Source organism: Dehalogenimonas sp. W (assembly GCF_037094495.1).
In the GTDB taxonomy this organism is placed as follows: Bacteria; Chloroflexota; Dehalococcoidia; order Dehalococcoidales; family Dehalococcoidaceae; genus Dehalogenimonas; species Dehalogenimonas loeffleri.
In genome coordinates, this window is the sequence record NZ_CP146612.1 from 456,079 (window position 1) to 571,421 (window position 115,343).

General features: G+C 53.6%; 115 protein-coding genes, 4 tRNA genes, 1 other RNA gene, 1 pseudogene and 1 riboswitch. Of the genes and pseudogenes, 66 read left to right on the forward strand and 55 right to left on the reverse strand.

Going from position 1 to position 115,343, the window contains the following annotated elements; all coding sequences use genetic code 11:
• Positions 1–40 precede the first annotated feature (40 nt).
• The 6 genes from rsmI to V8247_RS02325 all read left to right on the forward strand — a co-directional run bounded on the left by rsmI (position 41) and on the right by V8247_RS02325 (position 7,613).
• A complete protein-coding gene (rsmI, locus tag V8247_RS02300; RefSeq protein ID WP_338738370.1) occupies positions 41–859 on the forward strand; it encodes a 16S rRNA (cytidine(1402)-2'-O)-methyltransferase in 819 nt (272 codons plus the stop codon).
• 39 nt (positions 860–898) lie between these two features.
• Entirely contained in the window at positions 899–1,117 is a 219-nt protein-coding gene (locus V8247_RS02305) for a hypothetical protein (RefSeq protein ID WP_338738372.1), read from the forward strand.
• 132 nt (positions 1,118–1,249) lie between these two features.
• On the forward strand, positions 1,250–2,923 hold the full coding sequence (metG, locus tag V8247_RS02310; RefSeq protein ID WP_338738374.1) for a methionine--tRNA ligase: 1,674 nt from the start codon (positions 1,250–1,252) through the stop codon (positions 2,921–2,923).
• Positions 2,924–3,012: 89 nt separating this feature from the next.
• Positions 3,013–3,984 (forward strand): polyprenyl synthetase family protein, encoded by a 972-nt coding sequence (locus V8247_RS02315; RefSeq protein WP_338738376.1) that lies wholly within the window; start codon positions 3,013–3,015, stop codon positions 3,982–3,984.
• A 445-nt stretch (positions 3,985–4,429) separates the two neighbouring features.
• A complete protein-coding gene (locus tag V8247_RS02320; protein WP_338738378.1) occupies positions 4,430–6,523 on the forward strand; it encodes a hypothetical protein in 2,094 nt (697 codons plus the stop codon).
• A 145-nt stretch (positions 6,524–6,668) separates the two neighbouring features.
• Entirely contained in the window at positions 6,669–7,613 is a 945-nt protein-coding gene (locus V8247_RS02325; protein WP_338738379.1) for a DUF6612 family protein, read from the forward strand.
• A 149-nt stretch (positions 7,614–7,762) separates the two neighbouring features.
• On the opposite strand, the gene V8247_RS02330 is transcribed toward V8247_RS02325, so the two are convergent.
• The 5 genes from V8247_RS02330 to V8247_RS02350 all read right to left on the reverse strand — a co-directional run bounded on the left by V8247_RS02330 (position 7,763) and on the right by V8247_RS02350 (position 11,847).
• Positions 7,763–9,082 carry a hypothetical protein gene (locus tag V8247_RS02330; RefSeq protein WP_338739283.1) on the reverse strand — a complete coding sequence of 440 codons (1,320 nt, stop codon included), beginning with the start codon at positions 9,080–9,082 and terminating at the stop codon, positions 7,763–7,765.
• 87 nt (positions 9,083–9,169) lie between these two features.
• Positions 9,170–9,589 carry a hypothetical protein gene (locus V8247_RS02335; RefSeq protein WP_338738380.1) on the reverse strand — a complete coding sequence of 140 codons (420 nt, stop codon included), beginning with the start codon at positions 9,587–9,589 and terminating at the stop codon, positions 9,170–9,172.
• Positions 9,590–10,290: 701 nt separating this feature from the next.
• Complete coding sequence (locus tag V8247_RS02340) at positions 10,291–10,482, reverse strand: SHOCT domain-containing protein (RefSeq protein WP_338738381.1); 192 nt, start codon at positions 10,480–10,482, stop codon at positions 10,291–10,293.
• Between the two features lie 202 nt (positions 10,483–10,684).
• Positions 10,685–11,356 carry a molybdopterin-dependent oxidoreductase gene (locus V8247_RS02345; RefSeq protein ID WP_338738382.1) on the reverse strand — a complete coding sequence of 224 codons (672 nt, stop codon included), beginning with the start codon at positions 11,354–11,356 and terminating at the stop codon, positions 10,685–10,687.
• Between the two features lie 11 nt (positions 11,357–11,367).
• Entirely contained in the window at positions 11,368–11,847 is a 480-nt protein-coding gene (locus V8247_RS02350) for a cytochrome c (RefSeq protein ID WP_338738384.1), read from the reverse strand.
• A 280-nt stretch (positions 11,848–12,127) separates the two neighbouring features.
• Here V8247_RS02350 and V8247_RS02355 point away from each other — a divergent pair, with 280 nt between their 5' ends.
• Both V8247_RS02355 and V8247_RS02360 read left to right on the forward strand, forming a co-directional pair.
• The gene (locus V8247_RS02355; RefSeq protein ID WP_338738386.1) at positions 12,128–12,370 is read left to right on the forward strand and encodes an FmdB family zinc ribbon protein; all 243 of its coding nucleotides are present in this window, start codon (positions 12,128–12,130) and stop codon (positions 12,368–12,370) included.
• Positions 12,371–12,387: 17 nt separating this feature from the next.
• Positions 12,388–12,726: a GIY-YIG nuclease family protein gene (locus V8247_RS02360; protein ID WP_338738388.1), complete on the forward strand. Its 339-nt coding sequence runs from the start codon at positions 12,388–12,390 to the stop codon at positions 12,724–12,726.
• Here the strand turns inward: V8247_RS02360 and V8247_RS02365 are convergent.
• Positions 12,723–13,337, reverse strand: coding sequence for a flavodoxin family protein (locus V8247_RS02365; protein ID WP_338738390.1), 615 nt, complete (start codon positions 13,335–13,337; stop codon positions 12,723–12,725). The genes V8247_RS02360 and V8247_RS02365 overlap by 4 nt on opposite strands.
• Positions 13,338–13,449: 112 nt before the next feature.
• Between V8247_RS02365 and V8247_RS02370 the strand changes: the two genes are divergently transcribed.
• Positions 13,450–15,408: a beta-propeller domain-containing protein gene (locus tag V8247_RS02370; RefSeq protein WP_338738392.1), complete on the forward strand. Its 1,959-nt coding sequence runs from the start codon at positions 13,450–13,452 to the stop codon at positions 15,406–15,408.
• Positions 15,409–15,432: 24 nt separating this feature from the next.
• On the opposite strand, the gene V8247_RS02375 is transcribed toward V8247_RS02370, so the two are convergent.
• On the reverse strand, positions 15,433–16,062 hold the full coding sequence (locus tag V8247_RS02375; RefSeq protein ID WP_338738394.1) for a CPBP family intramembrane glutamic endopeptidase: 630 nt from the start codon (positions 16,060–16,062) through the stop codon (positions 15,433–15,435).
• A 378-nt stretch (positions 16,063–16,440) separates the two neighbouring features.
• Here V8247_RS02375 and V8247_RS02380 point away from each other — a divergent pair, with 378 nt between their 5' ends.
• Positions 16,441–17,481, forward strand: a complete 1,041-nt coding sequence (locus tag V8247_RS02380; RefSeq protein ID WP_338738396.1) for a hypothetical protein — start codon at positions 16,441–16,443, stop codon at positions 17,479–17,481.
• Between the two features lie 87 nt (positions 17,482–17,568).
• Here the strand turns inward: V8247_RS02380 and V8247_RS02385 are convergent, their stop codons facing one another.
• Positions 17,569–20,268 (reverse strand): vitamin B12-dependent ribonucleotide reductase, encoded by a 2,700-nt coding sequence (locus V8247_RS02385; RefSeq protein WP_375340871.1) that lies wholly within the window; start codon positions 20,266–20,268, stop codon positions 17,569–17,571.
• The gene (nrdR, locus tag V8247_RS02390) at positions 20,246–20,788 is read right to left on the reverse strand and encodes a transcriptional regulator NrdR (protein WP_338738398.1); all 543 of its coding nucleotides are present in this window, start codon (positions 20,786–20,788) and stop codon (positions 20,246–20,248) included. The genes V8247_RS02385 and nrdR overlap by 23 nt, the downstream gene beginning before the upstream one ends.
• 501 nt (positions 20,789–21,289) lie before the next feature.
• A riboswitch (molybdenum cofactor riboswitch) is annotated at positions 21,290–21,429 on the forward strand.
• A gap of 96 nt (positions 21,430–21,525) precedes the next feature.
• Here nrdR and V8247_RS02395 point away from each other — a divergent pair.
• The 4 genes from V8247_RS02395 to V8247_RS02410 all read left to right on the forward strand — a co-directional run bounded on the left by V8247_RS02395 (position 21,526) and on the right by V8247_RS02410 (position 25,390).
• A complete protein-coding gene (locus tag V8247_RS02395; protein ID WP_338738400.1) occupies positions 21,526–22,110 on the forward strand; it encodes a cytochrome c in 585 nt (194 codons plus the stop codon).
• Positions 22,111–22,170: 60 nt separating this feature from the next.
• On the forward strand, positions 22,171–23,139 hold the full coding sequence (locus tag V8247_RS02400; RefSeq protein ID WP_338738402.1) for a hydrogenase small subunit: 969 nt from the start codon (positions 22,171–22,173) through the stop codon (positions 23,137–23,139).
• 63 nt (positions 23,140–23,202) lie between these two features.
• A complete protein-coding gene (locus tag V8247_RS02405) occupies positions 23,203–24,813 on the forward strand; it encodes a nickel-dependent hydrogenase large subunit (protein ID WP_338738404.1) in 1,611 nt (536 codons plus the stop codon).
• A gap of 82 nt (positions 24,814–24,895) precedes the next feature.
• The gene (locus V8247_RS02410; RefSeq protein WP_338738406.1) at positions 24,896–25,390 is read left to right on the forward strand and encodes a hydrogenase maturation protease; all 495 of its coding nucleotides are present in this window, start codon (positions 24,896–24,898) and stop codon (positions 25,388–25,390) included.
• On the opposite strand, the gene V8247_RS02415 is transcribed toward V8247_RS02410, so the two are convergent.
• Positions 25,391–26,182: an SDR family oxidoreductase gene (locus V8247_RS02415; RefSeq protein WP_338738408.1), complete on the reverse strand. Its 792-nt coding sequence runs from the start codon at positions 26,180–26,182 to the stop codon at positions 25,391–25,393. It abuts the gene before it with no gap.
• Between the two features lie 190 nt (positions 26,183–26,372).
• Between V8247_RS02415 and V8247_RS02420 the strand changes: the two genes are divergently transcribed.
• The 13 genes from V8247_RS02420 (at position 26,373) to V8247_RS02480 (ending at position 35,896) form a co-directional block, all read left to right on the forward strand.
• Positions 26,373–27,254, forward strand: coding sequence for an ABC transporter ATP-binding protein (locus V8247_RS02420; RefSeq protein WP_338738410.1), 882 nt, complete (start codon positions 26,373–26,375; stop codon positions 27,252–27,254).
• 24 nt (positions 27,255–27,278) lie between these two features.
• Complete coding sequence (locus V8247_RS02425) at positions 27,279–28,073, forward strand: ABC transporter permease subunit (RefSeq protein WP_338738412.1); 795 nt, start codon at positions 27,279–27,281, stop codon at positions 28,071–28,073.
• A 10-nt stretch (positions 28,074–28,083) separates the two neighbouring features.
• Entirely contained in the window at positions 28,084–28,875 is a 792-nt protein-coding gene (locus tag V8247_RS02430) for an ABC transporter permease subunit (protein ID WP_338738414.1), read from the forward strand.
• A 1-nt stretch (position 28,876) separates the two neighbouring features.
• Positions 28,877–29,509 (forward strand): TetR/AcrR family transcriptional regulator, encoded by a 633-nt coding sequence (locus tag V8247_RS02435; protein WP_338738416.1) that lies wholly within the window; start codon positions 28,877–28,879, stop codon positions 29,507–29,509.
• Between the two features lie 77 nt (positions 29,510–29,586).
• A complete protein-coding gene (locus V8247_RS02440; protein WP_338738419.1) occupies positions 29,587–30,459 on the forward strand; it encodes an ABC transporter ATP-binding protein in 873 nt (290 codons plus the stop codon).
• On the forward strand, positions 30,456–31,511 hold the full coding sequence (locus tag V8247_RS02445; protein WP_338738421.1) for an ABC transporter permease: 1,056 nt from the start codon (positions 30,456–30,458) through the stop codon (positions 31,509–31,511). Before V8247_RS02440 ends, V8247_RS02445 begins: the two co-directional genes overlap by 4 nt.
• Positions 31,508–32,578: an ABC transporter permease gene (locus tag V8247_RS02450; RefSeq protein WP_338738423.1), complete on the forward strand. Its 1,071-nt coding sequence runs from the start codon at positions 31,508–31,510 to the stop codon at positions 32,576–32,578. The genes V8247_RS02445 and V8247_RS02450 overlap by 4 nt, the downstream gene beginning before the upstream one ends.
• A 28-nt stretch (positions 32,579–32,606) precedes the next feature.
• On the forward strand, positions 32,607–32,810 hold the full coding sequence (locus V8247_RS02455) for a hypothetical protein (protein WP_338738425.1): 204 nt from the start codon (positions 32,607–32,609) through the stop codon (positions 32,808–32,810).
• A gap of 60 nt (positions 32,811–32,870) precedes the next feature.
• Positions 32,871–33,356 carry an rRNA maturation RNase YbeY gene (gene ybeY / locus V8247_RS02460; protein WP_338738427.1) on the forward strand — a complete coding sequence of 162 codons (486 nt, stop codon included), beginning with the start codon at positions 32,871–32,873 and terminating at the stop codon, positions 33,354–33,356.
• The gene (locus V8247_RS02465; protein ID WP_338738429.1) at positions 33,353–33,922 is read left to right on the forward strand and encodes a flavodoxin family protein; all 570 of its coding nucleotides are present in this window, start codon (positions 33,353–33,355) and stop codon (positions 33,920–33,922) included. Before ybeY ends, V8247_RS02465 begins: the two co-directional genes overlap by 4 nt.
• A 24-nt stretch (positions 33,923–33,946) precedes the next feature.
• Positions 33,947–34,516 (forward strand): flavin reductase family protein, encoded by a 570-nt coding sequence (locus tag V8247_RS02470; RefSeq protein WP_338738431.1) that lies wholly within the window; start codon positions 33,947–33,949, stop codon positions 34,514–34,516.
• Between the two features lie 127 nt (positions 34,517–34,643).
• Positions 34,644–35,759 (forward strand): molecular chaperone DnaJ, encoded by a 1,116-nt coding sequence (gene dnaJ / locus V8247_RS02475; RefSeq protein ID WP_338738432.1) that lies wholly within the window; start codon positions 34,644–34,646, stop codon positions 35,757–35,759.
• A gap of 64 nt (positions 35,760–35,823) precedes the next feature.
• Positions 35,824–35,896 (forward strand) — tRNA-Ala (locus V8247_RS02480).
• 79 nt (positions 35,897–35,975) lie between these two features.
• Here V8247_RS02480 and V8247_RS02485 read toward each other — a convergent pair.
• The 8 genes from V8247_RS02485 to V8247_RS02520 all read right to left on the reverse strand — a co-directional run bounded on the left by V8247_RS02485 (position 35,976) and on the right by V8247_RS02520 (position 45,042).
• The gene (locus tag V8247_RS02485; RefSeq protein WP_338738434.1) at positions 35,976–37,370 is read right to left on the reverse strand and encodes a reductive dehalogenase; all 1,395 of its coding nucleotides are present in this window, start codon (positions 37,368–37,370) and stop codon (positions 35,976–35,978) included.
• Between the two features lie 291 nt (positions 37,371–37,661).
• On the reverse strand, positions 37,662–38,435 hold the full coding sequence (locus V8247_RS02490) for a YkgJ family cysteine cluster protein (RefSeq protein WP_338738436.1): 774 nt from the start codon (positions 38,433–38,435) through the stop codon (positions 37,662–37,664).
• Between the two features lies 1 nt (position 38,436).
• The gene (locus V8247_RS02495) at positions 38,437–39,072 is read right to left on the reverse strand and encodes a YkgJ family cysteine cluster protein (protein WP_338738438.1); all 636 of its coding nucleotides are present in this window, start codon (positions 39,070–39,072) and stop codon (positions 38,437–38,439) included.
• An 86-nt stretch (positions 39,073–39,158) separates the two neighbouring features.
• Complete coding sequence (locus tag V8247_RS02500) at positions 39,159–40,484, reverse strand: twin-arginine translocation signal domain-containing protein (RefSeq protein WP_338738440.1); 1,326 nt, start codon at positions 40,482–40,484, stop codon at positions 39,159–39,161.
• A 337-nt stretch (positions 40,485–40,821) separates the two neighbouring features.
• Positions 40,822–42,153, reverse strand: coding sequence for a reductive dehalogenase (locus V8247_RS02505; RefSeq protein WP_338738441.1), 1,332 nt, complete (start codon positions 42,151–42,153; stop codon positions 40,822–40,824).
• A 283-nt stretch (positions 42,154–42,436) separates the two neighbouring features.
• A complete protein-coding gene (locus tag V8247_RS02510; RefSeq protein ID WP_338738443.1) occupies positions 42,437–43,279 on the reverse strand; it encodes a radical SAM protein in 843 nt (280 codons plus the stop codon).
• Positions 43,280–43,448: 169 nt separating this feature from the next.
• Positions 43,449–44,120 carry a SprT family zinc-dependent metalloprotease gene (locus V8247_RS02515; RefSeq protein ID WP_338738445.1) on the reverse strand — a complete coding sequence of 224 codons (672 nt, stop codon included), beginning with the start codon at positions 44,118–44,120 and terminating at the stop codon, positions 43,449–43,451.
• Positions 44,121–44,199: 79 nt separating this feature from the next.
• The gene (locus V8247_RS02520) at positions 44,200–45,042 is read right to left on the reverse strand and encodes a DegV family protein (RefSeq protein WP_338738447.1); all 843 of its coding nucleotides are present in this window, start codon (positions 45,040–45,042) and stop codon (positions 44,200–44,202) included.
• Positions 45,043–45,251: 209 nt separating this feature from the next.
• Between V8247_RS02520 and V8247_RS02525 the strand changes: the two genes are divergently transcribed.
• The 7 genes from V8247_RS02525 (at position 45,252) to V8247_RS02555 (ending at position 54,042) form a co-directional block, all read left to right on the forward strand.
• On the forward strand, positions 45,252–46,421 hold the full coding sequence (locus V8247_RS02525) for a phospholipid carrier-dependent glycosyltransferase (protein ID WP_338738449.1): 1,170 nt from the start codon (positions 45,252–45,254) through the stop codon (positions 46,419–46,421).
• A gap of 128 nt (positions 46,422–46,549) precedes the next feature.
• Positions 46,550–47,455, forward strand: a complete 906-nt coding sequence (locus V8247_RS02530; RefSeq protein WP_338738451.1) for a mechanosensitive ion channel family protein — start codon at positions 46,550–46,552, stop codon at positions 47,453–47,455.
• Between the two features lie 153 nt (positions 47,456–47,608).
• The gene (locus tag V8247_RS02535) at positions 47,609–49,804 is read left to right on the forward strand and encodes a PAS domain S-box protein (protein WP_338738453.1); all 2,196 of its coding nucleotides are present in this window, start codon (positions 47,609–47,611) and stop codon (positions 49,802–49,804) included.
• Positions 49,804–50,487, forward strand: coding sequence for a response regulator transcription factor (locus V8247_RS02540; RefSeq protein WP_338738455.1), 684 nt, complete (start codon positions 49,804–49,806; stop codon positions 50,485–50,487). The genes V8247_RS02535 and V8247_RS02540 overlap by 1 nt, the downstream gene beginning before the upstream one ends.
• Positions 50,488–50,720: 233 nt before the next feature.
• Complete coding sequence (locus V8247_RS02545; RefSeq protein ID WP_338738457.1) at positions 50,721–52,142, forward strand: reductive dehalogenase; 1,422 nt, start codon at positions 50,721–50,723, stop codon at positions 52,140–52,142.
• Positions 52,143–52,406: 264 nt separating this feature from the next.
• Positions 52,407–52,631: a hypothetical protein gene (locus V8247_RS02550; protein WP_338738460.1), complete on the forward strand. Its 225-nt coding sequence runs from the start codon at positions 52,407–52,409 to the stop codon at positions 52,629–52,631.
• 67 nt (positions 52,632–52,698) lie between these two features.
• Positions 52,699–54,042: a reductive dehalogenase gene (locus V8247_RS02555; protein ID WP_338738462.1), complete on the forward strand. Its 1,344-nt coding sequence runs from the start codon at positions 52,699–52,701 to the stop codon at positions 54,040–54,042.
• A gap of 15 nt (positions 54,043–54,057) precedes the next feature.
• On the opposite strand, the gene ispE is transcribed toward V8247_RS02555, so the two are convergent.
• From ispE to V8247_RS02570, 3 genes are all read right to left on the reverse strand, one after another.
• Positions 54,058–54,963: a 4-(cytidine 5'-diphospho)-2-C-methyl-D-erythritol kinase gene (gene ispE, locus V8247_RS02560; protein WP_338738464.1), complete on the reverse strand. Its 906-nt coding sequence runs from the start codon at positions 54,961–54,963 to the stop codon at positions 54,058–54,060.
• Positions 54,956–55,816, reverse strand: a complete 861-nt coding sequence (gene rsmA / locus V8247_RS02565; RefSeq protein WP_375340872.1) for a 16S rRNA (adenine(1518)-N(6)/adenine(1519)-N(6))-dimethyltransferase RsmA — start codon at positions 55,814–55,816, stop codon at positions 54,956–54,958. Before rsmA ends, ispE begins: the two co-directional genes overlap by 8 nt.
• A 101-nt stretch (positions 55,817–55,917) precedes the next feature.
• Positions 55,918–56,655 carry a metallophosphoesterase family protein gene (locus V8247_RS02570; protein WP_338738466.1) on the reverse strand — a complete coding sequence of 246 codons (738 nt, stop codon included), beginning with the start codon at positions 56,653–56,655 and terminating at the stop codon, positions 55,918–55,920.
• Between the two features lie 204 nt (positions 56,656–56,859).
• Here V8247_RS02570 and V8247_RS02575 point away from each other — a divergent pair, with 204 nt between their 5' ends.
• From V8247_RS02575 to V8247_RS02595, 5 genes are all read left to right on the forward strand, one after another.
• Entirely contained in the window at positions 56,860–58,365 is a 1,506-nt protein-coding gene (locus V8247_RS02575) for a reductive dehalogenase (protein WP_338738468.1), read from the forward strand.
• Between the two features lie 218 nt (positions 58,366–58,583).
• Positions 58,584–60,191 carry a peptide chain release factor 3 gene (locus V8247_RS02580; RefSeq protein ID WP_338738470.1) on the forward strand — a complete coding sequence of 536 codons (1,608 nt, stop codon included), beginning with the start codon at positions 58,584–58,586 and terminating at the stop codon, positions 60,189–60,191.
• An 85-nt stretch (positions 60,192–60,276) separates the two neighbouring features.
• Positions 60,277–60,711 carry a universal stress protein gene (locus V8247_RS02585; protein ID WP_338738471.1) on the forward strand — a complete coding sequence of 145 codons (435 nt, stop codon included), beginning with the start codon at positions 60,277–60,279 and terminating at the stop codon, positions 60,709–60,711.
• Between the two features lie 10 nt (positions 60,712–60,721).
• Positions 60,722–61,120, forward strand: a complete 399-nt coding sequence (locus V8247_RS02590; RefSeq protein ID WP_338738473.1) for a TrkA family potassium uptake protein — start codon at positions 60,722–60,724, stop codon at positions 61,118–61,120.
• Complete coding sequence (locus tag V8247_RS02595) at positions 61,121–61,786, forward strand: TrkA family potassium uptake protein (protein ID WP_338738475.1); 666 nt, start codon at positions 61,121–61,123, stop codon at positions 61,784–61,786.
• Between the two features lie 11 nt (positions 61,787–61,797).
• Here the strand turns inward: V8247_RS02595 and V8247_RS02600 are convergent.
• Positions 61,798–62,208: pseudogene (locus V8247_RS02600) on the reverse strand (C-GCAxxG-C-C family (seleno)protein); the annotation flags it as partial.
• A 195-nt stretch (positions 62,209–62,403) separates the two neighbouring features.
• On the opposite strand from V8247_RS02600, the gene holA reads away from it, so the two are divergent.
• Positions 62,404–63,399, forward strand: coding sequence for a DNA polymerase III subunit delta (gene holA / locus V8247_RS02605; protein WP_338738477.1), 996 nt, complete (start codon positions 62,404–62,406; stop codon positions 63,397–63,399).
• A 78-nt stretch (positions 63,400–63,477) separates the two neighbouring features.
• Here the strand turns inward: holA and V8247_RS02610 are convergent, their stop codons facing one another.
• The 17 genes from V8247_RS02610 to V8247_RS02690 form a co-directional block, all read right to left on the reverse strand.
• A complete protein-coding gene (locus V8247_RS02610; protein WP_338738479.1) occupies positions 63,478–63,744 on the reverse strand; it encodes a dehalogenase in 267 nt (88 codons plus the stop codon).
• 224 nt (positions 63,745–63,968) lie between these two features.
• A complete protein-coding gene (gene selB, locus V8247_RS02615) occupies positions 63,969–65,852 on the reverse strand; it encodes a selenocysteine-specific translation elongation factor (protein ID WP_338738481.1) in 1,884 nt (627 codons plus the stop codon).
• Positions 65,853–65,855: 3 nt separating this feature from the next.
• Positions 65,856–67,235 (reverse strand): L-seryl-tRNA(Sec) selenium transferase, encoded by a 1,380-nt coding sequence (selA, locus tag V8247_RS02620; protein WP_338738483.1) that lies wholly within the window; start codon positions 67,233–67,235, stop codon positions 65,856–65,858.
• Between the two features lie 10 nt (positions 67,236–67,245).
• Positions 67,246–68,289: a selenide, water dikinase SelD gene (selD, locus tag V8247_RS02625; RefSeq protein ID WP_338738485.1), complete on the reverse strand. Its 1,044-nt coding sequence runs from the start codon at positions 68,287–68,289 to the stop codon at positions 67,246–67,248.
• A gap of 35 nt (positions 68,290–68,324) precedes the next feature.
• Positions 68,325–68,419, reverse strand: a tRNA-Sec gene (locus V8247_RS02630).
• Between the two features lie 74 nt (positions 68,420–68,493).
• Positions 68,494–68,820 (reverse strand): hypothetical protein, encoded by a 327-nt coding sequence (locus tag V8247_RS02635; RefSeq protein WP_338738487.1) that lies wholly within the window; start codon positions 68,818–68,820, stop codon positions 68,494–68,496.
• Positions 68,817–69,662, reverse strand: coding sequence for a hypothetical protein (locus V8247_RS02640; protein WP_338738489.1), 846 nt, complete (start codon positions 69,660–69,662; stop codon positions 68,817–68,819). The genes V8247_RS02635 and V8247_RS02640 overlap by 4 nt, the downstream gene beginning before the upstream one ends.
• On the reverse strand, positions 69,659–70,153 hold the full coding sequence (locus tag V8247_RS02645; RefSeq protein ID WP_338738491.1) for a hypothetical protein: 495 nt from the start codon (positions 70,151–70,153) through the stop codon (positions 69,659–69,661). The genes V8247_RS02640 and V8247_RS02645 overlap by 4 nt, the downstream gene beginning before the upstream one ends.
• A complete protein-coding gene (locus V8247_RS02650) occupies positions 70,150–70,707 on the reverse strand; it encodes a hypothetical protein (protein ID WP_338738493.1) in 558 nt (185 codons plus the stop codon). Before V8247_RS02650 ends, V8247_RS02645 begins: the two co-directional genes overlap by 4 nt.
• 428 nt (positions 70,708–71,135) lie before the next feature.
• Entirely contained in the window at positions 71,136–71,396 is a 261-nt protein-coding gene (locus tag V8247_RS02655; RefSeq protein ID WP_338738495.1) for a hypothetical protein, read from the reverse strand.
• Between the two features lie 18 nt (positions 71,397–71,414).
• On the reverse strand, positions 71,415–71,663 hold the full coding sequence (locus tag V8247_RS02660; protein WP_338738497.1) for a hypothetical protein: 249 nt from the start codon (positions 71,661–71,663) through the stop codon (positions 71,415–71,417).
• 145 nt (positions 71,664–71,808) lie between these two features.
• Positions 71,809–72,147: a hypothetical protein gene (locus V8247_RS02665; RefSeq protein WP_338738499.1), complete on the reverse strand. Its 339-nt coding sequence runs from the start codon at positions 72,145–72,147 to the stop codon at positions 71,809–71,811.
• 349 nt (positions 72,148–72,496) lie between these two features.
• The gene (locus V8247_RS02670) at positions 72,497–72,862 is read right to left on the reverse strand and encodes a hypothetical protein (RefSeq protein WP_338738501.1); all 366 of its coding nucleotides are present in this window, start codon (positions 72,860–72,862) and stop codon (positions 72,497–72,499) included.
• Between the two features lie 17 nt (positions 72,863–72,879).
• Positions 72,880–73,239, reverse strand: coding sequence for a hypothetical protein (locus V8247_RS02675; protein ID WP_338738503.1), 360 nt, complete (start codon positions 73,237–73,239; stop codon positions 72,880–72,882).
• 38 nt (positions 73,240–73,277) lie between these two features.
• On the reverse strand, positions 73,278–73,565 hold the full coding sequence (locus tag V8247_RS02680) for a hypothetical protein (RefSeq protein ID WP_338738505.1): 288 nt from the start codon (positions 73,563–73,565) through the stop codon (positions 73,278–73,280).
• A 264-nt stretch (positions 73,566–73,829) separates the two neighbouring features.
• Positions 73,830–74,177, reverse strand: coding sequence for a hypothetical protein (locus V8247_RS02685; RefSeq protein ID WP_338738507.1), 348 nt, complete (start codon positions 74,175–74,177; stop codon positions 73,830–73,832).
• An 80-nt stretch (positions 74,178–74,257) separates the two neighbouring features.
• Positions 74,258–75,064 carry a hypothetical protein gene (locus tag V8247_RS02690; RefSeq protein ID WP_338738509.1) on the reverse strand — a complete coding sequence of 269 codons (807 nt, stop codon included), beginning with the start codon at positions 75,062–75,064 and terminating at the stop codon, positions 74,258–74,260.
• A 183-nt stretch (positions 75,065–75,247) separates the two neighbouring features.
• Between V8247_RS02690 and V8247_RS02695 the strand changes: the two genes are divergently transcribed.
• On the forward strand, positions 75,248–75,388 hold the full coding sequence (locus V8247_RS02695) for a hypothetical protein (RefSeq protein ID WP_338738511.1): 141 nt from the start codon (positions 75,248–75,250) through the stop codon (positions 75,386–75,388).
• Between the two features lie 80 nt (positions 75,389–75,468).
• Here V8247_RS02695 and V8247_RS02700 read toward each other — a convergent pair whose 3' ends face one another.
• Entirely contained in the window at positions 75,469–75,960 is a 492-nt protein-coding gene (locus V8247_RS02700; RefSeq protein ID WP_338738513.1) for a hypothetical protein, read from the reverse strand.
• A 357-nt stretch (positions 75,961–76,317) separates the two neighbouring features.
• On the opposite strand from V8247_RS02700, the gene V8247_RS02705 reads away from it, so the two are divergent.
• The 5 genes from V8247_RS02705 to V8247_RS02725 all read left to right on the forward strand — a co-directional run bounded on the left by V8247_RS02705 (position 76,318) and on the right by V8247_RS02725 (position 81,724).
• Positions 76,318–76,722, forward strand: coding sequence for a hypothetical protein (locus tag V8247_RS02705; protein WP_338738515.1), 405 nt, complete (start codon positions 76,318–76,320; stop codon positions 76,720–76,722).
• A 615-nt stretch (positions 76,723–77,337) separates the two neighbouring features.
• Positions 77,338–78,561, forward strand: coding sequence for a sensor histidine kinase (locus tag V8247_RS02710; RefSeq protein ID WP_338738517.1), 1,224 nt, complete (start codon positions 77,338–77,340; stop codon positions 78,559–78,561).
• A complete protein-coding gene (locus tag V8247_RS02715; RefSeq protein ID WP_338738519.1) occupies positions 78,548–79,210 on the forward strand; it encodes a response regulator transcription factor in 663 nt (220 codons plus the stop codon). Before V8247_RS02710 ends, V8247_RS02715 begins: the two co-directional genes overlap by 14 nt.
• 88 nt (positions 79,211–79,298) lie before the next feature.
• Positions 79,299–80,138 (forward strand): prephenate dehydratase, encoded by an 840-nt coding sequence (pheA, locus tag V8247_RS02720; protein ID WP_338738521.1) that lies wholly within the window; start codon positions 79,299–79,301, stop codon positions 80,136–80,138.
• Between the two features lie 92 nt (positions 80,139–80,230).
• Positions 80,231–81,724: an MFS transporter gene (locus V8247_RS02725; protein WP_338739289.1), complete on the forward strand. Its 1,494-nt coding sequence runs from the start codon at positions 80,231–80,233 to the stop codon at positions 81,722–81,724.
• 70 nt (positions 81,725–81,794) lie between these two features.
• Here V8247_RS02725 and V8247_RS02730 read toward each other — a convergent pair whose 3' ends face one another.
• Positions 81,795–83,294, reverse strand: a complete 1,500-nt coding sequence (locus V8247_RS02730) for a glutamine synthetase family protein (protein ID WP_338738523.1) — start codon at positions 83,292–83,294, stop codon at positions 81,795–81,797.
• Between the two features lie 258 nt (positions 83,295–83,552).
• Between V8247_RS02730 and V8247_RS02735 the strand changes: the two genes are divergently transcribed.
• A complete protein-coding gene (locus tag V8247_RS02735; RefSeq protein WP_338738525.1) occupies positions 83,553–84,518 on the forward strand; it encodes a helix-turn-helix transcriptional regulator in 966 nt (321 codons plus the stop codon).
• Positions 84,519–84,526: 8 nt separating this feature from the next.
• Here the strand turns inward: V8247_RS02735 and V8247_RS02740 are convergent, their stop codons facing one another.
• The 5 genes from V8247_RS02740 to V8247_RS02760 form a co-directional block, all read right to left on the reverse strand.
• On the reverse strand, positions 84,527–85,114 hold the full coding sequence (locus V8247_RS02740) for a hypothetical protein (RefSeq protein WP_338738527.1): 588 nt from the start codon (positions 85,112–85,114) through the stop codon (positions 84,527–84,529).
• Between the two features lie 109 nt (positions 85,115–85,223).
• A complete protein-coding gene (locus tag V8247_RS02745; RefSeq protein ID WP_338738529.1) occupies positions 85,224–85,415 on the reverse strand; it encodes a YwbE family protein in 192 nt (63 codons plus the stop codon).
• A 305-nt stretch (positions 85,416–85,720) separates the two neighbouring features.
• Positions 85,721–86,073: a transfer-messenger RNA gene (gene ssrA, locus V8247_RS02750) on the reverse strand.
• A gap of 3 nt (positions 86,074–86,076) precedes the next feature.
• Positions 86,077–86,535: an SsrA-binding protein SmpB gene (gene smpB, locus V8247_RS02755; protein ID WP_338738531.1), complete on the reverse strand. Its 459-nt coding sequence runs from the start codon at positions 86,533–86,535 to the stop codon at positions 86,077–86,079.
• Positions 86,536–86,614: 79 nt separating this feature from the next.
• Positions 86,615–87,184, reverse strand: coding sequence for a DsbA family protein (locus V8247_RS02760; RefSeq protein WP_338739291.1), 570 nt, complete (start codon positions 87,182–87,184; stop codon positions 86,615–86,617).
• A gap of 153 nt (positions 87,185–87,337) precedes the next feature.
• On the opposite strand from V8247_RS02760, the gene gatB reads away from it, so the two are divergent.
• The 10 genes from gatB (at position 87,338) to secF (ending at position 98,537) form a co-directional block, all read left to right on the forward strand.
• On the forward strand, positions 87,338–88,813 hold the full coding sequence (gene gatB, locus V8247_RS02765) for an Asp-tRNA(Asn)/Glu-tRNA(Gln) amidotransferase subunit GatB (RefSeq protein ID WP_338738533.1): 1,476 nt from the start codon (positions 87,338–87,340) through the stop codon (positions 88,811–88,813).
• Between the two features lie 4 nt (positions 88,814–88,817).
• The gene (gene secG, locus V8247_RS02770) at positions 88,818–89,036 is read left to right on the forward strand and encodes a preprotein translocase subunit SecG (RefSeq protein ID WP_338738535.1); all 219 of its coding nucleotides are present in this window, start codon (positions 88,818–88,820) and stop codon (positions 89,034–89,036) included.
• Between the two features lie 31 nt (positions 89,037–89,067).
• Positions 89,068–89,904: an SAM-dependent chlorinase/fluorinase gene (locus V8247_RS02775; RefSeq protein WP_338738537.1), complete on the forward strand. Its 837-nt coding sequence runs from the start codon at positions 89,068–89,070 to the stop codon at positions 89,902–89,904.
• Between the two features lie 500 nt (positions 89,905–90,404).
• Positions 90,405–91,163 (forward strand): tRNA (guanosine(37)-N1)-methyltransferase TrmD, encoded by a 759-nt coding sequence (gene trmD, locus V8247_RS02780; protein WP_338738539.1) that lies wholly within the window; start codon positions 90,405–90,407, stop codon positions 91,161–91,163.
• Between the two features lie 143 nt (positions 91,164–91,306).
• Complete coding sequence (rplS, locus tag V8247_RS02785) at positions 91,307–91,669, forward strand: 50S ribosomal protein L19 (RefSeq protein ID WP_338738542.1); 363 nt, start codon at positions 91,307–91,309, stop codon at positions 91,667–91,669.
• Between the two features lie 17 nt (positions 91,670–91,686).
• Positions 91,687–94,110, forward strand: a complete 2,424-nt coding sequence (priA, locus tag V8247_RS02790; protein WP_338738544.1) for a primosomal protein N' — start codon at positions 91,687–91,689, stop codon at positions 94,108–94,110.
• Between the two features lie 172 nt (positions 94,111–94,282).
• Positions 94,283–94,699 (forward strand): helix-turn-helix transcriptional regulator, encoded by a 417-nt coding sequence (locus tag V8247_RS02795; protein WP_338738547.1) that lies wholly within the window; start codon positions 94,283–94,285, stop codon positions 94,697–94,699.
• Positions 94,700–94,758: 59 nt separating this feature from the next.
• Positions 94,759–96,264 (forward strand): HD domain-containing protein, encoded by a 1,506-nt coding sequence (locus V8247_RS02800; protein WP_338738549.1) that lies wholly within the window; start codon positions 94,759–94,761, stop codon positions 96,262–96,264.
• 31 nt (positions 96,265–96,295) lie between these two features.
• Entirely contained in the window at positions 96,296–97,642 is a 1,347-nt protein-coding gene (secD, locus tag V8247_RS02805) for a protein translocase subunit SecD (protein ID WP_338738551.1), read from the forward strand.
• Positions 97,635–98,537: a protein translocase subunit SecF gene (secF, locus tag V8247_RS02810; protein ID WP_338738553.1), complete on the forward strand. Its 903-nt coding sequence runs from the start codon at positions 97,635–97,637 to the stop codon at positions 98,535–98,537. The genes secD and secF overlap by 8 nt, the downstream gene beginning before the upstream one ends.
• 67 nt (positions 98,538–98,604) lie before the next feature.
• Here secF and V8247_RS02815 read toward each other — a convergent pair.
• Both V8247_RS02815 and V8247_RS02820 read right to left on the reverse strand, forming a co-directional pair.
• A tRNA-Arg gene (locus V8247_RS02815) sits at positions 98,605–98,681 on the reverse strand.
• 53 nt (positions 98,682–98,734) lie between these two features.
• A tRNA-Leu gene (locus V8247_RS02820) sits at positions 98,735–98,820 on the reverse strand.
• Positions 98,821–98,886: 66 nt separating this feature from the next.
• Between V8247_RS02820 and V8247_RS02825 the strand changes: the two genes are divergently transcribed.
• From V8247_RS02825 to V8247_RS02835, 3 genes are all read left to right on the forward strand, one after another.
• Positions 98,887–100,092 (forward strand): TRC40/GET3/ArsA family transport-energizing ATPase, encoded by a 1,206-nt coding sequence (locus V8247_RS02825; RefSeq protein WP_338738555.1) that lies wholly within the window; start codon positions 98,887–98,889, stop codon positions 100,090–100,092.
• 12 nt (positions 100,093–100,104) lie between these two features.
• On the forward strand, positions 100,105–100,329 hold the full coding sequence (locus V8247_RS02830) for a hypothetical protein (protein ID WP_338738556.1): 225 nt from the start codon (positions 100,105–100,107) through the stop codon (positions 100,327–100,329).
• Between the two features lie 666 nt (positions 100,330–100,995).
• A complete protein-coding gene (locus V8247_RS02835; protein WP_338738558.1) occupies positions 100,996–101,931 on the forward strand; it encodes a histone deacetylase in 936 nt (311 codons plus the stop codon).
• Between the two features lie 826 nt (positions 101,932–102,757).
• On the opposite strand, the gene V8247_RS02840 is transcribed toward V8247_RS02835, so the two are convergent.
• Positions 102,758–103,249, reverse strand: coding sequence for a YajQ family cyclic di-GMP-binding protein (locus V8247_RS02840; RefSeq protein ID WP_338738563.1), 492 nt, complete (start codon positions 103,247–103,249; stop codon positions 102,758–102,760).
• A 138-nt stretch (positions 103,250–103,387) separates the two neighbouring features.
• Between V8247_RS02840 and V8247_RS02845 the strand changes: the two genes are divergently transcribed.
• The 6 genes from V8247_RS02845 (at position 103,388) to V8247_RS02870 (ending at position 110,013) form a co-directional block, all read left to right on the forward strand.
• Positions 103,388–104,590: a DNA double-strand break repair nuclease NurA gene (locus tag V8247_RS02845; protein ID WP_338738565.1), complete on the forward strand. Its 1,203-nt coding sequence runs from the start codon at positions 103,388–103,390 to the stop codon at positions 104,588–104,590.
• 336 nt (positions 104,591–104,926) lie between these two features.
• Positions 104,927–105,133, forward strand: a complete 207-nt coding sequence (locus tag V8247_RS02850; RefSeq protein ID WP_338738567.1) for a hypothetical protein — start codon at positions 104,927–104,929, stop codon at positions 105,131–105,133.
• A gap of 98 nt (positions 105,134–105,231) precedes the next feature.
• Positions 105,232–105,783, forward strand: a complete 552-nt coding sequence (locus V8247_RS02855) for a transposase (protein WP_338738569.1) — start codon at positions 105,232–105,234, stop codon at positions 105,781–105,783.
• Between the two features lie 369 nt (positions 105,784–106,152).
• Complete coding sequence (locus V8247_RS02860) at positions 106,153–106,755, forward strand: hypothetical protein (RefSeq protein WP_338738572.1); 603 nt, start codon at positions 106,153–106,155, stop codon at positions 106,753–106,755.
• Complete coding sequence (locus V8247_RS02865; protein ID WP_338738574.1) at positions 106,752–108,335, forward strand: ATP-binding protein; 1,584 nt, start codon at positions 106,752–106,754, stop codon at positions 108,333–108,335. The genes V8247_RS02860 and V8247_RS02865 overlap by 4 nt, the downstream gene beginning before the upstream one ends.
• 517 nt (positions 108,336–108,852) lie before the next feature.
• The gene (locus tag V8247_RS02870; protein ID WP_338738576.1) at positions 108,853–110,013 is read left to right on the forward strand and encodes an ABC transporter substrate-binding protein; all 1,161 of its coding nucleotides are present in this window, start codon (positions 108,853–108,855) and stop codon (positions 110,011–110,013) included.
• 185 nt (positions 110,014–110,198) lie between these two features.
• Here the strand turns inward: V8247_RS02870 and V8247_RS02875 are convergent, their stop codons facing one another.
• The 6 genes from V8247_RS02875 to V8247_RS02900 form a co-directional block, all read right to left on the reverse strand.
• Complete coding sequence (locus V8247_RS02875) at positions 110,199–110,486, reverse strand: GIY-YIG nuclease family protein (RefSeq protein WP_338738578.1); 288 nt, start codon at positions 110,484–110,486, stop codon at positions 110,199–110,201.
• 183 nt (positions 110,487–110,669) lie between these two features.
• Complete coding sequence (gene queD, locus V8247_RS02880) at positions 110,670–111,035, reverse strand: 6-carboxytetrahydropterin synthase QueD (protein WP_338738581.1); 366 nt, start codon at positions 111,033–111,035, stop codon at positions 110,670–110,672.
• A 33-nt stretch (positions 111,036–111,068) separates the two neighbouring features.
• Positions 111,069–111,785 carry an ABC transporter ATP-binding protein gene (locus tag V8247_RS02885; RefSeq protein ID WP_338738583.1) on the reverse strand — a complete coding sequence of 239 codons (717 nt, stop codon included), beginning with the start codon at positions 111,783–111,785 and terminating at the stop codon, positions 111,069–111,071.
• Entirely contained in the window at positions 111,778–112,566 is a 789-nt protein-coding gene (locus V8247_RS02890; protein WP_338738585.1) for an ABC transporter ATP-binding protein, read from the reverse strand. Before V8247_RS02890 ends, V8247_RS02885 begins: the two co-directional genes overlap by 8 nt.
• A 286-nt stretch (positions 112,567–112,852) precedes the next feature.
• Positions 112,853–113,785: a branched-chain amino acid ABC transporter permease gene (locus V8247_RS02895; protein WP_338738587.1), complete on the reverse strand. Its 933-nt coding sequence runs from the start codon at positions 113,783–113,785 to the stop codon at positions 112,853–112,855.
• Positions 113,786–114,670, reverse strand: a complete 885-nt coding sequence (locus V8247_RS02900) for a branched-chain amino acid ABC transporter permease (RefSeq protein WP_338738589.1) — start codon at positions 114,668–114,670, stop codon at positions 113,786–113,788. It lies immediately after the preceding gene.
• Between the last annotated feature and the right edge of the window lie 673 nt (positions 114,671–115,343).

The following is a 115,343-nucleotide window of genomic DNA, read 5'->3' on the forward strand; positions in this document are numbered from 1 at the left end:
GCCTTAGCGTTGCCTGGAATCGGATTTATGCGAGGGACTGATGCCGACACTTTATGTGGTGGCCACGCCCATCGGCAATCTGGAGGATATTACCTTCCGCGCCGTCCGGGTGCTGAAGGAAGTCAGCCTTATCGCCGCTGAAGATACCCGCCACACCCGCAAACTGCTCAATGCCCTGGATATCCGCACGCCGATGACCAGCTATTTTGAGCATAATAAACTGAGCAAGCTGGATTTCATTCTGGACAGGCTGTCCGAGGCCGATGTGGCCCTGGTTTCCGATGCCGGAACGCCCGGTATCGCCGACCCGGGTTTTGAACTCATCGCCGCCGCTATTGATCACGGGGTGAAAGTTGAAGTTATTCCCGGCCCTTCCAGCGTGGCCACTGCGGTGGCCCTGTCCGGCCTGCCGGCCGGGGAATTCCGCTTCAGCGCATTCCTGCCGCGCAAAGCAGCCGACCGGCGGCAGGCGCTTCAGAAGCTGACCGCCGAGAGCGCGGCTTTAGTCTTTTTTGAGGCGCCGCACCGGGTCACAAAAACCCTGGCGGCTTTACTGGAAATCCTGGGCGACCGCCGCACAGCAGTCTGCCGGGAACTGACTAAACTGCACGAGGAAGTCTTCCGCGGGACGCTCTCCGCAGCACTGGAACACTTTGCTGAGCCGCGGGGCGAATTCGTCATCGTAGTTGAAGGCGCCAAAAACATCAAAGCCGCGCCGGTAGCGGACGACGAGGTCGCTGACCGGCTCAAAGCCTTAAAATCAGCCGGCCTGCCGGCTAAAGAAGCGACGGCAACCGTAGCTGCCGACACCGGCCTGTCCCGCCGGGAACTGTACCGGGCTTGGCTTAAACTCAAGTAACGTTTATAATACGAGGATATTCGGAGGCAAGGAAAAAGAATGCGACGTGGTTGTATATCCCTGGGCAATATTAAATGCGACGCCTGCGGGCGTGACATCAATTATCCCGAACGCTATCTGATAGTGGACGAAAAAGACGGCGAAGAAGTAGCCAGTAACGGCGACCAGATCCGCTACTGCGTGGACTGCGCGCTGGCCAAAGGCTATGCGCACTACCGTCAGGACAAGAACGACCGGGTACTGACATTTCTGCCGTAAATCACGGTGAATCAGACGTACCCGGCGCGGCTTCAAAATACCCGTCCGCCGAGACTCAAACTGGTTTGGGATCCAGGCCGTTCGGGTTTTCCGGTCTGCGGTTTTCGGGTTTCGGATTAAAATATTAATAATATGACTGAACGTATTTACATCGGTGTGGCCTGGCCTTACGCCAACAACCGCCTTCATCTGGGTCATGTGGCCGGGGCGTACCTGCCGCCGGACATTTTTGCCCGTTATCACCGCACCCGCGGCAGTGAAGTGCTGATGGTTACCGGCTCTGACCGCCACGGCACTCCGGTCACCATCCGGGCGGAAGCCGAAGGCAAAACCCCGGCTGAAATCGCCGATTATTATCACGCCAAATTCGTGGAAAACTGGGCAGCTCTGGGTATTACCTTTGACCTGTACACCCACACCGGCACCGACAACCATCGCGAGGTAGTTCAGGACATCTTCCTCAGACTGCTGGAGAAAGACTATCTTTACAAGGACACTGTCTCCCAGCCCTACTGCGCCGGTTGCCGCCGCTTTCTGCCTGACCGTTATGTAGAAGGCACCTGCCCTTCCTGCCGGACACCCGGCGCCCGCGGCGACCAGTGCGACGCCTGCGGCAAGCCGATGAATCCGGTGGATCTGATTGACGTCCGCTGCAAGCTGTGCGGCTCGGTTCCGGAGTTCCGGGAAACAGAGCATTTCTTCCTGCGGCTGTCCGCCTTTGAGAAACCCCTGCTGGAATGGATAGAAACTCAGGCGGACCACTGGCGGCTGAACGTCCAGCGCTTCACGCGCCAATATCTGAAAGACGGCCTGCGCGACCGCGCCATCACCCGGGACATCACTTGGGGGATTCCGGTACCGCTGGAAGGCTATGACGACAAGCGCATTTATGTCTGGTTTGAGGCGGTTATCGGCTATCTGTCCGCCAGCAAGGAGTGGGCGCAGAAGACCGGCGACCCCGAAGCCTGGCGCAAGTTCTGGCAACAGGAATGCAAGACCTATTATTTTATCGGCAAGGACAACATCCCCTTCCACACCATCATCTGGCCGTCTATTCTGATGGGTTACGGCGGGTTGAACTTGCCTTATGACGTACCCTCCAATGAGTTCCTGACCATGGAAGCCCAGAAGCTCTCCAAGTCCCGCAACGTGGCCATCTGGCTGGATGACTTCCTGTCCCGCTATCAGCCGGACGCGCTGCGCTATATGCTTTCTGTTAATATGCCTGACACCTCGGATACCGACTTTTCCTGGCGGGAATTCGTCCGCCGCAATAATGATGAACTGGTAGCCACCTGGGGCAACCTGGTCAACCGTGTATTGTCCATGCTGCAAAAGCATTTTGAAGGCAAGGTGCCGGAACCGGGCGAACTTGATGAACGCAGCAACGACATTATTGCCCGAACCGAGGCCACTCTCAACACCATGGATGAGCAGCTGCACGGCTGCAAGTTCCGGGACGCCATTAAAACCGCTATGGCACTGGCCGCCGAGGCCAACCGCTATTTGGATGAAAAATCACCCTGGAAAACGGTCAAGACCGATAAGGCCGCCGCCGCGCAGTCCCTTTATACGGCGCTGACGGTTATCTCCGGCCTGCGCACCGCTTTCTATCCCTTCCTGCCGTTCAGTTCGGCAAAGCTCCACGGCTTCCTGGGCTATGACGGCACCATCCAGGCCGACGGCTGGAAGCTGAGACGTCCGGTAACCGGCGCCGCCCTGAACCCGCCGGAAGCGCTGTTTATTAAACTGGATGAAGCCGTCATTGAGGAAGAGGCCGCCCGGCTCGGAATCGGCGTCTCCTAAGGCCGCAATGGCCGGACGACGATAGTATATAGTGTTATAGCCGACAACTGACGGCTGAAATCCTGGATATTGATTTACAGGTGGTTGTTGTGGACTTAAAAAGCATGTACAATCCGGTCGCCCGGGACCTGGCCGCGGTGGAAGCCAATTTCATCGGACTGGCGGATAAATGGCAGACTGAATTTCCGGAACTCCACGACATGCTGCGGCACACCCTGACCGGTGGTAAAATCCTGCGTCCGGCGCTCACCTTCCTGGCCGGCCGCTGTCTGGATGACAAAACCGACCGGATTCTCAATATGGCCACCGCTAACGAACTATTACACATTTCCACACTGATTCACGATGATGCCATTGACCATGCCGACACCCGCCGCGGCAAGCTGACCGTTAATAATATCTGGGGTCTGGAAAAAGCCATCCTGCTGGGGGACTTCTTGTTCGCCCGCGCTGGTGAATTTGCCGCCGCCACCGATAACCTGCGTACCGTCAAAATGTTCTCCAATACACTCCAAACCATCGCCGTCGGTGAACTGCGCCAGGCCAGGGATGTGTTCAGCCCCCGGCAAAGCCGGGAAGGGTATTTTCAACGTATTTCCGGCAAAACGGCCTCCTTACTGAGAATGTCCACCGAGTCCGGGGCAGTACTGGCTGACGGCACTGAAGAGCAGATTCAGGCGCTTTCCGACTTTGGTTACAACCTCGGGCTGGCTTTTCAGATTGTTGACGATATCCTGGACTTCACCGGCACTGAAAAGGAACTGGGCAAGCCGGTCGGCTCCGACCTCCGCCAGGGCACCATCACTCTGCCCGCCCTGCTGCTGATGGAACAGCAACCGGAGGATAATCCGGTCAAGGACTTCCTTGAGGGCAAAGACCGGGAGAACAGTATTATCCGAGTCATCAACATCATCAAGAGCACCGGCCTGATTGACGAAAGCTACGCTCTGGCCGTGACTTATTCCGAGATAGCCCTGGCCCTGCTGGACACCCTGCCGCCCAGCGTTTACCGTGAAACGCTGAAAAAGCTGACGTCTTATCTGATCAGGCGGAGGGTTTAGTAAAGCTTTCAGCCATCAGCCATCAGCTGTCAGCTTACGGTGGTCAGTCAGTAGTAGGCAGTATTCAGTATTCAGTATTCAGTTTTCAGTTAGCAGTCCCAAGTCTCCAGCCCCTGCCGAGAATGGCAGGTAATGACGCGGTACCGGTTTACCGAGACTGCTTCGCGTCCGTGCCGCTCGCAGAGACGAGAGGCGGGCAGTAGGCAGTTTTCAGTTGGCAGTATTCAGTATTGTTTCATTAGGGCGAGGCCGATTCATAATGCTAACCTCCAGCGGTAGAGCAGCGTTGTATATGATATGACTGCCTTGAACAACGGTTTGGTACTTTGGTAATTAACGGTTATTTTATGCCCGGTCAAACGTGCTCCGGATTTCCATTGCCCGCTTTGCCTTGTTATAATACGCGTGATTCAAATTAACTTAAGAAATTCAGGAGGCTATAATTTTGAAAACCAAATTTAAAGCGCTGTTCCGCGCCCTGCCGGTGATGCTGCTGGCGACGCTGGCGTTGACAGCGACGGTAGTGCCGGTAAGTGCGGCGATATCCGTTAATATTGTCGGCACACCTAGTGGAACCGTTTATTCTCAATTCACCGTTAGTGCCACAGAGGTTACAGCCAGCACCCAATATTCTATTGTCTTGTTACAGAACGGAATTGAACGATTTGCCGGTAACGTGACATCCGATGGAGACGGTAATATCCCTAACTCCCCGGTTCAAGTACCACCCGCGCCTGCAGGTTATCACAGCGTGTTGCTTAAGCAAGGCTCAGCCACTATTGCTACCGCCAGTACGACCTTTACCGTTTATCCATCTATAAGTGTTACACCAACTACCGCCCCGGTCGGTTCACAGGTTATGGTTAACGGCACTGGATACGCTCTAAATTCTCTTGTAACTTTGACCTTGGGCACAACCACTTTACAACCTCAAATCACATACTTACCAAATGGTAGTTTCTCGGCTTCTTTCACTGTTCCTCCAGTCGCACGCAATACACATAATATTTCCGCCAAAGACGCTTTCAACAATATCAACGTCAACATTGCCAGCCTTGCGGTCACGCCCGGAATTGCAAATATCACACCCATAGAAGGCAAAGTCGGAGACACCATTACCGTGACCGGCGGCGGCTTTACTGCCGGAGGGTCGGTGCAACTTTATTTTGATACCGTTAGTGAAGCCAATCTGCTGAAAACAATCACTGCCAATGCAAGCACCAGCACCAACCCCGGTGCCATCTCAACAACGATTGTCATTCCCGCAGCGGCACGAGGCAATCACAATATCATCGCCCGCGATGTATCTTCAACCACCAATACGCCCGGTAAGGTATATACCGTCACCCCTAAAATCATCCTTACCCCGGTGTCTGGCGCGGTTGGTTCAGCGGTGACCGTGACCGGTTCCGGCTTCAGTGCCAACACCAGCGTCAGCTTTGAATGGGATGGGAGCGCCATTTCCGGTGTCGCTGCCGTCACAACCAACGCCACCGGTGGTTTTACCAAGACTTTCAATATCCCTAACGCCACCAGCGGCGAACATACCATCACCGCCCGCGATGCTACAGGGCCAGCTGAGGCTGTTTATACGGTCGCTGCAAAAATCACCTTGAATCCGACTTCCGGCACCGCCGGCAGCACCGTGTCCGTTCAGGGCAACGGCTTCCAGACCATCGGTACGGTCAGCATCACCTACGACAACGCCGTGATGACCACCGCCACTCTGACCAACGGCACCTTCACCGCCACCTTCACCATTCCCGGCGGTGTAGCCGGTAATCACACAATCATGGCTACAGACGGCTTGAGCAATACAGCAACAGAAACATTTACCAGCACCCTGTCAGCCACCCTCAGCCCGATAACTTCAACCGCCGCGCCGGGCCATGTGGGTCAGGAACTGACGCTGACCGGCACCGGATTCCTGCCGACTTCAGCTATTACCGCCAGCTTCGGCACCAGTGCCATCGGCTCGGCGACATCTGACGCCACCGGCGCTTTTACCATCACCTTCAAAGCCCCGGCGGTTACCACCGGCAACCACACCGTGACCGTCACCGACGGCACCAACACCCGCACCTTCACCTTCGTCATGGAAGGCGTGGCTCCGGCAGCGCCGGTACTGGTGGCTCCGGACGGCGTCAACAAGCCCAAGCAGCCCATCGTTTATGAATGGGATGACGTGACCGATGATTCCGGCGTGACCTACACTCTGGAAGTCTTCACCAATGCGGAACTCAACATCCTGATCCTCAAGAAGGAAGGGTTGACCACTTCCAGCTACACCGCTACCGAGACGGAAAAACTCCCGTCCGTTTCCAAAGACGCACCTTACTACTGGCGCGTTATCGCTACTGACGGCGCGGGCAACGTCGGCGACCCTGCTACTCCTATCAGCTTTGTAGTCGGGTTCTCCTTTGCCGACCTGATTCCGGACGATGTTCCCACCTGGGCCTGGATTACCATCGGCGTATTCGTACTGCTTATCGCCGGCGGTCTGGGCTACTACTTCTACCGCCGGAGTTATTCCTACTAATACCTGACAATTAACGCTTCAGGAAGCCCCCTCAATTGAGGGGGCTTCTTTTTACTCTCTTTCAGGGTATTTGTGACCAAAGTTATTTGGACCTCACCGCGGATGACCATATAATGGGTTCAATTAACTAACAGGAGGCTTGAACATGATAAACCGCAGACTGCCAGTTCTATTATTGACGCTGATTTTATCTCTATCTGCGGTACTGGCCGGTTGCGGGTCCAGTGCCGACCCGGCGCCGACTACCAGCGCGCCACCAACGACTTCCGCACCGGCGACCACACCTGCGCCTACCACTACTCCACCGCCTTCAACCACCCCGGCACCGACGACAACGCCTCCGCCGACCACTACTGTGCCACCGGCGACTACGCCGACTCCGACCGGATTAATCGCGGATATTATCAACGCATCAAATGCTATTACCACCTACACGTTTAACGCCACGGCAACCACGACCACCAATGTCGCCGGATTCAGCATTGCCGCGACATCAGTGACTGACGGCCAGTTTGATCTCGCCGCCAACAAGGCTTACCTGAATACCGTAGTCACCGCTCAGGGTATTGAAACCAGGGTGGAGAATTATCTCGTAGATAACTGGACCTATATCAAATATCTCGCGGCGTTCGCGCCTCCCGGATTCAATAACGACACCTGGTACAAGATTGCCATGACCGCGGGTGAATGGCAGGAAACCTGGGACAATAACAGCCAGGCCGATCAGAACGCCGCGTTGTTTAACCAGGCGACGGTGACCATTATCGGCAGTGAGGTCATTAACGGGATTGACACCTATAAGATTGATCTTATACCGGACAAGGCCTCATTCCTGGCTTATATCCAGGCTCAGGGCACCACGGACGCCGAAGATGTTGCCAATGTGGAACAGGCGCTGCAGAACATCACTTTCACCGGCTGGGTGGCCAAGAACACTTCTTATATGATTAAGACTGAAATGTCGCTGACGATGACGATTGAAGGGGTGGCCACGCAGATACAATCTGTCAGCACCATCACCAATATCAATCAACCGGTCAACATTACTCTGCCGGCCGCTGCGCTGGCAGCCACGGTCCTCGCACCGTAATCTCTCAAACACAGGCTAAGCAGGCAGGGCGGCGATTGCCGCCCTGCCATTTTTGTAGTGAATTAAATGTGCTTCAGGCGTCATTGTTCAGCAAAAAGTCCCCGACTATCTGTATTGATTAGAAATCCCTGAACGCGGCATCAATAGTCCTACCGGCCGCCGAAGGCGGCGCGGGGACGGTAACCGTCGGCGGCTTTGAGCGTCAGCGCCAGGCTGATGAGGTAGTCATCGTGGCCACGGGACGGGTCAACGTAGAAGTTCATAGACCGGTCAGGATGATAATCCGCCGCGGCATTCTCCAGTTGCCGCCAGCATTCTGTGCCGTCCAATGAGGCATCACGGTTGTAAAGGGTCAGCCGACCGGTACTGGCCGCGGCGAGCATTTCATAGCCCAGCTCACTTTTCGTCTTCCGGGTGAAAACGAAGGAAACGACTCTATTCCCCAATGATTGTTTCAACAGACCGGTCAACGGCTGTCCCAGACCGGTAGCGTCCGCCACCAGCCGCCGTAATTTCCAGGTCTGGGCGACAGTTGCGACGCTATTCACCAGCTTGTTAGCCGGCAGGCCGGTCCAGGCATAATGACGCACTACCCGGACAAGAGAGTCACCGGCAGCGCCCGGATTGATTTCAGCGATGGTCAGCACCGAAGAATCGGCAGCGGCGGCAGCATCACCGCCCAGATCCAACCCGGCGACATAGACAGCTCCGGGCTGCGGCATCCGGCTGGCCGGATATTGTCCGGCTAACGCCATCAACTGGGTGTCTGACAAAAAGCCGCCGCCGGAAGATACCGGCAGCAGAGCGTACTGGGTACGGAACATCGGATGGTTTTCGCCCAGCCGGGCCAGTTCATTTTCCACGTGCGCCTTATAGAACGGCCGGCAGGCGGCCACCACCTGCCAGTCAAAATGAAAGTGTCTTTTGATACCATCCCGCTGTTCCAGCGCCAGATTGGTTTGTTTGACCTCCCCCAGCAGTGTATCCGCTTTCCACGGCGTGCCGTAAAGTACGGTGGTAGCATTGGTCACCGCGGTCATGGGCTTGAAGTCCCGGTTGAATTTATCAATGGTCACATCCTGAGCTTCATCCACCTCAAGCAGCAGGTGCGCGGTGTTGCCGACGACATTGGCCGGTGGTGAGGCGGACAGGAAAATACACCGAGCTTCTCCCAAACGCACGGTATTACCGGTTTCAATGCGATAATCGCGGAGTGATTCGTTACTATCCAGTCGCCCGCACAACCGGTGCAGGGAAATCAAAGCCTGGGGGTTGAAGGTGGGAGCGCATTTGACGATATTACGCGGCTCCTTAGCACTGAAATTCAGGAGTATGGCCTCAATCCAGGCGGAGAGTTCATTCTTGCCGCCCTGCCGGGCGATTTCCACCGAGAAGGTCAGCCCTCTTCTGTAAAGCACACTGTCCAGAACGGCGTTGATGATTTCGCGTTGATACGGGAAAAGGGTCACGGCGGTCAATGGTATTTCTCCTGAAAAGCGAATGAAACGAAAGCCCGCCGACCGGCGGGTAAAAACGCGGGAACAGGGCTTCGGACGTCAACCTTCCAGAAACTCTTTAGCAGCGGCAACCGGCACGACCACGCCGTTCAACAGTTCCTTGAGGGCGTTGACTATGCCGTTATGGTCCTTGACGACTACATACCGGCGGCGAATGACAACGTTGGACAACGTGTTGATGGCTTGAACCATCAACTTGATGTTATCCGGATCAAGAAACTCCAGCTGGCGGATTTTAGAACGCAAAAGGGCGATTTCCTCATCCAGTCCCTGGATTTCTTCGGCCTGGGACAGAGATTCCTCCCGTTCATCCGGGAGCGGACGAGCATAGAAGCCATGGGTAACGGCGTTGCGGTTGCCGGGCTGGCCACCCCGACGACGAGGATTTTCAGGGGTTTTGGATTCGGTTTCCGGAGCGGGGTTCGGCTGGGGTTGGGCTAAATCTGTATTATTTATCATGGTATGTATTTTAGTACTTCTGTATGTATTTGTCAATAGGCAAATGTCTCATTTTGGGGATATATTTTTGCCGGCTGTCAGCTGTCAGCCATCAGCTTTCAGCGGAGGGGCACCCCGTGGCTCCCCGGCTTTCGCCGAGGATGACAGACACGCCATGCGGGAAATCCCAAGCTCAAAGCATCAAAATTCAAAAAACTACACAGGGTACCTACGCTGGCAGGCTATATTTGCAGGATTGCCACAGCCGCCTCGGCGGCCTCGCAAAGACAGCTACGGCAAGGAAACCGAGATTGCTTCGCTGCGGCTCGCAATGACGGAGGGTATGAGGTATGAGCTATCAGCTGTCAGCCATCAGCAGTCAGCGGAGGAGTACCCCGTGGATCCCTGGCTTTCGCCGAGGATGACAGACACGCCATGCGGGAAATCCCAAACTCCAAGCTCCAAATAACAAACAATATCTAATATTAAAATTCAAAAACCCAAACACGGCACCAGCGTCGGCAGGCTATACTTGCAGGATTGCCACAGCCGCCTCGGCGGCCTCGCAAAGACGGGTGAGAGTTGTCAGTTGTCAGTATTCAGTATTCAGTATTCAGCAAGCCGTTCGTTCATTGACAGGCTCAGGACGAACGGACTTCCATAACAGAGAGAGAGGGGACTGCTTTCGCAGCCCCCTCTCTCCCCCAGCGGATTAAACCTGTTTACAGGTTTCTCTTGATGTCTTCAAATTCCTCTTTGGTTATCTCGCCCTTAGCGTAACGCTCTTTGGCGATATCCATCGGCTCCCGCCGCGCCGGAGTACCGCCGCCGCCGGTGTTCAGATTGCCGTTTTTCACCAGAGAGAACACTCCCCATATGATCAAGCCGATAACCACGACCCATAGAATCATCATAAACCAGCCTCCTCCGAATAAGCCCCAGTCATGCATATACCACATTGCTCCTCCTATTGTTGACTATTCTAGTATATTTTAACTGCTTTGTCTGTGACACAGGTCACTCCTGCGTTTATACCTATTACCTACATTACCCATTATAAATGTCGGATATGGATAAAATATGGAGATGGTATGCGTTTTTTGTGAACAATCCATCTCAGTCAAAGCGCGGGCCGGTGATATCGGCGTTGTTATTAAAGCCCCGGCTTTCCCAGTAACCACGAAAAGCCGTATCGGTTGAAAGCTCAATCCGGGTAACCCACTTGGCCCATTTATAACCGTATTTACCCACGGCCACTACCTGAAAAGGGAAACCGCGGGACGGCGGAAGGGTCAGATCGTTAATCTTCAACGCCAGCATGATGTCCTGGCTTTGAATATAGGCCAATTCCAGTGAGGTGTAGCCTTCCGGGACATCGGTGGTGTAAAAGATGACGGTATCGGCTTCGGCTTTCACCCCGGCCAGAGCGAAGATGGAAGCCATCGTCGGCCCGGTCACCTTGGCAACAAACTCCCAACCCTCAACACAGTGCAAAGTAATCAGCCGGGACTGCTGAGGCAAATCCAGTAAGTCCTGATAGCTCAGGGTGACGGCATTGTCGGTCAAGCCGTTTACGGTTAAAACATAGGATTCCCGGTCAATGGACTGGGTACCGGCCAAGGCATTATTGCCCTGAAGGCGCATCGGCGTCAGTTCCACGCCCTGAAACTCGGTAGCTTCAACTTCACCGGCCGGGGGAACGTATTCTTCACCGCAGCCCACTAACACCAGACTGCCTATCAGAAAAAACGACAGAAACAGACCGAGTTTGTCACGATTAATGCTCATTAATGCTGCCCCTACTCTAATGACTGCAAATACAGAATCAGGTCGTCCAGGTTTTTGTCCGACATCTGCCACTGCGGCATCTGGTATTCCAGTTCATTACCCGCCGGGTCCAGCCCGTCGGTTATGGCCTGCTTAATGGTTGCCACAGTGTATGGCTCGTGTTCTTCATGCTGGCCGGTTAGTTCCGCCCAGGTGATATCGGGAACGTCAAAAGACTGCATCATGAAGAATATTTCCCCGCCGTGCCCCTGCTCGCCGTGACAGTTAACGCAGGCCAGCCGCATCATGGTACCCGGGCCGCCGCTATAGGTGATGAACTGGCCGGAGCTGGATACGGCATAAAAATAGATGCTTTGGCCATTCTCAAGGGCGGCAACCGTGGGATCCGGGGTGCCAGTCGGATCAGGGTCTCCAGAAGAAGTGCAGGCCGCAACGACCAGCAGTGCGGCAATAAAGACACCCGTAGTGATAAAACTGAACCGGCTTTTCATTATCAGCCTCCTGAGTAATTGACGATAATCCATAATTGGGACATACCAAAACCCAATACCCGATTTTATTCTACGCCCGCCGCGGCATGATGGAAATAGGTATTACTACCTGTTTTTGGCGAACCAGGGGCCTAATTGTGTTAGATAGCAGCTAAAATTTGGGGTAGTGACGCTTTAGTGGTGCGTTGACAAACGAACCGTGGGAGAATATCATCACCTTCAAAATAGAAGTATTCGGAATGTCCGAAATATGGACGTTTAAACGAGTCAGGGAGACTAAATGCCGATTTATGATTACAAATGCCGCGTCTGCGGCCAGATAACCGAACTGATGGTGTCGTACGCGGGTAATTGTACTGATTTTACCTGTGCCGCCTGCGGCAGTGCCGAACTGGAAAAACAGCAGTCCATTCCGATCGTGCTCCACCGGTGCAATCCCGGTGGTAAAACCTGTTGCGGCGCGGAGGAACGGTGCGAAACTTCACCGTGCCACAGCGGCGGCGGGCATTGTCACGGACATTAATCGGCGCAGAATAACCCGTGGATAAACGAAAAGACCTCATCAACGCCTACAAACAACGCAAGATACTCGGCGGTGTTTTTAAGGTGACCAATACTGTCAACGGCCGATACCTGCTGGACTCCGCCGCGGATATTCATGCCAGACAGAACTCCTTTAATTTCTCCGTGTCCACCAATAATCCGTTTGACTACAAAATGAGGGCGGACTGGCAGGCCTCCGGCGCCGCCGCTTTCACCTTTGAGGTGCTGGATACGCTGGAGAAGAAGGAAACCCAAAGCCAGGAACAGTTTATTGAGGACTTGAAATTCCTGGAAGAAAACCAGGCTGAGAAACTGGATTCAACGCTGAGATACTAGGCCAGCGAACGTCCCAATTCGGCTGCCTGTTTCAAGATTTTGCTGCGATCAAGTACCTGACCTCGGTAATAAACACCCAAAACCGGCAATTCTGCCGCGGTCTCATAACCCAGTGCCGTCATTGAACGGCGCAGCGTTTCCAGCGTCAGATCCATGCCGCTGTCTTTTTCGTCGGTCTGTTCCCCGATGGCAACAAGCACCACCCGACGGCCCTGCCCGGCCAGCCGGGAACGCCATTCGCCCGGCCGCTGCGGTCCGAACTCATAATAGCAGTACAGCCGGTCAATAAAGGCCTTCATCAAGGCAGTCATATTGTAATTATGGATGGGGGTAACCAGCACCAGGGTGTCCGCCGTATCAATTGCCCGATAGACCTGTTGCATATCATCATCCAGACCGGTACACCGTTTGGCGGCACGGCACTGCTCACACCCGTTACAACTGGAGAAATGCAAGTCCCGCAAGCAGACCACCCGGGGCTGCGCGCCGGCCTTCGCCGCCGCTCCAAGTATCTCCCGCAGCAGGGCATCAGAATTGCTGCTATGCCGGGGGCTGCCGCTGATACCGAGGATTTTCCGTCCAGCACTATTCATTACCGTATTATTATACATCGCAGCGCCTCACCGAAAAACGGCAGAATACCCGCCATCAGCATTCCCGGGGATAACTTTTCGCTGTCATCGGCGTTTTAGATGTTAGAAGTCGGCTTGAGGTTGATGCTCTATGAAAAAGTTCGGATTACTCGGTTTATCTTTTTTGGTACTCACCTCCATCCTAGTCATTCCCGGTTGTGCCGGTGATAAAAACGATCCAGCATCCGGCCTGCCCACGTTTACTTCGGAAAAAGCCTTAGTTTCCGCCTTCACCCAGGCGCAAAACAGGGGATACGCTGGCAACTGGTGGGCTATGGAGGCGATGCCGCCGGTCCCGGCCGCGCAAGCGGATGCCGCGGGAGTAGCCGTCAACAAAGCTTACTCCGACACCAATGTCCAGGTAGCCGGTGTGGACGAAGCGGACATCATAAAAACCGACGGCAAGTATATTTACGCAGTATCCGGCAGTGTTATTTATATAGCTCACGCCTATCCCTCTGAATCAGCCGAAATCGTCGGGCAAATCGCCATAGAAGAATTCTCACCCCAGGAGCTTTTCATTGACGGTGACCGTATCCTGGTATTCGGTTACACCTATACCGGCTATACGGAACCGGGCTATCCGATTACAATCATGCCTGACGATATGATGCCGGGCAGCTCATCTATTATCTACCCGTACCGGACCGGCCTGACATCGGTAAAACTTTACGATATTAAAGACCGTTCTAATCCCGAATTACTTAAGAGTATTGATATAGAGGGATCTTACCTGACCTCGCGGAAGATAGGATCTGACGTCTATTTCGTGATCAATTCTTATCCCAACTACTCTGATATCAAGCCAACCGCCAGCGATCTTATCCCGGGTTACCGGGAGACCAGCGGCGATTCAAAGACGCCCGTTAGTCTTAAGCCCATCGCCAGCTACGATCAGATCGGGTATATCCCGCCGGTCCAGGCGGCCAGCTTCATCACGATTGCCTCATTATCAATGACCGATGCGGATAAAGCCGTCAGTAAGACAGTCATCGTCGGCAGTGGAGAGAATGTCTACGCCTCGGCTGATAACCTGTATATCGCCCAGACCTCATGGCCGGTCTACGACGGCATCGGCCTGCCGATTGCCGATCAAACTCAAAACACGGTCGTTACCAAGTTCTCTCTAAAGGCCGGTGAGATCATTTACCAGGCTGCCGGAAAAGCAAGAGGGCACATCCTGAACCAGTTCGCCATGGATGAATACGACGGTTATTTCCGCATCGCCACCACCATCAGCGGCTATGTGAACAACCGGGATACCTCAACCAATAATGTTTTCGTTCTTGACGCCTCCCTGAAGGTAACCGGAGCCCTTGAAGATGTCGCCCCCGGAGAAAGCATTTACGCCGTGCGTTTCATGGGCAAGCGCGCTTACATGGTGACTTTCCTGCATGTGGACCCGCTATTCGTTATTGATCTGGCGCAGCCGGAGGACCCAAAAATCCTGGGGAAATTGAAGATACCGGGTTACAGCAATTATCTTCAGCCTTACGATGAGACCCACCTAATCGGTATCGGCCATGAGGTGGACCCCAGCATAGACGCCGGGATGGTCCACACGGAAAACGCGGTGTATTACACGGCAATTCAGGGTGTTAAGCTGTCCCTCTTTGATGTGAGCGATGTGAGCAACCCGGTTGAAGTCTACAAAGAAGTAATCGGCGACCGAGGCACCGAGAGCCTGGCGGCCAGCGAACACAAGGCATTTCTCTTTGACAAAGAGTCCGGTCTGCTGGTGTTACCGGTTACCGTGGCCGAGTTGAAACCGGGTCAGCCCAAGAACATGCAGGGAGAGTATGTCTTCCAGGGCGCTTATGTGTATAACCTGACGCTGAACGGCGGTTTTTCCTTACAAGGCAAGATCAGCCATTACGATACAAACGAGATTTTCCAAAAAAGCGGGGAGTATTTTTACGGAGGATCGGGCCAGATAACCCGGAGCCTGTATATAGAGAATGTCCTTTACACGCTGTCCCAGTCCAGACTTCAGTTGAATGATCTTGCCGACCTGTCAATTTTGAATGTACTGGCTTTAGACTCAAAGTAGATGACAATCGTCACCCTGGAAAAATCAATTCAGATTGACAATGGCCAGGAAAAATACGTTGATGAATAAATGTATCAGGAAGGCCGGCCAGAAGGAGCCTCCCCGGTAGGCCACATAACCGAATAAAATCCCGGTCAGTATGGTGCTGATGGTCTCCAATTCCGGCTTGCCGAAATGAAGCAGTACGAAAGGTATCATCTGTACCAGGATGCTGGCTTCTTTGAGCTTTTCCTTGAGACCGAAAAGCAGAAAACCACGGAAGATATACTCCCATCCAATCAGGTATACGGCGATTTCCAGGCAGTATCCGAGGAAATTATAATTCTCTTTGGTGTAATAACTCCGAAAGTCACCGAGGTAAGAGGCAGCAATGAGGATGGGGACACAAAGCAGGCAAATAACGATAACATAAGGGCCCCATATCCTGATCTTTCCCAGCCCCAACCCGAAATCCAGAGGGTTTTTCTTTAAGAGAAGAAGCACCACCACCGGAATGATGGCGTAGTAAAAGAAAGAACTGAACCAGTAATTCCAGACAGGGTGATACGAAGCGAAAGTCAGCAGAAGGACAGCGGAAGAAAGAATGATGGTCTCATTCCTGTTCACCGCGAGAAAGGCCAGAATATTCCGGAATTCTTTTGCCAGGTGTGTCACCGGTCAATGATTAGCCGAAATAGAGGAGCAAGTCAAGGATATTGTTGCCCACAGTCTGCCGCGATAGCGTTATTTGTCTATGGATTTTCGTATCGGCTTGATGCAGGTTTTAGAGATCACGTTCTGGCTACGGTTTTTCTTTGGCCTCTGGTGGCTGTCTCATTCCATTCCCACAAAACGATTATACATCTCAAAAAACACTTATTTTAAGGCATATATTTCAAAAAACGATTACAATGCCCCCAACCCTGCCGCATTATTGCCCATCCACGCAAAAATGTGACACACCGGAATTATGGCGTAGTCCACCCGTGGCTACGTGCCGGCCTTCGCCGCCGCTCCAACTATCTCCCGCAACAGGGCATCAGAATTACTGCTATGCCGGGGGCTGCCGCTGATACCGAGGATTTTCCGTGCAGAACTCATCATCACCGCTATATTATAATACAATGCGGCGATGAACGAGACGTAAACACCAAGAATAAAATCCTAATAAAAATAAGGAAGATAATAGAGATGTATTTATTAACGGGTTTAATCTATCCGGACAACCCCAAGTTTCTTGATGAGGAAGGTGTCTTGAAGGGCATCGAGAACTTGAATCTTGAGAGCATTGGAGTTTTTCTTTCAAATGTAGAAATTGAAACAATTCCTCGCAAAACAGGGTATATGGGGGGTAATAGACGGTTCGCATTCTCCTTATCGAATGGAGATAATGATGCAGTTGCTCAGTGCTTTGCTGATGCCATGATGTTTGCACTCGCTGTTATGTATGATATTGGAATTGATAACCCACCCGTTCCTCTGCGGATAAATAAAGACAATGTCAAAATTGGCGAAATTATACAAAGACAAGATATAGTAAACTGTAAGAACAATTACGAGAAAAATGAGCTACTTTATCACGAAGCGATAGGTGTTCCGCACATTATATTAAGTCGAGTATTTCAAGCAATACCCATTTTCTTCCTCAATCCGCCAATGATGAATTCAGGTAGTTTTTATAGGGAAAGTATACTAAAAATATGGCTCTGCGAAGATGATGTATCAGAATTGTCACTGGATGGTGATACTCCAACTTCAGTAGTGGAAAAGACAAATATTGAAACGGCATACCAAAATGCTTATAAAGCTATTGAAGCGATCATTGGGGAACCTTCCAGCGATAAGGATAAATTCAGAAATAAATTGAAAGCTCAAGGTATAAATCCTGATGAGATTATTGGTTATGATGCTTTGAGGGGAATAAGGGAAGAAACGATATTCAACAAAATCTTGAATATGCAGGAAACCAGAGATACAAAGGCCGCGCATGGAAAAACTGGGCGGCCAAGAGATATCGGCTATCTCGAATTAGCCGATAAGCAAAAACTTGCGAAATATATCATACTCCGGACTGTCTCACATTTATCTCAGTGAATGCGTTTAAAACCTAGAGCGCCTTGTTAATCACAAGGCGCTCAGCTTATATCCAGAATATTTTCAACTACACTAACTCAGACTGTACTAACACTTCGTAAACCCGCACCCCGGACAAATGAAGCACCCTTCCTGATAAACCAGGATACTGCCGCATTCAACACACTGCCCGGCGATATTCTTGACCAGGCCAAAGTCGTTGATAGCCTTTTTCTCACCATGACCGTTGCCATTGCCGTTACCTTTGGTTTCCGGCTTGCCCTGCTCCAGACAGTGCTCAATGACCGTGGCGATAGCATCGGCGCAGGAGAGAACACTCTTGCCGCCGTCCCAGGCAATGGACGGACAGCGGATGCCTTTGAGCTGCTTGGCAACGGAATCCGGGGCGACCCCTGACCGCAATGACAATGAAGCCAGACGGCAGGTGCTTTCAAGCTGAGCGGCGGCGCAGCCGCCGGTCTTGCCCAGATGCGAGAAAACCTCGCAAACGCCGGTTTCATCGGAATTGACGGTAATATACAGCGTGCCGCAGCCGGTATTGACCTTTTCGGTAAAGCCGTTAGTCACTTTGGAGCGCTTGCGCGGGCCGGCGGGTTTGGGCGCGGGCATGACCGCCTCAACCTTAGCCGGTTCAGCTTTGCCGGTGGACATCGGCTGGTCAGCCTTGCAGCCATCACGGTAGATGGTGATGCCCTTCAGGCCTTCATCAAAGGCCATCAGATACACACCCTCCACGTCCGGCACGGTGGCATCAGCGGGGAAGTTGACCGTCTTGGAGACGGCATTGTCAGTGTATTTCTGGAAAACGGCCTGCATCATGACATGCCCCCTGGGGGTGATGTTATGGGCGGTGACAAAGAGTTTCTTCACCTCCGCCGGAATCTCGGTCATATCTTCCAGATGCGCGCCTTCGGCAAGTTTCTTCATGAGGTCCTCGGAGTAGAAACCGCCGTCCCTGGCGGCGCGTTCAAAGCACGGGTTGACCTCAATCATGCGGGTGCCGTCCATGATGTTGCGGGTGAAGCACAGCGCGAAATGCGGCTCTATGCCGGAGGAACAACCGGCGATGATGGACAGTGTGCCGGTGGGAGCGATGGTGGTGCAGGAGGCATTACGCATCTTCACCTTGCCGTCATACATGCTGCCTTCGTAGGCGGGGAAAACGCCGCGCTCGGCGGCCAGGGCCTCGGAGGCGCGGTGGGATTCACTCTGAACAAAGCCCATGACCGCTTCAGCCGTGGCCAGGGCTTCCGGTGAGTTATAGGAGATACCCAGGTCAATCAGCATATCGGCAAAGCCCATGACGCCCAGGCCGATCTTGCGGGTGCGGCGGGTCTGCTCGGCAATCTGTTCCAGCGGGAACTTGTTAACGTCAATGACATCATCCAGGAAACGGACGGCGGTGCGGACGGTGTAGCCCAGCTTGTCGTAATCCACTTCTTTCTTACCGTTGCCCTTCACCATTTTGGACAGGTTGACCGAACCCAGGTTGCAGGACTCGTAGGGCAACAGCGGCTGTTCGCCGCAGGGATTGGTGGATTCTATTTTACCCAGTTGCGGAGTGGGATTTTCAGCATTGATGCGGTCAATAAAGACGATGCCGGGGTCACCGGTTTTCCAGGCCAGCTGGACAATCTGGTCAAAGATGGCCCGGGCCTTGCGGCGGGCGAAGACCTCCCCGTTATGGGGGTTGACCAGGTCATATTCACCATTATCCCGTACCGCTGCCATGAACTTGTCGGTAATGGCCACCGAAAGATTAAAGTTGGTCAGGACCCCGGCCTGCTGTTTGGCGGTGATGAAATGCTCAATGTCCGGATGGTCAATAGACAGGATAGCCATATTGGCGCCGCGGCGGGTGCCGCCCTGCTTAATGACATCGGTGGCCACGTCAAAGGCGCGCATGAAGCTCACCGGGCCGGAGGCGACGCCGCCGGTGGTGCCGACACGGTCGGATTCCGGGCGCAACCGGGAGAAAGAAAAGCCGGTGCCGCCGCCGGATTTATGAATCATGGCGGTGTGCTTCACGGCGTCAAAGATGCTTTCAATGGAATCCTCAATGGGCAGCACAAAACAGGCGGACAACTGCCCCAGCTCCCGTCCGGCATTCATCAGCGTGGGGGAATTGGGCAGGAATTCCAGCCGGGCCATCAGGCCGTAAAACTCGTTTTCAATGTCGCGCACATCGCATCTGGGGTTATAGACCAGCTCGGCGGCGGCTACGGTGCGGGCGACCCGGCGGAGCATATCTTCCGGGGTTTCAATGGGATTACCCTGCTTATCTTTTTTCAAATAACGCTTATTAAGCACCGCCAGGGCGTTTTCAGCCAGAGCGACCTTCTCAGGCACCTCGCGGTGCCCGGTGGTTTTAGGTTTGCGGGTGGCGGTTGTGGTCATGGTTTTCTCCTTTTTAACAAGTTTGGGGGTTGGCGCCTCTTTTACAGGCTCAGGGCGAACAGGTTCTTGCTCAGGTATGGCCGCAATAACCGGCGCAGCAGGAGCTTCCGCCACAACCGGAGTTTCGGCCGGCTTCACGGCGTCAATGATATCCTTGACCATGGCCTCAATCTCATTCTCAGTGGCGGCAATCGGCTGTTTGGCGCCGGCGGGCATAAAATCTTCCATGCCGGGCAGCGACACCGGCTTCTCCAGACGGTCTATGACCCGGGCGGCGATCTCCTCTACCTTGCCGCGCTCGGCAATACCCATGGCTGAGGCCTGGTTGAAGATGATCTGGGCGATGCGGTTCTTATCAACAATGGGCTTACCGGATGGTTGCGGTGTCATGGCTTTTACTCCGTTTTGCTTTCTTTATTTCAGTATCCAGCAGCAGCGGCAACTGGGAGCGGGTGTCCGGCTCCGGGCGGCCGATGAGCTTATCCACCATTTCCTTAAACTCGGTCACATCGGTAAACTTGCGGTAGACCGAAGCGAAACGGATATAGGCGATGTTATCAATGCTTTTAAGTTTCTCCATCACCTTATCCCCGACAGCAGAAGAGGATATTTCGGCGCGGCCGGTTTCAACCAGTTCCGCCTCAATTTCATCGGCCAGTTTGTCCACCGTACCGACCGGCATCGGGCGCTTTTCCAGCGCCTTGTGCAGACCGCCCAGGAGCTTGTCCTTGCTCCATTCCTCCCGGCGGCCGTCCTTCTTTATTACATAGACGGCGGTCGGCTGGATACGTTCATAGGTGGTGAAGCGGTAGCCGCAACCCAAACACTCCCGGCGGCGGCGGATGCCGTCTTCCACGTCACGGGAATCCACGACCTTGAGCTCATTCTGCAGGCAGTTGGGGCAATTCATACCATGTAAATCCTAATCACCAATTTCTAAATCCCAAATAAATCCTAAGTTTCAAATATCAAATTTCCAAAATATTTTTTGATTTTGTATTCTGACATTGTTCAGAAGTTACATAATGGATATTAGAAATTGTTTTCTCAAACACCATCTATTGTGTCGCCTGTGTAATGTACCACCAGATATAGTGGTTGTCAATAGGTAAATCGTCCTATTTTTCAAAGCCGGCAACGACAGCACGGAAAATATATTTTGATTTTGACCTCGCCGCGCAGGGTAATATAATTTTTACTTAAGAGACAGATATGTGTGGGTTTAATAACGGTACTAACTTCCTTTCCAAGCCAGCGACGGCAGCGCGGAATACTATTTGTATTTTGTTCTCACCGCGCCGGGTAATATAATTTTACTTAAGCGAAGAATATGTATGGATTTAATAACGGTACTAATCAATCATTGACAGTGTTAAAACAGCGGTGTTACAATCTCCCCGATTTCGCATGGTGCGCGATGCCTCTTCGAGTTCCGGTATCTAACGTCAGGTCAGTGATCACGATGCCGGTGCCGAAAAGCCGCAAGGCTTTGAGGGTGTGGGTGGAAACGCCGACACCTCCCGATTGGAAAGGAGAGTCTGGTCATGCATAAAAATATGATATTTGAAGACGCCCTCAGATGAGGCGTCTTTTTTATTTCCCGGAAGTTGTCCCAACCAACAAACTAGACACAGGAGAGGTGAATTAATGAAACACAAAAAAGCCCTTTACGCGGTTTTCGCCTGTCTGCTGGTGCTGTTACCGGTTTTAAGTGCCTGTACCCAGGACACCGAGGAACCAGCGCCGACAACGACCAACCCGCCCAATAATGAAGAGGCCCTGTTGCCCGAGACTCCGGGAATTGACGCAACACTGGTCTATGCCAGTCAGTGCGCTTCCTGCCACGGCACTAATCGCCAGGGCGGCGTCGGCCCCGGTTTAACCAAGAATATCACTATTGCCTACCTGAGTCAGTGGGTACCGACCCACCGCACCGGCGTCCAACTGGACCCGCGTCTGGCCAATTCCCTGATTAACTGGTTGAAGGTTAATTCCACCGTTTCCACCGTCCCCCAGCCCACCGAACCGGCTTTCGTGTACGCCCTTAACTGTACCGTCTGCCACGGTGCTACCCGTTCCGGCGGCAACGGCGGCCCGTCTATTAAACCGGATAACCTGACCCGGCTGACCGAAGGCTTCCTGGCGATTTTCCTCCAGGGGCATTACAAAGGCGTAGACCTGGTTCAGGATCAGCGGGATGCCCTGGCTGAATGGCTGAAAGCTACCCCGTAGGTTCCGCCCGGATCAAATGACATTGAACGATAAATAAGTTCCTACTCTAAAGGAGATAAAATGGATATTGCTAGCCTGAGAAAACCTGAACTGACCCGCCGGGATTTCATGAAAGTCGCCGGTATGACCGCCGCCTACTTCGGCATCAGCCAGGCGCTGACGCCCCAGATTGTCCAGGCATTGGAGAATAATGCGGGTAAGGCTGCGGTTATCTGGCTGGAAGGCCAGAGCTGCACCGGTTGTACCGAGTCCTTCCTTAATAACCTGGAACCCAGCGCCACCTCCATCCTGCTGGATACCATCTCGCTGCGTTACCACGAAACTGCCATGGCGGCTTCCGGCCACCAGGCTGAGGCCGCCCTGCAGGCGACGATCGCCGAGGGCGGTTATGTCCTGGTTATTGAGGGCTCAATCCCGCTGGCGGAAGACGGCGCGTTCTGCACCGTGGCCGGCAAACCCTTCACCGAAATCGTCCGCGAGACCGCCAAGAACGCCGCCGCTATCATCTGTGTCGGCGCCTGCGCCACCTACGGCGGCATCCCCCGCTCCGGCCCGACCGATGCCGTGGGTTACTTGTTCCGCGGCAAGGAACTGCATCACTACTTTGATGATGTCGGTGCCAAGCCGGTCATCAATCTGCCGACCTGCCCGCTCCATAACGAACGCCTGACGGCCACGATCGTCCACTACCTGACCTTCGGCACCGTACCGGAACTGGACCAATACAACCGGCCTTATGCCTTCTACGGCAAGATCCAGCATGACAACTGCACCCGCCGCGGCAATTATGATACCGGCCGCTTCGTCACCGATTTCGGCAATCCCGACCAGCACGGTTTCTGCCTTATCCTGAAGGGCTGTAAGGGCCCGGTGGCCAAGCAGGACTGCTGGGATCGGAAGTGGAACAACCGCGGCAATTACTGTATTGACGCCGGCCATCCGTGTGTAGCCTGTTCCAATCCGGAATTCTATGAAGATACCAGTCCTCTCTATGCCCATAATTATGACTTCGGACTGCCGCCGCTTTAATGCCGGCGCAAGAATAAACAGAGGACGGATACCCAACGCTAATTAAGGGAAAGGTAAACAGATATGACACGAATAGTCGTTGATCCATTAACCAGAATTGAAGGCCACCTCCGGATTGAGGTTGAGGTGGAAAACGGCGTCGTTACCGATGCCTGGTCGGCCGGCACCATGGCCCGCGGCTGGGAGAACATCCTCGTCGGCCGTGACCCGTGGGATGCCCCCTATGTCACCAGCCGCGTCTGCGGTGTCTGTGAAGGTGTTCATACAATCGCCTCCAATCAGGCGATTGAAGACGCCTTCGGTATTGAACTGACTGAAGCCGGCCGGCTGATGCGTAATCTGTTCTCCGCCGGTTATTATGTCCACGACCATTTTATCCACTTCTATGTCCTCTCCGCGCTGGACTTCCTGGATATCATGGCCATCGCTTCCTATGAAGGCAGCGACCCCGGTCTGCTGGCCATTAAGAGCAAGATTGTCGGCCTGGTGGTGGCCGGAGACACCTCTCCCTTCACCCCGCGTTACACGCCCGATGAATTCTCCGTCAGTGATCCGGAGACAGTCACCACCCTGGTGTCACATTACCTGAAGGCCGTGGAATTGAAGGCCAAATCCCAGAAAATGCTGTCCTACCTTACCGGCATTCAGCCCCATCCGAATGCGCTGATGCCCGGCGGCTGTACCGCTACCCCCAGTGTTGAAATCCTGATGGATCTCAAGAAACTGTGGCAGGAACAGGCTGACTTTGTTAATAACGTGTATGTGCCCGATGTGATGGCGGTGGGTTATGGGCCGCTGCTGCCGCTGGCGGCGGCCGGTTTCGGCGCCACCGATGGCAACTACCTGGCCTTCCCGATGCTGCCTCAGGGCAGTTCCGCTGCCGCCGGCGATATTTCCTTCGGCGGTTCCAATCCGATGTTCCGCGGTGGTGTTATCAAGGCCTCCGGCCCGCGCGGTACCCTGACTGACATCAGCGGCCTCACCATTGAGGACGTGGATTACAGTCAGATCACCGAGTCAGTCACCCATTCCTGGTATGATTACCCGGCCGGTACCGACGCACTCCATCCGTCCGAGGGTGTCACCGCCTTCAATCTCAAGAAAGAAGGCGCCTACTCCTTCCTCAAAGCGCCGCGTTATGATTCCATGACTATGGAAGTTGGCCCGCTGGCCCGCGGTATGGTCAATAAGTTCCCCGCACTGGTGGACTTCTTTAACGCCGGCGGCCGCGAAGGCGTGGTCGCCCGTCACCTGTGCCGCGCCGTCATCTCCAAGCAGATTATCAACGACGGTCTGGCCTGGATTGACCGCCTGATTGAGCTGCGCCTCAAAGGCCCGCTGGTGGGTATGAATGAAAAAGCGGTGCCCAAAACCGGCAAGGGCATGGGCGTCTGGGATGCCCCGCGCGGCGCACTGGGTCACTGGATTGAGGTGGACAACCACCGCATCAAGAACTACCAGCTGGTAGTGCCGTCCACCTGGAACGCCGGTCCGCGTGATGAAAACGGCGTCAAAGGCCCGTATGAGCAGGCGCTCATCGGCGCGCCGGTACCTGACCTGGACAACCCGATCAATGTAGTACGCATCATCCGGTCGTTTGACCCCTGCATTGCCTGTGCCGTCCACCTGATTGACCCGCATACCAATGATGTTAAAGTGGTCAAGGTTTCCTAGACCGATAATAACCGTTTCCCCCGGAAAAGCGGCAGAAAATCTTCTGCCGCTTTTCCTTCTAAACTGGATTTTGGCAGGATAGATGAGTTCACAAAGCGAAACCAAAACGGAACAAACGCTGATACTGGGTATCGGCAATGTCATCATGAGCGATGAAGGATTCGGGATTCATGTACTGCGTGACCTGAAACAATACACCTTCCCCGACCATATCCGGCTGCACGACGGCGCCGTGGCCGGTTTTGACCTGCTGGGGTATCTGGAAGGCGTAGAGCGGCTGGTTATCGTGGATGTGATGATTACCGACCTTGAACCGGGTGAGATTGGCTGGATGGAAATGGATGCCCGTTTCAACGCACCGAACAAAACCGACCTGTCATTTCACCAGATAGGCATCATTGAACTGCTGCAAATAGCCGAACTGATCGGCTACAAGCCCCGGGTCCAGTTCCTGGTCACCCGACCGGAGAAACTGGAGTGGGGTTTTGAACTGACTCCGAAGGCACGGCAGGCGGCCGATAAAGCCGTGGCTTATCTGGTGGAAAACTTCAACGGCCGCCCTGCCGCAAATGCTTGATTAACCGACCAGATAGCCGCCGTCGGCTACTATGGTAGCACCGCTGATAAAGTCCGCCCCCTGCGACGCCAGGAACAATGCCACCCGGGCAATGTCATCCGGTTGACCGATGCGGCCCAGCGGGATGGTGGCGACCACCCCTTGCAGCATCCCCGCCAACTGCTCCTGAGTCAGCCCCGCCGGTGCGGCGGCACCACTGGTCATGATAGGACCGGGGGCAATGGCGTTGACGGTAACGCCCTTAGGCGTCCATTCCTGCGCCAGCGCCTTGGTCAGCATCACTACGCCGCCTTTAGAGGCATTGTAGGCTGCCAGGTTGCCGGTGGGATGGAAGGCGTCCACTGACGCCAGATTGATAATCTTGCCGCCGTGACCTTTTTCCATCATCGCTTTGGCCGCAGCCTGAGCGAAGAACATGGTGCCCTTGAGATTAATGTTCAGGGTACGATCCCAGATTTCCTCGGTCAAGTCAGAGGCACTGGAAAAAGGATAAACACCGGCATTGTTCACCAGAATGTGCAGGTCGCCAAAGGCGGCCAGTGTTTCCTGAATGGTGCGTTGGGCACTGGCCGGTTTGCTGGTGTCGGTCTGGTTTTCACGGGCTTTAAATCCGGCGTTGCGAATCTCTGCCACGGTGGCGCGGGCATTGTCCAGATTGATGTCCGACACCACGACATTAGCTCCGGCCTCCGCCAATCTGAAAGCGATAGCCTTGCCGATACCGGCGGCACCGCCGGTGACGATGGCGGTTTTACCGCTCAGGTCAAAAAGCTGGCTGATAGTCTGTTCCACGGAAAGCCTCCTTCTGAATTTCCTGTTTATTATTATAACACCGGGTACTAGTACCTCACAGAAGTATTTTACTGCAAAAGGTATTGACATCAGGTGTATAATTGTAGTAATTAACTAAGATACTACAGTTTACCATCAAGATAAGACAGGATCTATTCCGGGACAGCGGTTATCTGAAGGAGACAGCGACATGACGGGCAACGTGATTGAAATTGAGAAACTCACCAAGATGTACGGCAAGAACCGCGGCATCACCGAGGTTTCTTTCAACGTACAGGAGGGGGAGATCTTCGGCTTCATCGGGCCGAACGGCGCCGGCAAGACCACTACCCTGCGGCTGCTGGTCGGTTTAATCTTCCCCACCAGCGGCAGCGCCCGGATTTTCGGTCAGGACGCGGTGGCCCACGGCGATACCATCCGGGCTGAGGTGGGCTATCTGCCTTCAGAAATCTTTTATTACGAGAATATGAAAGTCATTGACCTGCTGAACTACTCCGCCAGTTTTAATAAAAAAGACAGTACCAAACGCATCAAGGAATTGTCCGAGCGGCTGGAACTGGACGTTAACCGCAAAATTGATGAACTTTCCTACGGCAACAAGAAAAAAGTGGGCATCGTTCAGGGACTGTTGCACGCCCCGAAACTGATTATTTTGGACGAGCCGACCTCCGGGCTGGACCCGCTGATGCAGCATGAATTCTTTGAGATCATCCGGGAAGAGAATGCCCGTGGCGCCAGTGTGCTGTTTTCCTCTCATATCCTGAGTGAAGTGCAGCGGCTGTGCGACCGGCTGGCAATCATTAAAGAAGGCTCTATCATCCGGGTGGACGAGGTGGCCACCATCAGGAATGAAGCCTACAAGAAGTTCAAAATCATCACCGCCGACGGCCTGAATGAATCTAATCTGCCGATGAGTGAAATCAACGATTTCCGGCATGAAGGCAATGAGTTTTCCTTCATTTACCGGGGCAATATCAACTCAATTATCAGGGCTATTTCACAGCATGAGATTATAGATATCCAGATTGAGGAACCCACGCTGGAAGAGATCTTCATGCATTATTACGAGTAACCGACCGGTATTGAGGCAGACACCATGAATATATTTAAATACGAAGTATTTAAGCGGCTGGGCACCACCCTGATCTGGATAGTATCCCTAGGGTTGTTTATCTATGCGACCTTCGCCTTTTTTGAGTCTTTCCAGGGGTCATCATTCACCGACCTGCTGGACGGGTTTCCGGATGCCTTCAAGAAAGCTTTCGGACTGGAACAGGACTTGTCCACCATTCTGGGCTATTTTTCTTTTCTCGCCATCTATTTGTTCCTGGCCGGGGCTATCTTTTCCTCCAACCTGGGACTGAATGCGGTTTCAGTGGAAGAGCGCGACCTGACGGCGGACTTCCTGATCTCCAAGCCGGTGACCCGCAACCGCATTGTGACTGCCAAGCTGCTGGCCGGACTGGTCCACGTGCTGCTGTTCAATGTGTCCATGGGGCTGGTCTGCTACGCCGGCATTGAGTCTTTCAGCGGAGGACAGGAGTACTCCATGCAAGCCTTTGTACTGATTATAGCCGGGGTGTTCATCTTCCAATTGTTGTTTTACGCCGTTGGCTTCATTCTGTCTGTGCTGATGAAACGGATGGACTCACCTTTGCCGTTCTCCCTGGGTTTGTCAATCGGCCTGTACGTCCTGTATTCATTTGATGCGGTGCTTGAAGACACTCCTATTAAATACCTGGTGCCCTACGATTATTTCAATCCCGGCTATATCATTACCAACGAGGCCTTCCAGACGACCGGACTGGTCATCAGTATCGGGGTAATTCTGCTGAGCGTGACCGCGGGTTACATTTTATACAACCGCCGCGATATCGCCACCGCGATGTAATGGAGCGACAATGAACATATTCAAGCGGGAATTTAAAGCCAATTTCAAAGCCCTGATCATCTGGTGTGTCAGCTATGCCGGGCTGATGGGGCTGGCCTCTGTGGAATTCAGCGCCTATCAGGGACAGGCTGATTTGGTGAACGAGTTTTTGGAGGTACTCCCGGAGGCCTTAAAACAAGCCTTCTCTATGAACGAACTGCGCCTGGACGTGCCGGAGGGTTATTTCGGGTATCTGGCTGGTTTTGTTCTCCTGTCTTCCTGTATCTACGCTGCCCTGCTGGGGGCGCAGATACTTTCCAAGGAGATCAATAAAAAGACCGCGGAAACAACCTTCACCCTGCCGGTCAAGCGTACCCACACCGTGAGTATGAAGCTGGCCGCGGCAACAGTTAACTGCGCCATTCTGACCGGTGTTACCTTCATCACCGGACTGGCGGCCTTCGCTCCCTTCGGCATCAGCGGGGATTTCATCAGGGGAGTCGCAGTATTCATGCTGTTCATCCTGCTGTTACAGGTATTCTTCCTGGCCGCCGGACTGCTGATTTCAGTACTCCTGAAACGACACAAGCGCGCCGGTTCCATTGTGGCATCCATCGCAGTGGGTACCTACTTCCTGTCATTTATCGCCAAAATTAACGAAAATACCGAATTTTTAAAATATATCACGCCTTTTGAATACTTCCCGGCGGCAGACGTCATCAACGGCCGGGAGTTGGAGACATTCGGTTTTATAATTGTGCCGGTGGCATTGGCTGTATTCTTTGTCACCTCCTATAAACTGGTGGCACATAAGGATCTGTAGAATGAAGGCACCAAGAGCGGAAAAGCCGGATAAACGGCAGCGCATCATTGACGCTGCGGTGGAGCTATTCCGAAAGACCCATGACGTCCGCAAGGTTACCATTGAGGACATCGCCGGTGCCGCGCGCGTTTCCCCCACCACCGTTTATAACCAGTTCGGTAACCGTGACGCTCTGGTAATTGAAGTGTCCAAATCCTTGATATACGCTATTCTGGAAAACGCCCGGACGTTCCTGCGCTCCGACCTCCCGTTTCCCGCTAAACTGACCGGGATGATTTCCGGGAAATTGGAGCTGGCGGCCAACTTCAACAGCGAAGTAGTTACCCGCCTGATAACCCAGGATGCTAAAATCGCGCCTTTTCTGGAGCAGGTATACGGCACCGAAGTCAATGGGCTATGGCTGGAGATGCTGGAGGATGGCAAACGCCAGGGATACATTGAGGAATCACTGAGTCCGGAAGCCTTTTTGGCTTATATGGACGTCATGCGCATCGGATTTTCCGCCAAAGGCGATTTGTTCAAAGACTGGCAGAACCGCATGGATTTAGTTGAAGAACTGACCCGGCTGTTTTTTTTCGGATTCCTGAAAAAAGACGTTGACTTGTTCGGCAAGAAGGAAACCAAGAGATACTGACAGAATCACCCTCACCTTCCAGTTCCTCTCCCGTTCAGGGAGGGTAAATTGGGAGTAATGGATAAGAAGGAGTGCAGATGAACGTGGTAAATAAATCCATCATCGTGGAAAACCTGACTTACCGCTATGGCGACCTGCTGGCGGTGGACAGCGTTAGTTTTGAGGTCGGCGGCGGCGAAATTTTAGGCTTCCTGGGGCCCAACGGCTCCGGCAAAACCACCACTCAGAAGATGCTGACCGGCCAGCTTTTACCCAAAGCAGGACGCGCCCTGCTCCTGGGCATTAATGTGGCGGAAAAGCCGGATGCAGTCCAGGCGCGTATCGGTGTCTGCTTTGAGCAGACCAATCTATACGAGATGATGAGCGCCATAGATAATCTGAACCTGTTCGCTGAACTGTTCGACGTGAAGAATTTTGACGGTTACGCCCTGCTGAAGCGCGTCGGTCTGGCCGGGCGGGAAAAAGACAAGGTTTCCGGTTACTCCAAGGGCATGAAGCAACGGTTGATGATCGCCCGCTCCATCGTCAACACGCCGGAAATCCTCTTTATGGACGAGCCGACCTCCGGGCTGGACCCGGTGTCTGCCGAGGCCATCCGCCGGATTATTCTGGAGGAGCGGGACCGCGGCGCCACCGTGTTCCTGACCACCCATGACATGTGGGAGGCCGACAAGCTGTGCGACCGGGTGGCCTTTCTGGAAAGCGGCAGTATCGCGGCGCTGGATACGCCTCACGCACTGAAGCAAAAATACGGCAAACGCTCGCTGGTGGCCGAAATAGCCGCGCCCGACGGCAAACTCAGCCGCCGTGAAGTAGCTTTAGATAACGACCAGACGATGAATGATATCCAGAGCCTGTTTACCGACGGCAAACTGGTGACCATGCACTCTGAAGAAGCCACGCTGGAGGATATCTTCATTCTGGTTACCGGACGGAGGCTTTCGGAGTGAACGCCCGCACCATCAAAGCCTTGCTCAAGAAGGACCTGAAACTCTTTTTAAGCAGCCGGTTTTATTTCTTTATCACTATCCTGAGCCTGGTGTTTTACATCGCCGCTTACCTGATTATGCCCTCAGATGTAGATGAGCAATTCTCGCTGGGGATGCATGCCCCGGTATTGCCGCCGGCCTTTGAGATGCTGGCGGCCGAGGGGGCCGAGGTAACCTATTTTGATTCTGAGGCAGACCTTAAAGCCGCTGTCCTGGCGGGGGATTTTGAGGTGGGTATCGCCCTGCCGCCGGATATTATGGAGACCTGGGCGGGCGGGGGCAAGCCGGAGGTGACCGTCTTTTACACTTCCACGGCACCCCCGGAAATCGCCGAGGCAATAGTGACCCTTATCAAAGAACTGTCATATATCCAAACCGGCCAGGTGCTGGCATTTGACACCACTCAGGAAATACTGGGGCCGGACCTGCTGGGGGCGCAGATATCACTGCGCGACCGCATGCGGCCGATGATGGTTATCCTGATTCTACTGACCGAAATCATGACGCTGGCTTCGCTTATTGCCATTGAGATTGCCCAGGGAACGGCACGGGCACTGCTGGTGACGCCGATGCGTTCCGGCGATCTCTTTGCCGCCAAGGGCATCTTAGGTGTCGGCCTGGCGCTGGTACAGGCGGTGCTGTTCATGGCGATTGTGGGCGGTTTTGCCCATGAGCCTCTGGTTATTCTGACCACACTGGTGATTGCCAGTGTCTTCGTGGTCGGTGCCGGTTTCCTGGTGGCTTCGCTGGCGCGCGATGTGAATGCGGTTATCGGCTGGGGCATGATTATCCTGATCCTTTTTGCCATCCCCGGGTTCGGCGCTGTGGTGCCCGGCCTGCTGGCGGACTGGGCCAAAATTATCCCCTCTTTTTACATGATTGATACGGTGAACCAGGTCGTAAACTACGGTGCCGGCTGGAGCGACGTTGGGACCAACCTGGCGGTGATGACCGGCCTGACCGTGGTAATCGTCATGGCCGGATTACTGGCCTTGCGGAGGCGCTTCCAATGAAAATTAACCGAGTAGTCACCCTGGTCAAAAACGAAGTCCTGCACGGCCCCAAGGATTTCATGCTGGCGCTGGCGGTGGTCTTTCCCATTCTGGCGGCGCTCTTCATCAATCTGGCCTTCGGCAATATCTTTACCGACCGCGCCAAACTGGGCATCCTTGATCAGGGCAGTTCCCAGATAGTAATAATTCTTGAGGGATCGGATGCACTGAGCGTTACCGCCTTTGATTCCGAAGCGGCATTACGGTCAGCCGCCGCCGATGGCTCGGTGGATATGGGCATAGTGCTGCCGGCTGACTTTGACGCCGTCATTGATACCGGGGTGATCCGCCTGAAAGCCTTTGTTTGGGGAGAAAGCCTGGCCAAAAACCGGACGGTCATTCCCATTGCCCTGGCGGACGCAGTTAGAACCGTCAACGGTGCCGCGGTACCGGTGGCAATAGATACCGTGGCCCTGGGTGATGAGAGCAGTCTGCCCTGGAGCGACCGGCTGCTGCCGCTGATAGTCCTGATGGGCGTCTTTTACAGCGGCTTGATGCTGCCGTCATCGGCACTGGTCAATGAAAAACAAAACCGCACACTGGAAGCGCTGTACGTCACCCCCGCCACTCTGGGTGAAATTTTCTTGTCCAAGGGCGTTATCGCCGTCATTCTGGCCACCATGATGGGAATCCTGACGCTGATACTTAGCGGGGCCTTCGGCGGCCAGGTGCTGCTGGTGATACTGGTGTTGTTCCTGGGAGCAATCATGGGGACGGAAATCGGCTTGCTGGCCGGCGCCTGGGTGGGCGATATGAACAGCCTCTTTGCGGTGATGAAGGCCGGCGGTATTTTACTCTTCGGGCCGGCGATTGTGTATATGTTCCCGCAGATACCGGCCTGGGTGGGCTATATCTTCCCCACCTACTATGTGGTGCGCCCGGTCGTGGACCTGTCGGTCTCCGGAGCCTCATTCGGCGACGTGGCCGGCTTCGTCGGTATTCTAGCCGTACTGGTCGCGCTGGGTGGTTGGCTGGTAGCTACGGTGGTCAGGAAAATGTCCACCCAGGCACTGCGGCTGACCGGGTAGAATAATTTGAGACAGGAGCAACAAGAAAGTGGAAGCAGCGACAATCTGGGGTATTATTCTGGTGGTCTATGCCCTGCTGGTGATCGCCCTGGCGGTTTTCAAACCGGCGCCCGTCTGGCGACTGGGAAAGATCCAAGCCTTTGTTAAACTTCTGGGCGAGAAGGGCACCGTCATCTTCTTCCTGATATTCGCCATAATCGTGCTGGTTATCGGGATAGTGCTGCTGGTGTAACCCGCCAATAATATCTCCGGGCTGACCGCCGGCTACGTTTGTGTTATTATGTAGCCGGATATGAAAATAGACATCACCATTGACAAGGAATTCAAAAAAGCCCTGTCGGTACCCTGGCTCCGCAGCCTGGCACGGCAGATACTGATAGCCCAGTGTGCCGAGTCCGGCTCTGAAATGGGTATTTATATCACCGGGCAGGCTAAAATTCAGGAATTAAACCGCGTCTACCGGGGTAAAGACAAACCGACCGACGTGCTGTCTTTCTCCTTCTTCGTCAAGGAAGCTGCCGCCGACGCCACCACTGATGTAGAATTCCCCGCCGCCCCGGACGGCAGCCTGCACCTGGGCGAACTGGTTATTTCACTGCCACAGGCGGAACTTCAGGCGGCAGAACTGGGGCATTCGCTGAAGGCCGAGATTGCCCGATTGCTAATTCACGGCATCATGCATTTGCTGGGATTTGACCATGAGGTTGATGCAGATGCCGATATCATGGAAGCCCGGGAACTGGAAATCCTGAAGCAGTTGGAGCCGTCGCTGGCATGAAGGTCATCGGTCTGTCCGGCAGCCCGCGGCTGGGCGGCAACACCGAGCAACTGCTGTACGAGGTCTTACGCGGCGCCCGCAGTTGCGGCGCCGACACCAGGGTGATGGAAATCGCCGATATGGACATTGCCGGCTGTACTCACTGTGATTACTGCCGCCGCACCGGTGAATGCAAGATCAACGATGACATGGACAAGGTGTATGACGCCTTGCGCGAAGCCGACCGGATCGTGGTGGCCTCACCGCTGCACTTTATGTCCGTCACCGCGCAGCTCAAAGCCGCTATTGACCGCTGCCAGTGCCTGTGGGTCAGAAAATACGAAATGAAACTGCCGCCGTTGGAACCGGACAAGGCGCGCAAGGGTTTATTTGTATCCGTGGGCGGGCGCAGCACCAAAACCCTGTTTGACGCGGCGCGCACCACGGTGAAGGCCCTGTTCGTGGTGCTTGATATTGAGTATGCCGGCGAACTGCTCTTTGCCGAAGTGGATGAGGCCGGGGCGATTGCCGCTGTCCCCGATGCGCTGGCACAGGCTTTTGAAGCCGGGTGTAAGCTGGTAGAATAGGGGCGGAATATCCAAGGAGAACTTATGGCGAAGATTAAACTCGGACCTCAGTCACTGCTGTACCCCATGCCGGCCCTGCTGGTGGGGGCTCAGGTCAACGGCAAACCCAATTTTATTACCGTGGCCTGGGGCGGCATTGCCTGCGGCGACCCGCCGATGATATCCGTGGCCATCCGCCACACCCGTCACAGTCTGAAGGGCATCCTGGAAAATAAGTGCTTTTCCGTCAACGTACCCGGTGCTGACCTGGTCAAAGAGGTAGATTATTGCGGCATTGTTTCCGGCGCCAAGGTAGACAAAGTGGCCGCCTGTAATTTCAAGGTAACCACCGGCAAACTCTGCGGCGCACCGCTGATTGACCAGTGCCCGGTCAACCTGGAATGCGAACTGTACCACACCATCGCTCTGGGCAGTCACGTACTGGTCATCGGCCGTATCACTGAAACCCATATATCAGAAGATTGCCTGACCAACGGCCGTCCGGACGTTACCAAGATCAATCCGTTGATTTACACCACCGCCCAGTCTGAGTACCAGACGCTGGGTGATGTTGTCGGCAAGGCCTTCAGCGTCGGCAACGAACTCAAGGAATAGCCGACGCGGCCGCCTGGCCGCCGATAGATAACCGGTCGTTTCAACTACCGCTACGTTTGTTCGTGGCATTTTTTCGGGAAAAGCGCTAAAATTGTAATTTAGTGTTCATTCTGAGGAGTTCAACTTCATGGCAACAAAACGAGATTATTACGAAGTGCTGGGCATTGCCCGCGGCGCTTCTGATGACCAGATAAAAAAGGCCTTCCGCAAACTGGCCTTCCAATACCATCCCGACCGCAACAAGGAAGCGGATGCCGAAGCCAAATTCAAAGAGATCAACGAAGCTTATTCCGTCCTGAGCGATGCTGATAAGCGTGCCGGCTATGACCGTTTCGGCCATGCCGGTGCCAACGGCGGTCCTTTCGGGGGCGGTGGCGGCGGCGGTTTTGAGGACTTTGGTTTTGGCGGCGGCGGCGGCCTGGGTGAAATCTTTGAGACTTTCTTCGGCGGTATGGGCGGCATGGGACGTCAGGCACCCCGCCGCGGCACCGACCTGAACTATCGCATCAGTATTACACTGGAAGAGGCATCTACCGGCATTGAACGGGAAATCAACATCCAGCGGGTGGAAGCCTGCGAAACCTGCAAGGGCAGCGGCGCCAAGGAAGGGACCTCACCGACCAAGTGTGCCGAGTGCGGCGGCCAGGGAAAGGTTTACCAGATACAACGCAGCGTCTTCGGTCGGTTTACCAATGTCGTCACCTGCCCCAGTTGCCGCGGTGAAGGCCAGACCATCAGTGACCCCTGCCCGAAATGCAAAGGCCAGGGGCGGGAGCGCGTATCCCGCACGGTCAAGGTCAGAGTGCCGCCAGGGATAGACAACGGCAATCAAATCAGGATGTCCGGCGGCGGCAACCTGGGCGACCGCGGCGGAGGGGCCGGGGATCTGTATATCACGGTTAACGTGGCGGTCCATAAACTGTTCAAACGCGACGGCGACAATGTCATCCATGAACTGGGCATAAACTTTGCTCAGGCAGCCCTGGGGGTGGATCTGGAAGTGCCGACGCTGTACGGACCGGCCAAACTTAAGGTACCGGCCGGAGTTCAAACCGGCAAGGTCATCCGGCTCAAAGGCAAAGGCATGCCGATGCTGAAAAAAGAAGGGGCCTTTGGTGACGAGTGGGTGGAGATTAAGGTTATCACCCCGGAGAAACTGAACCGCAAGCAGAAGAAGCTGTTTGAGGAGTTGGCGGCTTCCCTGGGTACGCCGGCCGAGGTTGAGGCCGAAGTCGCCGAATAAGCAACCCTGGCAACGGCCTGATTGCCCGTTATATCAAGCGCCTGTTATAATCATCCGTCCACATGGGGCTGTAGCTCAGCTGGGAGAGCGCCTCCTTTGCAAGGAGGAAGTCAGGGGTTCGAGTCCCCTCAGCTCCACAAATTGTTTTAGTGCCGAACATGAAAGGTGGCTGGGAATACCCCAGCCACCTTTCTCTTTAGCTTCCAATGAAGTGAATTACGCCCAGTCGTCGGTGCCGGCGCCAAGGACGGTATCATGCCGCCAGTTGGAAAGGTCACGATTCCACCAACCTTCGTAGTCTGTGGAATCACCATAACCAAAAGCCCGATCCATCTGGGCAAAAAAGCCGTTGAATAGCGACGTATTGGCCACTACTGCCCGGATGGTAGTATGGACCGAGGCTAAATTCTTCTGGCTGAAAACGCAGTTGGCGTCACAGAAATTACATCCATGACACTTCGCGAAGTTCATCGGCCAGCGTTTGTAGCCCGGTCGGTTCCAGACATTCGCCTCTCCGTTCGGACCCGCGTCATTAGCTTCCCAGACCGGTTCGGTATCCATGGGAATACTGCCCCAGGGGCAGACTTCAGCGCAGGTTTTACACTGGTAGCAGAACTTGTACATGCCGGCGTCAATCGGGGTGGTTTCCGGTAGCGGCAGGTCGGTAACAATACTCGGAGTGTATCTGATTAGTGTGCCTTCCTGCGGGGTGCAGTTATGGGCGTTACGGCTGAGTTCCGACAAACCTGCCATGACACCATTTGCCACGTTATAAGATTCCAGTCCGGTCAAAGCGTGATAACCAAGCGACTTCAGGAATCTTTGAGTCCGGTTCTGGATAATGGGGCCCATAGCGTAACCGATGGTAGCCCCGATGTTCAAAGCAGAGGAATATTCCAGCTTAGGCGCCGTATGATCGCCGAAATTGGACATTTCCATGGGCTGTTTAACGACATAAATAATCGCCGATTTACAGGATTGGGGGATGACTTTTGTGGAGCCATCAGCATAAGGCTGATCGGTATTTTCAATTCTTAACGCATTGGCCCGTACGGAAAGGTCAATAAACCGCTGATTGAACGCCAGGAAACCCTGGCGGGGAGAACCATAGAAATGCATGGCTGCCCGGACGAGTTTGGCATTCTCCTCCGCAGTCCCCGACCAACGTGCCACACCTCGTTGCTCCGGAGTAGTAACGTCAATGCCATACCAGGGAACAGACGTCAGGCCGGCTCCAAAACTGAGAAAACTGGCGCCGGCGGAAAAAGCCACATCTTTGAGGCTGTTGCCGGGAGCGTTGGCTTTGAGTTGCTGGGCCTGCCAGGCGGCGCGTTTTTCCGCCTGACCATCACCGGACTTAACTCCAAAGTTATAACCATGATTGCCCAGAGTATAGGGCTTAATAAGGTTCCAATCCACATCGGCGGTGGGATTGTAGGCCTCCCGTTGCCGCACGAACCAGGGATGTTTAATATCCACCGCTGAAGCCATCATTTCGTCAAGGTCATGGAACTGGGGTCCTGCCAGAGCAGCGCCGCCGAGACCGACTCCGGTCAGGCCTATTCCTTTCATAAAATCCCGACGTGATACTGTATGATGAAATTTAGTCACTTGACTTCCCCTTTCGTTTCTTTTTTTTACGGTCTTTCCCGCCGCCACCCGGTCTCTCCCGAAAGCCAGTTATAATTCAACCTCCTTATTCGCTAGAGTTTGTTATTATGACTTAGCTGTTACTTACCGTAATACTATCATAATATCTTTTTATATACATCGTACTAAAGTATTAGTCTTTATTGTACTTTATGCGTATTTTTTATACTTATTTCAATATTTGAGTAACAAAAAATGGGGGAGCCTTTCGGCTCCCCCAATCACAGGTCGCAAGTTTTAACTTAACTCAGATTACCGCACGGCTTCCGCCTTCAAAACCATATACCGTAAATCTTCCGGACTGATTTTATTGGGTGAGAAATCCGCGCTCAGTCCGTCCAGTTCTTCAAAGTTAAAACCATCCCCTCCGGCCTCAGCCCTATCCTGCATAAACCGGTGCAAACGCAGCATGAAGAGGTTGACGGTGACATAGAATTCTTTGGCGGCTGGACAATGCATCAGTATGCCCAATCCTTCTTCCCCGGTGGCCTCGTCCTGCCATTTATTGAATGGGAAGAAGCGGCAACCGGCCGGGCGCAGCTTATAATGGCTGCAACGCTTGCCGTTCAATAACGGACAGGGGTATTTCATGATGGTTTTGCCGTTGCGCTTTTCCAGCTTGCACAGGTGCTTGAGCCGCAGAGCCTCATCCCGGGATAAGACAATCCCTTTATCCCAGTATAAAAAATTAGGCCGACAGCACTGGCTGCAACCCTGACATTTCAGGAATCGGGAAACCAGGTAGAATGGGAGAAAGGTCATCAACCGTTTTTGGGCGACACCGGCAGTACGCCAGTTAAACCGGAGCGATGGCACCCCCATGATCCGCTCAACTCCGAATTGCGCCGCCTCCTGGTCCCAATGCTGTTCAAGCTGAGACCGAGTCAACCCATCATGCGGTTCCTCAGCCCTACCGACGGATTCCGGAATCGGTGAGGCTGAGTGATCTGTCTCCCTGGCAACAATATTCCTGACGGCGCTCAGGAGGTCAGGTTTTTCAGGTGTAAATTCTTTCGGGTCTTTCAATTTATCTTAACCCCATCTCACCGGCGGTTTTCATGACGTAGGCTTTATCACTGCAGGAGATTTCGTTCGGCTTAAAAGTTCCAGCTAATTCCTCCATATCGGCTAATGTAATAGCTCGGCTGAACTGGCCGACGCTAATCACCCTTTGCCTGAGTACCTGAAGGAAAAGTGAGGTGGTGACATAAGTTTCCTTGCCGGCGGGGCAAGCCATGTATATGGACAAAGAAACCATCCCTTCGGGATTGCCCTCATTTACAACCGGGAATGCCCGGCAGCAATATGGCCGGCGCAGGTATTGAGTACACTTATTGTTCTTTTGTAAAGCGCACGGGTATTTAAGCAGGTGCTGTCCGGACCTTTTAGTCACACGGGCAAAAGGTGAAAGCGCCTGGGCTTCCTCACGGGTAATTTCCACCCCCCGGGCAAGTTTGGAATCAAATGCCCGACAGCACTGTCCGCAATTTTGGCATTTGTGAAACATGGCAGTCAGAAATAGAGGCAGAAAGGCTGACTGAACGGCCAGGCCCCAAAGTTCCTGGCCCCGGACAGATGACGGAATGACCATCACGCCGGTAAAACCGTGTGATGCCCCATTTTCTCCCCAAGATGATGCCAGGGCCGCCGCGGTTAAGTTCATTTCCATACCATGTTTTTAGAATAAAATAACGACCCCCAAGGATTGGCTTGAGGGCCGTCGCTCAAGTTAGTACGATTATATTACAGCTACTGGACGTTGTCACCTGCTTCCTGGGTGTCATGAATCCACGTTCCAAGATCCCGATTCCACCAGGTTTCAATACCCTCGGGGATCTCTTCATAGGTTTTAACGCCATAATCAAAGAGACGATCCATCTGGGAATAGAAACCGTTCATAACGGTGGTATATGGGATTGATGCCCTGATCAGATCGTGGGCAAAAGCATGATTCAATTGGTTGAAGGTACATTGTGTCCAGCACCTCAATATGCAGGTACAGTATGCATAGTCGGCGAACCATTTCTTGACGCCGGGACGCTTGTAGTCGGCGGTACTACCATCGGCAGCCGGAAGATTGTTAGGCAGGTCCCAGGTCGGCTCAGTTTCCATTGAAAGGGCATTAACCCCAAGTGCCTGCATTTCACAAATCTCAGCGCAGACCTTGCAAGTGTAACAGAACTTAGTAATGCCGGCATCAATCGGATTCTCAGCTGGTAAATCCATATCGGTTGCGTAAATATTCCACGTCTTCATACCCATACCGAATCTAGGACTACAACCATGATCAATACGGCTCAGTTCTGCACCACCTGCCAGAACCGAAAAAGCTACATTGGAAGGGTTGGGAACCGGGAGACAATTGTAGCCCAAACCATTCAAGAATGTCTGCATACGTCGGGCTACAACGCCGGTATGGCTGTAACTATAGGGATCGTTACCACCACGGCGTGACAAGGCAATATCCTTACGATTTAGAGACAAAATGATATTCTTGCATTTACCGTCTTCAATGTCTTGGGTAGAGGCATCTTTTGTAAAAAGACTGCGGGTTTTATCATCTATTTTGAGAAAATGTACTTCAGGCGACCCTAGATAACTCATCGCCGCGCGGATGATACCAGCCCCTTCTTCCGGGGTCCCCGTCCATCTATCGGCACTATCAACCTTCGTCCAACCTAAATCATCGGGATTGGTACCTTTCCAGTAATTTGCCGCACTCTTTAAGGCGCTGAATTTGATATCGTAACCTTCCAACTTTTCTGCAGTCCAGACATCTGTGTACGTTGCTTTGTTATATGCCGATTGTTCCAGATACTTCGGCGTTTGTTTTGGATTGGTCGGGCCTCGTTTCCATGGCTTGATTTGATCCCAATCAACATCAACTGTCGGATTATAGGCTTCGCGCTCTCTTACCCACCAGGCATGCTTGAAGTTACCAGAGTGTGAAGCAGCTAGTTCATCAATATCCTTGAAATTCGGCGCTACCAGGGCAGCCGCGCCGATACCGGCACCTGCCAGCCCCAGACCTTTCATGAATTCCCGGCGATTTACCGTAGTATGAAATTTGCTCATTGTTCTCTCCTTTAATTAATCTAAAAGTACTCTTTTATGGTCAGCTTCTATTTATCCCAGACAATTCCTCCTTCGCATTGTTTTTGGCTTACCGGTTTCCTTGATAGTTTTTCTTCTTTACCTTATTGTTGTATTATATTACTGTCTTGTTATATTTACATCGTACTAAAGGACTAGTGGCTCTAAGCATTTTGGCTATAGACTTTAGTCTATATTTTTCGCGACTTTAGTATATTTAGGACATTAGTTACGTATATCCAATGTTTAAAAAACAAAAAAGCTGCCACCAGGGTGAAATCCTGGTGGCAGCTTTTTTAAATGTGATGTTTTTAGATGTTTATAGCAGGTTATCACCACCCGGCCTGACATCATGCGGCCAGGTGACCAGATCACGTTTCCACCAAGTTTCAACGCCTTCTACAGTTCGGGCGTAACCGGCAGGTGACAATTCAGTCGGCTTGCTCCCGTATTCAAACAGCCGATCCATACTGGCGAAGAAACTGTTAAAAATCCCAGTCTGCGGTATGGTGGCTCGAATCAGATCATGCGCAAAGGCATGGTTCAACTGGTTGAAGGTGCAGTCCTGCCAGCAGGCATGGATACACCGACAATAAGCATAGTCAGCAAACCATTTCTTGACGCCAACCCGTTTATAGTCGGCGACATTGCCGTCTGAAGCAGGCAGTCGGGTCGGCAAATCCCAGGTCGGTTCAGTTTCCATGGACAGGGCACTTACTCCGTCCCCTTGCAGTTCACAATTCTCTGCACAAACCTTGCAGGTATGGCAGAACCGCGTGATGCCGGCATCAATAGGTTTCTCCTCAGGTAATTCAAGATCCGTCGCATAAATATTATGGACCTTAATAGCCATGCCGAATCTAGGGCTACAAGCATGATCGATACGACTGAGCTCTGAGCTGCCGGACAAAACACCAAAGGCTGAATTTGACGGCTGGGGAACACTGACACAATTATACCCAAGATTGGTGATGAATTTAATCATCCGGTTTTGAATGACACTGCGGTGACTGTAGCCGAAAGGATCAGCTCCACCACGACGGCCTAAAGCAGTGTCTTTCTGAACCATTGAAACTAAAATGGATTTACAGTTGCCAGCTTCCAGATCAGCCGTAGATGAATCTTTCTGGAAGAGTTTTCGGGTCTTTTCGTCAATTCTAAGAAAATGGGTTTCCGGTGAGCCCAGATAACTCATGCCAGCGCGGATGATATTAGCCGCTTCTTCCGGAGTGCCCTGCCACTTTTCGGTAGCCTCTAATTTGGTGAATTGAGATGGAGCCGTACCCAGAGTATCACTTGAACCCGCTTGCAACGCTTTGAATGGGCGTCCCCATTTCCCCTTATCAAGCTTATCAGTAATATTCGTAGCATCCGATATCGCTTTAGCTAAAAACCAAGGTGTCTGCTTAGGATTGGTAGGACCGCGCTTCCACTGGACTATCTGGTCCCAGTCAACGTCAACGGTCGGGTTATATGCTTCACGTTGTTTAACCCACCAGGCATGCCGAAAATTAGCCTCAGGCGCACCAATCAGCTCGTCCATGTCCTGGAATTGAGGCGCGACCAGAGATGCAGCGCCGATGCCGGCACCAGCCAGACCGAGACCTTTAATAAAATCTCTGCGATTTACCGTAGTATGAAATTTGGTCATTGTCTCTCTCCTAATAATTTCAATTCATTCCCGTTAAAAAACCCGCTTTCTTCCCAGGCATTCCTCCTTCACTCTATTAACCTTACCAGTATATTTACCAGCCTTTATTGTTGCCTATTATAACCTTTGCAGCATAATAAACAATACGCCAAATGGCGTATTTTTAATTATGAATAGGCAACCTATTTATTACATTTTTTTTCTTATATATCCGCTTGCCCCCTAAAAAGAAATGGGGGAGAGCATTTAAGCTCTCCCCCATTTACCCGTTTAAAGACGTGAGTTAAAAGAGTTTTATCGTTTCATAAATAGGTTGCTCATCCCCCTGGACGCAGAACACGTTGTCCAGATATTTCCGCGCCGCCGCGGCCACTTTTTCCATATCTGCAGGGGTCGGCCGCCGCCAGGGATTACAACCCGTCCTGATATAAGGCAACACTATATAGGGTATGGTTCGGTCAACACCGGCAACAAATTCTGCCATCTGTTCAGTCTCTTCAATGCCCACCAAACCCGGAATATAAACCGATTCAACAATCAGTTTCATGCCGGAGGCGTGTAATTTTTTGAAATTCTCCAATATTTTTTTATTGGACTTACCAGTGTAGGCGATATGCAAATCATCATCAATGGATTTAAGCGCAATTTCCACAGAATCAGTGTGGCTGAGATCGCCCGGCAGTTGCAACGCATTGGTCAGCAGGATATTGTGGGTCCCGAATTTTTCATGCAGAGTACGGGCGATTTCGGGATACAACGGGTCAAGCGCCGCCTCGGCACCTTCCATGACCACATGTTTGATTTCACGCCCTTCAAACAGCTTAATAACCTCATCAAATTCCAGGAATTTCGTCGGCGACGCGGTGATATCACCTGGTTCCTCATTCGCCGCCCCGATGTATTCTTTCAGCATCAGGCTGTAAATATTTTTCTGACGGTAACAGCCACGGCAAGCCAGATTACAGCCCCAGAAAAACAGCACCATCTGATGGGCTTCCGGGGAATAGGTAACATGATAAATATTGGTTGTCCGGGGCGTCACACCCACGGATTTATCAATCTGAGTGACACCGGGCAGGCCAAAACCAGCCATGGTGTTTTCACAACCGATTAATTTGTCATTCATGGGTATTTGATTTCCCTTTCAACAGGACTCCGACCCCAATACTGTCCCTCGGGATTATATTAAAACCGGTCGGCATTGTCATCTCATGCCACCTCAACAAGACCATTATTAGCTCTGAACTGCGAGCCCAAAGATCGTTCAGATGTTCACACCTGGTCTTCCCAAGGGCTTATATCTCCAACCGGTAACCGTTATCCTTAAGCCAGCGTTGGCGCTCCAAATAATCCGGACAGTACCGCTTAACCATAGACCAGAATTCACGGTCATGCCCGTGGCACTTCAAATGCGCCAGTTCGTGCACCACCAGATAATCAACCACTTCAAGCGGCGCCATAACCAGCTTCCAGTTGAAGTTCACCCCCCCGCCCGCCCCGCAGGATCCCCACCGCCGACGCGGACTGGTGATACGAATAATCGTCGGCTGACAGCCCATAATGGCGCCGTATTCAGCCACCCGCTGTCTAAATATTTCTCGCGCTTTAGCCTTGTACCATTTGATAATAACTTCCCGGGCCCGCGGCAGTGCGGTAATTGAAAGCAGCAGGCGTCCGTCAAAAACAACGTCCGGGGATGATGTCTCAACCACCTGAAGCCGGTAGCTGTGTCCCAACAACCAGAACTCTTCTCCGTCAATGAACGACCGGGGTTCCGGGCGAGGCCGCGTCAAAGCTATGGTCTGCTTACGGTCAATCCACTCGGCATGCTTCTCCACAAAGCAACGCACCTGGTCCAACGGCGTCCGCCGGGGGGCCCGGACTACCAGCGAGGCATCCGGCTTGATTTCCAGAGCCAGCGTCCGGCGTGATGAGCGGATTAACAGAAAGGTTTCGTTATGGGTCATTAAACTACAATACCAAAAAGCGGCGCGGGACTCACGTCCCGCGCCGGCAACCATCTATTCTTAAATTCTCCCGCGGGCATCAGCCGGCGGTACGCAAGGCTACAAACAGGGTGCCAGGGCCGGCGTGAGTCCCCAGCACGGCACCCAGACGCGCTTTGATAATCTGGTCCTGAGTAAAAGTACCAGCCAACAGCCCGGCCAGTTTGTCCATTTCTTCCGGAGTCGTGGTATGCCCAACGGACATATCGGCAATATCTTTGAAACTGCCGGCCCACTCCACCAGCCGCTCGATGCCCTTAACCCGACTGCGAACCTGACCGGCCGGTTGCATTTCGCCATCTTTGACAATCAGCACCGGTTTCACATTAAGCATGGAACCCACCAGTGCCTTGGCCTTACCGATACGACCGCCGGCGGCCAGATATTTCAAGGTATCAAACAAGGCTAGAACGTGAATCTCAGGGACCGCCTTTTCCACGGCCGCTTTAATTTCCGCCAGGCTGCGGCCTTCTTTAGCCATACACCCGGCCATCAACGCCAACAGTCCCAAGCCCATGCTCACTGACACGGAATCAACCACTTCAACCGAGGCTTTGCCCTCCAGCATCTGTTTAGCCTGCATGGCGGAATCGCAGGTACCGCTTAGTTTCTTGGATATGTGGATGGAGATAATTTGGTCATCGCCCTCAGCAGCCAGCTTTTCATACACCTCCAGAAAATCCTGGGGCGACGGCTGTGAGGTGTTGGGATGAATAGGATCGACCGGTAACCGGGCATAAAATTCATCCTGGGTGATACCAATCCCGTCCTTATAAACCTGTTCACCGAAGAGAACATACAACGGGACGGCAATGATACCGAGTTCTGACAGAATTGCGGGGGGCAGGTCGGCGGTGGAGTCGGTTACTACCCTGACGGCCATGTGAATCCCTCCTTTTTATCTTATCCTGAATTGGATTGATGGATTATCATATCTTGAATCATCGTTCAATGCAAAGAATTATTTTCAAGCCGCCTTATGGCGGTGAACGCCGCGTTCAGTCCACGGCAATATAACTGAAAGCCTTGAGATCTGCTAACATTGACACCCCGACCGTCGTTATGACTATATATCGGTAAAGCATGAGTAAAATGAAAGAAAAACTCCGCAGCTTCCGCCGCTGGCCGCATTTTTGGCTGGCGGTTATTATCACCGTATCTGCGCTGCTACATTTAGGGCTGATGTGGTTTCCTAATGAGCTGGTGCTGGATGAACAGTACTATATTGAGGGTGCCCGCAGTTACCTTGAAGGCGGCGCCTTGCAGCAGCCGGAACACCCCTCACTGGGCAAAGCCTTCATCACCGCCGGCGTGTGGCTGTTTGGCGACAATCAGTTCGGCTGGCGGTTCATGCCCGTGTTATTCGGTCTGGCGGCGATTCTGTTCTTTTATCTGATTTGTCGGGAACTCAAGCTGTCCCCGACAGTGACGAACATCGTTACCGCGCTTTTTGCCTTTGAAAACTCGGCCTTCCTGATGGCAAGTGTGGCCATGCTGGATATCTTTTCCATCGCACTGATGCTGGGTGGTTTCTGGGCTTACCTGGGTCGGCGATATCCGTTGGCAGCAGCGATTCTGGTGCTGGCTTTGCTCTGTAAACTGACCGCCGCTCTCGGCATCGTCGCCGTCGGTCTGCACTGGCTGTTCTTCCGGCGAGACCGGCTTCTAACAGTGGCTGCCTCCGGGCTGGTGGCGTATCTGGGCATCATGGCGCTTATCCCACTGACCGAAGTGGTACTGACAGGCACGTGGAACAACCCATTTACCCGGATAGGCGAAATTATATATATCCCCACCACCATCACTTTTGAAAATTCCAGTCACCCCTCGGCGATTCACCCCTGGCAATGGGTATTGACCTATCAGGTGATGCCCTTCTGGTGGACGCCGCAATATATCAGTGCCATCAACCCCACCATTTGGCTAGCGACGCTGCCGACCTTTTTCTTTACCGCCTGGCTGGGCCTTAGTAAAAAGCAGGAAGCCGCCTATTTTGCCGCGGCCTGGATTTTCACCACTCTTATCGTCTGGATAATCCTCGGCTTCATCACCGACCGCATCACTTACATCTTCTATTTTGCCCCGGTCGCCGGCGGTGTTGCCCTGGCCATCGGAGTATTTATGGACAAAGCTGTTAACTGGGGGCAGGAACGCGGCCGGGGCAGGCTGGTTACCCGGCTGATCGCCGTCTTTGTTATTATCCACCTGCTGTTTTTCCTGGCCTTGTCCCCGTTTACCGGTCTGTGGCCGGTTTCCGCCTGATTCGGTCTGCCAGAGAATGGTTGCGGCAGACTAAGTTTCAAGTGTTATAATGTAGGCGCCTGGTTTAATATCAGGCAGTAAATCTTTATTCTGAGGGAAGTACCGTCATAGAAGCATTTATTACATGGATGGGCGACCACGGCTGGCGAATCCTGCTGATAATCGTCGGCTCTTACTTCATCTACAAGACCCTCAAGGTTTTTGTCAGCCGCCTGGTTCAACGCTATATTGAATACCGCACCCGTACCCATCAGGCCAAGGAAGACAGCATCCGCCGGGTTAAAACCATCACCGGCATGATCGTCGGTGCGCTGGGTGTAGTCGTGGCTACCCTGGCCGGATTTATGATTCTGTCGGAATTCAATATTGATATCGGCCCGCTGATCGCCAGCGCCGGTGTGGCTGGCGTGGCTATCGGTTTCGGTGCCCAAAGCCTGATTAAGGACGCGCTCAACGGCTTGTTCATCGTGCTGGAAGACCAGTTTAATAATGGCGACGTAGTAAAAATTGCCGGCATTTCCGGCCTGGTGGAAGATCTTAATATGCGCCGGACAGTGCTGCGGGATCTTGACGGCATCGTCCATATCATCCCCAATGGGCAGATAATTACTGTTTCCAACTACACACGGGAATGGGCGCGGGTTAATCTGAACGTGCCGGTAGCCTACGCGACTGACCTGGACCGGGCGGCTGAGGTCATCAACCGGGTCGGCAAGGAACTGGCTGCCGATGCCGAATTCGGCCCGATGATAATCAGTTCTCCCCAGGTTCTGCGCATTGATAAATTTGGCGACTCCGGCATAGAAATCAAAATCTTAGGCGATGTTAAACCGATGAAGCAGTGGATGGTTACCGGAGAACTTCGCCGTCGGCTGAAAAAGGCCTTTGATCAGGAAGGCGTAGAAATACCCTTCCCTCACACCAAGCTGTTTTTTGACGATGCGCAACTGGCCAACATCGCCGGTCTGGCACGGCTGGCGGAGGTGAAAGCAACCACCACAGATAAACCAACTGATGAGTCGCCCGTAGAGTAATTATCAAACTCTGGCAACCGTAACCTGCATTTACCTCAAGCACTTATTGCCCAGCCCCAACCAAAATACCGTCCCACGTCAAGCATTTCCTCCGGGGGCTTGAAGAGTAAGGTATAATGTAAGGGTAATATTTATTCCCCTTGAGGTTATACTATGGTTGTCGCTCGTCGCCCGGAATTTCAAAGGAATGAATCCGCCACCACCGGCGGGGAGGTCAATACTCCCATCAATTTCAGCGATGCCGCTCAGGCACTGAAGATTACTAATCGCTTTTTGGAAATCGCGAACCGACATTCCACCATGCAACCGCTACTGGATGAATTCGCCGCTGAAATCAAAGCCATATGCAGTTGCGAAGCCATAGGCATCAGGGTGCTGGACAATAAGGGCAATATCCCCTACCAGTCATGTACCGGATTCAGCCCGGAGTTCTACCGTGAAGAGAGCGATATCTCCATCCATACGGAAACATGCGTCTGTCCGGACGTCATTACCGGGCTGCGCAAACCTCATCTTCTTCCATACTATACCGGTAATGGGTCCTTCTGCATGGGCAGTATTGCGCGGCACCGGGCCAACAATACTCAGTCAGTTATTACGAAACCCGGCCGCGGCGCCTGCCGCCGATCCGGTTATGACACGCTGGTACTGGTGCCCATCCGTCAGGGAGACCGTGTGCTCGGCCTCTTTCACCTGGCGGACCCCAAACCCGACATGGTGCCGGCCGAAATGGTCAGCCTGCTGGAAAAAGTGGGCCTCCAACTGGGAACGGCACTGGTCAGGGTACAGATTGAAGAGGAACTGCAGAAGTATCGTTGCCGGTTGGAAGACATGGTGCTGCAACGTACCAGCGAGTTGCAGCGGCTGAATGACAAATTGACGGCCGAAAGCGCAGAGCGTCAGAGACTGACAGAATCATTGCACCAGAGCGAAGACAAGTATCGGTCACTCTTCAACGCTGCCTCGGATGCCATTTTTGTACACTTCCCCACTTCTGATAATCATGCAGGGAAATTTGCCGAGGTCAACGAGGCAGCCTGTACGATGCTGGGCTATACCCACGAAGGAATACGACAACTCCGCCCGTCGGACATCATTGACGCCGACAAAGCCCCCATGACTCCGGAACAAGCGATTATAAAACTCAGGAAATCTGGAAAACAGTTACTGGAATCAGCTTTTATAACCAATAACGGTAACAGCCTGCCCGTGGAAATTAACCAACACCTTTTTGAATTCCAAGGGATACCGGCAGTACTCACCATCGCCCGAGATATAACCGAACGCAAAAACCTGGAAGCCGCTATGCAGGAGAGCCGGGAAAAGTTACGGCTGATGCTCAACCAAATGCCCTGCATCCTTTGGGCCATGGACACAGATTTAAGATATACATCAGCGTCGGGACTGGGTCTCAAACTGACCGGCAGAAAACCAGAAGACCTGGTGGGCAAAACTATTTTTGAGTATTCATCTTCATTTTCTGAAAATTCGCCTCTGGTAAAGGCCTTCAGGAAAACTATCAAAGGCAAATCAAACGTATGCGAACAGACCTCAATGTTGAATGATCGGACCATGCTGGTTCATATGGAGCCGATGTACGATACTCAAAACACGATTTGCGGTATTGTTGGAGTCAGCGTCGATATTACTGAAACTAAACGTACCGAAACAAGATTAAAAACGCAGGAAGAAAAAATCAACCAATTGATTAAAGCCTATATCCACGCTCAGGATGAGGAGCGGGAATGGCTGTCTCTTGAGGTCCATGACCGGGTAATCCAGCCTATGTCCGCGGTTTTCCAGCAATTACAGGGGGTTTTACCGGCTGCTGAAGAATGTTCCGGTGTCAGCCACGGCCTGAACCGCGCGATTGAACTTACCGATGAGGTTATCCGAGAAACCCGCGCCGTAATGAAAGAACTGTACCCTTCAACTTTAGGGCGCTACGGACTACCCAAAATCATCAGTGAGGAACTCAAACACATGAAGGCTGATATCGGCTGCCGGGTCAAATTTGACCTTGACTCTGGGTACATCACCGTGCCTTTAATGGAAAAAACCTTGTACCGGTTGTTTCATGAGTCCCTGCTGAATATCCGTAAATATGCCGCGGCCTCGCACGTCTCAGTCGCACTAAAGCAATCCGATGATTATGTCACCCTCCGGATTGCCGACAACGGGGTCGGCTTTGAACCTGAAAACATGCCGGATAAACCGGGCGGGCTGGCCTCCATGCGGAGGCGGACTGAGCTATTAGGCGGTACGTTTGAGATCAAGAGCCGCCCCGGCATGGGAACCATCATCATTTCCCACCTGCCTTGTAATAAACAGGTTTTGGAGACCACATAATGGAAGTAATCATTGAGCCGACCGAATGCCGTGAAAAAATCCGGGTCCTGATAATTGATGACCATGATGTGGTCAGAGAAGGACTCCGCACCGTATTGCAGAATGAAACGGATATGGAAATCGCCGGAGAGGCAGAATCTGGTCGACAGGGTGTGGAGATGACGGACAAAGTAAATCCTGACGTCATCCTTCTGGACCTCAAGATGGCCGATATGGACGGTTTTGCTACCGCCAAAGCCATCAGCACTACCCATCCTGACGCCCGAATAATCATGCTGACCGGATACGAGAGCGACCTTTACGCCGCTGAAGCAACAGAATCCGGCATCCACGGTTTCCTTGGTAAAAATACCCCTCGCAAACTGCTGCTCAACAGCATCCGGGTCGTCAATGACGGCGGCACAGTCTTCAATTACACCGACATGCTCCACGCCGATATTTCGGGCAACCCTCCGCTACCCAGTAGTTCCGGTGGTATGAATGCATCGGAAATCATACTTAAACCACGGGAACGAGAGGTTTTGGCGCATATCATCAAGGGCCTCACCAATAAGGAAATAGCCCTTAAGTTAGGACTGGCAGAAGTAACGGTCAAGAAAATCAACACCCGTCTGCTGCATAAACTAAAAGCCACCAACCGCACCCAGGCAGCGTTAAATGCCAAGCAATTGGGGATTGCCTAAATAAAACTCACTAAAAATTGCCACTGTGTTGTTCAACTTGCTTCGGATGGCATCCACGTCAAAATTCAACAACTTAAATGCAGATGGCTTGTAATATTATTTTTACTTTCCTTGTCATTATTTTATTGTTATTATTTTTACGCATATTGGCGGATATACAACACCCATATTTCGGTTTACAATGTGGCGAACTCAAAAAAATAAGAGTCAACGTGAAAGGAGAAATTACTCTCATGCCAAAGTTCCACGGTACCGTAAACAGAAGGGATTTCATGAAAGGACTTGGACTGGCTGGGGCTGGCTTAGGGGCTGCTGCCGCTGCCGCTCCTCATTTCAAAGATCTGGACGAGGTCATGGCGTCTTCAGATAATGTGGCCCCCCGGCCCTGGTGGGTGAAGACAGTTGACCAACCGGCGGTTGATGTTGACTACAGCCTGATGGAACGCTACGACCAGCGAGAAGGTGCTTTCCAGATCGGCCTTCAAAGGTATTTTGGTAATGGAGATGTTGCCAAGGGTACCATTGTTGTCAATGAACAAAATAAGCTATTCAGTGAAGCCGGGGCTAAATATTTCAACGAAGGCAAGCCTGGATATGCGTTACGAGATGTTGCTCTAACAACCGCCCGCGGTGCCATGTCCGGCGGATATAGTTTCCTGGGCCGTCAAAAAGCCGCCACACCTCAGGACCGCGGTGCCGCCAAGTGGCAGGGCACTGCCGAGGAAAATTTCCTCATGCTTCGTAATGCCGCAAAAATTTGGGGAGCAACTCATTTTAACGTTGTTGAACTTGAACCTGCGACTACCAAGAAGTTCGTCTGGGAGTGGGACCATGACGGTCGGAAAATTGAGTTTGAAGACATTGATGTCCCTTATATGACCAATGACAAAAAAGCCATACCCAATGCTATACGGTATGCTGTGGTTTTCTACGTTCCCGGTTCAATCAGAACTAACACCAGAGTGGGAGAGGCAATGGGAGACATTGCCCGCTGCTACGAGCATTTCTTCAACATGCAAAATCAGTTAATGGAGTTCATCCGGGGTTTGGGTTACCAATCCGTAGGCCAAACTTCTAATCAGTCCTTGACCACCAAAACCGGTATGGCAGTGCTGGGTGGCAGCCATGAGCAGTCCCGTATGCTCAGCGCCATCGCCCCTATTGCCGGCCCCACACCTCGCCCGGGCATGCTGTTCACTGATTTACCGCTCGCCCCTACTAAACCGATTGATGCGGGCATCCACCGTTTTTGCGCCACTTGTATGAAATGTTCACATGCTTGTCCGACCGAATCCCTTTCGTTTGAAAAAGAACCAACCTACGAAATTCTTGGCGGCTTTAACATGAAAGGTGCAAAGAGGTTCCAGGTGAATGGTGCAACATGCCGCGCTGGTGCCAACAACGGAGAGGTTAATCCCTGCCGCCTGGGCAACTGGAATACCTGCATGCGCGCCTGCACTTTCTCCAAGCTTGATGATGCCATTGTTCACGCAGCCGTGCATATGACCGTATCAACTACGTCGCTCTTTAATGGATTCTTCACTAATATGGACGAATTTTTCGGCTACAACTCACCCATAACACCTGCCGAATGGTGGACGATGGATATGCTGCCATTTGACCAGGATCTTAATCAGGGGCAGTGGTTGAAATAAGCCCCCAAGTAAGAGCGTAGCTTCAAAAAAGGCCGGGTGGCATGCCACCCGGCCTTTACATTTGCCACATCCTGGATATAACCCATAACGACTTCTCCGTCCAAACCAACGTTTTGCAAGTGTAAATATTTTATCTTTCTTTATACTTTTGTATATATACTTATGTATATTACCTTATTATACTAAATGCTTAGACATATTAGTCCTTTAGTACGATGTTTATCCATTCTACCCATGCTATAGTACCTACATGGGGGCACAGTAATGGCAAAGACCAGAAAGGCGAATGCTGAATTAAGCCAAAGGAATTGCACCATCTATGAGTATTATCGCTCACACCCGGATGTTTCTTATTCAGAGATTGCCAAGACCTATTCCATTTCCAGTCAACGGGTTCAGTTTTTGGTCCAACGCCAAATCCGCAATGAAGTCATCAAGGATAAGAATATCCTTGTGAATGAAATGCGAAAAAGGAGCGCCAATGAATAATGACTCCCGGAAGAGACCGAGTGGCAGAGGGAAAGACCTCAACCAGTAAAATAAGGAGGAATTTCTAATGTCCAAGTTTCACAGTACAGTAAGCAGAAGGGATTTTATGAAAGGCCTCGGACTAGCCGGGGCAGGTCTGGGCGCAGCTGGATTAGCAGCTCCGGCTTTCCATGACATGGATGACGTGATGAGTTCGGCGACGGCCGAAATTAAACATCCATGGTACGTCAAAAAACTAGAGCTTGAAAAACCGACGGTAGAAATTGACTGGACTATTTTTGAACGATTCGACAGGACGATAAAGTTCACTAGTCGAAAGTACCGGGAGGGACAAGGAGACGTTAGTGTAAAATACATGCAGGATCTTTTCCCAGATTATAAAGGTCCTAGTTTAAGAGATTTGGCTCTAGCAAATGCTTCTTCAGCCTCTTCCAAAGGTCGGGTATCTCCTAAATTTGATGGATCAATGGAAGGTGTTAACATTCCTACCCCGGCGAGCCAAGATATGGTCAAATGGCAAGGAACGCCGGAGGAAAACCTCAGAACACTTCGAAGCGCCTTCAGGTTTTTTGGTGCCAGTGATGTGGCTGTTGTTGAACTGACAGCCAATACTCGTAAACTTATCTATAAAAATAACGGGAAAAAGCCCTATAGTTACAAGGATGCGGATATTCCTGAGGAGACCGCCACCGAATTTATCATTCCCAATAAGACCAAATATGTCGTCTTTTTCAGCACCCTTGAAGCAACGAAACAAGCCATGCAGGCACCGGCACCAACTTGGAGTGGTTACGATCACTACAACCGAGTCACCAACCGAGTTCATTATTTCCTCGGAGCCTTGGGGTATCAGCATATTGAAGCAGGTGGTATCTCCACCTCAAACTCCTTTGCTGCCTTATCCGGTGTTGCAGAACATTCCCGAGCTGGTCACATAGCTACGTCCTACAAATACGGCAACATGCTACGCGGTATGCACCGTATTATTACGGATATGGAGCTGATGCCGACAAATCCGATTGATGCCGGAATTGCTAAATTTTGTGAAACCTGCAAAACCTGCTCCGAAAGATGTCCATATGAATGTATGGACATGGGGGAGAAATCTTGGACACACTGGGATGCTGAAGCCGAGAGCACCAAGAACTATGTACCGGGATTTAAAGGCTGGCGTACAAACGTCATCTATTGCCAGTTCTGTAAGAATTGCCATGCGCAATGTCCGTTTAATGCAGCGGATGACGCTGTCGTACACGAGTTTGTCAGAGCCACATCAGCCATCACACCTGTTTTTGATGGATTTTTCGCCACGATGCACAAATCTTTTGGCTATGGAACGAGAAATCCGAACGATTGGTGGGAAACGGACGTTCCAATTGGGCGTTGGGACCCGGCGTTCATCAAGCCGTAATCAAACGATGCACAGCTATTGGGGCAATTCGCGGAGAGAGAGGGAACTAACTTCCCTCTCTCTGGTCATTCTAAGCCCCCCAACCCCCGCCAAATACACCTCCACCCCGCCGTGCCGTAAAACCCGGAACACCTTGTCAGCCTCCGCCTTATTCCGGTGCAGGCTGTACAGTGCCGGGCCTGCACCGGAAAGATATACTCTTATCGCGCCGGCCTTGAGCATCTGCCACCGGCATTCCTGAATTTCCGGCCAAACCAGCGTGGTCACCCGGTCAAAGGCGTTCCCCAGCAATGCTGGCTCAACCGGTTGGTTTTGCACCAGGGCTTCCACCAGTTCTTCCGTCCTTGAGCCATCGCTGAAATCTTTGGCGTTCAGATTGCCGTAAAGCCAGCCGGTTTTATCGCCTTCAGCGTCCACCCTGGGAATCACAATTACCGCCCAGCCTGCGGGGTACGGCCCCAGCGGGGTCACCAGTTCGCCCCGGCCTTCAATCAGCGCCGTACCGCCGAAGAAAAAGAAGGGCACGTCGGAGCCCAGTTCCGCACCGATCTCCATCAATTGGCCTTTGCCGATTCCCAACCGCCACAACCGGTTAAATCCTTTTAAGGCCGCTGCAGCACAGGAAGAATCCCCCCCCAACCCGGACATGAGCGGAATCCGCTTTTTAAGCCGGACGCGGGCGCCGGCATCAATGTCGTATCTGGACTTGAGCAGTCGGGCCGCCCGGGAAATCAGACTCTTTTCACCGTCCCAGCCAGGCATATCGGCGCTGAAATCCAGTTCGGCGGCGGGGCTGAAATCCAGTTCATCGGCCAGTCCGATCGTCTGCACCACACTTTTGATATTGTGATAGCCGTCAGGACGCTTACCCAGCACCTCCAGCGACAGATTGATTTTGGCCGGAGCCATAATCTTAAACATGTCGCTCATCCTGAGCCTTCGTCAGTTTCAGCCATTCCTCAATAGTCAGGGTTTCCGCCCGTCGGGCCGGGTCAACACCCGCCAGTTGCAGCAGCTCCAGCACTTCAGCCTTTTCCAGCTTGAGCCCACCGGCCAGAGCATTGGCCAGTTGCTTGCGCCGGGTACCAAACCCCGCTCTGGCCAGGGTAAAAAACAGTTTTTCCTGTTCCGGAGACAGTTCCCGCTGCTCTTTCACGCTGATGTGTAAAATAGCCGAATCAACCTTTGGCGCCGGATGAAAGCACCCGGCAGCCACATACCCGACAATCTTCGGCCGGCCGAAAAACTGGACCCCCAGCGCCAGCAAACTCATTTCCGGAGGACTGGCGGTAATCTGCCGGGCAACTTCCTTCTGAACCATCACCGTCAGACTCAATGGCTGGTGTGCCCCCTCCAAAAAGTGCCGCAGCACCGGCGAAGTAATGTAATAGGGCAAATTGGCCACCACTTTATAGGGGGCCTGTCCCACCAAATCCGCCACTGGGGTTTCTAAGATATCACCGGAGATAATCTCAACGTTTGTCTTGTCACCCAATGTTTCCCGGAGCAGTCCAGCCAAGCCTCGGTCCAGTTCCACGGCGATGACCTTTCCGGCCTGGGCCGCCAGCGCACGGGTTAAAACCCCCAGTCCGGGGCCGACCTCAATAACGGTCTCCACCGGCCCGACGTCCGCCGCCCGAACAATCTTCTCCAGCACCCCCCGGTCAATCAGGAAGTTCTGACCCAGACTTTTGCGGGCTGCCAGACCATACCGCTCCAGCAAAGAGCGGGTCTCAGCCATCAATGATTGTTGATGAGGCAGACTTTTATCCACAGTTAATGTCTATCCTAAACTCACCGGCCATGGTATTAAAGTTCCTTTGGTTTCATAAATACCGGATGTTACAGCCCATAAATGCGCCCATCTGGTCATTATTATTGCCCTCGTTCCAGGCGGGAAATCAACCGGTACGGCAGGTTATAAGATACCATCTTACGCTGTACCGCGGCGACATCGTAATCCAGCCGCCTCAGCGTGATCAGGTTTTTATCAGTATCATAAATAATATAAGCCGCCCGCGGGTCGCCGTCGCGCGGCTGGCCGACACTGCCGGGGTTGAAGAAAAAGCGGCCATTCCCTATATTTAACGGCACATCCGGCGCCAGCGGCGTATATTCAACCCGGTCATCGTCACTCAACGCAAAAACCAACGGCAGGTGAGAGTGCCCTACCGCGCCGTGACGAGTCAGCAACACTCTGAAGTTCTGCCGGGCGGCGGCTTCCGTGGTCAGGTACTCAGAAACTGGTTGCCGCGGGCTGCCGTGAGCCAGCGTGAAATCCCGACATTCCAGTAATGTCGGTAAAGCGCTGAGATAGGCAATCTCCTCTGCGTCAATCTGTTCCGCCGTCCAATTAACCGCGGCGGCGGCTTCAGGATGAAAATTGAACGACAGCCTGCCGGCTTCTACCGCCGCCAGGTCATGATTGCCGGCCACGACCAACCCCGGCAGATCCCGTACCAAGGCGATACAGCTATGGGGATCCGGCCCGTAGCCGATGATATCACCCAGTACCCAGAACTCATCAACACCGCCCCGGCGTTCCGTATCAGCCAGCACGGCGCTCAGCGCTTCCAGATTAGAATGAATGTCGGCCAGTACCGCATAACGCATGTGCCCCCATAATATCATAAGAATAGTGAACCAGCATTCATTTTCAGAGTTATTACCGCGTATTTTTAAGTACCCGTTTAAAATAAATTAAGTATATTTACGAATTCCGCCATTGGCATCCGAGTAATAGAATGAGAGCTCTGAGTCAGGTCTGTGTTCTGAGAATGGCCAGATTTTCAAAATTAAAGAGGGGGAACCAAACAAATGAGTAAATTCCATTCCACCATATCCCGCAGAGATTTCATGAAAGCATTGGGGATTACCGGGGCCGGTCTGGGAGCCGCCTCCTTGCTCAGCCCCCAGTTTCAGGATCTGGACGATATGATTTCAGCCAGCGCATCCCAAAACCAATACCCCTGGTGGGTCAGGCGGGTTGACGAGCCTACAGTAGAAGTAGATTGGACCATGAAGTCCCGCTGGAGTGAGGTCAATACGCTTCGTGGCTCAAGTTTCTATATGAATTCATACATTACTCCGGAGGAGCAGAACGCCAGACAGGCCCAACAGGCCGCGTGGCATCAGCAATGGCTGGAAGAAAACAAACCCGGGTGGGCTTTACGAGACCGGGCGTTCTCCGGAGCGGCGGATGAGGGCGGCGTTTCCAACACTTTCATGGGAACAAAACGAGTCGCCGGTCCGGAAGACCTGGGTGTGCCAAAATACTCGGGGACCCCGGAGGAGAATTCGCGTCTGATACGAAGCGCTTTACGCTTTTTCGGTTGTATGAGCGTAGGTTTCGTAGAACTGGATCCATTGACAACCGAAAAATTCATCTACTCGTATGAACCGGGCGGACGTCGCCAAATCACCTGGAAAGCAGACGGGCCTTTTGAAACCGCCACAGAACACGCTCATCCGCTGGATGCCCGGAATGTGATTGTCATGGTCAACCAGGAGAACCATGAATTGTGGAAACGCTCCAATACCTTGTTACAAGTCCAGATTCGTTACCAGCGGGCGGCTAACATCCAGGAAAGGGTTCAGAACTTCCTCGGCGGTCTCGGATACTGGGCTTTGTCCGAGGGAGGAAATGGCACCGGTAACGCACCGGCTTTATCTATCATGGCCGGTTTGGGCGAGTTAGGCCGAATCCAGCGGACCATCACACCAGAATGGGGCCCGACTGTCGGTATTTTCCGTTACATTACCGATATGCCGGTTGAGGCAGGAAAGCCGATTGACGCCGGTTTCTGGCGCTTCTGCTTTACCTGTAAGAAATGTGCCGAGGCTTGTGGTGAGGGCGCCTTAAGCCTGGCAGATGAACCGACGTGGGATCCCTCGGAAAACGCCACCCCCTATACACCGGTAACCGGCCATGATCCGGCTGACCGCCCCGGAGCCCTCCCCGCTCAGCCCGGCGGCTGGCACCAGGGTGGCGCCAAGGTCTTCTATGAAGACTCACGCAAATGCCGGGCATGGAAGATGCACGCCAATACCTGTAACTCAGGCCGCTGTCACGGCGTCTGTACTTTCACTAAACACCACTATGCCTCTATCCATGAAACCGTCCTGGCGGTTCAGTCGGCAACACCTATTTTCAATTCATTCTTCAAGGAGATGGATGATCTGATGGGTTACGGCCTAGCAGGTTGGGCGCACGACGATTATTCCGCACCAGATGATAAACGGACCAGTGCGGTGGATGAATTTTGGAACTATCAGCTCCCAGTGTACGGCATTGATACGTCAGTGGGCCAGAGCTACCAATAAACATATCCCATCATTCGCCAACCGGAGGGGGTGCAGCACTGCACCCCCTCCGGATATTTAAGCCCAAACCGGCAAGGATGACCATGTCGGTCATCCTGTGCTATAATCAATGCACTTTGAACCCGTGACACACTGATTAACACATCTCTTCACTCCGCCTGGGACACCCGGTGGAGCTTCTTTTATTCACCATTGATTTTTAATTTCCAGGGGCTGTCGTGATTTCCAATATTGAAGAAGACAAAACAAATTTAACGCCGTTTCAAAAAGAGGTGGCCCGGCGGCGCACCTTCGCCATCATTTCGCACCCGGACGCCGGTAAAACCACCCTCACGGAGAAGTTCCTGCTTTACGCCGGTGCCTTGGCCTTGGCCGGTTCGGTGCGGGCACGCTCCAGTCAGCAGCATACCGCATCAGACTGGATGAGTATGGAAAAACAGCGGGGTATCTCCATCTCCGCCACCGCCCTGGAAATGGAATATCAGGGCTTTCATATCAATCTGCTGGATACCCCCGGCCATCAGGATTTTTCTGAAGATACCTACCGCACGCTGATGGCGGTTGACAGTGCGGTCATGGTGCTGGACAGCGCCAAGGGTATTGAACCGCAGACTGAGAAACTCTTCAAGGTCTGCCGGATGCGGGGCATCCCGATTCTGAGCTTCATCAACAAGCTGGACCATCCCGGCCGGGACCCGCTGGAACTGCTGGATGAAATTGAACGGCTGCTGGGCATTACCGCCGTGCCGATGAACTGGCCGGTCGGGCAGGCACCGGACTTTAAAGGGGTTTATGACCTCAATGACCACCGGCTGCGCCTGTTCCAGCGGACGGAAGGCAACAAGTTCCGGGTGCCGGTACGGCTGTCCGGCATGGATGACCCTTCGTTACCTGCTTTAATCGGTGAAGCCACCCACCGACAGCTGACCGAAGAAATCGCTTTGCTTGCCGGAGTGGTCAGTAAGTTTGACCGGGCGCGTTTCCTGGCCGGTGAAATGACGCCGGTTTATTTCGGCAGCGCCTTAAATAATTTCGGCGTAGAGCCATTTTTAGAGGCGGTGCTGGAGCTGGCGCCGCCGCCGTCTATCCGTCATACCGAACAGGGTATTATTGACCCGATCAGCGAAGATTTTCGCGGTTTCGTTTTCAAACTCCAGGCTAATATTGACCCGCGGCACCGGGACCGCATGGCCTTCGTCCGGGTCTGTTCCGGACATTTCAAAAAAGATATGCAGGTGCTGAATCCACGTTTAAAGCAGCAGATACGCCTTTCGCGGTCCTTCCGCCTATTCGGTCGGGAACGGGAAACAGTTGAGGAAGCCTTCCCCGGCGACGTCATCGGCATCATCAGCCCCGGCCAGTTGACCATCGGCGATACCGTCACCACCGGCAAACCTATTGATTACGCCCGGATACCCACCTTCCCGCCGGAACATTTCGGACTATTGTTCAATGATGATGTCACCCGCTACAAACAGTTCAACAAAGGCCTGGAACAGTTGGAAGAAGAAGGCGCAATCCAGATCTTCTTTGCAGAAGATTCGCTCAAACGGGAGCCGATCATGGCTGCCGTCGGCGAACTCCAGTTTGATGTGGTAATGGCGCGGCTGAAAGATGAGTACGGCGTTGAAGCCCGGCTATCCCGGCTGGGTTTTACCGGAGCCCGGTGGGCAAGAAACAGCAAATCCGAGCGGCTCGCCCTACCCCGAAGCGTCCGGCGTTGCCGGGATCGCCACGGTGAAACGGTCATCCTGTTCAATTCTGAATGGGAACTGGACTATATCCGCCGGGAGAACCCGGGCCTGACGCTGGCGGAGATGGTCTGAACGGTGGCAGGATTGTTTATTCTTATTGACCCAAGCCCCGTTGGTGCTTATAATAGCCTGACGTGATGTTATTGCGTCGCAAAATATGATTGAATATCAAACTTTACTGGTTCCGGTGGCTGGACGTCCCGAGGATGAGGATGCCCTGGAGCTGGCCTGCAATCTGGCCAGGTGCGCCGGTAATCCCCGGGTGGTGGTGACCCACGTCATTTCAGTTGACCGATCACTGCCGCTGGATGCCGAGCTTGACGCTGAAATCGCCCGCGCCGAAGGCGTGTTGTCGCGGTTTGAAAATCTGGCCCAAAAATTCAACATCCGGATTGAAACCAACCTGCTGCAGGCCCGCTCGGTCGGGCCGGCCATCGTTGATGAAGCGGTGGAACAGAAAGCCGACGCCATCATCATCGGTTCAGGCTACAAGACCCACTTCGGAGAATTCTGCCTCGGCGAAGTGGTGCCGTATGTCCTTCAAAACGCCCCGTGCCGGGTAATTCTGGACCACCGGCCCCAGTTCCTGTAAGGAGTTTCGCATGAAAGTCATTATCATGGGTTGCGGGCGCGTCGGCGCTCAACTGGCGTCGCTGCTGGATGCCGAAGGCCACGACGTCATCGCTTTGGATACCGACTCCTATTCCTTCCGCCGTCTGCCGCAGGAATTCAAGGGTACCGCCCTGGTGGGCAACGGCCTGGAAGAGGACACACTGAAGAAAGCCGGCATAGAAGATGCCGATGCTTTCGTCGCCGTCACCGAGGGCGACAACCGCAACGTCATGGCCGCGCAGATGGCTCAAAAGATCTTTAACGTCCCCAAGGTGCTCTGCCGCATCTATGACCCGTTGCGCCGAGACCTGTATACCATCCTCGGTCTGGAGGCGTTGAGCCCCACCACCATTTTTGCCGAACTCTTGAAAGAAAAGCTGGAGAGCTAAATGTACATCATTATTGTCGGCGGCGGCCGCCTGGGTTATTCACTAACTAAAGCCCTGCTGGGCGAAGGCCATGAGATACTGGTCATTGAACGTGATGCTGCTGTTTGTGACAGCATCAACCGGGAACTGGGCAGCATCTGCCTGCGAGGCGATGCCTGCGAAACCGCCACCCAGGCAACCGCCGGAACCGGCCGGGCAGATATGATGATTGCCGTCACCGGTGGTGATGAGGACAATCTGGTAGCCTGCCAGGTGGGCAAATACCGCTTCAATGTCCCCCGCACCGTAGCCCGGGTTCGCGATCCCCGCAACGAAGCTATTTTCAAGAAACTGGGCGTTGACGTCACCGTCAATTCCACCAATATTATTCTGGAGCGCATTGAACACGAGGTGCCTTCGCATCCGCTGACCCACCTGTTCTGCATCACCGGTGATCAGCGTGACCTGGAGATACTGGAAATCAAAGCGGACACCGGGGAAGCCATCGGTAAGACGATGAATGACATTGACCTGCCGGATAAGGTGGTATTGAGCCTGATCATCCGCCGCAATGAAAAGCCGTTCGTCCCGCGTGGCGACACCGTATTTCAGAAGGGCGATCAGATTATCGCGGTGGCCCCAACTGAAGCAGAAGAAACCCTGCAGCGGTTGTTCAGCGGCAGTTAAAAAAAGAGCCGTCAGACGGCGGCTTCAGCCGGTTCCCCGTCCTCTACCAGCGGAATGCCCAGTTCCCCGGCGATCAGCCGTGCCGTTTCCTCAGCTATTTCACCAGTAATGGCAATGCATTGGGCCATATGCACCGGAGAACCCATGACCATATCACGGGTCAATTTACGGCAGCAGACGGAGTGCCGCCGGGAGATAAAAAATTCATGCAGTTTGCGGGACAGCGCCAGGGCTTTTTCTGACCGCGGATCTCCAGGTGCCGTCCGGCCGAAAAACATCCCGATGGCCAATACTCCGCCGGACAGGGCGCCGCATGTACAGCCAGCCCCGCCAAAGCCTACCGGAAAGCCTGATGCCGCCGCCACCAGCTCTTCCGGCCAATCGGTTTCAAACTCATCACTGATCGTCTTAACGATGGCTTCGGAGCAATAGTAATCCCAGTTGGTGTAATAGCCCTAGGCAATGCGCCGAACCCGCATCGGGTTAATAAAGCAGGCTCTGGATGTCATCGGCACGCACCTAACATTTTATAATTATTCTACCCGATAAACCTGATTCCGGCAATTTTGGTCCGGCCTGTGGTAAAATCAGGCCATCAATTCAGGAGTAACTCTATTTTGCGCTACCTGCTGGCTGGACCGGATGATTTTTCCCTCAAAGCCAGGCTGGCTGAGATTAAAGCCGGACTGGGCGACCCTCAAATACTGGATACCGCCACCAATGTTTTTGAAGGGGCATCCGTATCGCCGGGTGAATTTCGCCTGGTAGTGAACGCCATGCCTTTCCTGGCCCCGGTGCGTTTAATCATCGTAAAAGGGTTGCTGAGCCGTTTTAAGAAATCAGAAGCCGCCGGGAAAAAGAAGAAAACGAAGGAAAATCAGGATTCAGACGTTTTGGAAATGGCTGAAATCATCCGCAACGCCCCCCCGTCAACCGTACTGGTGCTGATAGAAAGCGAATTACTGAAAAGCAATCCGCTGTTCAAAGCGCTTGAGACTGACCTTAAAACCGAGGATTTCCCGCCGCCGAACAAGCCGCGAGTGAAGGAATGGGTCGGTCAGAGAGTGAACCAGGCCGGCGGACACATCACGCCCCCGGCCATCAACCTGCTGGTCCAATATATCGGTACCGATCTCTGGACAGCCGCCGCGGAAGTGGAGAAACTGACGCTTTACGCCGATAACCGCCAGATCACCGAAGAAGATGTGAAGTTACTGGTGGGCAACGCGCAGGAAGCAAGTATCTTCAGCCTGGTGGACGGTATTTTTGAACAACGCCTGAAAAACGCCGCAGCGGCGCTGGAAAGCCTGAAAGCCGGCGGCGTATCCTCTAGTTACATCATCACCATGATTGCCCGGCAACTCAAAATGGTCATTCAGATCAAGGACCTGAAAGGCCGCGGCGTAAAAGACACAGAAATCAGACGACTATTGGGTTTAAGCAATGATTTCGTCTGGCAGAAAACCCTGCAACAAGCCGGGCGTCAATCCATCGCCCGCTTCAAGGAGATATTCAGCCGGTTGCTGGAAACCGATGTCGCCATCAAGACCGGTCAACTGGATGAAATCACCGCCGTTGACTTGCTGGTGGCGGAACTGGCCTCTGCCGGCTGATTAAACTTGCGGACGAAAAGCTAAGGGGGAGTCTGAAAAGACTCCCCCTTGTTTTTACGATATTCAGTTGTCCTGAGATTAGGCCTTGTGGCGGACTACCAGCTGCCAGGTCACGACCAGCAGGATTACGGCCGGGAGACCGGTAATCAACAGGAACATGTTGGCGGCGGTGGGCTCCAGCTCAGCCAGAGAACCGAAGTAGTTCTGGATGGTGAAGAGGAGCAGGAACAGGCCGACCAAACCGACGACCCATTCGTACCATTTCATGGTGATGCCCTTGTCCTTCAGGAAGCTGAAGAGCCAGATCAGGAAGGCGCCCAGTAGAAGACCGATGATTAACCACATAGTGCTTGATACCTCCTTATTTTTTCCTTATTATTCCCTAACTTTTGACTTATTATAATGGCTGTCCGGCCACCTGTCAAGACCCTGTATCTTAATGTTTTAATCGTAAACACTGTTTTTAGGCCTAAGCATTTATGCTTAATTTTTTGAATTACCAAAAATAACCCCGGGCAAAGTTACCAAAATCTCAGTTTTACGGGTCAAACAATAACACCGCCGTCCGGTTATGCCAGTTTTCTGGCCGGTACCCGGATGTTATCCTGGCGGCGGGTCAGGCCCTCCTGATCAAGGCGGGTCAGGAACGGAATGCTGTACTTGCGGGAAAACCCGGTCAAGCTGCTCATGTCCTGAATGCTCAACTGCCCCTTTTCTTTCAGCAGGTCAATTACTTTTTGCCGGAGGGTGGTGTATTGGGCGGCCGTCAGCAGTATTCCATCCGGCAATTCAATAATCTTGCGTTGCTCCAGCATATAACGCAACACCGGTGACGCCCCGGCAACAGACTGCAGCAATTCGGTGCGGGTCGGCGGTGCAGCCGGGTTATGCTCAATAGCGCCCACAATTCGTTTTTCCATTTCGGTCTGGCCGCCGGAAAGCTGCGGCCGATGGGTTGACAACGCCAGCGTTTCTTCGGTGCGGCTGATAAGACCTTCTTTGGTCAGCTCTGCCGTCAGCGCCGTAAACAGCTCCGCTGGTAATTTTAGCCTGGCCGATGCTTCCGCCAGCGACAAGCCTTGTTTGAGCGGCTGCGCCTTGTGTTCCGCCGCCAGGTGTTCCAGGAGCGACTGCCGGCTGCTTTTCCAGAATGCGGCATCAACGAGCCATTCTCCCCTGATTACGATATCACCGTGTTTGGCCATTGCGTCAAGGGCTCCGGCAATGGTATTCGTACTGTAAGCACTGGCTTCCAGAAAACCGGTCCGCCGCTGAAAACGGGCTTTTTCAAGTTCGGTCAACACCAATGAATCCAGAGTCAGTGCCTGCCGGGCGGTGAGACGGGCAATCCGGTCGTCCGCCGTCTTAAGTTGGTAGCGTTCCGCCGCCGGATCCAGTATTTTTCCGCCGCCGATGGTATCCACCGGAGAACTCCTGCGTAAAACAAACCGTTCGCCGATAAAACCGGCCACTTCCTGCGGTAGTCGCAATTGCACCAGCACCGGGCCGGCCGCGGCGGATAATTCCTTACCGGCCAGCGGGATTACCCGGGCCGGAAGCTCCGCCGTCTCAAAGAACAGCGTTAATTCGGTGCCGGACTTGAGCGGCTGTTTAAGCCTCGGCAGCAGGCGCAATTCAGCGTCAAGGTAACGGGATAGCGGGGTCTCCGCGCCGCGGCGGACGATAACATCACCCCGCTGCAATTGTTCTTTCTTCACCCCGGACAGATTCAAAGCCACCCGGGAACCCGGTCGCACCTGCCCCAAATGTTCCTTATAACTTTCAACGCCGCGGACCTGGGCCTTAAGACCTCCGGGCAGCACCGTCACTTCATCGCCGACGGCTAGCGTGCCGTGGTGCAAGGTACCGGTAATTACCGTGCCGGCCCCTTTGATGGTGAAAACGCGGTCAATCGGCAGACGCGGTTTGCCGGTATCGTCCTGCCCTATCTCGTTCACCAGACTGCCGATGGCATCTTTCAGCGCGGTGAGCCCATGCCCATTTTTGGCGCTGAATTCAATGATCGGCGCCTTTTCCAGCGAAGTTCCGGCCAGATGCCCAGCGATGTCGGCCATAACCAATTGCCGCCAGTCTTCATCAGCCAGGTCAACCTTATTCAGTACCACCAGACCGCGTGAGATGCCCAGCAGGTCAATGATTTGCAGGTGTTCTTCCGTCTGGGGCATCCAACCATCATCAGCGGCTACAATAAGCATGACGGCATCAATCCCGGTCAGACCCGGAATAACGTTGCGCACAAAATGCTGATGCCCCGGCACATCCACCAGTCCGATTTTTTCGCCACTCGGCAGCGCAAACCAGGCGAAACCCAGGTCAATGGTCATGCCGCGCTCTTTCTCTTCAGGCAGACGATCCGGATCAATAGACGTCAGCGCCTTGACCACGCTTGATTTGCCGTGGTCAATGTGGCCGGCAGTCCCGATGGTAATCATAGATTAAGCTCCGGCGGCGGCGATAACCGCCTGGGTCAGGTCATTATCCTGAGTCAGAAAAACAGTCCGCAGATCAATAATAAAGCGGCCTTCCCAGACGCGCCCCAGTACGGGCGGCGTGCCCAACCGCAAACGGCGGCTGAACTCGTCCATGTTACCCCTGACCGCGACGGCAACCAGCTTTGTCGGCAGGGTTTCATCGGGCAGGGAGCCGCCGCCGGCCAGACTTTCACCGTCAATAACCTCAGCGGATAACCCGGCGGCGTTCAATAGTCCGGCCATCGCCCACCCCCGCGAGTCAAGTTCTTCAATGGGCGCCGCCATCATGGCATAAGCCGGCAGTTTGCCGGTGTCCCCCTTGAGATATTGCAACACTGTTGCGGTCAAAGCCACGGCGGCGTATTTATCCACTCTCACCGCCCGAAGCAGCGGATGCTTCCGGAGCTGGTCAATAAACACCTCTTTACCCAGAATGATGCCGCACTGCGGTCCGCCCAGCAGTTTGTCACCGGAGACACACACCAGATCGGCCCCAGCATCCAATGCCTGCCCGACAGTCGGCTCATGACTCATACCGTAGCCGGCCGTATCAACCACCGCCCCGCTGCCCAGGTCATAAACGAACGGCAATCCGAAGTTGCCGGCGATTTCCCTGAGTTCGGACAATGCGGGGTCATGGGTGAAACCGCGCAGAGCAAAGTTGGAACGGTGAACCGACAGCAGCATGGCAGTATTGTCGTTAATAGCCTGCTCAAAATCACGGGCAAAGGTCTGATTGGTAGTGCCAACCTCACGCATTATGGCGCCGGACTGAGCCATAACGTCCGGCACCCGGAAGCCGCCGCCTATCTGGACCAGCTCTGAGCGGGACACAATGACTTCACGGCCTTTGGCCAATGCCGTCAGCACTAACAGAACCGCGGCGGCATTATTGTTGACTACCAGCGCGCTTTCAGCGCCGGTCAGCAGTGTCAGCAGTTTTTCCATTTCCCGGGCGCGGATACCCCGCTCACCGGTATTGAGATCAAGCTCCAGCGCATAATAGCCGCCCAGAATGTTGGCCAGGGCGGCCATGGTCTCCGCCGACAACGGCGCCCGACCGAGATTAGTATGCAGAATAATACCGGTGGCATTGATTACCGATTGCAGCAGCCCCGGCCATTCTTCGGCCAAATGCCTTTTTACCAATTCAGCGACCGCTCCCGGCGCCGGTGTCTTGTTCCCCGAAGCCGCGCTTTGGCGCAGCCGGTCAATGACCGCCCGCACCGCTTCCGTCACCACCGGATGAGAATAACGTTCAATGGCCGCTGTCAGTGCCGGATCGGCCAACACCTTTTCCACGGCCGGCAGTTTGCGTAATTCATTCTGTATTTCGTTGGACATTCTTCAGCCCCTATTCGGTAATGACTATGCGCCCTGTTGGTTCAGCCAGAACCTCACCGATGATGGAAGTCTCAGAAAAACCTTGATTCTGAATACGTTCCACCATTATGTCAGCCGTCTCCGGAGAAGTGGCGATGAGCAAGCCGCCGGATGTTTGCGGATCAAACAGCACATCCAGCATCCATTCCTCCAGCGTAAATAACGGATCCATTATCCCCAGGCGGTATTCCCGGTTGGAGTAAGCCCCGCCCGGTACCAGGCCGGCTTCCGCCCACTGCTGTACGCCGGCCATCAGCGGTATCCGACTGAAGGACAGATTGAAAGACACCTCACCCAGGCTGATCATTTCGGCGGCATGGCCGATGAGCCCGAAGCCGGTGATATCAGTAGCCGCATGAGCCCCCAGTTCGGTCATCACCTCTGCCGCTGCTTTGTTGAGCGCCGCCATCTGGTTGATGACCGCGGACATTGCCTCAGCCTCCAGCAAATCCGCCTTCAGCGCAGTATTAAGGATACCTGTACCCAGCGGCTTGGTCAGTATCAGTTTGTCGCCGGGCCGGGCACCGCCCTTGGTCAGCACCCGCTCTGGATGGACCACACCGGTCACCGACAACCCGAACTTAATTTCCTGGTCTTTAACCGAATGGCCGCCCACCAGCGCACATCCGGCTTCATCCAGCTTGGACAATGCCCCGGCCAGTATCTGCCGCAGGACTTCAATATCGGTAGTCTCAAGCGGAAAGCCGACAAAGCTCATCGCCGTCACCGGGCGCCCGCCCATGGCATAGACATCAGAGAGTGAATTAGCCGCTGCGACCTGGCCGAAAGCAAATGGATCGTCTACCACCGGTGTAATGACGTCAATCGTCTGCACCAGGGCAATTTCAGGCGTAAGCTTATACACCCCGGCGTCGTCAGCCTTTTCCAGACCGACCATAACTTCGGGATAAGACTTGATAGGCAAGCCGCAAAGCGCTTTTGAAAGGTCACCCGGACCTATCTTGGCCGCTCAGCCGGAGTACGCAGAGTATTCGGTCAGGCGTTTATCATCCATGCGGCTCACCCCCTTTCGTGCCTGAGTGGGGTAGATGGCGGAGGGGAAGGGAATCGAACCCCCCGCGGCGGTTTGCGCCGCCGCCTACGGTTTTGAAGACCGCGAGGCCCACCAGAGCCTATCCGCCTCCACTAGAGGGGTATTATAGCATAAGATATTGGGATTGACGCCAGTAGGTATTACCACTCAGGGTCAGTCAGGGTTTCATTTCCAAATCCGCCTGACTGCTTGAACCCCCATCAGTAATCCGATAACGGCTAGAACGATAGGTATCATCACATACGATACGCCGTTCAACCACAGAATCAGGCCAAATACTACTAGGGTAATCCCGACAAATGCTTTGGTTAGTTCCGCGTTTATCCAATGGAGACCCGCCAGAAATAGCGCTAACCCCGGTAGACCGAAAAATACCCAGATAGCCACTACACCAGAGAATTCCACGCGTTCAACTGTCACCCATAAAGCCAGGGCAAGCATGGAGATTCCGGTAACAATGCTCGCTCCGATTTCAATTTTTCCCCGTTTCAAACCTGACTATCCTCCCGATACCCCGCTCGCCTCAACCAGTAATAGACACCCGCGCCAATCAATAACCCCGTTGCGATAATGCCGGCGTACATCAGCCACTGACTCAAGGGAATGGGGATTGAGGTTACGTTAGGGTACATATGCACAATCTTACCGGTCTCAAGGTTGACCATCACTTCAAGACCTTTCACTGTGCCTTCAAGATAATATGTCTTCTCATCGCGATAAGGTGGGTTATATATGTCCCCTTTGAATTTATATTCTTTATTAAAGGTGAAAGTGATGAATACTCCCGGTCTGCCGGTATCTTCACCTCCTGAACGCGGCAACATCCCGTCCATCCGGGCAATATCGTAAGGTTTACCATCAAGAAATGCGGCAACCAACGGGTCAGCCAGCGCCAAGTCCAATCCCCGTTGTTCCTGAAATTCGGTCAGCGCCACCCGCCCCATGATAGGCAACTTGTCTATGCCGCTGTCTATCAGATAGTAACCGACAACCTTCGTGATTGAGCTATTAACGAAAACCATAAGCTGCGCAACCTCATGACCACGGAATTGGAAGCGCTCGGTGAAAACCAGCGTTATCTCAATTTCACCGGTTGGCACGGGTGGCGGCGGTGGCACTGTGGACTTTGAAAACTGTGGCCCGCTATATACATAAAGTTTTATATCAGCGATAATATACTGCCTTCCATCCAGCAGTTCCGCTACTTCTGCATTGCCCTCCGCAACAGCCAGCGCCTGGTCGACATCTTCATCCGAGACTTGTGCCGCAATCGTTATTGGAAAAGCGGCGGAGGTCATCATCATCAATATTAAAGTCGCAACAAGCCGTTTCATTTTCTGACGCTCCAGGCTTTTGGCAGAGACTTGGCCACTGTCCATGCCCCCAACCCCAGAAGTGCCGCTAAAAGAAGCAGTATGGCGCCGTACCAGGCAGACATTTCATAATTTATAACGAGGGCGCTGATACCGGGAATTATCAGCATCACCGCCGCCGTTGCCACCAGCGATGCCCCAAGCAGCGGCCGCCGCCGGGTAACCAGCCATGCTGCCGCCAAAGGCAAGGCGTAAACCAATCCGTAGCCGGAACCGCCATATTTGAGTGTGACAAACACGGTGAAACCAAGAATAATCGCTGTTGGAACAGCTATGATTACCAGCCCCGCTTTCCTGAGTTGATGCCGCGCCGCTTCAACTTCATCCGTATCCTGAGAACGCTTGAACGCTCTGACTTTCAGCATTGAATACCGGAAACTGAGCAACAAAAGCAACCACAAGACTATCTGCGGTAGAAGGATGAATAACATCTGTTGAGTAGCAGCGCTCATGATTTGACCACCATCCCGAGGCATGAACCACCGAAAATTCCGGTCAAGCTCCATCCGAGTACATACATCGGAGTGAGCCCTGAATACAGGGGAGCAGTAACAAATTGTGCTATCCCGAATCCAAGAAGGCCCGCGATAGCTAGGCGAACAGCAAGACGCTTCCCATCCAAAACCATTCCTAAAGCTGCGCCTGTTCCTGCCCCGATTGCGGCACCTAAAAAGAACATGTGCCAGGTTTCTGTCCCGAAGCGGTCACTAAAAGATTCAAATCCAATTGAAGTAAGTAAAACATACAGGGGTAAAATCATGGTGAAATAAACAATGATAAAACCGGAAGCTCCCCAAAATGCTAGAGAAGCTAGTTGTCTTTTTGTTATTTTTAACGATATGCCAAGTGCGATACCGCCAAAGGCCCCCATGAGCACCGGGATAAGCATGAGGGCTCCGGAAAATAGCCGTGCTCCGATGAAACCACCTAACCCGAAACCGACGGCTCCAAGTATTGTTGATTTTAAAAACTGCATTTTTAACTTTAGCCTGTCATTACCATTCATTGTAAAACCGGAAATTGTTATTCAATATGCTCAACAACAATGAGCCAATAAACAAGGAAAAGAGTATGTATGCCGTATATTTCATATAACTGAAAAATGGAAAACCACGATGTCTTTTATTGACTATCGCCAGAACGGTCAATATTCCTGCTACGCCGTTTCCTATCAAAAACCAGGTGAACCAGCTGCGATCATGACCGAACGTACCCGCTCCCCAAATAAAGCTGATAAAAACGAAATAGAAATATGCCAAAACGCTCGCGTAGCGCCAATAGTATGCGCTCACGATCAATAATATACTTAATATGCCTGTGACGATGGCGAAACCTGTTAAAGTCATCTCCGTCAGATACCCTCTTCGTTATTTCAACTTAACCCGGAGTTTCACGACCAAAGCGATAGAAATCATGAGTGGTGGAGTTCATTGTCTACTTGTCCTTTTTGTTTGCTGTGGTCTTTAAAACTATCAACGAAATCATAAATACTACTCCCGCCATTGCTGCGTTAATTATCGGCAACAGGCTCGGTTCGATACTGATAATTAGGCCCATATAACTGAAAAATATCACACCACTGGCGATTGCAGAGACAAGCACGTAGCCCTTTGCCCGTTTGATCAACAGGTATATACAGACCGGAATCCAGCCGAAAGTGTAGGTCAAATACAATCCAAGACCGAATACGTTCATCTTTTTATCGCCTTTTCATCATTTCAAAATAATCCTGGCTTTTTTAGCCAATGCGAATGAGATGATTGACCCTGTAATGCCTATTCCGACAAAGGCGGCATTACCAAATCCCAACCCAAATCCAGAAATCAAGGTCCAGACACCAACTACAATTAGAAATACAAAATAGCCCAAACTAAGTTGAATGTAGTGAGGTTTCTTGACTGCCAATACCAACAGTACAACACTGTAAGCCGCAACTCCGGAGATAACAAGCAAAGCGCCCATCTCAGATTACATCGCATGGCAAATAGACTTAAATCGATCCATGCTTATGATACAATTGGCGAAGGGTTAATACATGGGCCTTTAGGCCTAAAAAAGAGCGAAAAAGAGGAATTGTTGAACATTCCCCGGTCTCCCAATAATCTGACTAAAAACGGAATAATGTATCCAACATGGCCATAATAAACGAGATAATAATCAGTGAAAAGAGAATATAAGCCGTATATTTCATATAACTGAAAAATGGAAAACCATGATGTCTTTTATTGACTATCGCCAGAACGGTCAATATTCCTGCTACGCCGTTTCCTATCAAAAACCAGGTGAACCAGCTGCGCTCATGACCGACCGTGCCTGCTCCCCAAATAAGGCCGATAAAAACGAAATAGAAGTACGCCAAAACGCTCGCGTAGCGCCAATAGTATGCGCTCACGATCAATAATATGCTCAATATACCCGTCATGATGGCTAATTCCGTTAGGGTCATCGCTTTGAGATACCTCTCTCAAATCAGCTTAATCCGGAATTTCACCGCCAAACTAACGATCCGGCAACGCTTATTCCGACGATTGATAGATTGACTACTCTAAACCCGTCGAAAAGCCCACCCACGACCCAGGCTATGACCAGAAACAGAAAATATCCCAGCTCAAAATGAATGTAATACGGTTTTCGGAGTGATAAGACCGGCAATACGACGCCGTAAAGTGCAAAGGGGGAGATAAATGATTAAAGCGCCCATCTGAAGGGTCCTTTCCGTTCGCACCGCTTACCCACCGCCGTTTCCTCTCCCCGCCTTCTTTTCAAGAAGCGGCTTTCCAATAATGTGAATTCGCTCATCCAGGCGCTTTTCTATACAAATAAACGTGCCAGGCTAGACCTGCATAGTAGAACGCCATATTCAAGAATGTAGCTTGCGAGAAGCTTCTATTCAATAGCCATGGATCGCCCATCATGCCTACCCATGCTGCGAAGATAAGGGGGCCATTTATAATAGCCGCGAATACCCCGCCAATAAAGGGCAAACGCATGGCTGTCCATAATCCGAATAGCATTGGAGAAACAATAATGAAACCATACACGGGATCTGTAAGAAATCCATAGCTAAGTTTAGAAATACTTAATCCGGCAAACACCTGTAATACAGATGCAAACAGCATTAATAATAATCCAAAATTGCGTGCCTTGCGGGATTTATCCATCAGTATGCCTTCCAAATTTATACATTCTTCCCGTTCCGCCGCCTATCCTTCGCCAGCAACTGCACACCATGAAACATCAGTATTATTCCCGGTATTCCAAAGAAAAATATTGCGAAATAGTCCAATAGAGGGTTTTCGCTAACCTTCATAAGAAAATATGCTGCAACGAAAGCCGTTACGCTCCAGAAAAACGCCCATAGTGCCTCATGAATTTGATATGCCGCATAACTTATCAACAATAATCCTATGAATCCGGTTATAAAGCCCCAGCCCCCGATTGGGATAATGCTGAGTTTCCCAGCCATTAGAGCCTGCGACGCAATCAAAAGGGCAATTCCGATCGTGCCCGTTATCGCTATTCTTTGACCTTTTCCCATTTCACTCCACTCCGGCGATGCTCCCTAAGATTTGAGCGCTAATTTTTAGATAGTATTAGAATCACTGCCCCAATCAGCATAAGTGAAGCGAAAGCTAGCATTAACGAACCTATCAACCGGCTGGCGTCATAATTGTTAAATATAAGAGCTAACGATGCTGCAATGGCAAGTAAAGATAGAATAATCGCCAGGCCTCCTCCAATACGCGGACTATTCAATGCCATTAGCGAAGCCATAAGAAACCCATAACTCAGAATCGCTCCTGACCAAAAAGGTCCACCTATTCCCACAGCCACAACAACGGATACAGATGAGGTAACCCACATTATGGTTCTCCCGGATTTTCGGGGAATGGTTATCATTGAGATGCTCCAACTGGCCATCCGCCAATGCTTATGGAGAATGCCAAGCCTTTCCACGCTTATGATACAATTGGCAAAAGCCCCGCAACAGGGCCTTTAGGCCCATAAAAGAGCTAAAAAGAGGAATTTTGAACATCAGGGAGATGGGACGCCACCCCAGCCGGGTCAATCGCCGTCACCTGCCTTCAGGTTCATATCGTTGTACACCATGCAAGTCATTGTCGTTCCCTATTTTGAGGATGCCCTCCGGCGTTTGAACAACAGCCGAAGGCCAAACACTAACAGCCCTGCCCCTGGGATTCCCATCAGCAATATGGCCAATATATCCGTTCCGTAATTTTCGCTGATACTTAGCCAATGAAGTGCGGATGCCAGAAACAGACTTCCCCAGAAAAAGGCCAGCAGTACTTCATGAACTTGGTATAGAGCATAGCTTATCAGCAACAGGCCTAATAAACCTGGTACGATGCCCAAAACCGCATAGAAACCTAGCTCGCCGACCATCCACAGCCATGACAAGGCAATCAGCGCGATTCCGGAAGCGGCGATAAATAAATATCTTTGCAATTTATTCACTTTGTAACTGCTTTATAGATTTTCAACTTTGCCGTTTTGCGTTTCATTTTATCGTTCCTCTCTTATTGGTATATTATTATCTATTGGAGCGGATATATTGCTACGATTTGTTGTCCGGTGGTGTCTATGACCAATACAAACTTAGATACCATCCCGGAGAAATGATTGATCTTAGGCACGTATCTGGAGATACCCATCTTGCTTTCGTCATAGTCGAATGCGGGCAAAACAGCCTCTATATCGTAAGTTTTGTCGAACCATATCTCTAAAACAACACCAAGCTTAACGTTGTCTTCTGAACGCCAAGTGCCAATTCTTTTTTCTGGCGCGATCTCAAACTCTTTGTCAAAGAGAAGATTCTGAAGTGTTGAATCCACGGCTACTATAGCCAAGGCGCTTTCTTTGTCGGCTTTTGTTAATTCTGGGAGGGTTGGGCCATTATTGGGCTTTTTCAAGAAATTTTCGACTGTCTGGTTTTCAAGGTTGATGGTAAACGTGTACATATCATTGTGACCTATATAAAGCAAACCCGCATATTCTTTTATGATGCTGGTATCTCGGGGTTCACTTTTTAACCATTCCATGATTTTGTCCGGTCCTAGTCCATTCATGAGCCTCGCGCCGACTTGAATTTCGACCTCGTATTCAGTCTCTTCTAATAGGGGCTTTATCTTAATATCACTCATGACGATATGCTTCAACAATTCTTCCTGTCCGGTTGGCATTACGAAAAATGGCTCAAGAACGAAGACATCCCCTTCGTTGGTTTTGGAGTTTTCTCCCAGAATAGCGCCCTGCAGAATGGCACCGCCGACTAGCAACAAGATGATCGTTGAACCGGCAAGGGCTGTCAAAAACGATTTTGAATTTACAAGTATTCTCTTCACGATTATTTCCTTTCACAATTTTATACCGGGATTTTGAACACTCTTTCACCTGTTCAAGTCTCATCACTACCTTTCTGTTGGGCTAACCACCAAGGCTTATGAGGAATGCTATGCCTTTCCTCGCTTATGATACAATTGGCAATAGCCCTGCAACAGGGCCTTTAGGCCCAAAAAAGAAATGATTTGAACATCAGAGAGTTAGGAAGCCGCCTGATTACCGGGACATCCGGTGATTTGACCGCCGGTCGCCTCTATGAGATGAAGCGCCTGGAATGGCTGTTCATCGGCGCCCGGTGGCTGTGGGTGTTTCGGGGCAACCGGTAGAAACGACCAGCGTCAGTAGAGCGGGTAGCGTCACCGAACCCCTCATGGTGATTAGCCGAGTCCCTTTTGCTATTGTCATTTCAGTCTCTTTGGCTATTCTTGTTTCGAGCAAACAAATGGACAGAGTAAATAATCAACACTATCCCGGGTAGGCCCATGGCTAATACCGGAATCAGGATGTCACCGGTCCATCCCGCGGCGATCGCCCGCCACATCAAACCTAACCACATGACCCCAAATACAAGCGGAAGCAACGCCTTGTGAAGGTTGTAAGCTGCATAACCTAGTAAGCCCATTCCCGGGATACCCAATAATAAAACGATTCCTAAAACACCCTCGGGATGCCCATATAAGTAATATACCCAGACTAGTCCCAAGAGAACTGTTCCCGCGTATAAAAATGGTAGGACTTGAAGGAATTTGTTATCCGTTTGATGAGACCATATGCTGACCATAATCCATAGAAACCACAACAGCAATCCAATTGCAAAAATATGTGAAATAAGCCAAGCGAATATTAATATTGATAGCGCTACGATGCCAATAAAAACCAGTTTATACGGTTTTCCCATAGACAAACTTCCTAATTTCAGCATGATGGGGTTATAAGGGGTTTCACACGTTTCACACCCCTTATAACCCCTGACACAAAGAAAGCGCGTTAGCAAAGATTATTAGGGCACATAAATCCAATCCGCATAACCATCACTATGAACATATTCATTGCCTGATACCCACCGGGGTGATTCCTCATTCCACATCCACCAATAGTTACGGTAGACATTATCCCACCCCACAGTGTCTGCAATTTTGGATGTTATTGCATATTGAGCATCCACGCTTATGATACAATTGACGACAGGTTAATACATGGGCCTTTAGGCCCAAAAAGAAGTGATTTGAACATCAGAGACTTAGGACGCCGCCTGATGACTGGGGCACCATTTGAGGCGCCCCAAGGCCACCTTTATGAGCTGAAATGTCTGGAATGGCTGTTCATCGGTGCCCGTTGGCTGTGGGTGCCGGCGATCTTCCTGCTGGCCTGGATGCAAAAGCCGTCGTCGGATACCGCTATCGTGTCAATCGGATTAGTAACCGCCGCAGTCAATACGGCAGCTACGTTCTTGAATATCAAAATCAGGACGCTGGGGATTCAGCGATCCCTCGGCACCGCCATGCTGGTTATTGATTCTTTGGTAGCCTGGGTCTTGATCCTTCTTTTCGTCAGCGATTTTTATACCGCCGCCTATGCCGGTTTCCTGTTTGTGGCAATGGAAGGGAGCATCCGCTACGGACTTAAGGGCAGTTTGGTTATGGCCGCCGCTGAGGCCTAGATTAGTTGTTAGAACAAGGTAACAACTGATACCGTCATTAGGGGCAGTTAGGCGTCTAACAGTGGCCCCATAGCGAGGACGATCTGGCCAATAATTAAACCGAATTTAATATATAGAACAGACTATACTCTAGCTTTTCCGATTGCGATAAGAACCGCTAAAATGGCAAGACCCATAATTGCTGGAGTGATGTAGATGAAAACCGCGTCGTATTCTCCAGATTGGTCTACGAGGTATAGCCCAAGAAGGACCACGAGTATGAAATAAGCTGCCCCAATTCGGGTAAACCATCTATCCTTTCGGGATAGTATTAGTAATAGTACGCCAGCCAAAAATATACTGATATTAAATATAACACCAAAAATCATAGCCCAAATTAGCATGTCGTTCTTCCTCCATTATGTTACCTGTTCTAGTCGCATCCCCACTTTTCCTTTGGCCAATTAGCCTTATATAAACCCGTTTCTGAGGCGGAGTGGCAGTGCTCCGGCCAATTGTCATAGAGAATACCAAGCCATTTCTTTGCTTATGATACAATTGACGACAGGTTAATACATGGGCTTTTAGGCCCAAAAAAGAAGTGATTTGAACATCAGAGAGTTAGGAAGCCGCCTGATGACCGGGGCATCCGGTGAGGTGACCGCCGGTCATCTATATGAGATGAAGCGTCTGGAATGGCTTTTCATCGGCGCCCGGTGGCTGTGGGTGCCGGCGATCTTCCTGCTGGCCTGGATGCAGAAGCCGTCGTCGGATATCCCCATAATATCAATCGGATTAATAACTGCCTCGGTCAATGCGGCCGCCATGGTCTTTAACCTCAGAATCAAGACGCCAAAGTCACAGCAGATCCTCGGCACCTCCATGCTGGTTATTGATTCTTTAGTAGCCTGGGTCTTGATCCTTCTTTTCGTCAGCGATTTTTATACCGCCGCCTATGCCGGTTTCCTGTTTGTGGCAATGGAAGGGAGCATCCGCTACGGACTTAAGGGCAGTTTGGTTATGGCCGCCGCCTTCGCAGTCGGACTTCTGGGTGCTTATATCTTCCGGGATGCGGTTTACGGCGTTCGTTTCAGTTATACCGGCTATACCTTTTGGGCTCTGCTTGTTTTTCTTGTAGCGGTACCCATGGGGCTGATCGTAGATGAGGGGCAAAGACAGCGTCGCCGAAGCGAAACCTATCTGAAAGAAAAAACGCTTCTTGAGGAGCGCCAGCGTATCGCCCGTGACATGCACGATAATGTCCTCAAAACCCTTCATGGTCTGTCGCTGGAGGCGACAGTGCTGGAGCGAAGGCTGGGCGACAACACAGAGTCTTCCGTGAAAGATACAATCAGTTATATCGGTGAAGTCTGTCAGCAAACCAGCCGGGAGATCAGAGAAGTCATTCTTGACCTTCGGAATGAGCCTGGAAACGTTGGGATCGGGGCGATAATTTCCAGCATACTTGACCGATGGAGCGTCAGAACAGATATCAAGATTGAATTTGAACTGATTGGGGAAGACCGCATTGTGGCTGATGCGACGGCGCATCAACTGCGCAACATCATCTCCGAAGCCCTGACCAACGTTGAACGCCATGCCGAAGCCTCACGGGTGGCAGCGACCCTAACCCTAACACATGACTCATTATCGCTGGTAATCCACGACAATGGCCACGGCTTTGGAGAAGGCGCAAGGGAACCTGATGTAAATATCGCTGCCGGAAGGTTAGGGCTTGCCGGAATGAAAGAAAGGGTATCATTGATGGGGGGCAGTTTTCAGCTTGAAAGTGCCGGCAGGGGCACCAGGCTGATCATTATCTTACCGCTTAACCGGGAGACTTCAGATGAGCCGAATTAAGGTGCTCATAGTGGACGATAACTTTGTAGCTAGGCGCGGACTACGCAGCTTTTTGGAGATGGAAAAGGACATCTCGGTGCTTGGAGAAGCCGCCAACGGCAACGATGCCGTCTCATGGGTAAAGGAGAATACACCGGATGTTGTTCTTATGGATGTGCGCATGCCCGGCATGGATGGGATAAAAGCTACCAGTGAGCTACTGAATCTAAAACCAGAAGTCAAAATACTCATGCTAACCGTCGTGGAAGACCAGACCACTATCTTACGGGCACTGCTGGCTGGAGCAGCCGGATATCTGGTTTACGGTCAGTTCACCCCCGATGAACTGTCGCTGGCTGTCCGAGCCGTCGCTGCCGGTCATACCAAAGTGACGCCGCCGGTCAGCCATGAACTGCTGGAAAAAATCCGCCGGAGCAATTCGCAGATTCATAGTATTGCCGAATCCGAAATCACTGAGCCGTTAACAGTCAGAGAGGTTGAAATATTAGGATTGATTGCCGCCGGAGCGGGCAATCAGGAGATCGGACAGACTCTGTACATTGAAGAAAAAACAGTCAAAAATCACATTAATGTCATCTACTCAAAATTACAGATCAAGAGCCGTTACGAAGCAATAAGCTATATGCTACGGCATAAGTCCAACTCATGATTCCCTGCAACTGACCTATTGCCATTAACCCTTTTTAAGGCTATCATTAATACAAATACCAGTAATTCATCACTTCAGGAGGGCCATCATGATCAAGATTTCCATCCAGGGATCCCGCGGTTCCTTCCATGATATCGTCGCCCGCAAGAAGTTTCCCGGAGACTCCGAAATCATTGAGAGCGAGACCTTCAAGCAGGTCTTTGATGATGTTCACAAGGGCGTATCGGACTACGGTGTGGTTGCTATTGAGAACTCTATCTACGGCTCCTTTCTGGATAACTATGACCACCTGCTGAAATACGATACCCGTATTGTCGGCGAGGAATATCTGCGTATTGTGCTGAACCTCATCGCCCTGCCGAATACTAAAATTGAGAATATTACCGAAGTCTATACCCACCCAATGGCCATGAATCAGGCGGAGGAATGGCTGGAGAAGCATCCCAAAATGCAGCGCATTGAAACCGATGACACCGCCGCCGCCGTCCGGTTGATTAAAGAAGATGATATGCATACCGCTGCGGCGATTGGTTCCGTATTAGCGGCTGAAATTTACGGCATGAAGGTCATCGCTAAAGATATTGAAACGGAAAAGAAGAACTATACCCGCTTCCTTATCATCGCCCGGCCCGACGCCCCGTATGATCTGGATGCCGATAAAACATCGCTGGTTATCCGAGCCAAAAATATCCCCGGTGCCCTCTATAATGTCCTTAAGTGTTTTAACGATGAGGACATCAACCTGTCTAAGATTGAGAGCCGTCCCATCATCGGCAAGAGTGCCTGGGACTACTATTTTTACCTGGACTTTGAAAAAGGGCTGAACGCCCCGGCTACCCAGCGAGCGCTGAAGGGATTGGAAAAAGTTGCCTCCATGATCAAGATATTGGGGACATACCGCCGCGATGACAAGGTAGATGCAGAATAGCCGCCGATAACCTGAATTCACCGGTCTCTCCTTCGTCAACCGGAACATGCTCATTAGGTGCGGCACAGGGGCGATGGATACTGGCCGCAACCCTGCTCGCATCCAGTTCTTCATTCATATTATGGAGTTCAGTATCAATCGCCTTACCCGCCATTCAGGAATCATTCGGCAGTAACGTGGCCGGCCTCCAATGGGTGGTCAATGCCCATTTGCTGACCCTGGCCGCATTGCTCCTTATCGGCGGTGCCCTGGGCGACCGTTATGGCCGCAGAAAGATTTTCCTCATCGGCATGTCGGTATTTGCCGCCGGAGCCATCGCTTCGGGATTCGCTTCGTCAATCAGCCAGCTTATCCTGCTTCAAGCCCTCCAGGGCGTCGGCTCGGCACTGATGGTGCCCCAGAGTCTGGCTATCATCAATGTCTGTTTCCGCGATACTGAGCGCGGTAGGGCCATTGGCTTATGGGCTGGCGTTTCCGGCGGCATCGCCGCCTTAGGGCCATGGCTCGGCGGCTGGCTGGTGGAAACTTCCGGATGGCCGGTGGTGTTCTGGATGGTACTCCCGGTCATTGGGTTGGCCATGGTGGTCACCGTCAGATTTGTACCGGAAAACCAGGAGCGGGCCGCCAAAAAACTGGACTGGCCGGGTACGATATTTATCTTTTTGGGTTTACTGGGTATCGCCTTTGGTCTGATTGCCGGCCCAAATTCCGGCTGGGGCAGTCCGCTGGTGCTGAGCAGTTTATTCCTGGGTGGTGCGTCATTATTCGCCTTCATCATCATGGAAAAACGCACTTCAGCGCCGCTGATTCCCCTTGGATTATTCAAAAACCCACTGGTTTTCGGGGCCAATGTCGTCACTCTCCTGCTGTATTTTGCCTTTAACGGTGTTATTTTATTCAGCGTCTTGAACCTCCAGCAGATCCAGGGTTATTCCCCTTCCCAGACCGGCCTGGGGTTGCTGCCCCCTACTATTATCATTACCCTGTTGGCAGCCCCGGCCGGAGCACTGGCGGATAAATTCGGACCCCGACCCCAAATGATCGGTGGCCCGTTAGTAGCGGGGCTGGGTATTGCCCTCCTCATGACCGGAGGTACCGACGCCGCCTATTTCCGGCATTTTCTGCCGGGTTTGATTGTTATAGGAATTGGCATGGCCATGGTAATCGCGCCACTAACCAAATCAGCCCTCACAGTGAATCCCGGCAGTTCCGGAGCAGCGTCCGGAGTGAACAACGCCATTGCCCGGACGGCCGGACTTCTGGCAGTGGCCGTACTGGGCGCTTTCATGCTGCTGATTTTTACCCCCACTCTCCGGCAAACGATCCAGTCATCTGCACTCAGTCCGACCCAGCAAACAGCGATTTTGAGCCAGAGCGACCGGCTTGGCGGTATCGTTATCCCTGCTGATTTTAGCGAATCTGCCAAGGCGGCCAGTCAAAATGCCATAAGCGGATCTTATATCATCAGCTTCCGTTGGACGATGGGTTTGTGCTTCTTACTGGTTTTATCAGCTTCCGCCGTCTCCTATTACACTATTGAATGGAAAAACCAGTATGGCAACAGAATTTACACCGATCGGGAATAACCCACTCAATAACACCAGGAGCCGCCTGTACGATACAGACGGCTCCTTATTTCATCGTTCCTGATGTCAACTAAATGTGGATATAATCATCCACCATTTTCTGAATCTCATCACCCTTGCCGTAAAAACGCTCGCTGAGGTCTTTGTCCTCATGGTGTTTTAGAATCTTGACTAAACCGTCAATTACAGACGCAGGGAAAATGCCGTCTTTTTCATAGACCGCCCTGTCTTCCAGCAGGCAATCAGCCGCATCCCAGCAGGAAGTCGGTAACTGCGGCAGAGCGCTCTGGATATCCTTATTACTGGAAGCAAAGATATTGACATCAACATACAGTTTTTTCGCCAAATCCAAAGCGTTTTCCATTTCCAGACCGTGCTGAACCGCCACGGCTAACCCGGCCATTAACAGGTGGATATTGGCTGAACCGTCCGGAGAACGGAACTCCACCGTCTGATTATTGCTGAAATTGCAGGAACTCACGGCTTCATCCAGATTAGCATCGGCGGCCATGTCCTTGGCATGCAGCCACCCTAGCGGTACGCGGACCAGGCCGGAGCGATTGCGGTCGCCCCAGCAGACATTGGTCGGGGCTTCCTGATGGGGCACTAACCGCAGGAAGGACAGCGGAATGGTATTACCGAACGCCGTCAATGACGGGGCTAGTTTCAGGTAACCAGCGATGACACGGCGGGCAAAATCGTTCAGCTTGCCGTCATCCACCAGCATGTTCTTGTCGCCCTTCATGACCCGGGTATGAACGTGCATACCGCTGCCGGCGTGGCCAACCAGGATCTTCGGTGCAAAGGTCAGAGTCACATTATTCCGGCGACCCAACATCCGCAGTATCCACTTGGCGACAACCAGTTGGTCGGCAGCGTCCTCCACGTCTACCGGAGAAAACTCAATCTCGTTCTGCTCCATCTCGTGGTCGTCGCTGGAGATGTGCCCCACCTCGGAATGACCGTATTTGATCTTCCCGCCGGCCTGGGCAATCAAATTCATGGCCTCATACCTTAAAGTTTCCCATTTACAAAAGGGCGCGGATTCCTGATAACCCTTCTGAGCCACAGTTGGATAAAGATGCTGCCTGGGAGCGATAACATAGTATTCCAGCTCACCCATGGCTTCAAACCGCAGTCCGGCTTTTTCCTTCAGGTTGTCCTGAGCTTTTTTAAGGATATTTTCCGGAGAACTGGCTAACCGTTCCCCTTCCTTGGTGAAGTATGTCCCCAGAATATCTATGGACGGGATAGTGGCGAAAGGATTAACAAAGGCCGTCCGGTAACGGGGAACCACATACAAATCGCTGGAGGCGGAATCAATGTAAGAGAACAGACTGGAGCCGTCCACCCGTTCACCGGCGGACAGGATTTGGTCCAGTTGCTCCCGACTGTTGACTATGAAATTAAGGGTCTTCAGGCGACCGTCGCCGCCCAGATGCCGAAAATTGACGGCGGCAATACCGTTTTCTTCTACAAACTTGATGATGTCGGCCTTGGTAAAATCGGCTGGAGCCTTATCCAGATACCTGGCGATGGTGTTGGCATTGAGATTTGCAGCTTGGGACATGCTTGATTACTCTCCTTGTTATTTGATTCTGAATTCACTGCCAGTACCGCCCGGACCCGGCTTGAAAAACAACAACATGCCTCCTCACAAGCACCGCGGGAGGCCGAGAACAGGAAAAAACAAACCGTACTTTAGCCAAATAGAGCGGCATTGGATTTATTAAACGCGGAGTATGATACCCCAGACCGCCGATTTTGATAATACGGTATTTATACCTATATAATACCCATATAATATAGGTAATAAGGACGATATACGATGCCGCAAAACCCAAAAGCCGATACACCGGCGAATGATACGGCAGCCAGCCACCATGAACCGCCGCCGTTATGGAGACTGCCGCTGCCGGCGACAATTTCCGGGCGCACGGAAATCGCATTGAGAGAAAGAGTTAAGGAGCTTAATTGCCTCTACGGTATTACTAAATTGGCCGGGCAACACCACTCTTCTTTGGATAACTTCCTGCAGGAGTTGGTGGAATTTCTGCCGCCTTCGTGGCAACATGCTGACCACACCTGTGCCGAAATCACCTTTGAGGATCGGCTTTACCTATCCCTCAACTTCCAGGAAACGCCCTGGCATCAATCAGCACCAATATTTCTGAACAATAAAGCCGTTGGCAAATGCGCCATCTACTATACGGTTGAATACCCCACCGCGTATGAAGGCCCTTTCCTGCGGGAGGAGCGAGAATTGTTGAACGCAGTTGCCGATCAGATCGGCAGCATCGCCGGCCAGCTATCTGCCGATCTGGAGCTTGAGGAGCTGAATCAACAGCTGAAACTGGAACGCCAAGCGCTGCGGGAAAGTAATACCGCTCTCAAAGTAATCCTGTCTCGGAACGAGCAGCAGCAACAGGACATACGCTGTGACATCCGGCATAATGTAGAAAAAATACTGCTCCCGATCATGGACTCGGTGGTAATACACCTGCCGGCTTCCCAAAAAAAATACGTGGAACTCTTGAAAGAAAACCTGAAAGAAATCACTTCGCCGTTCATAGGCAATTTATCCAGCAACTTTTTCGCCCTGTCGCCAACCGAAATCATCATTTGTAATATGGTTAAAAACGGCATGACTTCCAAGGAAATCGCCGAAATCCGGGGCGTATCCACTACTACCATCCACCATCATCGGGAGAAAATCCGCCGTAAGCTCGGTATTGCCAATCAGGAAGTAAACCTGGCCACTTTCCTGCAGCACAATATCATTGAAACCGAGTAAAGGTTAGTTCAGGCAGAAGCCGCGTCAGATTCGCCGAGTTCAGCGCCGATAAAGATAATATGGTCTCGGTTAACGGCGACGAAATTAAAGGCCTCAGTCCCATCAACCAGCGGATGATCGAGCCGAACTCCGGTTACCGGTAAAAAGGACTCGTTGCGGTGCAACGCCCCCGGGAGGTCCTGCCAGGTCTCGGCGTAAATAGCCCCCTTTAGCAGTACCTGCGGCAGTTCTATTTCGGTCATGATCGGTTTCTTGTCCCGCATCGGATGTGGTTTATCCACCCGGCAATGTTCCAGACATTCCCGTTCACCGACAAAAATGATGTTACTGCGGCGGGCATATCCGACTTCCAGGCGCTTGACGGGGCTTTGGCCAGTGCGGTCAAAAATTGTCATGTCCCTGATTTCCAGAAAATCATGGCTCAGTTGATTGTTCATATTGGCACGGGCGTTGAGCACGTCCAGCAGACGCTGTTGCGGTTTACAGATGATGCGACCGTTGAACTGGGCGTTAACGGTAAACACCGTTACCTCAATTTGTTGAAAGGCTTGCGCCCCGATCTGTTGCGGTTCACCAGATTGAAAATCCGTATCCATACTCCACCTCCCAGGATGGCGTGTCGTAAAGAAAAGTAATCCTAAGCAAGTCAATACTAGCACTTACTGAATGGATGTTCAATAGGATGTTTCGGCGCAGTGCCGCCTGTTATCTGATAGCTTTCACCCGTCCCACCTCACCGCTTGCCAGCCGCACCTTGATGCCGTGTGGATGCGCCGGGGATTTGGTCAGAATCTCCTGGACAACCCCTTCGGTTAGCTTGCCCGATTGCTGATCAGCTTTCAGGACTATGGAGACCCGTGTCCCCGGTTTTATGTCGGACCGGCTGGTTCCGTTCAAATTGCAACCTGCCTTTCTGATTCGTGCGGCTTGAATATACCGGAAGTGTTGGTCATAAACAACCTCAAGGCGTGTTCTCAGGCCGAATGGAAAAACAACGTTGTGTTCAAACCGGTCATCAAATTAACCATGACTAATACTCCGGCAGTATGAAAATCACATACTCCGTTGCTGCCCGCCATCCTAGAGGGAACGCCTATCTGGCTGCAATACTGGCAGCGATGGGCGACGCAACACCTGCACCTAGAATAGAAAATCAATGACAAAAAAGCCGCCGGGGCAAACCCGGCGGCTTTAAGATTTACTGGTGGAGACGGGGGAGAGTCGAACTCCCCGTCCAGAGTAGACTGTCCGGAATATACTACAGGTTTAGCCGGCTATTTGTTCTTGCCCTTTGAGCTTCAACCGGCGGAATATCGCCGGGCAAGCCGATTTTTCTTTCGCATCCCATATCGGCATCAGGTCAGCGGCACCCCGGCTGTCAGCACCCGGTCCGCACCCGTCGGGGTAAGGTGCGGCGGATGCGCTAGCTGTTTTTAGCCAGCGAGAACGAGTTCACGTTCGCCAATTGTTTTTTGCCGCCAGGATTAATGAGCTTAGCGACAAGCTCAACCTGCAATTCCGTAACTAACCTCCACTGTCGAAACCACGCGTCCCCAGATTATTTGAGCCGGCTTTTTAGTACCCGGCCCAGCTCACGGTCGGAATCACGCTTTTTGATGACCTCGCGCTTGTCGTAGAGTTTCTTACCCCGGCCGACGGCCACTTCCACCTTAGCCCGATTGCCCTTGATGTAAATCTTCGTCGGCACCAGGGTCAAACCCTGTTCCTTGATACGGGCCAGCATCTGGCGCATTTCCTTTTTATGGATGAGCAGTTTACGCCGCCGGGTCGGTTCATGACTCATGTAGGAGCCGGGGTCATAACGGGCGATATGCGCGTTAAGCAACCACATCTCACCGTTGTCCGACCGCACATAAGCGTCGCCCAAGCTAATCCGACCGCCCCGGATGGATTTAATCTCCGTGCCGGTCAGCACCAGCCCGGCTTCCATCGGGTCACTGATGTAGTAGTTGTGAAACGCCTTGTGATTGGTGGCGACGACTTTTATCTCAGCCATACACCACAATTATATCATAAAGGCGTTGTGTTGGGTGTGCCCCGTTCAACTGGAAACACTGCTAATCAGCCGCTGCCGGTTAAGCTGAGGTCTGGCCGGCTTCCTCTTCAACCCGACCGAAAATCTGACGGAAGGTCTCAATGGGCTGCGCGCCGACAATAGCGTAGCGATCGTTGATGATAAAGGTCGGCACGCCGGTAACACGAAGTTCGTGACCCAGGTCTTGCGACTTCTTCAGCCGCTCCTCGTACCGGTTTTCGTCAATCGCCTTCAACATTTCTTTCCCGTCCAGACCGGCGCGATCAGCTGTTTCAGCGATAACTTCCCGCAGACCAATATTCTGTCCCCGGGCAAAAACCGCTTCCAGCATCTCGCGATGGAACTCTGGAAAGCGACCGTTGTCCCGGGCGTATTCGGCCCCGGCCAGCGCCAGCGCAGAATTAGCCAGAATCGGCGACGGGTTATAAGGCAGCCCCAGCTCCTCGGCCCGGCGGGCCAGCATGGCTTTCATCTGAGCCATGTCATCGGGATCATAGCGTCCGCTGAGGTCGGCGCCGCCCGGCGGCGTTTCGGGATGAATTTCAAAGCCCAGCCAGGTCTCTTCAATGTCAAACTCATTATGCAAACTGTCGACAAGGCCCTTGCCGATATAGCAGAATGGTCAGATGTAGTCGGAAAATACCGTAAGTTTAATCGTCATATGACTATTATAACACTGGTCGCTGATAACTCCTTTATCCCGGCCATTAGGCCTTGTGTTGCTGCCTTGCGGCGGTATTGCTATACTTACAAGGTTAATTTTATGAGTAATACAGCTACCACAACCAAATATGAAACGGTCATCGGGCTGGAAGTCCACGCCCAATTGGCCACCGCCAGCAAGATGTACTGCCGCTGTGCTTCGGATTATGCCGCAGCACCGCCTAATACTCGTGTCTGCCCGGTGTGTCTGGGTTTACCCGGCGTCCTGCCGGTAATTAACAAACGGGCTGTAGAATTCACCATGATGACGGCGCTGGCGCTTAACTGTACCATCGCCCCGCACTCCAAGTTTGACCGCAAAAACTATCCTTACCCGGACCTGATGAAAGGTTATCAGATTTCCCAGTTTGATGAGCCCATCGGCCGCAACGGCTGGCTGGATATTACGGTCAACGGTGAGGTCAGACGCATCGGCATCACCCGCGTCCATCTTGAGGAGGATGTGGCCAAGCTGCTCCACCGTGATGAACTCGGCGGCGGTCATTCTCTGGTGGACATCAACCGCTCCGGCGTACCGCTGATGGAAATTGTTTCCGAACCGGACATGCGGGAGCCGGAAGAGGCCCGGCAATATCTGATGAAGCTGCGCACCATCCTGCGTTATCTCAGCGTCTCGGTCGCCAATATGGAAGAAGGCTCCTTCCGCTGTGACGCCAATATTTCACTGCGCCCGACCGGCCAGACTGAATTAAATCCCAAAGTGGAAGTCAAGAACATGAACAGCTTCCGCGCCGTTTTTCGGGCGCTGGAATACGAGGTAATCCGCCAGACCGAGGATTATGACCTCGGCGTCCGCGTCGCTCAGGAAACCCGCGGCTGGCTGGATGAAAAGGGCGAGACCGTTTCGCAACGCTCCAAGGAATTTGCCCATGATTACCGCTACTTCCCGGAGCCGGACCTGCCGCCGCTGGAATTTGACGCTAAATGGATAGCTGAAATCAGGTCTCGCCTGCCGGAACTGCCGGAGGCGCGTCAGTCCCGTTTTATCAAGGACTACGGTCTGTCGGATTATGATGCCGCCCTGCTGACCTCGGCACGGGAAACGGCGGATTATTTTGAAGCGGTCTTAAGTGCCGACCTGAATGTAACCGCCAAGGACGCCGCCAACTGGGTCAACGGCGAAGTGTCCCGAATCATGAACGCGGAGAACGTTGATATTGCCGTCTTCAGCAATCAGGTATCGGCCGCCGGCCTGTCCGGTCTGATTCTCATCACCGATAAGGGAACCATCAATAATGCCACCGCCAAAAGTGTGCTGGAAGAGATGTACCGCTCCGGCCACAGCGCCGAAACCATTATCAAGGACAAGGGATTGGCGCAAATCTCCGACGACAGCGCACTCCGGGATATGGCCGCCGAGGTCATCGCCGCTAATCCTGCCGCAGTGGCTGATTATCGGGCTGGCAAGGAACAGTCTGTAAAATTTATGGTCGGTCAACTGATGAAACTCTCGCGGGGACGCGCCAATCCGGCGCTGGCCGCTGAAATTATTCAACAGAAGCTCAAGGAAGGTTAAATAAATGCTCACCTTTTTGTTAATAGCCCAGATTATCATCGCCGTGACTCTCGGCCTGTCCACCCTGCTTCAGGTCAAGGGCGGCGGGCTCGGCGGCATCTTCGGTCAGGCGGACACCGTTTTCCGGACCAAGCGCGGGATTGAGAAAACCCTGTTTCAACTTACCATCGCGCTGGTAATACTGTTCGTCCTGATTTCCATCTGGATACTGCTGATCATTTAGGGCTGACAACAGCCCGGACCGGGGAGCGGAAATGAACTCCGTCATCACCCTGACAACTGATTTTGGTACCACCGATGCCTATGTCGGAGCGGTTAAGGGTGTTATCCTGGGAATCAATCCCGCCGCCCAAATCGTAGATATCAGCCACCAGATCCAGCCACAGAATATTCACCAGGCGGCTTTTATCCTGTCGAGAGCGTTTCCCTATTTCCCTCATTCCGCCGTTCATCTGGTGGTAGTTGACCCCGGCGTCGGCTCCAATCGCCGCATCATCATCCTCAGAACCCCGGTGGGCACTTTCATCGGCCCGGATAACGGGGTATTGTCCTATGCCGCCCGGGGCTATATTTTGCAGGAAACGGGCAGTGCCGCCCGTGGGCCGCAACTGGCCACTTTGACCGGCGAGGCCCGCGCCGTGGCGGTCACCAACAGCCATTTCTTCCGCCAGCCGGTATCCGACACCTTTCACGCCCGGGACATCATGGCGCCGGTTGCGGCGCTGTTATCGCAGGGATTTCAGATCAACGCCTTCGGTGAAACTATTGACCGGCTTCAGATGTTACCGCTGTCCCGTCCGGCCAGTGACGGCGCCGTTGTACAGGGGCACGTTATCCATATTGACAGCTTCGGCAACATCATCACCGACGTCCGCTGCGAGGACCTGCTGCCAGGCAGCAACGACCTGCGACTGGAACTGCACGGCCATTTGATCAGCGGGCTGGCCCAAAATTACGCCGACACTAACGGCCTGCTGGCGCTGTTCGGTTCATCCGGCTATCTGGAAATTGCCTTGAAGAACGGAAGCGCCGCGGCAATTACCTCCGTCCGCATCGGTGATGAGATAAAAATAAGGGCGGGTGCCAGCTAGTCCGCTTAACACCCACCCTTTGAAGTCCTTATTAAATTTTCTTGTTTCCTGGATTTGGCTTTCGCTTCGCTCTTTACTTCTCCAGCACTGGTCAGGAGACCAGACGGTTTTCAACCGATTTACGAAAAGCTCAAGAGCCTTCTTCCAGGCTCCTCGCTACAGTCAATCTCTAGGATGCCCAGCCTCCCAGCGAGGAGCATTTGCAAGGAAAGAGCCACATTCCCAGAACGGCTTGTCTCTTTACCAACCATTCCTCCCTTCGCTAGATAATTATTTCGCGAGTTTTCTCCCGCAATCTCAATATACTCGCAAATATCATTCTGGTCAAGACCGGAGGCAGGCTGTAGGAGATAATTAGCCGGATTGAAGTTTAATAATGACTGATGGTTTTTCCGCCATTAATTCAGTGTATCTCCCAAAATCGTCGTTTTTCTGCCTTTTTCATTCGTGAAAGCGCCCCACCGGCTGCCGGCAGCCGGTGGTTGTGGTAAAATCCAGCCATGCGGATAGATATTCTGACTCTGTTTCCAGAAATGTTTGCCGGACCTTTCAGCTCCAGCATCCTGAAGCGGGCTGTTGACCGCGGCCTGCTGCGGATTGAACTACACAATATCCGGGATTACACCCATGACCGCCATCATGTGGTTGACGACACCCCTTACGGCGGCGGCGCCGGCATGGTCATCAAACCGGAACCAGTGTTTGAAGCGGTAGCAGCGGCGCAATCAGCAGCGGAAGAGCCTGCCGAAATCATCTTGCTGTCGCCGGCGGGGCGGCTTTTCACTCAGGCGATCGCCGCCGAGTTGGCGCTCAAGCCGCGACTGATTCTCATCTCCGGCCATTATGAAGGTCTTGATGAACGGGTCAGAACCATCATCAGCGATGAAATCAGCATCGGGGATTATGTGCTTTCCGGCGGTGAACTGCCGGCGATGGTGGTTGCTGACGCGGTCGCCCGGCTGGTACCCGGTGTTTTAGGTTCTAGTGATTCCCACCTGGATGAATCCCACAGTGACGGGCTGCTGGAATACCCGCACTATACCCGCCCGCCGGAGTACCGGGGTCTGACCGTCCCCCCGGTCCTGCTGTCCGGCAACCATGCCGCCATCGCCCGCTGGCGACGGCGGGAGTCACTGAAGTTGACCCTTAAACGCCGGCCGGACCTGCTGGACTTAAAAAACCTGTCCGCCGCCGACCGGCGTCTGTTGGCAGAAATTGAAGCTGAATGTCCCGATACCCCGGATATCGCCGGCTCTTAGCAGTCGCCGGCGGAGCTAAAATGGTTGATTTCGCCGCCCGACTTGAATTTTAGGTGCTATTTGTGATTTACTATTCAGTCTGTTACATTTAAGTTTTCCCCGGCTGGTAAACACCGGACCGGCAGGATAAAGGAGTTCACAAAGTGAGAGTTTCAGAGCTGGTACCGGCCGAGGTCAAAGCTGATTTCCCCGAGGTTAATCCCGGTGACACCGTCAAGGTTCATGTCAAGATAGTTGAAGGTGAGAAGGAACGTATTCAGGTATTCCAGGGTGTGGTGCTGCGGGTCCGCGCCGGCGGCGACGGCGGTAATTTCACCGTCCGACGCGTCAGCTACGGCATCGGCGTGGAGCGGGTGTTCCCCTTTGCCTCCCCCCGGGTAGATAAAATTGAAGTGCTTCGCCGCGGCAAGGTTCGCCGGGCCAAGCTTTACTATCTGCGCAACTTGTCCGGCAAGGCTGCCCGGATTAAGGAACGTCGCGAGCCGGTCGCCAAGGCATCCGAATAAACTAAGCGAGTAAACGCTTGCTCTATGCCGAGGTCAGTGTCAATGCACCGGCCGCCGGCCGGAGTGCCTTCAGCTACCAAATTCCGGCCGGCATGAATGTCCGGCCGGGGCAGGCGGTGCTGGTTCCCTTCGGTCAGAAAATCCTGCAGGGCATTGTCATTGAGGTGGCTGAACAGCCACGTTTCGCTGAAACCCGGCCGCTGGACGGCCTTATTCAGCCCCCGATTTGCCTGACACCGCAGCAATTAGCCGCCGGTCTCTTCATCAGCCGTCACTACCTCGCCCCGCTCTTTGCCTCTCTGGCCTTATGGCTGCCGCCGGGCTTTGAACGACAGGCTGCGGCCGAAATCTGCCGCACCAGTCAGCCGGCAGACGTTGCCCTCACCCCGCTGGAATCAGCCATTATGGCGGTGCTGCCTGACACCTGTATCGGGCAAAAAGCACTGGAGCAACAGTTCGGAGCCGCCAAAACCGGTCCCGCCTTGCGTCATCTGCTGGAACAAGGCCTTATTGACCGCTCATACCACCTGGCTCCCACCCGGATTAAACCCCGCCTAGAACGGGTCATCATTTTAAATATCAGTGCCGACGCCGCTGCGGATACTGCAGCCGGCCTCACAATCAGAGCCCCCAGACAAGCCGATATTCTATTCCGACTGGCCAACTCGCGCGGCCGCCTGCCGCTCAGCGAACTGCGACGGGAACTCGGCGACATAACCTCTTCCGTGAACACCCTGAAAAACAAGCGCCTTTTAAACGTCATTGAGGAAGAAGCGCCGCGAGTGCCGTGCCTGCCGGCCGCCATGGAATTACCCCTGACCCCGGCCTTGACGGCCGCACAACAATCGGCCTTGACTGCCGTCAACCAGGGACTGGGCACCGCGGTCCCCGGCCGGGCGCCGGTTTTCCTGCTGCACGGCGTTACCGGCTCCGGCAAAACAGAGGTTTATCTGCACGCCACCGCCCACGCGCTGCAACAAGGACGTCAGGTCATCATCCTGGTGCCGGAGATTGCCCTGACGCACCAGATCGTGGAACGTTTTACCGCCCGCTTTCCCGGCCGGGTGGCGGTACTCCACAGCCGGTTGTCGCTGGGCGAACGCTTTGACCAGTGGCGCGCCATCGCCGAAGGCGGCCTGGATATCGTCATCGGCCCCCGAAGTGCCTTGTTTGCACCGGCCGCCCGCCTCGGCCTGATCGTCATGGATGAAGAACACGAATGGGCCTACAAACAACAGGACACCCCGCCGCTGTACCACACCCGCACCGTCGCCCGCCGCCTGGCGCAGGAATACGGTGCGGCGCTGCTGCTCGGCTCCGCCACGCCGGATGTTGAAAGCTACCACCTGGCGGTCACCGGCCGCTACCAGTTGCTGGAACTACCGGACCGGCTGACCCCCCACGTCAACACCCCCCTGCCGCCGGTAACGCTGGTGGACCTGCGCCAGGAGTTGAAAAGCGGCAACCTGTCCATTTTCAGCCGCCGGCTTAAAACAGAAATGACCGCCGCCCTGCGCAACGGCGAACAGATTATACTTTTTTACAACCGCCGCGGCGGGGCCACCTTTATCCAGTGCCGCGACTGCGGAGAAGTCATCAAGTGCCACAATTGCCGATTGCCGCTGGGTTATCATCCGGTGGAAAACCGGCTGGTCTGCCATCATTGCAACGCCGGCTACCGGCTGCCCGAAACCTGCCCGGTTTGCCGCAGCCGCCGCATTAAATACCTGGGACTGGGCACCCAAAAGCTGGAAGAGGAAACCAGGCGGGAGTTCCCGGAGTCCCGTATCCTGCGCTGGGATTCGGACGCCGCCCGGGGCAAAGACGCCGGTTACCGCATTTTTGACGAATTCCGTTCGGGCAAGGCCGATATCCTCATCGGAACTCAGGTCGTGGCCCGCGGTCTGGACCTGCCGGGCGTCGGCCTGGTCGGCGTCATCAACGCCGATACCGCTCTGAACCTGCCGGATTTCCGCGCCGGTGAACGCACCTTTCAACTGCTGGCCCAGGTGGCCGGCCGCGCCGGACGCGGTGAATTTGCCGGCCGGGTGGTCGTCCAGAGTTACCAGCCGGAACATTACGCCGTCGCCGCCGCGGTCGGGCATAATTACGCCGAGTTTTACCAAAAAGAGCTTGATTATCGCCGAATGCTGGGCTATCCGCCCTTCGGAGAACTGGCGGTCATCACCACCCGGCATGTCCGCGAAGCCGAAAGCCTGCGCCAGGCCCAAAACATCAAACAGAAATTGACCGGGCAACTTGACGCTCGCGGCCTGACCGGCATTTCCTTCATCGGGCCGGCCCCAGCGTTTGTCCCCCGCCGCCGCGGCTGTTATCGCTTTCAGTTAATCGTCAAGGGTGCTGAAGTCACCGATTTTCTGAACCGGGCCGGTCTGCCGGCCGGCCTCAGCATTGATGTTGACCCGCTCGGCCTGAGCTGAGTCACCTTCCGGCCGTTTCCTGAGGACAAAAGTATTCAGCAAATATGAATATACATGAGTATACACGAATAAATTTATCCAATTGTGGCTGACGTGTTTTGAAAACCGATAATTTATGACTATTGTCCAAATAAGCCCTTGATTATCAATAATTGTATGTTATAATACGGCCATGGTCAGGGTTATTGACTCCAGCGTGCCCGACAACGTATCTCCGGTGGAATTCGGAAAGATGCTGCGTCTGCGGCGGCAGGCGATACCGCTGACCCTCCAGGAACTGGCTGAGCGCAGCGGCATTTCCACCTCCCACATCGGCCGGATTGAGCGGGGCGAGCGCTTCCCCTCGGCCAAAGTCCTGCTGAAACTGGCCTGTCATCTCCAGTATGATGAAAATGAACTCTTCACCCTGGCTGGCTACCTGACCTCTGCGGACAGCCCTAATCTTCACAGTGACCTCGCCAAACCGTCGCGGCAGCTTGACCCCCAGGTCGCCCGGGTGCTGGCCGCCGAAACCCCGGAAATTCAGCGGGCCGTCATCAGCCTGCTGCCCGCGCTGAAAACCGCCGCCCGGGATATCAACCACCACTAGTTCGGCTCTCTGATTCCTTGCCCCGCCTTTTTAATGCCTGTATAGTTATGGCGTTGGCCATGACTGAACAAATGTCATCTGAAATAACCGTCGCCGCCTCGCAACGCGCTGTCATCGCCGCCGTGGCGGAGACGGCTGCTTCCCTGGACATTCCAGCCGCAGTCGTCGGCGGCTTTCTCCGGGATACTGTGCTCGGCCGCCCCTCCGTTGACCTGGACGTGGCGGTCTTCGGCGACGCCGGCTTAATGACGCAGCGCCTGGCCGAAACACTGAACGGTACCGCCTTTGCCCTGAGCCATGATAACGGCATGTACCGGGTCACCCTGCCGCCGGGCAGCGCCTTTGACCAGATAGACCTGGGCACGGCTGCCAGCACGCTGGAGGCTGACCTTGGCCGCCGGGACTTCACCGCCAACGCTCTGGGTGCCCGGCTGACAGATTTTAACGCCGATTCCGGCCGGCTGGCCGTCATGGACACCACCGGCGGACTGGCTGATATCAAGCACCGCTGTCTCCGCGCCGTCGCGCCGGACGTTTTCCGCCAGGATCCGGCCCGGTTGTTGCGCGGCGTCCGGCTGGCCGCCGAACTCGGATTCACCATTGAGCCGCAGACTGCCGACCTGCTGCGCGCCGATGCCGGGCTGGCCGCCGGAGTGGCCGGCGAGCGCACCCGGGAGGAACTGCTGCGGCTGTTGGCGCTGCCGGGTGCCGGAGCCAGCGTGACCCAACTGGATCGCCTGGGTCTGTTGACGGTCATATTCCCGGAATTAACCCCTTCACGGGGGGTGGAACAACCCAAAGAACACGCCTGGGATGTCTTTAACCACCAGTTGCAGACCATCTACGCCCTGGACTGGATCATGGGACAGGGTGACTGGCCCCATGCCGACGATTCCGTCGGGGATCTTATTCCCATGCCGCCGGAAGTCACCGGCTACTTTAACACTCCCACCGGCCGCGGCGCTGGCCGACTGGCACTTACCCGCCTGGCGGCTCTGCTCCATGATGTAGCCAAGCCGGAGACCAAAATCCTGACTGACTCCGGCCGTATCCGCTTTTTCGGCCATGCTCAGAAAGGCGCGGAAGTCGTCCGGCAGATTCTGGAGCGGCTGCGCTTTTCCCACCGGGAAACACTGCTGGTAACTGCCATGGTACGGGCCCACCTGCGACCGGTGCAGATGGGGCCGGAGCGGGTCCTGCCGACCCCCCGGGCGGTGTTCCGCTACCTCAGGGACACAGGAGAGGGCGCCGTCGGCACGCTGTATCTCAGTCTGGCCGACCATCTGGCCGCCCGCGGTCCGGCGCTGGAGCTTGATAACTTTCGTGAACATGTTACAATAGTGAGCTATATTCTGGCAGAGTTGGAGCGGCAGGCAGTCAAGTCACGGGAAACGCCGCTGATCACCGGGCATGAATTACAACAACGCTTCGGCCTTAAGCCGGGGCCGGCCATAGGCCGGGTGCTGGCCGCGACGCGGGAAGCCCAGGCCACCGGGGAGATTCACACTCCGGCAGAGGCCGCCGAGTTCGTCCGCGAGTTCATCAACCGGCCGGACGACAATTGAGAACAATTTTTTACTGGATTCAGGAACAATAATGAAAAAACATCTACCCAAGCTTATTACCATTCTGGCATTGTTCGTGCTGTCGGCGCTCATCGTCCTGCCGGCCGGCAAAGGCCTTCTTTTAGAGAAGCCCATTGAACTGGGACTGGATCTTCAGGGCGGCATCCATCTGGTCTATGAAGCCGATCTGAGCGGTGTAGCAGACGGGGACAAGGGCGCCACCATGGAAGGCATCATGGGCGTCATCAACAACCGGGTCAACCCGCTGGGTGTCAGCGAGCCCAACATCTTCGTCCAGGGCGATAACCGCATCGTGGTGGAACTGCCCGGCACGGAACTGTCCGACGCTCAGAAGCAGCGCATCGGCTCCACCGCGCTGCTGGTCTTCGGTGAAAAAACCGAGAACGAGGACGAGGCTGTCTGGACCAACTCATTGGGCATGTGGAAGCCGGCCACCGCCGAGATTGACGGTGTGGTTTATGAGCTCACATCCTCCTATTTCAAGGAAAACACCTACGTCAGCACCGACCAGTTCGGCCGCATCCAGATGAACTTTGAGTGGACTGAAGAAGGGTCCAAGATTTCAGAAATCGTCACTGGGCGACTGGTCGGCAAGAGCCTGGGCATCTTTGAAGGCGATTCCGCTCTTTTGGGCGATGACGGTCAGCCCATTGCGCCGACGGTGAACACAGTCATTACCGATTCCGGCATCATCACCGGCCTGTCCACCACCGAAGCCCAGCTGCTGTCCAAGCAGCTTAACGCCGGCCGCCTGCCGGTATCGCTGGAAGTCATTTATGAAAACACCATCTCGCCGGTACTGGGTGCCGACTTCGTAGACCTGAGCGTGCTGGCCGGGGTTATCGGCCTGCTGCTGGTCATCATCTTTATGGTCGCTTTCTACCGCCTGCCCGGCGTTATGGCCGGCCTGGCGCTTATTTTCTATGTGGTGCTGGTACTGGCGGTCTACAAGATTGTGCCGGTGACCCTGACGCTGGCCGGTATCGGCGGCTTCATCCTGTCCATCGGCATGGCGGTGGACGCCAACGTGCTCATCTTTGAACGCATGAAGGAAGAACTGCGGGCTAAACGCACCGTGGGCGCGGCCATTGAGTCCGGCTTCTCCCGTGCCTGGAGCGCCATCTGGGACGCTAACGTGACCACCCTCATCGTCTGCGCCGTACTGTACTGGGTCGGCTCCAGCGTGGCGGCCGGCGCGCCCGTTCAGGGTTTCGCCCTGACGCTGGGCCTCGGCGTCCTGGCCAGTATGTTCACCGCCATGTTCGTCACCCGCACCTTCCTGCGGTCGCTCATCGGCTCCAGCTACGCCAAAAAACTAAATCTATTCACCACCGAAACAGGGGAACAGCATGCCTAATATCATCGGTAAAAGAAAACTATTTCTCAGCATTTCCGGGGCACTGATTGCCCTGTCGCTGGTGTTCCTGGCCGTCTTCGGCTTGCGCGCCGGCATAGACTTCTCCGCCGGTTCCATGCTGACCATCGCCTTTGACACCACCCCGCAGCTATCCGAACTCAACGCTGAACTGGATAACCTGGGCTACGGCACCGCCATCGTCCAGGAAACCGGCACCGAAGATTTCATGATCCGGCTGCCGGCCATTACCGATGGGGAAAAAAACAGCCTCAAGGCCGGCCTGACCGCCGCCCTGGGCAACCTGACCGAACGCAGCTTTGAGACGGTTGACCCGGTCATCGCCAGTCAGACATCCCGTGTCGCTCTGATTGCCGTGGCGCTGGCCGCCCTCGGCATCCTGCTGTACCTGACCTACGCCTTCCGCCGCATGCCCAAGCCGATGCATTACGGAGTGGTAGCCGTGGCCGCGGTGTTGCACGATGTGCTGGCAGTGCTGGGCATTTTTGCCCTGCTGGCCGCCATCTTCGGCTTGGAAATTAACCTGGTCTTTATCATCGGCATCCTGGCGGTCATCGGTTACAGCGTCAACAACACCGTGGTCATCTTTGACCGCATCCGCGAGAACAAGCTCCGCGGCGTAGCGCCCACCTTTGAAGGCGTAGTCAACCGCAGTGTCGGCGAAACGCTGATCCGCTCCATCAACACCTCACTGACCACCATCATCGTGGTGCTGGCGCTGATGCTGTTCGTGGGCGCCACCATCCAGAACCTGGCGGTGGTGATGCTGATCGGCATTATCGTGGGTACTTATGATTCGGTGTTCGTAGCCCCGGCCATTCTGGTCATCTGGGATAACCTGGACCGGCGGCGGCTGGGCGGGCGGGTCACCGCGTAAAATATCACCGGAAAAAGCTGAAGGGCGGTCAAGATGACCGCCCTTTTTTTATGGATAACTGGAGTAATGGCGCGCTTGGCGGGGCTCGAACCCACGACCTCAGCCTTCGCAGGGCTGCGCTCTATCCATCTGAGCTACAAGCGCACGTCGCCTGATAACCAGGTAATCGGGGATGGTTGCCTTACTTGGTTATAAAATGGTGCCGAAGGAGAGATTTGAACTCTCACGCCCTTGCGGACACTACGCCCTGAACGTAGCGCGTCTGCCGTTCCGCCACTTCGGCTGGTTTGGACAACAGGCAAGTGTCAATTATACTTAGCTGGGTATATACTGTCAATCGGAGGCGTTGATGCGCGTAATCCTGTTCACCGGCAAGGGCGGCGTCGGTAAAACCAGTATGGCGGCGGCTACCGCAGTGCGGTGTGCCGAACTGGGCCACCGCACCATGGTGCTGTCCACTGACATCGCCCACAGCCTGTCCGACTCCCTGGACCTCCAACTCGGCAATGACCCGAAGCAGATTGCCCCCAACCTCTGGGGTCAGGAGATTGAGATCTACCAGACCATGGAGAGTTACTGGGGCACCATCCAGCGCTATATCTCGGCCTTAATGGCCTGGCGGGGTATGAGCGGCATCACCGCTGATGAGATGGCGGTCCTGCCGGGTATGGAAGAACTGGCTAACCTGCTGTATATCTCCCGCTACAACCGTGAGGGTAATTACGATGTGGTGGTGGTGGACTCCGCCCCGACCGGCGAAACGCTGCGGCTGCTGTCCTTCCCCGACATGCTCAACTGGTGGATGAACCGGCTGTTCCCCATCCAGCGCCGGGTGGCCAAAGTGATGCGTCCGGTGGTCGGAGCGGTATCGGATATCCCGCTGCCGTCCAACTCGGTGATGGACGCCGTGGCCGAACTTTACGCTGAACTGGAGGAAGTCCACAAGCTCCTGATTGACGGCGAGCGGTCATCCATCCGGCTGGTGGTCAACCCGGAGAAGATGGTCATCAAGGAAGCCCAGCGGACGCTGACCTATCTCAACCTGTTCGGCTACGTCACCGATGCCGTTATCGTCAACCGCATCCTGCCCGAAGGCCTGAATGACGCCTACTTCCGCACCTGGCAGTCCAGTCAGCTCAAGTACCGGGAGTACATTGACGAGGCCTTCTCACCGCTGCCCCGGCTCAATATGCCGCTGCTGGATCAGGAAGTGGTCGGCCTGGAGATGCTCCGCCGCATGGCCCGGGCTGCTTACGGCGACGATGACCCGTCGCGCTTCTATTACCACGGCGTATCCCAGACGGTGGTAAAAACGGACGAGGGCTACACCCTCAAGCTGAAACTGCCCTTCGCCACTAAAGAGCAGGTGGACCTCAGCCGCAACCGTGATGAACTCAACCTCAAGGTGGGTCATTACCGCCGCTCGGTTGCCCTGCCCCATGTCCTGAGCCGGCTCAGAGTCACCGGCGCGGCCATGGAAGGCAGTGAACTGCACATCCGCTTTCACGACGATAACCCGCCGCCGCCGGTCAAAGACCGGAAGAATCACAAGTAAAGGAGAGCTGAAATGAGCGACAATATGTTTGAATTTGCCTTCAACCCCGGCGAAGAAGTAGTCATCAAGATCAAGGCGCCGGACCTGAAGAACAAGATGGGCGGGGAAACCCTCCAGCACCTGATGGGCGCCAAAAGGGAAATGCTGCTGGCCCTGCGGAGCCTGCTGGATGATGCCATCGCCCGGACCGATGCCGCCGATTCGCCGGCGGAGAAGACGCATATTGATATTGAGTAAACCGAAGCTGTCCGCCGTCGGCTATCAGCTTTCAGCCGTTGGCTTTCAGCTTCCTGGATTACCCGCTTTCGCGGGTAATGACAACAAACAAAATGCCATCCTCGGCGAAGGCCGGGGGTCCACCGGGGCGGGCTTGGCATGCCAAGCCCCTACAAAAAGTTCGGGGGCTATTCTTGTATGATTGCCCCGATCGCTTCGCGCTTTCACAATGACGGTGAAGGGACGGAATCAGTAATCAGCAGACAGCTGTTAGTAGGCCGTATACCGGGGAGTTGTAGGCAGGAATTGTTTTTTGTAATTTCAGCCCGGTCTCAATTGAAGGAAACGACTCCAATTTTTTAGCTTTGGCGGCGGACAGCCTCAAACGTGATTAGTTTTCCCTCAAAAATATAAATCAATTAAAACAATTCCTTGCTGTGCCGACTGGGACCGGTTTTGCCGGGAATCCGGTGAGAATAGTTAACCGGAAGCGACGGCAGATGAATTTCTTGTCAGACTGGTGTTCTTTTTTAGAGAACAGTATTTTAGTGCATATTAGTAATTTTGTCAATAAGCCCATGTCTCATTTTCCCGTTTTATTTTCGCCGGGACCGTTTTGCTCCCGGTTGAAAACCCTCTATACTATACAGAGTAACAAATATTCATACATTTATAACGAATACCGCTTTGACGACTGCTATTATCTACGACCAGATTTTTTTGAAGCATAATCCCGGCCCGCTCCACCCGGAGTCGCCGGAGCGGCTGAGTGCGATTATGAACCATCTGACGGAGACCGGTCTTCTGGACCGGCTGACCAGTCTGCCAGCGCGCCCGGCCGAACCGGCAGAATTAACGGCGGTCCATACCGCGGACTATCTCCGGATGGCGGAAATCCTGGGCAGCAACGGTGGTTCGCTGGATGTGGACACGGTGCTATCGGCCGATTCCTGGCGGACAGCGGTGACCGCCGCCGGCAGTGCGGTGGCCGCAGTGGCAGCAGTTACTGAAGGCGGCGTTGACGGCGGCTGTTTCGTCCTGTCGCGGCCGCCCGGCCACCATGCCTTCGCCGACCGCGGCAGCGGCTTCTGTCTCCTGAATAACGTCGCCGTGGCAACCCGGGCGGCGCTTGGGAAATACGGCCTGGGACGTGCCGCCATCATTGACTGGGACGTCCACCACGGCAACGGCACTCAGGCTATCTTTGAAGGTGACGAGGCCGTCTTTTATGTGTCGCTGCATCAATCACCGCACTATCCCGGCTCCGGCGCCGCCAGCGATACCGGCCGATATCATAATCAGCTCAATATCCCCCTGCCCGCCGGCAGCGGCGACCAGGAGTATCTAAACGCCTTTGATAAACTGGTGATCCCGGCCATCATCCGGCACTGCCCGGACATCATTTTGGTTTCGGCCGGCTACGACGGCCACCAGGCTGACCCGCTGTCAGCGATGAATTTGTCGGCAGCGGGCTTTGCCGGCATGACGGAGCGGGTGAAAAAACTGGCGGAAGAGTTTTGCGGCGGGCGGCTGGTGTTGCTGCTGGAAGGCGGCTACCATCCGACGGCCACGGCCGAATCGATTGCCGGCACGCTGAGGGCGATGATGGGGGAATTTCAGTAGACAGTAACGAGTAAGCAGTACGGGGGAAATCCTAATATCCAATATCTAATCCCTAAACAATATCAAATACCAAAATTATAATGACCTAAACAGGAACCGGGATTGCCACAGCCGACAGAGAAATACTACCAATACTACAAATAATACCAATTTCAAATAATTCAATAAGAGTACCGAGACTGCTTCGCGCCTGCCGGCCGCTCGCAGTGACGGGGGAGGGTGTACCGGGCGGGCCGATCTGAGTTCGGCCCCTACGAGAACGGTGGACTATACTTGCACGATTGTAAAGCCGCCTGACGGCGGCTTCGCAAAGACGGGAAAATACTACCAATGCCACAAATACTACCAATTTCAAATATTTGAATAAGGGGACCGAGACTGCTTCGCGCCCTGGCAGGAAATCCTAATATCCAATATCTAATGCCTAAACAATATCAAATAACAAAATTATAATGACCTAAACAGGAACCGGGATTACCACAGCCGCCTGACGGCGGCTTCGCAAAGACGGGGCGGAAGTCGGTATTAGATTGCCACGGCCGCCTTGGCGGCCTCGCAATGACGCATATAGGTAGCTGACGGCTGACAGCTGATGGCTGATTGCTTCGGATACTACCAATTTCCAATATTTGAATAAGGCTTACCGTTATTATAACCGCCGTGGTCTGCTGTTTACTGTCTACTACCTACTAAAAAGCTGACCGCTGAAAGCTCGCTTTGCGAGGCTACGCCGAAACAATCCCGGTGCTTTTTACTGATAACTGTCTACTGCCTACTAAAAAGCTGAATGCTGATGGCTGATGGCTGACTGCTTTCAGCCCGCCCGCTACCGCTTCATATTAACGAACTGCAGCGGAATGTCATAGTCCTGCTCTTTAAGCTGCCGCATGATTTCCTGAAGGTCATCAATGCTCTTGCCGGTGACCCGCAGTTGTTCGCCCTGGATGGCCGGTTCTACTTTCAGCTTCAGGCTTTTGATGAACTTGACGATTTTCTGGGCGGTTTCCTTGGCAATGCCTTCTTTGATTTTGACTTCCATCTCCGCCTCGCCCTGCGCCGTGGCATCCATCTTGCCGAAATCCAGGCACTTGGGGTCCAGGTTAAAGCGCACCGCCTGGCCGATCAGCATTTCGGTCATGGCCTTGACCTTGACGTCATCCACGCTTTCCAGGTGAATCTTCTTTTCCTTGCGATCCAGCGTTATCTCGCTCTTAACGTTGCGGAAATCATAGCGGGACGTGGTTTCCCGTTTTACATTATTGATAGCGTTGTCCAGCGCCTGCAGGTCAACGTCGCTGACGATATCTACTGAGGGCATGTCTGAATCCTCCTTCGTGCCGGTTTGACTGCGCTAATTGTACCTGAAAAGACCCCCTGTCGTCAGCCGCCGCCGAAATCCGGACTGACAGCTGTCACGGTTTTGGCTTATACTGTACATATCAACGGGAGGTACCGCTTGTCGCTGGATATTACCAAAGTAGCCGGGCAAATCGGCGCCATGGCCGCCGGCCTGAAACAGGGCGCCGCTGAAAAGCGGGCTCATCTGGATGCCGCGGCTAAAACCATCAGCACCGCCGACGGGGCCGTACTGAGCGAAAAGGTTCGCCTCAGCAAAACCTCCTTCCTGCTGGCCGCCCCGACCGGCAACCTTAACGAGCGCTACCCTGCCCCACCGCCGCCCGCCGATTACTCCGTGGTGGCCGCCGACGGCTCCCATATTGACCTTGACCGCCACCAGGCCGCCGCCTGCCGGCTGATCAATATCGGCACGGTGCGGCTGGATTACGGCGCCATCCCCGACGCGGCCCTGGACAGCCGCCCGCGGCTGCTGGCGGATGATGCTGATTTATACATTCAGGACCCGGACGGCCCCCGGGCGACGCCGCTCACCGGGGCTTTGCTGGGCATCAAGCGGGACGTGGAAGAGTTCCAGGCACTGGCGGAGCTCTCCGCCGCCCTGCCCCCGGAACATCCGGCGCTGGCCTTGTCCGACGGCTCGCTCATCCGCTGGAGTCTGACCACCGCCAATTACGAAGCCTACGTCCTGCGGGAACTGCTGGAGAACGGCTACGTCAAGTGCCTGGACGAGTTTCAGCGCCGGTGCAATGAACGGGAACTGGCCGTAGCCTCTTATATCTCACGCCCCGGCGGCGAGGAGGTGGTCAACACCCTGCGGCTGGCCGTCTGCCCGTACGAACCGGCTAACTGCGACCGGCACTGCGGGCAGCTCAAAAACGGCGCCCGCCCCTGCGACACCCTGTCCGGCGTCAGCGATGCCGAATTATTTGAACGTTTTCTGGAAACCGGACAGCGCTCCGCGGTCTTCGAAAGCACCTCCAAGGTCATCGGCCAGTACTACGGCGGCCACCGCATCGGCTTCTTCTACCTCAAGCTGGAGGACGAGGTCGCCAGGGTAGAACTGCCGCTATGGCTGGCGGAACTGCCGGGTCGGCTGGATTTGCTGCACACGCTGGTGCTGGAACAGGCCAGGAAGGGCCAGGGTTATCCCGTCGCCCTCGCCGAGGCCCATGAGCAGGCCGTGGTCACCGGCGCCGACCGGGCGGTTTTTTACGAGGTAATTGATGTTTATCTGCGGGAAGAAGGTTTGAATGAGACCGTGTCCGCCAAGAGTTTCAGCAAGCAGGCGAGGTGGTTGTGAGGCGAGCTGTCAGCCGTCAGCTGTCAGCCGTCAGCTTTCAGCTATCAGCTGAGAAAGAATATCTAATGTCTAAACAAATTCAAATATTCAATACTCTAAACATGGGAAACCTGGGCGGGTCGGGCATGCCCGACCCCTACAAAGCTATTCGTAAAACCCGGCTTTTCCGTAGGGGCGAGGCATGCCTCGCCCGCATCGTAAAGAACGTGACATTCAAATACAACGGTCAAACTAGTCACCACCATCCACGAATGGCCATCCACCAGTTGGGCATGCCTTGAACCCTGATTACCGAAGTGCTAGGCTTATCGCCAGGAAAATCGCAGGAGGCCACATATGAGCTTGAGAGGCAAGATCATCATCTCCGTCGCGCTGTTCATTGGATTGCTCGGCATGGCAGGACTCAATGCTTCCTTCATGAAAGCTGGAGGCTTCATTCAAAGCGTTGAGGTTGATTCGCTTCTTTACTACGGCTCAATGCTTTTTGCCAGCATCATAGCCATTGTGTTCACTCTGGATCATGAACAAAGGAAATCCAGGTAAAGCTACCGATACTATCGGCTCACAGGCCGGTTAATGTGGCGGAGCGGGGTTTCTCACGGGGGCGAGGCATGCCTCGCCCGCATCGTAAAGCAGACGTCATGAATAAACCAACCCGCATAAAGACTGAATCTTTCCCGGTTCGGAAAAATACCCGGCTAAAAGAGTATGATTATTCCACGGCCGCAGTGTATTTTATTACCGTTTGCGTACAGGACAAAAAATGCCTGTTCGGTGAAGTCACAGATGGTACGATAACCGTGAGCGCTCTCGGCACGATGACCGAACAATGCTGGAAGGATATTATCAAACATTCCCCCGACATTGAAATTGACGAATGGGTGGTCATGCCGAACCATTTCCACGGTATTGTTCATATCCCGGACATAACGGGGCGGGCGAGGCATGCCTCGCCCCTACAACACCCTGCCCCTCGGCGTACTGTTGTCGGGACTGTCATCGGTTCATTTAAATCAGCGGTAACCCGACGTTTGAAGCAGGACGGATTGATATCCGCATCAGTTTGGCAACGCGGCTATTATGAGCACGTCGTCCGGAACGAAGAAGACCTTGCCCGTATACGGGAATACATCGCGTGGAATCCAGCCCGGTGGACGGACGACCCAGAATACCACGAGGGTGACATTCAATGAAGACGTGTTTCCGTAGGGGCGAGGCATGCCTCGCCCGCATCGTAAAGATCTTGACGTTCAGACCTAACGGCCAAATCAATCACCACCATCCCCGATTAGCCATTGACCGGGGCGGGTCGGGCATGCCCGACCCCTACAAAGCTATTCATAACGTCGGGTGTTTCCGTAGGGGCGAGGCATGCCTCGCCCGCATCGTAAAGATCTTGACGTTCAAACCTAACGGCCAAATTGACAATCACCATCCCCGATTAGCCATTGACCGGGGCGGGTCGGGCATGCCCGACCCCTACAAAGCTATTCATAACGTCCCTGGACTTCAAACTTTTCTCCAGTCTGATAACGCTACACTGATATGGGAGCTATAATCCAATGAATCCAGAATCTAAAATCGCCGAAATTATTGAAACCGCCTCCACCGGCTTCACCGCCCAGTGCTATGACCTGAACGCCGCGCCGGCGCTGGGGGCGCTGGTGAAAACCACCGTGGACGGCATCGTCGTCTACGCTGTGGTATCCCACGCCGCCACCACCTCCATGGAACCCGGCCGCAAGCCGGTGGCCCGCGGCCGGGACGAGACTGACGAAGACGCCGTCTTCGCCGCCAACCCCCATCTGGAGAAACTGATGCGCTGTGAGATTGAGGCGGTCATTGCCGGCCATGCCGGCCCTGACGGCACCATCCGTCACCACCTGCCGCCCCGCCCCGCCCGGCTCCACGGCTTCATCCATGAATGCGCCGCCGCTGAGATCCGGGACTTCAGCGCCCGGGCCGGTTTCATCCCGCTGCTGCTGGCTGCCCAAGGACCGGTCCCGCCGGAGGAACTGACCGCCGCGGCGTTGCGGGCTATCGGCGCCGCCTATGAAGGCGAGGAGCGCCGGGCTTTCCTGGTCGCCGCCGGACAGACGCTGGCGCGGCTGCTGGCCGCTGATTATAATCGCTTGAAAACCATACTGGAGAGGCTGGGGTCATGAGCATGGAACACCACCTGGGCATCGTTACCGCCGGTTCACTGAACAAGGGCATTGAGGTCAAGCTGGACGGCGCGGCCTCCATTGAAGACATGGCCGTCGGCCGCTACGTCACCATTGAGGGAAACAAGCGCCGTTTCTTCGGCATGATTACCGACGTTTCCCTCGGCGTCACCGACCCGGCGCTGACCGTTTCCCCGCCGTCCGATGACGGCTTTCTGTCTGAAATCCTGACCGGAACTTCGGCCTACGGCTCGCTGCATGTCGCCCCTTATCTGACCATAGGAGGCACTGAAACGGCCATAGACGGCCCCCAGCCGGTCAAGACGATACCTGGGCACTTCTCGCCCGTCAAGGAGGCCTCAGCGGCCGACATCGAGTTGGTCTTCGGCAAGGAAGACGCCAAAAAATTCTGGATCGGCAACCCGCTGGACATGGAGGTCAAGCTCTGTCTGGACTTGCAGAATCTGGCCAAACGCTCCAACGGCATCTTCGGTAAAAGCGGCACCGGCAAGACCTTCCTGACCCGCATGCTGCTCATCGGCCTGCTGCAGAAATCCGCCGCGGTCAATCTGGTCTTTGACATGCACTCGGAGTACGGCTGGGCCGGGACATTTGAAGGCAAGGGGCGCAAGGTCAAAGCCCTGAAACAGCTCTTCCCGTCCAAGGTGGCCGTCTTTACCCTGGATGAAGAAAACTCCCGCCAGCGCGGCGTATCCACCGATTTTGTCGTCAGGATCGGCCTGGAGGAAATCGAGCCGGAGGACATCTCCCTGCTGCGTCAGACCCTCAACCTGACCGATGCCGCGGTGGAAGCGGTGTATCAGTTGCGCCGGCATTACGGCAAGGGGTGGTTCACCGCCGCTGAGGACATTGAGGATTCCGCCACCCTGGATGAGCTGAAAATTCATGAAAGCACCTTCCAGAACCTCAGGCGCGGCCTGAACACCATCCGGCGGCTGCCGTTTATCGCCCCCAACGCCCCCGGCGATGTGGTGGACACCATGCTGAAATACCTGGAATCCGGCAAGCACGTGGTGCTGGAATTCGGCCGTTATACCGATATCACCGCCTACATGCTGGTCGCCAACCTGCTGACCCGGCGCATCTACGCTTCCTACCGCGACCGCACCGAGAAAGCGGTGGCTGCCGACAGCGGCTACCCCACGCCCCTGGTAATCACTATCGAGGAAGCCCACAAGTTCCTGAACTCCGGCGTGGCCTCCCAGACCATCTTCGGCACCATCGCCCGCGAGATGCGCAAGTATTCCGTCACCCTGCTGATCATAGATCAGCGGCCGTCGGGCATTGACGATGAGATCATGTCCCAGCTCGGTACCAAGATCACCTGCCTGCTGGACTCGGAAAAGGATATTGACGCGGTGCTGTCCGGCGTGTCAGGCAAGAACGAATTGAAAAACGTGCTGGCCAAGCTGTCTTCCCGCCAGCAGGCGCTCATCTTCGGCCACGCCGTGCCCATGCCGGTGGCCTTCACGCCGCGGGAATACGGCAGTGACTACGGCGACTGGGGCGACACCGCGGCGCAGGTGACGGATAAGGAGATTGAGGAGTTGTGGGAATAAAAGCTGTCAGCTGTCAGCCATCAGCTTTTTAGTAGGCAGTAGACAGTAAACAGTCAGCAGTTTACAGTAATGAATACCGGGATTGCTTCGGCGCAGCCTCGCAAGGCGAGTTGTCAGCTGCCAGCCGTCAGCTTCCTGGATTACCCGCTTTCGCGGGTAATGACAAAAAGTGAGGGTAATGACAACAAAATAAATGTCATCCTCGGCGAAAGCCGAGTACCCACCGGGCGGGAGAGGCATGCCTCTCCCCTACGGAAAAGTCCACGTTTTGAAACTTTTGGTTTAGCTTTCAGCCATCAGCAGTCAGCTATCAGCTTTCAGCCCCCCTCCCCGTCACTGCGAGCGACCAGCCGGCGCGAAGGAGTCTCGGTACTTTTGTTGAAGTATTGGAAATTGGTAGTATTTTCCCGTCTTTGCGCCGCCCCGGTACTAGTCCTTAAGGCCCAGACATCCTTGACAATAACGAAGCGTCATTGTAATATCAAAACATTAACATCTTTTTAGGAGGGTTCCAGGTATGTTCAAAAAAGCACTGGTTGTGAAAATCCTGGGGGCACTGCTGGTTATGGCCTTGTTGATTCCGGCCGCCGGCTGTTCCAAGGACACCATTAAAATCGGCGCGGTCATGGACCTCACCGGCGCGCTGTCCGGTATCGGCGGTCCTATCCGCGACGGCATCGTTCTGGCTGTTGAACAGATCAACGCCGCCGGCGGCATCGATGGCCGCGACGTCGAACTCATCGTTGAAGACGGCAAGACCGACCCCACCGCTGGATTCGAAGCCGTCAAGAAACTAGCCACCGTTAATCAGGTCAAGGTCATCATCGGCCCCATGATTTCCGGCGCTGTCATGGCTGCCGGCCAGTGGGCTGCCGACAACGGCGTTCTGCTGATTTCACCTTCAGCCACTTCACCTGACATCGGGCAACAGTCATGGCGACAGTACTTCATCCGCACCGCGCCTTCCGATACTCTTCAAGGTCGCGCCATGGCCCAGATTATCTCTGAAGAAGGCTATCAGAGAGTCGGCATCATCGTTCAGGACAATCAGTACGGCGTCGGTATCGGTAATGAAGTTCAGAGCCTGGTCGGCGCCGGCAATGTTGTATCCTACATCAAATACGACCCGCTCAAACTCGACTACCAGTCCGAGCTTCAGCAACTCAAGGCCGCGAATCCGGATGTCGTCGTTCACGCCGGCTACCAGGATGACGCTCAAATCGTCTTCCGCCAAGCCGCCCAGGTCGGCCTGGATACCGCACAGTGGATCACCTCCGAAGGCGTCAAGGCTGATCGCACCCTGGAAGACGCTGCTGCCGCCGCTTTCATGCGGGATAATGTCATCGGCACCAACCCGGTCGCTCCGGAAGGGTTGGCTATCGCCGCCACCTTCGCCCAGCAGTACGAAGCCCGCTTCGAACGCGCTCCGGGTACCTACAGCGATACCGTCTATGACGCCGCCAAGCTGGTACTTCAGGCGATGAAGAACGTTGACTATAACAGTGCTTCCGCCATCTCCGCCGAGATCAAGAGAATCGGTAGCAATTACTCCGGCGTTTCCGGTGTAATTACCTTCGACCAGTATGGCGATCGCCAGAATGCTACCTTTGAGGTCTGGAAAGTCGTCGCAGACGGCGCAGGCTTCAAGTACGAGCAGGTTCGGCTCATCGACCAGTAGTTTTTAGTTTACGGTAAAGAAAGGAAGGGCGCCCGATGGGCGCCCTTCCTTTCTTTTAATATCTAATGTCTAATATCAAAGCACCAAACAAATCCAAAACTACAATATCGAATGACCGAAACAGGGTGCCGAGATTGCTTCGCTCCCGTCACTGCGAGCGACCAACAGGCGCGAAGCAGTCTCGGTTAAAGGTCTGTATAAAGGTCCTTCCATTCGGGATTCAATTCGTTTATAAGATTGATTTTCCTCTGCCTTGAACTGCCTTTGAGCTTTTTCTCACGACTAATGGCCGATTCGGCTGTTTCATGCACTTCGTACCAAACAAGTTTGTCTATCCGATATTTCTTTGTAAATCCATCAGCCATCTTTTCCTTGTGTTGATAAACCCGGCCTGGGAGGTTGCTGGTCACACCTACATACAGTGCTGTACCGGTTTTATTAGCCAAGATGTATACGCAGAATAATTTGTCCATTGAATAAGTAATTTATCAGAAAAGTCTGTCAAGAACGAGAAACCGAGATTGCTTCGCCGTAGGCTCGCAATGACGTATGGAGGAAACGACGTACGGAAAAGCAAGTTCGCACCACTCCCATCTCTGCGAGAGGCCGGAGGACGCGAAGCAGTCTCGGTGCTCCAAGCTAAAGACTGACTGCTCTTAATCAGGACTGTATTCGGCCGAAGACTCCGGCGACTCCCACACCTTGACCGATTCCAGCGTCACGCCGGTGATCTCCGGCGCCAGCGCCTCATAGATGACCCTGGCGATGTTCTCAGCGGAAGGGTTGATGCCGTCGAAGGGCGGTACGTCATTCAGGAGGGTATGGTCATAGCGCGCCAAAACCGGCTTCAGCAGGGCTTTGAGTTCGGTGAAGTCACAGGCCAGACCGGTGTCATCCAGTTCGGCAGCGGCCACTTTGACCATTACCCGGTAGCGGTGGCCGTGGAGCTGTTCGCATTTGCCGCCGTAGCCGCGGAGGAAGTGGGCGGCGTCGAAATGGCTTTCCACACTGATACGGTACATAGGTTTAATCTCCCCTGCCGGCCGGCAGTGCTATCAGCCCAGGCCCAGGTAGCGCTTGCGGGCGTCCTCGTTCTCCAGGATGGTGGCCGCCGGGCCTTCCAGCGCCAGCTTGCCGGTGACCAGCACGTAGGCGCGTTCGGAGAAAGCCAGAATCCGGCGGGTGTTCTGCTCGATAATCATCAGCGCCGTGCCGGACTCGTTGATGAGCCGGAGCTTGTCGATAATGGTCTCCACCGCCTTGTGGGACAGCGAGGCCAGCGGCTCATCCAGCAGCAAAGCCCGCGGGTTGGCCATCATCGCCCGGGCGATGGCCAGCATCTGGCGCTCGCCGCCGGACAGGCTGCCGGCATAAAACTTCTTACGCCGCTCCAGCTCCGGGAACATCTGGTACATCCGCTCGATATCGGCTTTAACGCCGGCGCCGTCGTTCCGGGTAAAAGCGCCCATCTCCAGGTTCTCCTGGATAGTGAGGTTAGCGAAGACATTATCGGTCTGGGACACGTAACCCAGCCCCATGGCCACCGTCTTGTCAGGTGTAATATCGGTGACGTCCCGCCCGCCGAAGGTGACTTTGCCCTCAAACAACCGGGCGAAACCCAGCAGGGCTTTCAAAAGGGTGGATTTGCCGGAGCCGTTGGGTCCGATGACCGCCACGTTGCCGCCTTCTTCCAGGCGGATGGAAACGTTCTGGACGATATGGACGTCGCCGTAGCCGGCAACGATATTTTCAGCGGTCAGGATATCACTCATTACCGGCCTCCACAGCCCCGCTGCCGATATAAACCTCAAAGAACACCGGGTCATTGACCACCTGCTCCGGTTTGCCCTGAAGCACTACCCGGCCGCGGTCCATGACATACACCCAGTCAGCATGCGCCATCAGGAGTTCCAGCCGGTGTTCAATAACCAGGAAGCTCATGCCCTTTTCGGCCTTGAGCCGGTCAAGTTCTTCAAATATCTGCTTGCCCAGCACCGGATTGACGCCGGCGGCCGGTTCATCCAGCAGCAGCAGTTCCGGCTCCGACATCAGCGACCGGCCGATCTCCAGCAGTTTCTGCTGGCCGCCGGACATCTCGCCTGCCTTGGAAAAGGTCAGGTGGGATATATTGAGCAGCTCCAGCAGTTCCATGGCGCGGATAGCCAGACGGTCCTCGTCCCGGTGCCACGCGCCGCGGCGGAACAGGCTGTTGAAGATGTTGTCGCCGGGCTGGTTCCGGGCAGCGATTATCATGTTATCCAGCACCGACATCGTCGGGAACAACCGGGGGAACTGGAAGGCGTTGGCCATGCCCAGGTCATATATCTGGTGCGGCATCATTTTCTCAATGTCGCGTCCGGCGAAGGTGACCCTGCCGGAAGTGGCAGGACGCAGACCGTAAATGGAGGACAGCAGCGTCGTCTTGCCGCAGCCGTTGGGACCCACCAGGCCGACAAACTGTCCGCGCCCGACTTCCAGGTCCACCCCGGCCACGGCGCACAGCCCGCCGTAGTATTTTTGCAGGTTTTCTACTTTGAGGAGGGATTCAGCCATCGCATGGCCCTCCTTTACGGAAATTCCAAATCCTAATTTCTAAATCCCAAACAAATCCAAAATTCCAATATCCAATACCAAAACCTGACCGGTTTCGGGCTTTGTTCAGAAGAGTCTTCGGCGTCATTTCGAGGAGGGGTTCAACCATCGCATGGCCCTCCTTTACGGAAATTCCAAATCCTAATTTCTAAATCCCAAACAAATCCTAAATTCAAATATTCAATACCAAAACAGGTTGCTACCCGGTTCCGGCTATTGTTTACGGGATTAATTGAAGCACACAGCGTCATTTTGAGGAGGGATTCAGCCATCGCATGGCCCTCCTTGTGCCCAGGGTGTTGATCTTGCTCTCCTTGAACAGGCCGCCGGGGCGGTACATCAGTATCAGGATAATGATAAGGCCGAACATGATGTTCTGGAGATTGGTCGGGTCAATCGGTAAAGTAATATAGTCCTTGAGGATGATAGTGCCGCGCTCGAAGAGTTGAACCGCCGCGGCGCCGACGATAACGCCGATATTACTGCCCGGACCGCCCAGGATGACCATCATCCAGATAGTAAAGGTGATAATGGGCAGGAAGGAGTCCGGGGTGATATAACCGACGAAATTAGCAAAGAGCGCCCCGCCCAGGCCGGCCATGGCCGAGCCGACCATGAAGACGATGGCTTTATACTTGACACGGTTCTTGCCGATGGAGTCGGCGGCTACTTCATCGTCACGCAGGGCGCGCATGATGCGCCCGAAGGGTGAATTAGCCAGGTAACGCATGAAGAGGTAACTCAGCAGCAGCACGAAAGCCACCAGAGCCAGGTTGAGCCACAGCCGGAGAGCGAAATCACCCTGGGCGAAAACCGAGGGAATATTGATGCCCCAGACGCCGTTGGCCAGCCAGTCCTCGGCCTTGAAGAAGATGCGCAGAATTTCGCCGAAGGTCAGGGTGACGATAGCCAGGTAGTCTTCCCGGAGCCGGATGGCCGGCAGGGAGATTAAAAGGCCGAAGAGTGAGGCGATGACCGCCGCCAGCACCAGCGCCAGCCCCCAGAACACCCCCGCCTGTACCAGCAAGGCGTAGCCGTATGCGCCGATCATGAAGAAGGCCACCTTGCCGAAGTTGGCCAGACCGGTGTAACCGTATTCGGCGTTAAGAGACTTGGCTACGATGGCGAAGATGCCGACGTAAACCAGGGCATTCAGCGCATATACCAGTAACGGCTCCATTTAGTTACCCTTGAACGCTTTCGCCAGCCCCTGAGGCCGGAATATCAGCACGATAATTAAAATAACGAACGGTATTGCCATGCGGTACTGGGTGGACAGGCCTATTTCGGACAACAGCACCACACCGATATTCTCCGCCAGCCCGATGGCAAAGGCCGCCACCATGGCGCCGTAGAAGCTGCCGATGCCGCCCAGCACCACCACGGCGAAGGTCGGCAGGATGATGTCCCAGCCGACATAGGGCGTAATCCGGGTTTCCACGCCGCGGAACAACCCGGCGATGCCGGCCAGACCGGCGGACACAAACCAGGTAATCATCAACACTTTGGTGGTATCGATGCCGGCAGCCAGCGCCAGACGGGGGTTGGATGAAGTAGCCCGGATGGCTTTGCCGATCTTGGTGCGGGTCAGCATGTAATGCATCCCCGCGCCGACGGCAACCGCGGTGGCGATGATGATTATCCAGTGGAGGCTGACACGCAGAGAGCCGATCTCGTAAATGGGCCAGATGATATTGAAGGTGCGGGAGGAAAAGCCCCAAATTTCGCCGGCGGTATGGCGCAGGATGAAGCCCAGAGCCATAGAGGCCACCATCAAATGGATAATAGTCGTCCCGGCTTTATCGGCCAGCGGCTTGAAAACACCGCGGTAGCTCAAAAAACCAACGACACCGGCGCCCATGAAGGCCACCGGATAGGCTATAAACAGCGGCCAACCGAGCTGTTCGGCGATGAAGTAGCCAAGGAAGCCGCCGATGGCCATGAATTCGGCGTGGGCGAAGTTGGGGAACTTGACCAGGCCGTATAGCAGCGTCAGCCCGACCGCCGATATCAGATACAGGCTGCCGGTGACCGCTGAATTTACAATTATCTGTTCCCAGTTCAAATCTTGTCCCTGGTCGGAAAATCCGCGTTAATATAACAGATGAGGCCGAAATCGGCAACCATCGCGGTATTATACCGTAATAAGCTATCAGCCGTCAGCTATCAGCTATCAGCCTTTTAGTAGGCAGTACACAGTCGGCAGTTTACAGTAATGAATACCGGGATTGCTTCGGCGTGGCCTTGCAGGGTGAGCTTTCAGCTATCAGCTTCCGGCTGGCAGTAATCAGTACACAGTCGGCAGTTTACAGTAAAAAAACCCGGGATTGCTTCGGCGCAGGCTCGCAGGGTGAGGGCTGGCTTAAGTACCAGTCGCAGTTTCAGCTATGAGCTTTCAGCTAGCTTTCGCTGCTCAGTAATCAGTACACAGTCGGCAGTTTACAGTAAAAAATACCGGGATTGCTTCGGCGTCGCAGGGAGCTTTCAGCTATCAGCTTTCGGCTGGCAGTAATCAGTACACAGTCGGCAGTTTACAGTAAAAAATACCGGGATTGCTTCGGCGCAGCCTCGCAGGGTGAGCTTTCAGCTATCAGCTTTCGGCTGGCAGTAATCAGTACACAGTCGGCAGTTTACAGTAATGAATACCGGGATTGCTTCGGCGTGGCCTTGCAGGGTGAGCTTTCAGCTTTCGGCTGGCAGTAATCAGTACACAGTCGGCAGTTTACAGTAAAAAATAC

Excerpts from the sequence above, each read along its gene's own strand:
- V8247_RS02530 (WP_338738451.1), top strand. The coding sequence starts at position 46,550 with ATGGGCGACCACGGCTGGCGAATCCTGCTGATAATCGTCGGCTCTTAC.
- V8247_RS02740 (WP_338738527.1), bottom strand. The coding sequence starts at position 85,114 with ATGGATACGGATTTTCAATCTGGTGAACCGCAACAGATCGGGGCGCAA.
- V8247_RS02680 (WP_338738505.1), bottom strand. The coding sequence starts at position 73,565 with ATGTGGGTTACCTCATCTGTATCCGTTGTTGTGGCTGTGGGAATAGGT.
- trmD (WP_338738539.1), top strand. The coding sequence starts at position 90,405 with ATGCGGATAGATATTCTGACTCTGTTTCCAGAAATGTTTGCCGGACCT.
- selB (WP_338738481.1), bottom strand. The coding sequence starts at position 65,852 with ATGATTACCATCGGGACTGCCGGCCACATTGACCACGGCAAATCAAGC.
- V8247_RS02350 (WP_338738384.1), bottom strand. The coding sequence starts at position 11,847 with ATGAAAAGCCGGTTCAGTTTTATCACTACGGGTGTCTTTATTGCCGCA.
- V8247_RS02470 (WP_338738431.1), top strand. The coding sequence starts at position 33,947 with ATGGCGAAGATTAAACTCGGACCTCAGTCACTGCTGTACCCCATGCCG.
- V8247_RS02575 (WP_338738468.1), top strand. The coding sequence starts at position 56,860 with ATGAGTAAATTCCATTCCACCATATCCCGCAGAGATTTCATGAAAGCA.
- V8247_RS02865 (WP_338738574.1), top strand. The coding sequence starts at position 106,752 with ATGAGCATGGAACACCACCTGGGCATCGTTACCGCCGGTTCACTGAAC.
- V8247_RS02570 (WP_338738466.1), bottom strand. The coding sequence starts at position 56,655 with ATGCGTTATGCGGTACTGGCCGACATTCATTCTAATCTGGAAGCGCTG.
- V8247_RS02550 (WP_338738460.1), top strand. The coding sequence starts at position 52,407 with ATGGCAAAGACCAGAAAGGCGAATGCTGAATTAAGCCAAAGGAATTGC.
- dnaJ (WP_338738432.1), top strand. The coding sequence starts at position 34,644 with ATGGCAACAAAACGAGATTATTACGAAGTGCTGGGCATTGCCCGCGGC.
- secF (WP_338738553.1), top strand. The coding sequence starts at position 97,635 with ATGCCTAATATCATCGGTAAAAGAAAACTATTTCTCAGCATTTCCGGG.
- V8247_RS02355 (WP_338738386.1), top strand. The coding sequence starts at position 12,128 with ATGCCGATTTATGATTACAAATGCCGCGTCTGCGGCCAGATAACCGAA.
- V8247_RS02645 (WP_338738491.1), bottom strand. The coding sequence starts at position 70,153 with ATGAGCGCTGCTACTCAACAGATGTTATTCATCCTTCTACCGCAGATA.
- V8247_RS02735 (WP_338738525.1), top strand. The coding sequence starts at position 83,553 with ATGCCGCAAAACCCAAAAGCCGATACACCGGCGAATGATACGGCAGCC.
- secD (WP_338738551.1), top strand. The coding sequence starts at position 96,296 with ATGAAAAAACATCTACCCAAGCTTATTACCATTCTGGCATTGTTCGTG.
- V8247_RS02665 (WP_338738499.1), bottom strand. The coding sequence starts at position 72,147 with ATGACCCTAACGGAATTAGCCATCATGACGGGTATATTGAGCATATTA.
- V8247_RS02885 (WP_338738583.1), bottom strand. The coding sequence starts at position 111,785 with ATGAGTGATATCCTGACCGCTGAAAATATCGTTGCCGGCTACGGCGAC.
- nrdR (WP_338738398.1), bottom strand. The coding sequence starts at position 20,788 with ATGAATTGCCCCAACTGCCTGCAGAATGAGCTCAAGGTCGTGGATTCC.
- V8247_RS02715 (WP_338738519.1), top strand. The coding sequence starts at position 78,548 with ATGAGCCGAATTAAGGTGCTCATAGTGGACGATAACTTTGTAGCTAGG.
- V8247_RS02640 (WP_338738489.1), bottom strand. The coding sequence starts at position 69,662 with ATGAAACGGCTTGTTGCGACTTTAATATTGATGATGATGACCTCCGCC.
- V8247_RS02540 (WP_338738455.1), top strand. The coding sequence starts at position 49,804 with ATGGAAGTAATCATTGAGCCGACCGAATGCCGTGAAAAAATCCGGGTC.
- ispE (WP_338738464.1), bottom strand. The coding sequence starts at position 54,963 with ATGTTTAAGATTATGGCTCCGGCCAAAATCAATCTGTCGCTGGAGGTG.
- V8247_RS02795 (WP_338738547.1), top strand. The coding sequence starts at position 94,283 with ATGGTCAGGGTTATTGACTCCAGCGTGCCCGACAACGTATCTCCGGTG.
- V8247_RS02435 (WP_338738416.1), top strand. The coding sequence starts at position 28,877 with ATGAAGGCACCAAGAGCGGAAAAGCCGGATAAACGGCAGCGCATCATT.
- V8247_RS02855 (WP_338738569.1), top strand. The coding sequence starts at position 105,232 with ATGAATAAACCAACCCGCATAAAGACTGAATCTTTCCCGGTTCGGAAA.
- V8247_RS02410 (WP_338738406.1), top strand. The coding sequence starts at position 24,896 with ATGAGTTCACAAAGCGAAACCAAAACGGAACAAACGCTGATACTGGGT.
- V8247_RS02525 (WP_338738449.1), top strand. The coding sequence starts at position 45,252 with ATGAAAGAAAAACTCCGCAGCTTCCGCCGCTGGCCGCATTTTTGGCTG.
- V8247_RS02500 (WP_338738440.1), bottom strand. The coding sequence starts at position 40,484 with ATGAGCAAATTTCATACTACGGTAAATCGCCGGGAATTCATGAAAGGT.
- V8247_RS02895 (WP_338738587.1), bottom strand. The coding sequence starts at position 113,785 with ATGGAGCCGTTACTGGTATATGCGCTGAATGCCCTGGTTTACGTCGGC.
- V8247_RS02830 (WP_338738556.1), top strand. The coding sequence starts at position 100,105 with ATGAGCGACAATATGTTTGAATTTGCCTTCAACCCCGGCGAAGAAGTA.
- smpB (WP_338738531.1), bottom strand. The coding sequence starts at position 86,535 with ATGGCTGAGATAAAAGTCGTCGCCACCAATCACAAGGCGTTTCACAAC.
- V8247_RS02675 (WP_338738503.1), bottom strand. The coding sequence starts at position 73,239 with ATGGGAAAAGGTCAAAGAATAGCGATAACGGGCACGATCGGAATTGCC.
- V8247_RS02595 (WP_338738475.1), top strand. The coding sequence starts at position 61,121 with ATGTACATCATTATTGTCGGCGGCGGCCGCCTGGGTTATTCACTAACT.
- V8247_RS02875 (WP_338738578.1), bottom strand. The coding sequence starts at position 110,486 with ATGGACAAATTATTCTGCGTATACATCTTGGCTAATAAAACCGGTACA.
- V8247_RS02340 (WP_338738381.1), bottom strand. The coding sequence starts at position 10,482 with ATGATGATTCTATGGGTCGTGGTTATCGGCTTGATCATATGGGGAGTG.
- V8247_RS02890 (WP_338738585.1), bottom strand. The coding sequence starts at position 112,566 with ATGGCTGAATCCCTCCTCAAAGTAGAAAACCTGCAAAAATACTACGGC.
- V8247_RS02425 (WP_338738412.1), top strand. The coding sequence starts at position 27,279 with ATGAATATATTTAAATACGAAGTATTTAAGCGGCTGGGCACCACCCTG.
- V8247_RS02430 (WP_338738414.1), top strand. The coding sequence starts at position 28,084 with ATGAACATATTCAAGCGGGAATTTAAAGCCAATTTCAAAGCCCTGATC.
- V8247_RS02405 (WP_338738404.1), top strand. The coding sequence starts at position 23,203 with ATGACACGAATAGTCGTTGATCCATTAACCAGAATTGAAGGCCACCTC.
- V8247_RS02365 (WP_338738390.1), bottom strand. The coding sequence starts at position 13,337 with ATGTATAATAATACGGTAATGAATAGTGCTGGACGGAAAATCCTCGGT.
- queD (WP_338738581.1), bottom strand. The coding sequence starts at position 111,035 with ATGTACCGTATCAGTGTGGAAAGCCATTTCGACGCCGCCCACTTCCTC.
- V8247_RS02710 (WP_338738517.1), top strand. The coding sequence starts at position 77,338 with ATGACCGGGGCATCCGGTGAGGTGACCGCCGGTCATCTATATGAGATG.
- ybeY (WP_338738427.1), top strand. The coding sequence starts at position 32,871 with ATGAAAATAGACATCACCATTGACAAGGAATTCAAAAAAGCCCTGTCG.
- gatB (WP_338738533.1), top strand. The coding sequence starts at position 87,338 with ATGAGTAATACAGCTACCACAACCAAATATGAAACGGTCATCGGGCTG.
- V8247_RS02585 (WP_338738471.1), top strand. The coding sequence starts at position 60,277 with ATGATTGAATATCAAACTTTACTGGTTCCGGTGGCTGGACGTCCCGAG.
- V8247_RS02505 (WP_338738441.1), bottom strand. The coding sequence starts at position 42,153 with ATGACCAAATTTCATACTACGGTAAATCGCAGAGATTTTATTAAAGGT.
- selA (WP_338738483.1), bottom strand. The coding sequence starts at position 67,235 with ATGTCCAACGAAATACAGAATGAATTACGCAAACTGCCGGCCGTGGAA.
- V8247_RS02825 (WP_338738555.1), top strand. The coding sequence starts at position 98,887 with ATGCGCGTAATCCTGTTCACCGGCAAGGGCGGCGTCGGTAAAACCAGT.
- V8247_RS02535 (WP_338738453.1), top strand. The coding sequence starts at position 47,609 with ATGGTTGTCGCTCGTCGCCCGGAATTTCAAAGGAATGAATCCGCCACC.
- V8247_RS02590 (WP_338738473.1), top strand. The coding sequence starts at position 60,722 with ATGAAAGTCATTATCATGGGTTGCGGGCGCGTCGGCGCTCAACTGGCG.
- V8247_RS02395 (WP_338738400.1), top strand. The coding sequence starts at position 21,526 with ATGAAACACAAAAAAGCCCTTTACGCGGTTTTCGCCTGTCTGCTGGTG.
- V8247_RS02670 (WP_338738501.1), bottom strand. The coding sequence starts at position 72,862 with ATGGATAAATCCCGCAAGGCACGCAATTTTGGATTATTATTAATGCTG.
- V8247_RS02800 (WP_338738549.1), top strand. The coding sequence starts at position 94,759 with ATGACTGAACAAATGTCATCTGAAATAACCGTCGCCGCCTCGCAACGC.
- V8247_RS02705 (WP_338738515.1), top strand. The coding sequence starts at position 76,318 with ATGACTGGGGCACCATTTGAGGCGCCCCAAGGCCACCTTTATGAGCTG.
- V8247_RS02450 (WP_338738423.1), top strand. The coding sequence starts at position 31,508 with ATGAAAATTAACCGAGTAGTCACCCTGGTCAAAAACGAAGTCCTGCAC.
- V8247_RS02465 (WP_338738429.1), top strand. The coding sequence starts at position 33,353 with ATGAAGGTCATCGGTCTGTCCGGCAGCCCGCGGCTGGGCGGCAACACC.
- V8247_RS02345 (WP_338738382.1), bottom strand. The coding sequence starts at position 11,356 with ATGAGCATTAATCGTGACAAACTCGGTCTGTTTCTGTCGTTTTTTCTG.
- V8247_RS02545 (WP_338738457.1), top strand. The coding sequence starts at position 50,721 with ATGCCAAAGTTCCACGGTACCGTAAACAGAAGGGATTTCATGAAAGGA.
- V8247_RS02305 (WP_338738372.1), top strand. The coding sequence starts at position 899 with ATGCGACGTGGTTGTATATCCCTGGGCAATATTAAATGCGACGCCTGC.
- V8247_RS02440 (WP_338738419.1), top strand. The coding sequence starts at position 29,587 with ATGAACGTGGTAAATAAATCCATCATCGTGGAAAACCTGACTTACCGC.
- V8247_RS02370 (WP_338738392.1), top strand. The coding sequence starts at position 13,450 with ATGAAAAAGTTCGGATTACTCGGTTTATCTTTTTTGGTACTCACCTCC.
- V8247_RS02335 (WP_338738380.1), bottom strand. The coding sequence starts at position 9,589 with ATGATAAATAATACAGATTTAGCCCAACCCCAGCCGAACCCCGCTCCG.
- rsmI (WP_338738370.1), top strand. The coding sequence starts at position 41 with ATGCCGACACTTTATGTGGTGGCCACGCCCATCGGCAATCTGGAGGAT.
- metG (WP_338738374.1), top strand. The coding sequence starts at position 1,250 with ATGACTGAACGTATTTACATCGGTGTGGCCTGGCCTTACGCCAACAAC.
- V8247_RS02515 (WP_338738445.1), bottom strand. The coding sequence starts at position 44,120 with ATGACCCATAACGAAACCTTTCTGTTAATCCGCTCATCACGCCGGACG.
- V8247_RS02730 (WP_338738523.1), bottom strand. The coding sequence starts at position 83,294 with ATGTCCCAAGCTGCAAATCTCAATGCCAACACCATCGCCAGGTATCTG.
- V8247_RS02380 (WP_338738396.1), top strand. The coding sequence starts at position 16,441 with ATGCCGGGGGCTGCCGCTGATACCGAGGATTTTCCGTGCAGAACTCAT.
- V8247_RS02510 (WP_338738443.1), bottom strand. The coding sequence starts at position 43,279 with ATGAATGACAAATTAATCGGTTGTGAAAACACCATGGCTGGTTTTGGC.
- V8247_RS02850 (WP_338738567.1), top strand. The coding sequence starts at position 104,927 with ATGAGCTTGAGAGGCAAGATCATCATCTCCGTCGCGCTGTTCATTGGA.
- V8247_RS02860 (WP_338738572.1), top strand. The coding sequence starts at position 106,153 with ATGAATCCAGAATCTAAAATCGCCGAAATTATTGAAACCGCCTCCACC.
- secG (WP_338738535.1), top strand. The coding sequence starts at position 88,818 with ATGCTCACCTTTTTGTTAATAGCCCAGATTATCATCGCCGTGACTCTC.
- V8247_RS02655 (WP_338738495.1), bottom strand. The coding sequence starts at position 71,396 with ATGAACGTATTCGGTCTTGGATTGTATTTGACCTACACTTTCGGCTGG.
- V8247_RS02325 (WP_338738379.1), top strand. The coding sequence starts at position 6,669 with ATGATAAACCGCAGACTGCCAGTTCTATTATTGACGCTGATTTTATCT.
- V8247_RS02700 (WP_338738513.1), bottom strand. The coding sequence starts at position 75,960 with ATGGGAAAACCGTATAAACTGGTTTTTATTGGCATCGTAGCGCTATCA.
- V8247_RS02650 (WP_338738493.1), bottom strand. The coding sequence starts at position 70,707 with ATGAATGGTAATGACAGGCTAAAGTTAAAAATGCAGTTTTTAAAATCA.
- V8247_RS02660 (WP_338738497.1), bottom strand. The coding sequence starts at position 71,663 with ATGGGCGCTTTGCTTGTTATCTCCGGAGTTGCGGCTTACAGTGTTGTA.
- V8247_RS02385 (WP_375340871.1), bottom strand. The coding sequence starts at position 20,268 with ATGACACCGCAACCATCCGGTAAGCCCATTGTTGATAAGAACCGCATC.
- V8247_RS02840 (WP_338738563.1), bottom strand. The coding sequence starts at position 103,249 with ATGCCCTCAGTAGATATCGTCAGCGACGTTGACCTGCAGGCGCTGGAC.
- V8247_RS02610 (WP_338738479.1), bottom strand. The coding sequence starts at position 63,744 with ATGTGGTTAATCATCGGTCTTCTACTGGGCGCCTTCCTGATCTGGCTC.
- V8247_RS02420 (WP_338738410.1), top strand. The coding sequence starts at position 26,373 with ATGACGGGCAACGTGATTGAAATTGAGAAACTCACCAAGATGTACGGC.
- V8247_RS02520 (WP_338738447.1), bottom strand. The coding sequence starts at position 45,042 with ATGGCCGTCAGGGTAGTAACCGACTCCACCGCCGACCTGCCCCCCGCA.
- V8247_RS02870 (WP_338738576.1), top strand. The coding sequence starts at position 108,853 with ATGTTCAAAAAAGCACTGGTTGTGAAAATCCTGGGGGCACTGCTGGTT.
- pheA (WP_338738521.1), top strand. The coding sequence starts at position 79,299 with ATGATCAAGATTTCCATCCAGGGATCCCGCGGTTCCTTCCATGATATC.
- V8247_RS02400 (WP_338738402.1), top strand. The coding sequence starts at position 22,171 with ATGGATATTGCTAGCCTGAGAAAACCTGAACTGACCCGCCGGGATTTC.
- V8247_RS02555 (WP_338738462.1), top strand. The coding sequence starts at position 52,699 with ATGTCCAAGTTTCACAGTACAGTAAGCAGAAGGGATTTTATGAAAGGC.
- V8247_RS02775 (WP_338738537.1), top strand. The coding sequence starts at position 89,068 with ATGAACTCCGTCATCACCCTGACAACTGATTTTGGTACCACCGATGCC.
- V8247_RS02495 (WP_338738438.1), bottom strand. The coding sequence starts at position 39,072 with ATGAACTTAACCGCGGCGGCCCTGGCATCATCTTGGGGAGAAAATGGG.